General features: G+C 30.9%; 115 protein-coding genes and 2 tRNA genes (2 of these 117 cut by a window edge). 74 read left to right on the top strand and 43 right to left on the bottom strand.

Features of this window, described 5'->3' with window-relative positions:
* A protein-coding gene (locus Q0958_RS03430; RefSeq protein WP_299119625.1) for an aspartate kinase crosses the window boundary here: on the bottom strand, positions 1-100 show its beginning. The gene continues 1,145 nt to the left of window position 1, outside the view; 100 of the gene's 1,245 nt are visible here — the first part of the coding sequence; its start codon is at positions 98-100; the stop codon falls past the left edge of the window.
* Positions 87-572, bottom strand: coding sequence for a GNAT family N-acetyltransferase (locus Q0958_RS03435; RefSeq protein ID WP_299119628.1), 486 nt, complete (start codon positions 570-572; stop codon positions 87-89). The genes Q0958_RS03430 and Q0958_RS03435 overlap by 14 nt, the downstream gene beginning before the upstream one ends.
* Positions 573-908: 336 nt before the next feature.
* Here Q0958_RS03435 and fbp point away from each other — a divergent pair, with 336 nt between their 5' ends.
* From fbp to Q0958_RS03450, 3 genes are all read left to right on the top strand, one after another.
* The gene (fbp, locus tag Q0958_RS03440) at positions 909-1,931 is read left to right on the top strand and encodes a class 1 fructose-bisphosphatase (protein WP_150897962.1); all 1,023 of its coding nucleotides are present in this window, start codon (positions 909-911) and stop codon (positions 1,929-1,931) included.
* Between the two features lie 5 nt (positions 1,932-1,936).
* Complete coding sequence (locus Q0958_RS03445; RefSeq protein ID WP_299119632.1) at positions 1,937-3,202, top strand: ectonucleotide pyrophosphatase/phosphodiesterase; 1,266 nt, start codon at positions 1,937-1,939, stop codon at positions 3,200-3,202.
* Between the two features lie 121 nt (positions 3,203-3,323).
* Positions 3,324-3,932, top strand: a complete 609-nt coding sequence (locus Q0958_RS03450) for a superoxide dismutase (RefSeq protein ID WP_150897961.1) — start codon at positions 3,324-3,326, stop codon at positions 3,930-3,932.
* 59 nt (positions 3,933-3,991) lie between these two features.
* Here Q0958_RS03450 and Q0958_RS03455 read toward each other — a convergent pair whose 3' ends face one another.
* The 4 genes from Q0958_RS03455 to Q0958_RS03470 all read right to left on the bottom strand — a co-directional run bounded on the left by Q0958_RS03455 (position 3,992) and on the right by Q0958_RS03470 (position 6,832).
* Complete coding sequence (locus Q0958_RS03455) at positions 3,992-4,474, bottom strand: acyl-CoA thioesterase (protein ID WP_299119635.1); 483 nt, start codon at positions 4,472-4,474, stop codon at positions 3,992-3,994.
* Between the two features lie 51 nt (positions 4,475-4,525).
* Complete coding sequence (locus Q0958_RS03460; RefSeq protein ID WP_299119638.1) at positions 4,526-5,119, bottom strand: TetR/AcrR family transcriptional regulator; 594 nt, start codon at positions 5,117-5,119, stop codon at positions 4,526-4,528.
* Positions 5,120-5,214: 95 nt separating this feature from the next.
* Complete coding sequence (locus Q0958_RS03465) at positions 5,215-6,363, bottom strand: cystathionine gamma-synthase (RefSeq protein WP_299119640.1); 1,149 nt, start codon at positions 6,361-6,363, stop codon at positions 5,215-5,217.
* 13 nt (positions 6,364-6,376) lie between these two features.
* Positions 6,377-6,832: a DinB family protein gene (locus Q0958_RS03470; protein WP_272150925.1), complete on the bottom strand. Its 456-nt coding sequence runs from the start codon at positions 6,830-6,832 to the stop codon at positions 6,377-6,379.
* A gap of 42 nt (positions 6,833-6,874) precedes the next feature.
* On the opposite strand from Q0958_RS03470, the gene Q0958_RS03475 reads away from it, so the two are divergent.
* The 4 genes from Q0958_RS03475 to Q0958_RS03490 all read left to right on the top strand — a co-directional run bounded on the left by Q0958_RS03475 (position 6,875) and on the right by Q0958_RS03490 (position 8,555).
* Entirely contained in the window at positions 6,875-7,222 is a 348-nt protein-coding gene (locus tag Q0958_RS03475) for an ArsC/Spx/MgsR family protein (RefSeq protein WP_235274578.1), read from the top strand.
* A gap of 80 nt (positions 7,223-7,302) precedes the next feature.
* Positions 7,303-7,758 carry a hypothetical protein gene (locus tag Q0958_RS03480; protein ID WP_299119647.1) on the top strand — a complete coding sequence of 152 codons (456 nt, stop codon included), beginning with the start codon at positions 7,303-7,305 and terminating at the stop codon, positions 7,756-7,758.
* 47 nt (positions 7,759-7,805) lie between these two features.
* Positions 7,806-8,321, top strand: a complete 516-nt coding sequence (locus Q0958_RS03485; RefSeq protein WP_299119649.1) for a hypothetical protein — start codon at positions 7,806-7,808, stop codon at positions 8,319-8,321.
* Between the two features lie 33 nt (positions 8,322-8,354).
* Entirely contained in the window at positions 8,355-8,555 is a 201-nt protein-coding gene (locus tag Q0958_RS03490; RefSeq protein WP_299119652.1) for a hypothetical protein, read from the top strand.
* 277 nt (positions 8,556-8,832) lie between these two features.
* On the opposite strand, the gene Q0958_RS03495 is transcribed toward Q0958_RS03490, so the two are convergent.
* Positions 8,833-9,309 (bottom strand): DUF4252 domain-containing protein, encoded by a 477-nt coding sequence (locus Q0958_RS03495; protein WP_299119653.1) that lies wholly within the window; start codon positions 9,307-9,309, stop codon positions 8,833-8,835.
* A 170-nt stretch (positions 9,310-9,479) separates the two neighbouring features.
* On the opposite strand from Q0958_RS03495, the gene Q0958_RS03500 reads away from it, so the two are divergent.
* Together Q0958_RS03500 and Q0958_RS03505 are read left to right on the top strand one after the other, a co-directional pair.
* Complete coding sequence (locus Q0958_RS03500) at positions 9,480-10,190, top strand: AraC family transcriptional regulator (RefSeq protein ID WP_299119655.1); 711 nt, start codon at positions 9,480-9,482, stop codon at positions 10,188-10,190.
* A gap of 58 nt (positions 10,191-10,248) precedes the next feature.
* Entirely contained in the window at positions 10,249-11,892 is a 1,644-nt protein-coding gene (locus tag Q0958_RS03505; RefSeq protein ID WP_299119657.1) for a serine hydrolase, read from the top strand.
* 59 nt (positions 11,893-11,951) lie between these two features.
* Here the strand turns inward: Q0958_RS03505 and Q0958_RS03510 are convergent.
* Positions 11,952-12,022 (bottom strand) — tRNA-Gln (locus Q0958_RS03510).
* 184 nt (positions 12,023-12,206) lie between these two features.
* Between Q0958_RS03510 and Q0958_RS03515 the strand changes: the two genes are divergently transcribed.
* Both Q0958_RS03515 and Q0958_RS03520 read left to right on the top strand, forming a co-directional pair.
* Positions 12,207-15,317 carry a DUF2723 domain-containing protein gene (locus Q0958_RS03515; protein ID WP_299119659.1) on the top strand — a complete coding sequence of 1,037 codons (3,111 nt, stop codon included), beginning with the start codon at positions 12,207-12,209 and terminating at the stop codon, positions 15,315-15,317.
* Positions 15,318-15,322: 5 nt separating this feature from the next.
* Positions 15,323-15,976: a polysaccharide deacetylase family protein gene (locus tag Q0958_RS03520; RefSeq protein ID WP_299119662.1), complete on the top strand. Its 654-nt coding sequence runs from the start codon at positions 15,323-15,325 to the stop codon at positions 15,974-15,976.
* Here Q0958_RS03520 and Q0958_RS03525 read toward each other — a convergent pair.
* Together Q0958_RS03525 and Q0958_RS03530 are read right to left on the bottom strand one after the other, a co-directional pair.
* Complete coding sequence (locus tag Q0958_RS03525; RefSeq protein ID WP_299119665.1) at positions 15,973-16,266, bottom strand: thioredoxin family protein; 294 nt, start codon at positions 16,264-16,266, stop codon at positions 15,973-15,975. The genes Q0958_RS03520 and Q0958_RS03525 overlap by 4 nt on opposite strands.
* A gap of 86 nt (positions 16,267-16,352) precedes the next feature.
* Positions 16,353-17,576 carry a metallophosphoesterase gene (locus tag Q0958_RS03530; protein ID WP_299119667.1) on the bottom strand — a complete coding sequence of 408 codons (1,224 nt, stop codon included), beginning with the start codon at positions 17,574-17,576 and terminating at the stop codon, positions 16,353-16,355.
* A 174-nt stretch (positions 17,577-17,750) separates the two neighbouring features.
* Between Q0958_RS03530 and polA the strand changes: the two genes are divergently transcribed.
* Together polA and Q0958_RS03540 are read left to right on the top strand one after the other, a co-directional pair.
* The gene (polA, locus tag Q0958_RS03535) at positions 17,751-20,585 is read left to right on the top strand and encodes a DNA polymerase I (RefSeq protein WP_299119669.1); all 2,835 of its coding nucleotides are present in this window, start codon (positions 17,751-17,753) and stop codon (positions 20,583-20,585) included.
* 10 nt (positions 20,586-20,595) lie between these two features.
* The gene (locus tag Q0958_RS03540; RefSeq protein WP_235274589.1) at positions 20,596-20,976 is read left to right on the top strand and encodes a hypothetical protein; all 381 of its coding nucleotides are present in this window, start codon (positions 20,596-20,598) and stop codon (positions 20,974-20,976) included.
* 9 nt (positions 20,977-20,985) lie between these two features.
* Here the strand turns inward: Q0958_RS03540 and Q0958_RS03545 are convergent, their stop codons facing one another.
* Both Q0958_RS03545 and Q0958_RS03550 read right to left on the bottom strand, forming a co-directional pair.
* The gene (locus Q0958_RS03545) at positions 20,986-22,584 is read right to left on the bottom strand and encodes an Ig-like domain-containing protein (protein WP_299119673.1); all 1,599 of its coding nucleotides are present in this window, start codon (positions 22,582-22,584) and stop codon (positions 20,986-20,988) included.
* Positions 22,585-22,637: 53 nt separating this feature from the next.
* A complete protein-coding gene (locus Q0958_RS03550; protein WP_299119675.1) occupies positions 22,638-23,267 on the bottom strand; it encodes a ComF family protein in 630 nt (209 codons plus the stop codon).
* A 116-nt stretch (positions 23,268-23,383) separates the two neighbouring features.
* On the opposite strand from Q0958_RS03550, the gene Q0958_RS03555 reads away from it, so the two are divergent.
* From Q0958_RS03555 to Q0958_RS03575, 5 genes are all read left to right on the top strand, one after another.
* Positions 23,384-23,944: an rRNA adenine N-6-methyltransferase family protein gene (locus tag Q0958_RS03555; RefSeq protein ID WP_299119678.1), complete on the top strand. Its 561-nt coding sequence runs from the start codon at positions 23,384-23,386 to the stop codon at positions 23,942-23,944.
* A 45-nt stretch (positions 23,945-23,989) separates the two neighbouring features.
* The gene (locus Q0958_RS03560) at positions 23,990-24,898 is read left to right on the top strand and encodes a hypothetical protein (protein ID WP_299119680.1); all 909 of its coding nucleotides are present in this window, start codon (positions 23,990-23,992) and stop codon (positions 24,896-24,898) included.
* 49 nt (positions 24,899-24,947) lie between these two features.
* Positions 24,948-25,847, top strand: coding sequence for a hypothetical protein (locus tag Q0958_RS03565; RefSeq protein WP_299119682.1), 900 nt, complete (start codon positions 24,948-24,950; stop codon positions 25,845-25,847).
* A gap of 101 nt (positions 25,848-25,948) precedes the next feature.
* Positions 25,949-27,490, top strand: coding sequence for a glycine--tRNA ligase (locus tag Q0958_RS03570; RefSeq protein ID WP_299119684.1), 1,542 nt, complete (start codon positions 25,949-25,951; stop codon positions 27,488-27,490).
* An 81-nt stretch (positions 27,491-27,571) separates the two neighbouring features.
* Positions 27,572-27,796 (top strand): hypothetical protein, encoded by a 225-nt coding sequence (locus Q0958_RS03575; RefSeq protein WP_299119685.1) that lies wholly within the window; start codon positions 27,572-27,574, stop codon positions 27,794-27,796.
* On the opposite strand, the gene Q0958_RS03580 is transcribed toward Q0958_RS03575, so the two are convergent.
* The 4 genes from Q0958_RS03580 to Q0958_RS03595 all read right to left on the bottom strand — a co-directional run bounded on the left by Q0958_RS03580 (position 27,793) and on the right by Q0958_RS03595 (position 31,463).
* Positions 27,793-29,169 carry a DEAD/DEAH box helicase gene (locus Q0958_RS03580; protein ID WP_299119688.1) on the bottom strand — a complete coding sequence of 459 codons (1,377 nt, stop codon included), beginning with the start codon at positions 29,167-29,169 and terminating at the stop codon, positions 27,793-27,795. The two genes, Q0958_RS03575 and Q0958_RS03580, sit on opposite strands and share 4 nt — an antisense overlap.
* A 130-nt stretch (positions 29,170-29,299) precedes the next feature.
* On the bottom strand, positions 29,300-29,551 hold the full coding sequence (locus tag Q0958_RS03585; RefSeq protein WP_150897936.1) for a hypothetical protein: 252 nt from the start codon (positions 29,549-29,551) through the stop codon (positions 29,300-29,302).
* A gap of 77 nt (positions 29,552-29,628) precedes the next feature.
* Positions 29,629-30,594: a succinylglutamate desuccinylase/aspartoacylase family protein gene (locus Q0958_RS03590; protein WP_299119692.1), complete on the bottom strand. Its 966-nt coding sequence runs from the start codon at positions 30,592-30,594 to the stop codon at positions 29,629-29,631.
* Complete coding sequence (locus Q0958_RS03595) at positions 30,561-31,463, bottom strand: RimK family alpha-L-glutamate ligase (protein ID WP_299119694.1); 903 nt, start codon at positions 31,461-31,463, stop codon at positions 30,561-30,563. Before Q0958_RS03595 ends, Q0958_RS03590 begins: the two co-directional genes overlap by 34 nt.
* A 139-nt stretch (positions 31,464-31,602) precedes the next feature.
* Between Q0958_RS03595 and Q0958_RS03600 the strand changes: the two genes are divergently transcribed.
* From Q0958_RS03600 to Q0958_RS03635, 8 genes are all read left to right on the top strand, one after another.
* The gene (locus Q0958_RS03600) at positions 31,603-34,422 is read left to right on the top strand and encodes a glycosyl hydrolase (RefSeq protein WP_299119696.1); all 2,820 of its coding nucleotides are present in this window, start codon (positions 31,603-31,605) and stop codon (positions 34,420-34,422) included.
* Between the two features lie 54 nt (positions 34,423-34,476).
* A complete protein-coding gene (locus Q0958_RS03605; RefSeq protein WP_299119699.1) occupies positions 34,477-34,689 on the top strand; it encodes a zinc ribbon domain-containing protein in 213 nt (70 codons plus the stop codon).
* A 23-nt stretch (positions 34,690-34,712) separates the two neighbouring features.
* A complete protein-coding gene (gene folB, locus Q0958_RS03610; RefSeq protein WP_235274603.1) occupies positions 34,713-35,075 on the top strand; it encodes a dihydroneopterin aldolase in 363 nt (120 codons plus the stop codon).
* A gap of 55 nt (positions 35,076-35,130) precedes the next feature.
* Positions 35,131-35,201: transfer RNA gene (locus tag Q0958_RS03615), tRNA-Cys, on the top strand.
* A 326-nt stretch (positions 35,202-35,527) separates the two neighbouring features.
* The gene (locus Q0958_RS03620; RefSeq protein WP_299119705.1) at positions 35,528-36,373 is read left to right on the top strand and encodes an MBL fold metallo-hydrolase; all 846 of its coding nucleotides are present in this window, start codon (positions 35,528-35,530) and stop codon (positions 36,371-36,373) included.
* Between the two features lie 9 nt (positions 36,374-36,382).
* Positions 36,383-38,023 carry a S8 family serine peptidase gene (locus Q0958_RS03625; protein WP_299119707.1) on the top strand — a complete coding sequence of 547 codons (1,641 nt, stop codon included), beginning with the start codon at positions 36,383-36,385 and terminating at the stop codon, positions 38,021-38,023.
* Positions 38,024-38,088: 65 nt separating this feature from the next.
* On the top strand, positions 38,089-38,493 hold the full coding sequence (locus Q0958_RS03630) for a hypothetical protein (RefSeq protein ID WP_299119709.1): 405 nt from the start codon (positions 38,089-38,091) through the stop codon (positions 38,491-38,493).
* 1 nt (position 38,494) lies between these two features.
* Complete coding sequence (locus tag Q0958_RS03635; protein WP_299119711.1) at positions 38,495-40,339, top strand: M1 family metallopeptidase; 1,845 nt, start codon at positions 38,495-38,497, stop codon at positions 40,337-40,339.
* Positions 40,340-40,378: 39 nt separating this feature from the next.
* Here the strand turns inward: Q0958_RS03635 and Q0958_RS03640 are convergent, their stop codons facing one another.
* On the bottom strand, positions 40,379-41,200 hold the full coding sequence (locus Q0958_RS03640) for an AraC family transcriptional regulator (RefSeq protein WP_299119713.1): 822 nt from the start codon (positions 41,198-41,200) through the stop codon (positions 40,379-40,381).
* 85 nt (positions 41,201-41,285) lie between these two features.
* Between Q0958_RS03640 and Q0958_RS03645 the strand changes: the two genes are divergently transcribed.
* The 33 genes from Q0958_RS03645 (at position 41,286) to Q0958_RS03805 (ending at position 72,315) form a co-directional block, all read left to right on the top strand.
* The gene (locus Q0958_RS03645) at positions 41,286-41,843 is read left to right on the top strand and encodes a YceI family protein (RefSeq protein ID WP_150899480.1); all 558 of its coding nucleotides are present in this window, start codon (positions 41,286-41,288) and stop codon (positions 41,841-41,843) included.
* A 93-nt stretch (positions 41,844-41,936) separates the two neighbouring features.
* Positions 41,937-42,989, top strand: a complete 1,053-nt coding sequence (locus Q0958_RS03650) for a helix-turn-helix domain-containing protein (RefSeq protein WP_299119719.1) — start codon at positions 41,937-41,939, stop codon at positions 42,987-42,989.
* Between the two features lie 96 nt (positions 42,990-43,085).
* Positions 43,086-43,958: a hypothetical protein gene (locus tag Q0958_RS03655; protein ID WP_299119722.1), complete on the top strand. Its 873-nt coding sequence runs from the start codon at positions 43,086-43,088 to the stop codon at positions 43,956-43,958.
* 9 nt (positions 43,959-43,967) lie between these two features.
* On the top strand, positions 43,968-44,828 hold the full coding sequence (locus Q0958_RS03660) for a hypothetical protein (RefSeq protein WP_299119725.1): 861 nt from the start codon (positions 43,968-43,970) through the stop codon (positions 44,826-44,828).
* Positions 44,829-44,907: 79 nt separating this feature from the next.
* Positions 44,908-45,810: a hypothetical protein gene (locus Q0958_RS03665; RefSeq protein ID WP_299119727.1), complete on the top strand. Its 903-nt coding sequence runs from the start codon at positions 44,908-44,910 to the stop codon at positions 45,808-45,810.
* Between the two features lie 219 nt (positions 45,811-46,029).
* Positions 46,030-46,641, top strand: coding sequence for a hypothetical protein (locus Q0958_RS03670; RefSeq protein WP_299119729.1), 612 nt, complete (start codon positions 46,030-46,032; stop codon positions 46,639-46,641).
* Between the two features lie 177 nt (positions 46,642-46,818).
* Positions 46,819-47,265, top strand: a complete 447-nt coding sequence (locus Q0958_RS03675) for a hypothetical protein (protein WP_299119732.1) — start codon at positions 46,819-46,821, stop codon at positions 47,263-47,265.
* Between the two features lie 101 nt (positions 47,266-47,366).
* A complete protein-coding gene (locus Q0958_RS03680; RefSeq protein WP_299119734.1) occupies positions 47,367-49,055 on the top strand; it encodes a glutamine--tRNA ligase/YqeY domain fusion protein in 1,689 nt (562 codons plus the stop codon).
* 231 nt (positions 49,056-49,286) lie between these two features.
* Complete coding sequence (ricT, locus tag Q0958_RS03685; protein ID WP_299119737.1) at positions 49,287-50,750, top strand: regulatory iron-sulfur-containing complex subunit RicT; 1,464 nt, start codon at positions 49,287-49,289, stop codon at positions 50,748-50,750.
* Positions 50,725-51,225, top strand: a complete 501-nt coding sequence (locus Q0958_RS03690) for a gliding motility lipoprotein GldH (RefSeq protein WP_299119740.1) — start codon at positions 50,725-50,727, stop codon at positions 51,223-51,225. The genes ricT and Q0958_RS03690 overlap by 26 nt, the downstream gene beginning before the upstream one ends.
* Positions 51,225-53,528: a transglycosylase domain-containing protein gene (locus Q0958_RS03695; RefSeq protein WP_299119743.1), complete on the top strand. Its 2,304-nt coding sequence runs from the start codon at positions 51,225-51,227 to the stop codon at positions 53,526-53,528. Before Q0958_RS03690 ends, Q0958_RS03695 begins: the two co-directional genes overlap by 1 nt.
* 28 nt (positions 53,529-53,556) lie before the next feature.
* Positions 53,557-54,258: a CoA transferase subunit A gene (locus tag Q0958_RS03700; RefSeq protein WP_150899469.1), complete on the top strand. Its 702-nt coding sequence runs from the start codon at positions 53,557-53,559 to the stop codon at positions 54,256-54,258.
* Between the two features lie 4 nt (positions 54,259-54,262).
* A complete protein-coding gene (locus Q0958_RS03705) occupies positions 54,263-54,919 on the top strand; it encodes a CoA transferase subunit B (protein ID WP_150899468.1) in 657 nt (218 codons plus the stop codon).
* Positions 54,920-54,931: 12 nt separating this feature from the next.
* Complete coding sequence (locus tag Q0958_RS03710) at positions 54,932-55,708, top strand: hypothetical protein (RefSeq protein WP_299119748.1); 777 nt, start codon at positions 54,932-54,934, stop codon at positions 55,706-55,708.
* 3 nt (positions 55,709-55,711) lie between these two features.
* Complete coding sequence (locus Q0958_RS03715) at positions 55,712-56,473, top strand: exodeoxyribonuclease III (RefSeq protein WP_150899467.1); 762 nt, start codon at positions 55,712-55,714, stop codon at positions 56,471-56,473.
* Between the two features lie 7 nt (positions 56,474-56,480).
* On the top strand, positions 56,481-58,007 hold the full coding sequence (locus Q0958_RS03720; RefSeq protein WP_299119751.1) for a lytic transglycosylase domain-containing protein: 1,527 nt from the start codon (positions 56,481-56,483) through the stop codon (positions 58,005-58,007).
* 31 nt (positions 58,008-58,038) lie between these two features.
* Entirely contained in the window at positions 58,039-59,031 is a 993-nt protein-coding gene (locus Q0958_RS03725; RefSeq protein ID WP_299119754.1) for a DUF4837 family protein, read from the top strand.
* An 87-nt stretch (positions 59,032-59,118) separates the two neighbouring features.
* Complete coding sequence (locus Q0958_RS03730; RefSeq protein WP_299119757.1) at positions 59,119-59,619, top strand: DUF1761 domain-containing protein; 501 nt, start codon at positions 59,119-59,121, stop codon at positions 59,617-59,619.
* 117 nt (positions 59,620-59,736) lie between these two features.
* Positions 59,737-61,203, top strand: coding sequence for a DUF5687 family protein (locus Q0958_RS03735; protein ID WP_299119759.1), 1,467 nt, complete (start codon positions 59,737-59,739; stop codon positions 61,201-61,203).
* 26 nt (positions 61,204-61,229) lie between these two features.
* Entirely contained in the window at positions 61,230-61,925 is a 696-nt protein-coding gene (locus Q0958_RS03740) for an ABC transporter ATP-binding protein (protein ID WP_299119761.1), read from the top strand.
* 72 nt (positions 61,926-61,997) lie between these two features.
* Entirely contained in the window at positions 61,998-62,477 is a 480-nt protein-coding gene (locus Q0958_RS03745; protein ID WP_299119763.1) for a hypothetical protein, read from the top strand.
* An 87-nt stretch (positions 62,478-62,564) separates the two neighbouring features.
* Entirely contained in the window at positions 62,565-64,793 is a 2,229-nt protein-coding gene (locus Q0958_RS03750; protein ID WP_299119765.1) for a tetratricopeptide repeat protein, read from the top strand.
* Positions 64,794-64,813: 20 nt separating this feature from the next.
* A complete protein-coding gene (locus tag Q0958_RS03755) occupies positions 64,814-65,227 on the top strand; it encodes a polymer-forming cytoskeletal protein (protein WP_150899460.1) in 414 nt (137 codons plus the stop codon).
* Complete coding sequence (locus Q0958_RS03760) at positions 65,196-65,426, top strand: AtpZ/AtpI family protein (RefSeq protein ID WP_150899459.1); 231 nt, start codon at positions 65,196-65,198, stop codon at positions 65,424-65,426. The genes Q0958_RS03755 and Q0958_RS03760 overlap by 32 nt, the downstream gene beginning before the upstream one ends.
* Positions 65,419-65,799, top strand: coding sequence for a DUF6168 family protein (locus Q0958_RS03765; protein ID WP_299119774.1), 381 nt, complete (start codon positions 65,419-65,421; stop codon positions 65,797-65,799). The genes Q0958_RS03760 and Q0958_RS03765 overlap by 8 nt, the downstream gene beginning before the upstream one ends.
* Positions 65,800-65,924: 125 nt before the next feature.
* On the top strand, positions 65,925-67,070 hold the full coding sequence (gene atpB / locus Q0958_RS03770; RefSeq protein WP_299119777.1) for a F0F1 ATP synthase subunit A: 1,146 nt from the start codon (positions 65,925-65,927) through the stop codon (positions 67,068-67,070).
* 45 nt (positions 67,071-67,115) lie between these two features.
* A complete protein-coding gene (gene atpE / locus Q0958_RS03775; RefSeq protein ID WP_004569351.1) occupies positions 67,116-67,304 on the top strand; it encodes an ATP synthase F0 subunit C in 189 nt (62 codons plus the stop codon).
* A 103-nt stretch (positions 67,305-67,407) separates the two neighbouring features.
* Positions 67,408-67,908 carry a F0F1 ATP synthase subunit B gene (locus Q0958_RS03780; RefSeq protein ID WP_150899457.1) on the top strand — a complete coding sequence of 167 codons (501 nt, stop codon included), beginning with the start codon at positions 67,408-67,410 and terminating at the stop codon, positions 67,906-67,908.
* 7 nt (positions 67,909-67,915) lie between these two features.
* Entirely contained in the window at positions 67,916-68,473 is a 558-nt protein-coding gene (gene atpH / locus Q0958_RS03785) for an ATP synthase F1 subunit delta (protein WP_150899456.1), read from the top strand.
* Between the two features lie 21 nt (positions 68,474-68,494).
* Positions 68,495-70,075, top strand: a complete 1,581-nt coding sequence (atpA, locus tag Q0958_RS03790; protein ID WP_150899455.1) for a F0F1 ATP synthase subunit alpha — start codon at positions 68,495-68,497, stop codon at positions 70,073-70,075.
* A 54-nt stretch (positions 70,076-70,129) separates the two neighbouring features.
* On the top strand, positions 70,130-70,786 hold the full coding sequence (locus tag Q0958_RS03795) for an FkbM family methyltransferase (protein ID WP_299119788.1): 657 nt from the start codon (positions 70,130-70,132) through the stop codon (positions 70,784-70,786).
* 43 nt (positions 70,787-70,829) lie between these two features.
* Positions 70,830-71,690 carry an ATP synthase F1 subunit gamma gene (gene atpG, locus Q0958_RS03800; RefSeq protein WP_272150863.1) on the top strand — a complete coding sequence of 287 codons (861 nt, stop codon included), beginning with the start codon at positions 70,830-70,832 and terminating at the stop codon, positions 71,688-71,690.
* A gap of 88 nt (positions 71,691-71,778) precedes the next feature.
* The gene (locus Q0958_RS03805) at positions 71,779-72,315 is read left to right on the top strand and encodes an energy transducer TonB (protein ID WP_299119792.1); all 537 of its coding nucleotides are present in this window, start codon (positions 71,779-71,781) and stop codon (positions 72,313-72,315) included.
* Between the two features lie 32 nt (positions 72,316-72,347).
* Here the strand turns inward: Q0958_RS03805 and Q0958_RS03810 are convergent, their stop codons facing one another.
* Entirely contained in the window at positions 72,348-74,120 is a 1,773-nt protein-coding gene (locus Q0958_RS03810) for a 1-deoxy-D-xylulose-5-phosphate synthase (protein ID WP_299119795.1), read from the bottom strand.
* A 38-nt stretch (positions 74,121-74,158) separates the two neighbouring features.
* On the opposite strand from Q0958_RS03810, the gene rsmI reads away from it, so the two are divergent.
* Positions 74,159-74,830: a 16S rRNA (cytidine(1402)-2'-O)-methyltransferase gene (gene rsmI / locus Q0958_RS03815; protein ID WP_299119798.1), complete on the top strand. Its 672-nt coding sequence runs from the start codon at positions 74,159-74,161 to the stop codon at positions 74,828-74,830.
* Here the strand turns inward: rsmI and Q0958_RS03820 are convergent, their stop codons facing one another.
* The 5 genes from Q0958_RS03820 to Q0958_RS03840 are packed head-to-tail and all read right to left on the bottom strand — an operon-like array spanning position 74,831 to position 77,831.
* On the bottom strand, positions 74,831-75,520 hold the full coding sequence (locus Q0958_RS03820) for a hypothetical protein (RefSeq protein WP_299119800.1): 690 nt from the start codon (positions 75,518-75,520) through the stop codon (positions 74,831-74,833).
* Positions 75,520-76,185 carry a hypothetical protein gene (locus tag Q0958_RS03825; protein WP_299119803.1) on the bottom strand — a complete coding sequence of 222 codons (666 nt, stop codon included), beginning with the start codon at positions 76,183-76,185 and terminating at the stop codon, positions 75,520-75,522. Before Q0958_RS03825 ends, Q0958_RS03820 begins: the two co-directional genes overlap by 1 nt.
* Positions 76,185-76,841 (bottom strand): hypothetical protein, encoded by a 657-nt coding sequence (locus Q0958_RS03830; RefSeq protein ID WP_299119805.1) that lies wholly within the window; start codon positions 76,839-76,841, stop codon positions 76,185-76,187. Before Q0958_RS03830 ends, Q0958_RS03825 begins: the two co-directional genes overlap by 1 nt.
* Before the next feature lie 5 nt (positions 76,842-76,846).
* Positions 76,847-77,491, bottom strand: a complete 645-nt coding sequence (locus Q0958_RS03835) for a hypothetical protein (RefSeq protein ID WP_299119808.1) — start codon at positions 77,489-77,491, stop codon at positions 76,847-76,849.
* 1 nt (position 77,492) lies between these two features.
* Positions 77,493-77,831 (bottom strand): PadR family transcriptional regulator, encoded by a 339-nt coding sequence (locus Q0958_RS03840; protein ID WP_150899445.1) that lies wholly within the window; start codon positions 77,829-77,831, stop codon positions 77,493-77,495.
* A 140-nt stretch (positions 77,832-77,971) separates the two neighbouring features.
* Between Q0958_RS03840 and Q0958_RS03845 the strand changes: the two genes are divergently transcribed.
* Positions 77,972-79,024: a ferredoxin--NADP reductase gene (locus Q0958_RS03845; RefSeq protein ID WP_299119812.1), complete on the top strand. Its 1,053-nt coding sequence runs from the start codon at positions 77,972-77,974 to the stop codon at positions 79,022-79,024.
* Positions 79,025-79,046: 22 nt separating this feature from the next.
* Complete coding sequence (locus tag Q0958_RS03850) at positions 79,047-79,733, top strand: LysE family transporter (protein WP_299119815.1); 687 nt, start codon at positions 79,047-79,049, stop codon at positions 79,731-79,733.
* Here Q0958_RS03850 and mgtE read toward each other — a convergent pair.
* From mgtE to Q0958_RS03870, 4 genes are all read right to left on the bottom strand, one after another.
* Positions 79,720-81,069, bottom strand: a complete 1,350-nt coding sequence (gene mgtE, locus Q0958_RS03855) for a magnesium transporter (protein ID WP_299119817.1) — start codon at positions 81,067-81,069, stop codon at positions 79,720-79,722. The two genes, Q0958_RS03850 and mgtE, sit on opposite strands and share 14 nt — an antisense overlap.
* Positions 81,050-81,862: a 16S rRNA (adenine(1518)-N(6)/adenine(1519)-N(6))-dimethyltransferase RsmA gene (gene rsmA, locus Q0958_RS03860; protein WP_299119820.1), complete on the bottom strand. Its 813-nt coding sequence runs from the start codon at positions 81,860-81,862 to the stop codon at positions 81,050-81,052. The genes mgtE and rsmA overlap by 20 nt, the downstream gene beginning before the upstream one ends.
* A 67-nt stretch (positions 81,863-81,929) precedes the next feature.
* Positions 81,930-82,259: a DUF4286 family protein gene (locus Q0958_RS03865; protein WP_235275626.1), complete on the bottom strand. Its 330-nt coding sequence runs from the start codon at positions 82,257-82,259 to the stop codon at positions 81,930-81,932.
* A 17-nt stretch (positions 82,260-82,276) separates the two neighbouring features.
* The gene (locus Q0958_RS03870; protein ID WP_299119826.1) at positions 82,277-84,052 is read right to left on the bottom strand and encodes a tetratricopeptide repeat protein; all 1,776 of its coding nucleotides are present in this window, start codon (positions 84,050-84,052) and stop codon (positions 82,277-82,279) included.
* 121 nt (positions 84,053-84,173) lie between these two features.
* On the opposite strand from Q0958_RS03870, the gene Q0958_RS03875 reads away from it, so the two are divergent.
* On the top strand, positions 84,174-84,317 hold the full coding sequence (locus Q0958_RS03875) for a hypothetical protein (RefSeq protein WP_175578686.1): 144 nt from the start codon (positions 84,174-84,176) through the stop codon (positions 84,315-84,317).
* A 99-nt stretch (positions 84,318-84,416) separates the two neighbouring features.
* Here the strand turns inward: Q0958_RS03875 and serS are convergent, their stop codons facing one another.
* Together serS and Q0958_RS03885 are read right to left on the bottom strand one after the other, a co-directional pair.
* A complete protein-coding gene (gene serS, locus Q0958_RS03880; protein ID WP_299119831.1) occupies positions 84,417-85,691 on the bottom strand; it encodes a serine--tRNA ligase in 1,275 nt (424 codons plus the stop codon).
* Positions 85,692-85,837: 146 nt separating this feature from the next.
* Entirely contained in the window at positions 85,838-86,779 is a 942-nt protein-coding gene (locus Q0958_RS03885) for a bifunctional riboflavin kinase/FAD synthetase (protein WP_299119834.1), read from the bottom strand.
* A gap of 191 nt (positions 86,780-86,970) precedes the next feature.
* Between Q0958_RS03885 and Q0958_RS03890 the strand changes: the two genes are divergently transcribed.
* Both Q0958_RS03890 and Q0958_RS03895 read left to right on the top strand, forming a co-directional pair.
* Positions 86,971-89,658, top strand: coding sequence for a TonB-dependent receptor (locus Q0958_RS03890; protein WP_299119837.1), 2,688 nt, complete (start codon positions 86,971-86,973; stop codon positions 89,656-89,658).
* An 11-nt stretch (positions 89,659-89,669) separates the two neighbouring features.
* Entirely contained in the window at positions 89,670-91,295 is a 1,626-nt protein-coding gene (locus Q0958_RS03895) for a G-D-S-L family lipolytic protein (RefSeq protein WP_299119839.1), read from the top strand.
* Positions 91,296-91,605: 310 nt separating this feature from the next.
* On the opposite strand, the gene rseP is transcribed toward Q0958_RS03895, so the two are convergent.
* Positions 91,606-92,955 carry an RIP metalloprotease RseP gene (gene rseP / locus Q0958_RS03900; protein ID WP_299119843.1) on the bottom strand — a complete coding sequence of 450 codons (1,350 nt, stop codon included), beginning with the start codon at positions 92,953-92,955 and terminating at the stop codon, positions 91,606-91,608.
* A gap of 157 nt (positions 92,956-93,112) precedes the next feature.
* Between rseP and Q0958_RS03905 the strand changes: the two genes are divergently transcribed.
* The gene (locus Q0958_RS03905; protein WP_299119846.1) at positions 93,113-93,790 is read left to right on the top strand and encodes an SCO family protein; all 678 of its coding nucleotides are present in this window, start codon (positions 93,113-93,115) and stop codon (positions 93,788-93,790) included.
* A 29-nt stretch (positions 93,791-93,819) separates the two neighbouring features.
* Here the strand turns inward: Q0958_RS03905 and Q0958_RS03910 are convergent, their stop codons facing one another.
* Together Q0958_RS03910 and Q0958_RS03915 are read right to left on the bottom strand one after the other, a co-directional pair.
* On the bottom strand, positions 93,820-94,161 hold the full coding sequence (locus Q0958_RS03910) for an SdpI family protein (RefSeq protein ID WP_299119849.1): 342 nt from the start codon (positions 94,159-94,161) through the stop codon (positions 93,820-93,822).
* Positions 94,162-94,163: 2 nt separating this feature from the next.
* Positions 94,164-95,489: a serine hydrolase gene (locus Q0958_RS03915; protein ID WP_299119852.1), complete on the bottom strand. Its 1,326-nt coding sequence runs from the start codon at positions 95,487-95,489 to the stop codon at positions 94,164-94,166.
* A gap of 93 nt (positions 95,490-95,582) precedes the next feature.
* Between Q0958_RS03915 and Q0958_RS03920 the strand changes: the two genes are divergently transcribed.
* Positions 95,583-96,794, top strand: coding sequence for a cysteine desulfurase (locus Q0958_RS03920; RefSeq protein WP_299119855.1), 1,212 nt, complete (start codon positions 95,583-95,585; stop codon positions 96,792-96,794).
* A gap of 79 nt (positions 96,795-96,873) precedes the next feature.
* On the opposite strand, the gene Q0958_RS03925 is transcribed toward Q0958_RS03920, so the two are convergent.
* On the bottom strand, positions 96,874-97,581 hold the full coding sequence (locus Q0958_RS03925) for a Bax inhibitor-1 family protein (protein WP_299119857.1): 708 nt from the start codon (positions 97,579-97,581) through the stop codon (positions 96,874-96,876).
* Positions 97,582-97,994: 413 nt separating this feature from the next.
* Here Q0958_RS03925 and Q0958_RS03930 point away from each other — a divergent pair, with 413 nt between their 5' ends.
* Both Q0958_RS03930 and glpQ read left to right on the top strand, forming a co-directional pair.
* Entirely contained in the window at positions 97,995-99,047 is a 1,053-nt protein-coding gene (locus Q0958_RS03930; protein ID WP_299119860.1) for a zinc metalloprotease, read from the top strand.
* Positions 99,048-99,143: 96 nt separating this feature from the next.
* Positions 99,144-100,127, top strand: a complete 984-nt coding sequence (glpQ, locus tag Q0958_RS03935; protein WP_299119862.1) for a glycerophosphodiester phosphodiesterase — start codon at positions 99,144-99,146, stop codon at positions 100,125-100,127.
* 31 nt (positions 100,128-100,158) lie between these two features.
* Here the strand turns inward: glpQ and Q0958_RS03940 are convergent, their stop codons facing one another.
* From Q0958_RS03940 to Q0958_RS03965, 6 genes are all read right to left on the bottom strand, one after another.
* Positions 100,159-101,934, bottom strand: a complete 1,776-nt coding sequence (locus Q0958_RS03940; RefSeq protein WP_299119865.1) for a chloride channel protein — start codon at positions 101,932-101,934, stop codon at positions 100,159-100,161.
* 68 nt (positions 101,935-102,002) lie between these two features.
* Entirely contained in the window at positions 102,003-102,707 is a 705-nt protein-coding gene (locus Q0958_RS03945; protein WP_299119868.1) for a DUF6503 family protein, read from the bottom strand.
* 4 nt (positions 102,708-102,711) lie between these two features.
* The gene (locus Q0958_RS03950; protein WP_299119871.1) at positions 102,712-103,542 is read right to left on the bottom strand and encodes a tetratricopeptide repeat protein; all 831 of its coding nucleotides are present in this window, start codon (positions 103,540-103,542) and stop codon (positions 102,712-102,714) included.
* Positions 103,514-104,071 carry a hypothetical protein gene (locus Q0958_RS03955; protein WP_299119873.1) on the bottom strand — a complete coding sequence of 186 codons (558 nt, stop codon included), beginning with the start codon at positions 104,069-104,071 and terminating at the stop codon, positions 103,514-103,516. Before Q0958_RS03955 ends, Q0958_RS03950 begins: the two co-directional genes overlap by 29 nt.
* Before the next feature lie 38 nt (positions 104,072-104,109).
* The gene (locus Q0958_RS03960) at positions 104,110-104,799 is read right to left on the bottom strand and encodes a helix-turn-helix transcriptional regulator (RefSeq protein WP_272150829.1); all 690 of its coding nucleotides are present in this window, start codon (positions 104,797-104,799) and stop codon (positions 104,110-104,112) included.
* Between the two features lie 4 nt (positions 104,800-104,803).
* A complete protein-coding gene (locus Q0958_RS03965) occupies positions 104,804-105,274 on the bottom strand; it encodes a DinB family protein (RefSeq protein ID WP_299119877.1) in 471 nt (156 codons plus the stop codon).
* Between the two features lie 116 nt (positions 105,275-105,390).
* Between Q0958_RS03965 and Q0958_RS03970 the strand changes: the two genes are divergently transcribed.
* Complete coding sequence (locus tag Q0958_RS03970; RefSeq protein WP_299119880.1) at positions 105,391-105,864, top strand: OsmC family protein; 474 nt, start codon at positions 105,391-105,393, stop codon at positions 105,862-105,864.
* Between the two features lie 31 nt (positions 105,865-105,895).
* Here the strand turns inward: Q0958_RS03970 and aspS are convergent, their stop codons facing one another.
* Positions 105,896-107,659: an aspartate--tRNA ligase gene (gene aspS, locus Q0958_RS03975; protein WP_299119883.1), complete on the bottom strand. Its 1,764-nt coding sequence runs from the start codon at positions 107,657-107,659 to the stop codon at positions 105,896-105,898.
* A 151-nt stretch (positions 107,660-107,810) separates the two neighbouring features.
* Between aspS and Q0958_RS03980 the strand changes: the two genes are divergently transcribed.
* From Q0958_RS03980 to Q0958_RS03990, 3 genes are all read left to right on the top strand, one after another.
* Entirely contained in the window at positions 107,811-108,509 is a 699-nt protein-coding gene (locus tag Q0958_RS03980; RefSeq protein ID WP_299119886.1) for a M50 family metallopeptidase, read from the top strand.
* Between the two features lie 83 nt (positions 108,510-108,592).
* The gene (locus tag Q0958_RS03985; RefSeq protein ID WP_299119888.1) at positions 108,593-108,943 is read left to right on the top strand and encodes a HopJ type III effector protein; all 351 of its coding nucleotides are present in this window, start codon (positions 108,593-108,595) and stop codon (positions 108,941-108,943) included.
* A 273-nt stretch (positions 108,944-109,216) separates the two neighbouring features.
* On the top strand, positions 109,217-110,971 hold the full coding sequence (locus Q0958_RS03990; protein ID WP_299119890.1) for a M28 family peptidase: 1,755 nt from the start codon (positions 109,217-109,219) through the stop codon (positions 110,969-110,971).
* On the opposite strand, the gene Q0958_RS03995 is transcribed toward Q0958_RS03990, so the two are convergent.
* From Q0958_RS03995 to pheS, 3 genes are all read right to left on the bottom strand, one after another.
* Positions 110,934-112,337, bottom strand: a complete 1,404-nt coding sequence (locus Q0958_RS03995) for an alanine/glycine:cation symporter family protein (RefSeq protein ID WP_299119892.1) — start codon at positions 112,335-112,337, stop codon at positions 110,934-110,936. The two genes, Q0958_RS03990 and Q0958_RS03995, sit on opposite strands and share 38 nt — an antisense overlap.
* 102 nt (positions 112,338-112,439) lie before the next feature.
* Positions 112,440-112,835, bottom strand: coding sequence for a hypothetical protein (locus Q0958_RS04000; RefSeq protein ID WP_299119894.1), 396 nt, complete (start codon positions 112,833-112,835; stop codon positions 112,440-112,442).
* A gap of 64 nt (positions 112,836-112,899) precedes the next feature.
* A complete protein-coding gene (gene pheS, locus Q0958_RS04005) occupies positions 112,900-113,919 on the bottom strand; it encodes a phenylalanine--tRNA ligase subunit alpha (protein ID WP_299119896.1) in 1,020 nt (339 codons plus the stop codon).
* 189 nt (positions 113,920-114,108) lie between these two features.
* Here pheS and gdhA point away from each other — a divergent pair, with 189 nt between their 5' ends.
* On the top strand, positions 114,109-115,343 hold the 5' portion of the coding sequence (gdhA, locus tag Q0958_RS04010) for an NADP-specific glutamate dehydrogenase (RefSeq protein ID WP_299119898.1). It continues 109 nt past the right edge of the window; the window shows 1,235 of its 1,344 coding nt (coding positions 1-1,235); the start codon lies at positions 114,109-114,111; its stop codon lies beyond the right edge, outside the window.

Consider the following 115,343-nt stretch of genomic DNA (forward strand, 5'->3'; position numbering starts at 1 on the left):
CTAAAAGATTTTCAGTTCCTTCGTGTTGTAAAACACGAGCTACATTTCTTACGCTTTCTGCATCTTTAACAGATGCTCCTCCAAACTTAAATATTCTCATTGTAAAATTCTCTTAAGTTATCTTCACTCATATGGCATACTCTCCACTCATCATAAACAGTTGCACCAGTGCTTTTATAAAAATTAACAGCACCAAGGTTCCAGTCTAATACTTCCCAAGCAACTCTTTTAAAGTTGTTTTCATGAGCGTATTTCATAATTGAAGTGTACAAAGCTTTACCAGCTCCGATTCCTCTTTTAGATGCTGTTACCATTAAATCCTCTAAATGAATAGCTTTACCTTTCCAAGTTGAATAGCGTTCATAAAATAATGCCATTCCTATAATTTTCCCATCTGCTTCTTCAGCAACAAAAGTTTTAAATTTAGGATTATCTGAAAAACCATCACGTAATAAATCGTCAACAGTAACTTTTACTGCATCTGGCTCTTTTTCAAAAACAGCTAATTCGATAATTAAATTTAATATAGCTTGAGCATCTTTACGCTCTCCGGACCTAATTATAAAACTCATGGTAAAATTTTTGTGTAAAGATACTTCTTAAAAAACTACTCAAAAACAAATAGAAAATTAAAACACATCATTTTAAATTGTTGAATTTTTCATAAACTATCTAAAAGTATAAAACGTAACCAATAAGGTTGCGTTTCTTTATTTTAAGTGTATTTTAATTTTAAGATTACATTGATAGTTAGGGAATGTAAAAAAATAGTTGTTTCTTTATATAAGAGTACTAGCTTAGGTTTATTGATTGCTAGTGTTCTAAAAAAATATAAAACGAAATCGTTGTAGTAACCCCAAAAAGGTAGCATCTTTGTACGGAACATACGCAACACACAAAAATTTGAGATGAATAACAAACACATGACCCTTGGCGAGTATATTATTGATAACCAAAATCATTTTAAATACTCTTCTGGAGAGCTTTCTCGTTTAATAAACTCGATAAGATTAGCGGCAAAAGTAGTAAACCACGAAATTAGAAAAGCAGGTTTGGTTGATATTACTGGAGCTTCAGGGGATATAAATGTACAAGGGGAAACTCAGCAAAAATTAGATGTTTTAGCAAACGATTTATTTAAACAAACTCTTATTAATAGAGAAATAGTTTGTGGAATCGGGAGCGAAGAAGAAGACGATTATATTGTTGTTGAAGGAAAGAATAAAGGAAACGATAACAAATATGTATTGTTAATGGATCCTTTAGATGGATCGTCGAATATTGATGTAAATGTATCTGTAGGTACTATCTTCTCTATATATAGAAGAGTGTCTCCAGAAGGAACACCTGTAACTAAAGAAGATTTTTTACAAAAAGGATCAGAGCAAGTAGCAGCTGGTTATGTTGCTTATGGAACTTCTACAATTTTAGTGTTTACAACAGGTAATGGAGTAAGTGGATTTACATTAAATCCAGCTATCGGAACTTTCTATTTATCACATCCTAATATTAAAATTCCTGAGCAGGGATCTATATATTCTATAAACGAAGGAAACTATGTACATTTTCCTCAAGGAGTAAAAGAATATTTAAAATACTGCCAAGAGGAAAAGGAAAACAGACCTTATACTTCTAGATATATTGGTTCATTGGTTTCAGATTTCCATAGAAATATGTTAAAAGGAGGTATTTATATGTACCCAACAAGTACTATTGGACCTAAAGGAAAATTACGTTTGTTATATGAATGTAATCCAATGGCATTTTTAGCAGAACAAGCAGGAGGTAAAGCAACTGATGGTTACAGAAGAATTTTAGATTTAGAGCCAACCGAATTACACCAAAGAGTTCCTTTTTTCTGTGGAAGTACCAACATGGTAGAAAAAGCGGAAGAATTTATGGCTAAGTATCCAGAAGATGCGAACTACTAAGAGAGATGAATAACGTTAAGCTATTTTTATTTTTTTGTGTTGTTACTGCAATAGTATTTTCATCATGCAGTACACTTAAAAAAGCAACCGTTTTTCAAAATTCAAAAGAGGCTACTGAGAAACCATATGTTATTTTAATTTCATTGGATGGATTTCGTTGGGATTACGTAAAACGCTTTTCTCCACCAAATCTTTCAAAATTTATTAAAAATGGTGTTAAGGCAAACTCTTTAGTACCATCTTTTCCATCTAAAACATTTCCAAATCATTATACTATAGCTACAGGAATGTATCCTGAAAATCATGGGCTTTTAGGAAATAGTTTTTACAGTCATGAAAACGATGCTTTTTACAGTATTAGAGACAGAGAAAAAGTTGAAAACGGAAAGTTTTATGGAGGAACACCTATTTGGGTTTTAGCAAATAATAGCAATATGGTAACTGCTAGTTACTTTTTTGTAGGAAGCGAAGCAGATATTCAAGGAGTAAAGCCAACCTATTATTTTCCTTACAAAGGGAGTACTCCGAATATTGATAGGGTAAACCAAGTAATTGATTGGTTAAAAATGCCTTCAGAAAAAAGACCACATTTAATTACCATGTATTTTTCAGATATGGATGATACTGGTCATGAGTTTGGACCTAATAATGATGAAGCAATCAAAGGAGGTTTATATCCGTTAGATAATGTACTGGGAGAATTGTTTAATAAAATAAAGGAGTTAAACCTTCCAATCAATATTGTTATTGTATCTGACCATGGAATGTTAGAAGTAAAAACTGATAAGTTTATTTCTATAGATGAAATAAAAAATGATGAGTTATTCTCGGTAGTGAACAATGGAACTATTGTAAATATACATCCTAAGAATCCGAAAAAATTAGAAGAAATATATACATATTTAACTTCCAAAAAAGGACCTTTTAAAGTTTATAAAACTGCTGATGCACCACATTTTGAATATGTGCCTAAAAATAAAAACTGGGGACCTTTTCAAGTAGTTCCTAATGAAGGATATTATTTTACCTATCGAAAGAAGAGTAAAATGTCCAAAGAAGTATATGTTACAGGACAACATGGGTTTAATCCAGAAATAAAAGAAATGCACGGTATTTTTTATGCAAACGGGCCGGCTTTTAAAAAAGGATATACCACAGAATCAGTCAAAAACATTCATGTTTATCCTTTACTGTGTAAAATACTTGGTTTAACACCACCAAAAAATGTTGATGGAGATATAGAGAAGTTAAAAAGTGTTTTAAAAGAATAGAATTGATATAACTTATAGTTAAATAAATTTTCAATAAGGCAAACGGTTGTTTGCCTTATTTTTTTGAGTTAAATTTACAATCGGAAAAACGAAATTTTAAACTATTAAAAAACAAATAATTATGGCTTTTGAATTACCAGAATTAGGATATGCTTACGATGCATTAGAACCACATATAGATGCAAGAACGATGGAAATTCACCATGGTAAGCACCATAACGGATATACAACTAAGTTAAACGCTGCTATTGAAGGAACTGATTTAGAAGGAAAGTCTATTGAAGATATTTTAACAAACTTAGATATGAGCAACGGAGCTGTTCGTAATAATGGAGGTGGATTTTACAACCACTCTTTATTCTGGACAGTAATGAACCCAGAAGATAGAGGATATTTATCAGGAGAATTAAAAGACGCTATCGAAGCTGAGTTTGGTTCTAAAGAAGCTTTTATCGATGCTTTTTCTAAGGCTGCTGCAACACAGTTTGGTTCAGGATGGGCTTGGTTATGTGTTCACAAAGGAGGAAAAGTAGAAGTATGTTCTACTCCAAACCAAGACAACCCATTAATGCCAGGTGTAACTTGTGGTGGAACTCCAATCTTAGGATTAGATGTTTGGGAGCACGCTTACTACTTAAACTACCAAAACCGTCGTCCTGATTATATTGATGCTTTCTTTAAAGTAATCAACTGGAACGAGGTTGAAAGAAGATATGCTGAAGCTAAATAATAACAAAGTTATTAGCTAACATATAAATTAAAACCCGCTATTAGCGGGTTTTTTTATGCTTATACTTTTTGAAAACGTAAGCTTTTAATTCTTTCTTCAAAAGATGTTTCTTCTACTGGTAAAACTACACTTTCAAATAAGTTTAATAAATCTTCAGAGTGCTTTTCAGAAGCTAACTGTATTAGGTTAAAATAAGCAAAAGAGCTCCATAAAACGGCTTTCAATTCAGTTTTAGCCTCGTTCCACATACGGATTTCAACTAACAATTTTCTATCTCCGTAATTAATTAATTGAGATTCAATAGTAACTGTTTCCATTAGAGTAGCTGGTTTCAAATAAGAAATTTGATGAGAAGCTACTACCCAGCTTTTTCCTTTGCTTTTTCCATGTGCATAGATGTCTAGGTTATAATTCTCAATTAGCTGATCTTCTCTAGCGTTGATAAGATAATTAAAATACGAAGCATTGTTTAAATGATTAAAAGGATCGCAGTCTTGAAACCTTATTTTTGTTTTGCTCTCTAAAATTTTTGGTAATTCCATAGTAAATAAGTTTAAATATACCAATTGGTATATTTTTAGTTAAAAAAATAGTTATAGTTGTAAATCTTGTTGTATAATCTGTTTCATGGTTAATGATAAATCTGTAAGAAAACTAGGGTCTTTCATTATATATGACATGTATACAGCACCTTCAATCATATAAAAAAAACGTTTTGCATAAGTAGCATTATCTATAGTAGGTTTAATTTCATTAGCTTGCTTTCCAGCTTCGATTAATAAAGAAAATTGCTCTAAAATTCGAGTATTATAAGAACGAACTAAATTAGAAATAGCCGTATTCTGATTATTAGAATCTACTCCAATGTTTAAAATAGGGCAACCTCCAAATTGTTTACTATAGTTGTAATAGTTTTCGTAAAAAGAAGCAATGTTATATAGCCTTTCTATAGGAGAAGCGTCTTTATTAATATGTGCATTTAAATCTTTTAAAACATTTCTTACAGAAAAACGAAAAGCTTCAATGGCTAGCTCTTCTTTGTTTTCAAAATGACCATAAATAGCACCTTTTGTTAAACCAGTGGCTTGAGTTATTTTTGATAAACTCATTGCAGAATATCCATTCTTGTTGAATATTGGAGCAACCGTTTCAATAATAAAAGCTTTTGTTTTCTCTGATTTAGACACAATAGTACTAGATTAAAGTGTAAATATATGAAAAATATACCAATCGGTATTTTTTATGATAAAAAACAACTCCTTATTATGAGGAGTTGTCAATTTTATATCTCTAAAGCTTGTGATAAATCAGCTAATAAATCGTCAATATCTTCTATTCCAATACTTAAACGAATTAATGAATTCGTAATTCCTAATTTTAAACGTTCAGCTTCTGGTATCGATGCATGTGTCATTGTTATAGGATGACTTACCAAACTTTCTACACCTCCTAAAGATTCAGCAAGCGTGAAAATTTTAGTGTTTTCTAAAAAAGAAAGCGCTGCTTCTTTACTTTCATCTTTTAAACGGAAAGAAACCATTCCACCAAAATCATCCATTTGCTTTTTAGCAATTTCATGATTTGGATGGCTTTCTAAACCTGGGTAATAAACATCGCTTACCTTTGGATGTGCATTCAAAAATTCAGCAACAGCTTTTCCATTTTCACAATGACGCTGCATACGCAAGTGTAAAGTTTTAACACCTCTTAAGGCTAAGAACGAATCCATTGGTCCAGCAATAGCGCCGGCTGCGAACTGTATAAAATGTAACTCTTTGGCAAGTTCAGCATCTTTTACCATCAAAGCACCCATAACAAGATCTGAATGACCTCCTAAGTATTTTGTTGCCGAATGCATTACAATATCTACTCCTAAATCTAAAGGACGTTGTAAATAAGGTGTTGCAAAAGTATTATCAACACCAATTAAAATACTGGTGTTTTTTGTTTTTACAGCTTTGGTAATTGCTGCAATATCTGCAATTTTCATTAACGGATTGGTTGGTGTCTCAATCCATATTAATTTGGTGTTGTTAGAAATAGCATTGGTTACATTAGCTATTTCATCCATGTTTACAAACTGAAAATTTAACCCGTAGTTTTTAAATAGTCTCATAAACATACGGTAAGTACCACCATAAATATCGTCACCAGCAATAACTTCATCACCAGGTTTTAAAGTTCTTAAAACACAGTCAATAGCAGCTAATCCTGATGCAAACGCAAAGCCATGTGTTCCGTTTTCTAAAGCCGCAAACGAATTTTCTAATGCAGTTCTCGTTGGATTTGCACCTCTAGAATATTCATAACCTTTATGTACTCCTGGACTAGCTTGTGCATATGTTGAGGTTTGAAAAATAGGTGTCATCACAGCACCGGTAGACTCCTCATGCTTTTGACCTCCATGTATGGCTTTGGTGTTAAATTTCATGCGTTGCTTAGTTTTATACCAACTTAGTTAAAGCCATGATATTACCTAAATGAATACCTTCATGTAAATTATTAAAGGCAATAGCACTTTCAATAGAATCTAAAACAAACCCAGTACTTGTTTCGTAAGTAGTATAGCTTGTAAAAATTCCAGCTTCAAAATCTTCTTTTAAAGTATCTGGTAAACCAATTAATAAATCTTTTACTTCATCAAATTCTTCTTCAGTAAATGTTTCCGTTGGAAAAGTACCTTTTCTGTATTTTTCAATTAATTCATCTGAAGCTAAACAGTTTAATCCAGATAACTTATAATGTAATAATTGTTGAGTTACTACTAAATGAGCTACATTCCAAGCAATATTGTTTTTAAATCCTTCTGGAATTTTATGTAATTGCTCACTTGATAAACCTTCTATTTTTTTTAAAACTAATTCTCTTGATTTTTTTAAAACTTCAAATTGTTTGTTCATTTTTCTACTTATTTTAGCTAGCTCAAAGATAATTATTTACCCATGAAGAAAGTTTATTTTTTACAAACTTGTGATACTTGCCGTAGAATTTTAAAAGAAGTAAATATTGACGGTTTTGAAAAGCAAGAAATAAAAACCAACGCCATAACTGTTGAGCAATTAGAAGAAATGCGAAAATTGACGGATAGTTATGAGAGTTTATTTAATAAAAGAGCAAAGTTGTACAAGGAAAGAGATTTAAAAAATCAGAACTTAACGGAAACTGATTATCGTCAATTTATTTTAGAAGAGTACACGTTTTTAAAGCGTCCAGTTTTTATAGTAGACAATGAAATTTTTATAGGAAATAGTAAAAAAGTAGTAGAAGCTTTAAAGGAAAGAGTGAATTAAGACTTTTTTAAAAGAATAAATAAACATTAAAAACTGCCTTAGTAATGAGGTGGTTTTTTATTTTTAGAAAAAATATTAATATGAAAAATACTTTATGGATTAGCTTGATTTTTCTCGTTTTTCTTTCGTGTAAAAAGGAGAACTCAGAGGTAAAAACTTTAATATTCTCTAACGATGCCAGTACTAAGATTTTTAACGAAGAAATTAATGAAATAAAACGGTTTTTTAAAAATAAAAGAGAAGAACAACAAGTGCTTTACTATGAGTATTATGATAAAATAATAATGCTTGAAAAAGAAATGAATGTATATTCAAAATTAGAAAGTATTGAGTCGAAAAAAGAATTTCTACAAAAATTTAAAGATAATCTGGAGAAAAACTATGGTGTTAAAGGAGTTGTGTTTAATAGTTTGAAAATGAATGTGAAATCAGATGCTTTAACATTTAATTCAGTTGCTAATAATGATATAAGCAGAACTTTATATTCTTTTTATAAGACAATGTATGTATATTCTCCTGCAAAAGAAGGACTTTAAGATATATGAGACGAGATAGTTTTTAGTTTGATTACAAAATGAGTTTAATGAAAAAATTAAAAAGTTTATTAATTGTTTTTGTTTTAAGTACAATTACTTATTTGTTTTTTAATCCAATACTTGTTTTTATCAATGTGGAAAATGAATCATATTCAACTAAAAAAGAATATGAAAAAGGAGATATAATTAAAGTTTTAGATAATTGTAATTTTGAAGAAGGAAATTGGGTAGTATATCTTATAATTAACAAAGATGATTCTGATAATATTGATGTGAGAATTCCTAAAGGTAAAATATTAAAAACTGAGGATGTAGAATTACTAAAAAGTATGAAGAATAATTGGTTGTTTAAATATACAGGGGGAGATTTAGCAACGGTTCAGAGTCAAATAAGATTTTATAAAGATGATGTGCTTATGTTTTCTAGTAATATAGTATTAGATAAAGAGTTTAAGGCATTACAAAACAGTGATTTTGGTGCTGTATATCCAATAGAAGAAAATATTATGATAAAATATTGTATGCGGTTTGAAAGAGTGTTTTTACCTTTTGTTTTACTGTAATATGAAGAGTTGTTTTCTGTTAGTTAAAAAAAAATGAATAGAATAATAAGATATTTAGTGTACTTGATAGTGTTTTGCTTAATATCAGTATTTGTAAAATATCTTTTTGCAATAATAAAAAGACAAAATGTAGAGAGTATAGATTATATATTGAGTGCTGGTTTTGGCTTTGTGATGTGGTTATATTATTTGTTTTCTGGGAAATTAAAAGAATCAGAAAAGAAGAAAGACTAAATAAAATATCTTTAACCATAAGCTTTTGAAACTCTTCTTATCGGAAGAATAAACAAAGCTTCGAGTGAAGAATATTTTGTCACTAGTGAAAGAAGTATTTTGCTTATAAGCAAAGTGTTTTGGTAGGTCTAATGATACTAAAAGAATAACGAGGGTTATAATCTATTTATAACCCTCGTTGTTTTGTTTAAATAATTACCGTTATGGTATTTATATAAATATAGTTATTCAAAGTAGTTGCTGTACTTTAAAGAAATAAAAGTACTTACGTTTGCTTTTATCTAGAAGCTACTTTGTTTTTAGAAGAGGCTAATAAGCTAGCTAATTCGTCTTTTGTAATTTTAGTCTTAATACCTAATAATACTAATTTATCGCTATCGCCACTAGCTCTTACAATAATCTCTCTTACATATCCCTTCTTTTCTAAGAATAAAATTTCAGCTTTACCGTCTTTATCCTTAGCTCTAACCAAAGTTTTCAAACTGTTTTTTCTAGAAAAACGTCTAAAATCTTTTGAAACATCATTGTTGTTATTATTAAATATCATAACCTTAAAGTCGCTCGATTGCTCTAAAAGATTTTTTAATTCTTTATTATCAGTATCATCTAAAAAAGAACCAGCAAAAGAGCTAGATAAGTTTATAGAAAAAGCAGATTTGTCTTTATGACTCTTGTAAAATTGTTTGAACTTAGCTTCTTGTGCAGATAAGCTTACTAAGAAAAAGCAAAATAATGCTGTTAAAATTCGTTTCATAATGGTTTGTTTTAGTTTTACAAGGGAGACGACCAGCTTTAAAATTTGTTACAATAAAAATAATTTTAGAAAATTATAGCGCTAATTTTTATTAGATTCAAACTATTGATAATGAGTTGGAAACTTGTAACAAAAAGAAGTGTTTATAGTCTTAACTATAAACCTTGTCCATGGCTAAAAAAATTATTTTTGCAATTGTATTATTCTCCGTTATTTACCTTTTTACCTATAGAATTTATCATTCATGGTTAAATAAAAAATTTGAACCAAAAGATGTTTATATTTTAAAATGGATGTATAAGGTTGTTGTTGTATTTGCATTCTTTTCGTTTTTGTGGGCTCCTTATAGTATTAGTAGTTCAGTAGTATTTATTTTTAAGTTAAGTTCTATAGCATCCATCTTTTTTATAGCGACTCGCCTTGGCGCTAAAACCTTTTTTAAACAGGAAACAGTACCGCTAAAAAATAGAGAGGACACTATAAAAAAAGAAAAACCATCAGAAGAAATCTACAAAAAAGCATCTTGGTTAAAAGAACAGATGGTAGTAAACCAGTTTTATCTAAACCCTGATCTAACATTAAAATCTTTGGCAGAGAATCTAAATATGACTCCGCATGTTCTATCAAAAGTAATTAATGATGGATTGAATAAGAATTTCTCTGATTTTGTAAATGAATATCGTGTAGAAGCAGTAATAGAAAAAATGCGTAATAAAAAATACAATCACATAACACTGTTAGGTTTGTCTTTTGAATGTGGTTTTAATTCAAAAACAACTTTTAATAGAGTATTTAAAAATATAAAAGGGGTTACTCCTTTAGCTTATAAAAAATCAATAAAAAACACTTCAGAACAACTTAAAATAAGTGCCATTTTATAGTTTGGAGCTATTGCTGTCTTGTGTGAATATATGTTTGTTGAAAATTTAAATTAAAAACATGAGATTGAATTATTACTTAGTGCTTATTGTTTGTTTACTCATTTCTAACAATACGATAAGCTTCGCACAAAAAAAATCAGAAAAAATAGCAACAGGAAAATTATTTTTCTCCAAAATTGACTTTCAGAAAAGTAAAATAGCTTCAAAAAATTACACTAACAGTTTCACTTTATATAAGGATAAATATTTGAATGTTCATTTTAGATTAGATAAACCTCTTATTGAAAGTCTTAAATCGTTAGCTCCTAATTTAACAGATGATCAATTGCTAAATAAAGGAAACTTTCAGTTTTCAATTATAGTAGATGGAAAAAAGGTACATACTGAGAATTTAAACAAAGGAGCAGGAACAGTTGATTTTAAAACTAAAAAAAGAAAACACTTTATTCCATTAATATATCCAGAACAAATTGATTTTTGGGGTTGGTTTATGTGGATGAAATTCATGAAATTAAGTGGAGGACAGGATGTGTTGGTAGGAAATAAGCACTCTTTAATTGTTGAGGTTCGACCTTATATAAAAACAGATATATTAAAAGTGGGTCCTGTATTAGCTAAAGGAAATATTACCGTTGAGGTGGCTAAAATTCCTGTAGATGAAAGTTTGATTCCTGTTCAAAAAATACAATCGAATAGTGGATGGGAATTATCAAAAAGTACTTTTAATGAAAAAAAGATAGAAGATTTAAATAGAAAAATAGCAGAAAAAAGGTTTGAAGATATTAATGGTATTATAGTTATAAAAGACAATAAGTTATTAATAGAAGAATATTTTAATGGAGCAACTAGAAATAACTTGCATAATGCAAGGTCGGTAGGAAAATCATTTGCTTCTACTGTATTAGGAATAGCTATTAAAGAAAACTATATACTAAGTGAAAATGTATTGTTGAAAGACTTTTATGATTTACAAACGTTTGAAAATTATAGTAAAAAGAAAGACTCGGTAACCTTAAAATCTCTCTTAACAATGAGTTCAGGATTTGTTGGAGATGATAGTGATTATAATAGTATAGGGAACGAAGAAAAGATGTATCCTACAAATAATTGGGTTAAATTCTCACTTGATTTACCTATGGAGAAGGAAAAAAGGATAGGGAAAGATTTTTCTTATTTTACAGCAGGAGTCGTTGTTTTGGGAGATGTTATTCATAAATCGGTACCAAAAGGATTGGTGTCTTATGCTGAAGAAAAATTATTTAAACCATTAAATATAACTAACTATAAATGGCAATACACTCCACAAAAAGTAGGAAATACAGCTGGAGGAATACAACTAAGAGCTATTGATTTTGCAAAGTATGGTCAGTTATATAAGAATAAAGGAATGTGGAATGGTGAACAGATTCTAACCAAAGAATGGGTAGATAAAAGTTTATCAAAACAAGTTAGCCACATTAATGCAGGGATAGAAAGCGGTTACTATGGTTATCTTTTTTGGAATAAAGAATACAAAGTAGAAGGCAAGAGTTACGAGGTTTCTTTTTGTAGTGGTAGAGGAGGGAATAAGGTTTTTATTTTTAAAGACATTCCATTTGTGGTAGTTATAACTTCTTCGGCGTATAATAACCCTATTGCTCACCTTAATGCAGATAAGATTATAAAGGAATATATACTGCCTGCGGTAATTGAAAAGGAGTAAGAAAGATTAAAATATGTTGTATAAAAAAAGACTTAACATTATCTGTTAAGTCTTTTCAGTTGGCCTACAAGGACTCGAACCTTGAATATCGGTACCAAAAACCGGTGTGTTACCATTACACCATAGGCCAATTGCGTGATTGCGGATGCAAATTTACATACTTTTTTCGTTTACACAAAACTTTTTTTGATTTTTTTTCTTTAACAGAAAATTATCTGGTTTGCATCACTACAAATATAATCAAAATTATATTTTTGCTAGAAACAAAAACAGACTAGTTATTAGTACATTCGCAATAACTTTATTAAAAATCTATGGACGAATTTAACTACAAAAAATGGAACACAATTTTAGGTTGGGTTACATTTGCAGTGGCATTAATCACTTATACTTTAACATTAGAACCTACCGTGAGCTCATGGGATTGTGGTGAATATATCTCTACAGCAGTAAAATTAGAAGTAGGGCATCCACCTGGAGCACCTTTATTTCAAATGCTAGGAGCTTTCTTTGCAATGTTTAGCAACGACCCTAGTCAGTGGGCGATGATGGTAAACTTTATGTCGGGCTTAGCAAGTGCATTTACTATTTTGTTTATGTTTTGGACTATAACTGACTTGGCTAAGAAAATGGCCGCTAGAAATGGTGAGTTTAGTAAAAGTGCAGCTATAGCTGTTTTAGGAAGTGGAGTAGTTGGAGCTTTAGCATATACGTTCTCAGATAGTTTTTGGTTTAGTGCAGTTGAAGGTGAAGTATACGCAATGTCATCATTTTTAATGGCGCTGTTATTTTGGTTAGGATTACGTTGGGAAAGTGAAATTAATACACCAAGAGGTAATAAATGGCTAGTATTAATAAGTTTTGTTGTAGGACTTTCGTTTGGAGTACATATATTATCATTATTAGTAATACCATCAATAGTATTATTATACTTCTTTAAAACCTATAAAGATATCAATGTAAAAACTACAGCAATAGCAACGGTAGTTTCGATATTGGTATTGGCATTTGTATTTAAGTTTTTATTTCCATTCACACTTAAGTTTTTTAGTGTGTCAGAACTTTTCTTTATCAATCAAATAGGATTACCGTATAATTCAGGAACTATTATAGCTGGAATAGTATTAATAGCATTGTTCTATTTTGGATTAAACTATACTCGTAAAAAAGGTTTAGTAACAGGAAATACTTTAGTATTGTCGATATTATTTATCATGATTGGTTTTTCATCATGGTTAATGTTACCAATACGTGCAAACGCAGATACAGTAATTAATGAGAACAATCCCTCAAGTGCGAGAGAGTTGTTAGCGTATTATAATCGTGAACAGTATGGAGATGCAAATGTGTTTTATGATAAATACTATTCTGTATCTTATGATAGAGAATTAGATTCAGAAAAACCATATAAAGACGATAAGCCTAAATACGAAAAGAAGGACGGGAAATATGTAATTGTAAATAAATATAAAAATATATTACCAAACTACTCAAGTAAACACAAAGGGTTTATACCAAGGATGGTAGCTCCTGGTTCGGAACAGCATTATAAAAGAATAGCAGGAATACCTGCAAGAAGTAAAAGACGCCCAACCTTTTTAGAAAACATAAAGTTTATGATCGATTACCAGTTCGGTTATATGTATGGACGTTATTTTATGTGGAATTTTGTAGGTCGTCAAAACGATATACAAGGACATCTAGATATAGAGTCAGGAAATTGGTTAAGTGGTATTAATTTTATTGATGAAGCTCGTTTAGGTTCGCAAAAAAACTTACCAGATGATGTAAAGAATAATAAAGGGCGTAATACCTATTTCTTTTTACCATTAATTTTAGGATTTATAGGATTATTATATCAAGCAAAAAAAGACAAAAAGAATCTGTATACACTAGCAATGTTTTTTGCATTCACAGGGTTTGCAATTATATTTTATACCAATCCAAAACCATTTGAACCAAGAGAAAGAGATTATGCGGTAGTAGGTTCGTTTTATGTATTTGCTATTTGGATAGGGTTTGGAGTGTTAGCGCTGTATGAATATTTTAAGAACTATGCGAATAAAAGAACAGTAGCTATAGCGGTATCAGTAGTTTCGTTATTAGCGGTGCCAGTATTAATGGGAGCTCAAAACTGGGATGACCATGATAGAGCAGACAGGTACATTGCACAGTTAAATGCACAAACCTATTTAGAAAGTTGTGACCCAAATGCAATTATATTTACTATTGGAGATAACGATACATTCCCATTATGGTATATGCAACAGGTAGAAGGTATTCGACCAGATATTAAGATTGTAAATACAAGTCTTTTTCAAACAGATTGGTATATAGATCAAATGAAAAAGAAAACTTATGATGCAGATCCAATACCATCAAAATTAACACACGACCAATATAAATATGGAACTTTAGATGTGGCGTACTATTATGAGATACCTCAATTAAAAGATTCAATTTGGACCATCGATACCTTTATGCGTTGGATTTCTAGTGATAGTGATAGAACGTATTTAGAAACAGGTGAAGATTCTAAAGAGAAGTTTTATCCAGTATATAGAATTCGAATTCCAGTAAATAAAGAAAATGTATTAAAAACTGGATTAGTAGCTCAAAAGGATGCTGATAAGATTTTACCTTACATTGATATATCTGTTGATAGACAAGGGTTGACAAAGAATAGAATTTTAATGTTAGATATTTTAAATAATTTCGATTGGAAACGCCCTATTTATTTTACAGGAGGAGCAAATGCCGATGAAGAGTATATTTGGTTAAAAGATTATTTACAGCTAGATGGAATGGCGTATAAACTAGTGCCTATTAAAACACCAAACAAAGGAAAGTCTATGTTTGATATGGGACGCATTGATCCAGAAAAAATGTATGCGAATGTTAAAAAATGGGATTGGAAAACCATTAATAATGGTAAGATCTATTTAGATGAGCAAAGTAAGCGTAATGCAATATCAATTAGAAACAACTTAATGCGATTATCAGAAGAGTTTATGAAACAAGGAGACTCGGTAAGAGCAAAAGATGTATTGGATTTATCATTGTACAAAATGCCAATTAAAGATTTTGATCATTACAGTATTTCTTTAGGGTATCCTGAGTTGTATTACCGCATGGGAGATATTGATAAAGCTAGAGAAACATCAGAAACATTAACTGAAATTTTCCAACAAAAATTAAAGTATTACAATACGTTTAGTTATGAAGACTTAAATTTAGTGAAAGAGAATATAGAAACGTATTTGTATATGTATCAAAATGTAATGCAACAAATTATGCGTTATGATGATACAGAATATGGTAAAAAAGCGCTTAAAGATTATTTAGTTCATGAAGGTTTGTTTAATCCATCATCAACAGAAGAAAATGAGCGATTTATGCAACAATTAGATTCTATAAAACCTTAAATTTAATGAGGTTGTATTTTATAAAAACACCACGTATACTTAAAAAGATATTTTCTAAGTATACGTGGTGTTTCTCTTCCAATAAAAAAGAAATTTATCTAACTTTTGATGATGGGCCTATCCCTGAGGTTACAGAGTTTGTGTTAGATGAATTGCAAAGATATAATGCAAAAGCAACCTTTTTTTGTATCGGTGATAATATTAGAAAGCATCCAATAGTTTTTTCAAGAATAGTAAAAGAAGGGCACTCGGTAGGGAATCACACATTTAATCATTTAAATGGTTGGAAAACCAATCAAGAAGATTATATAAAAAATATAAAACTTTGTGAAGAGATTATTAATAGTGAAACTTCTAAAATAAAGGAGTCTAACGAAACAAAACTGTTTAGGCCTCCATATGGTAAGATAAAAGGAGGACAAGCAAGAGAATTGCTTAAAAAAGGGTATAAGGTTATAATGTGGGATGTCCTTTCCGCAGATTTTGACACCTCAGTAACCAAAGAAGAATGCTTAAAAAACGTGTTAGATAATGCTGAAAAAGGAAGTGTTATCGTTTTTCATGATAGTATAAAAGCAAGTGGCAGGCTGTATTATGTTCTTCCAAAGTTTTTAGAAGAATATACAAAAAAGGGGTATGAATTTAAGGCTATACTTTAAACGTACTGTTGTACTAAACCAATTAAAGTGTTAGCATCTTGCTCGCCAGTTTGACGCCATTTCATTTCGCCATCTTTATAAATCATAAAAGTAGGGTTTCCTTTTACACGTAAGGCATCAGCAAGAATTTCATTCTTTTTAATGTCTATTTTAATTACTTTAGCTTTATCTCCTAAAGCAGCAGCGACATCACGAAGCGTATCTAAGCTAGGTTCTACCTCGCTCCAATCTGTATAAAAATCAATTAAAACAGGTTTGTCAATACTTATAATTTCACCAAACTTTGTCATTTCTATAAAGTTTTATATAAAAAATTTATCAAAATTACCGATTTTTTTTTAAATAGATATTAACATTTGTTTAAATTCCTTTAAAATCAGGCTTTTTTTAGCTCAATTACGGTAATTTCGGGCCAAATCCCTACTCTTCCAGGAAAAGCATGGTATCCAAAACCTCTGTTTACGTTAATATAGCGCCCAAATTCCTCATATAAACCAGCCCATTGCTTGTAAACATACTTGGCGGGACTCCATTTGATAAATCCTGGGATTTCTATACCAAATTGTAAACCATGAGTGTGCCCGCTTAAGGTTAACTGGTAATTGAAATCGTCTTTTTTAACTTTATATTCCCAGTGACTAGGGTCGTGACTCATTAATACTTTAAAATCGTCTTTATTAATTCCTTCAGAAGCCTTTTGTAAGTCGCCAGCTTGATTGAAACCTTTTCCCCAGTTTTCTACGCCAACTAAAGCTATTTTCTCACCGTCCTTTTCAAGATATCTATTTTCATTTAGTAATAATTCAAAACCAATTTTAGGGTGAATTCCTTTAATGGCATTAAAATTAGCTTCTTTATCTTCATCGCTTTTCCATTTCGAATAATCGCCATAATCATGGTTTCCTAGGATAGAATATTTTCCCGAAGGAGCTTCTAATTGTTTGAAAGTGTCAATCCAGTTATCCATCTCAGTAGCAAAATTGTTTACAATATCACCAGTAAATAAAATTACATCTGATTTTTGCTCATTGATTAAATCAACACCATATTGAATTTCTTCTTTATTAGTAAAACTACCTGAATGAATATCGGTAATTTGAGTAATTGTAAAACCATCAAAAGCATCAGGTAAATCACTAAATTTTAATTGATACTTAAGTACTTTATAATTGTATTTACCTTTAAAAATTCCATAAAGTAAACTTGCAAAAGGAATGGCAGCAATACCTAAAGCTAATTTGGCAATAAAACTTCTTCTTCCAGCCAATTCTTTAGTGTCATTTGAGGAAAAATATGAGATGGCTTTTTGAATCCATCTAACCAAATCTTCTCCTAACATAAACAATAAAATAAATAATTTAGGAACTAAAGCTAGTAGTAAAAAACCAAATGCCCATTGAAATTGCTTAGTTTGACCAGAGCTTCTATCAGAAGTAAAAATTACATAAAAGAAGTTGATGTAAGCTAAAACTCCAAAGAGTAACCATCCGTATCGAATAAACTTACTTTTAGTTACTGTTTTGATTGCTTGAAAAGCATAAGTTTCAAGTAAGATAATAAGTAACGAAATGATAATGATTGTTATAAGCCAACGAGACATATTTATGTTTTTTTAAGTCGAACAAAGATAGGGTGAATCTAAAAAATCAATTTTTAACATCTTGTTAAAGTTTTGTAGCTTTACAAACGGAGTTCTCAGGAACAATTTATATAGGTTATTTTTCTTAATTTAATCTATATCAGTGATTTATTTCAATAGGCTTTAAATAATAAGATGGCAGAACAAAAACGACTTTTTTTACTTGATGCATTTGCACTAATATTCAGAGGATATTACGCTTTTATAAAAAATCCACGTATTAATTCGAAAGGAATGGATACATCGGCAATTTTAGGATTTACAAATTCTTTAATTGATGTAATAAAGCGTGAGAAACCAGATTATTTAGCTGTTTGTTTTGATAGAGGTGGAAGTGTAGATAGAGTAGAAGCTTTTCCTGAGTATAAAGCGAATAGACAAGAAACCCCAGAAGCTATTAAAATAGCGGTTCCATATATTGAAAAGATATTGGAAGCAATGAATATTCCTGCAATTGTAAAAGAAGGATATGAAGCAGATGATATTATAGGAACCTTAGCAAAAAAAGCGGAGAAAGAAGGTTTACAAACTTATATGGTTACCCCTGATAAGGATTTTGCTCAATTGGTTTCAGATAACATTTTTATGTACCGTCCACCAAGAATGGGGAATGGTTATGAGAAATGGGGAATTGAGGAAGTAAAAGCAAAATTTGGAGTAGAAAACCCAGAACAAGTAATAGATTTCCTTGGTATGATGGGGGATTCAGCCGATAATATACCAGGGTTACCAGGAGTAGGAGAAAAAACCGCTAAAAAATTCCTTGCTGCCTATGGAACTATGGAAGGCTTGCTAGCAAATACCCATGAGCTAAAAGGAAAAATGAAGGAGAAAGTAGAGGCAAATGCCGAATTAGGATTACTTTCTAAAAAGTTAGCAACCATAATGTTAGATGTACCTGTTGAATTAGAACAGGATAAATTGATTTTTGAACAACCAGATATTCAAAAAACAACTGAAATATTTAACGATTTAGAATTTAGACGATTAAGTGATAATTTCTTAAAAACATTTGGAGTAAAACCAGTAGCTGAAGAAGGTTCAAGTAAAACGGCTAAGAAAGCAGTAGCAGATGGAGCTAACAATACAGGTCAGTTTGATTTGTTTGCAGCACCAGGAACTGGAAAAGTTAGCGAAGAAAATAACATTAATGGTTTTAGAACTATTGACAATACAAATCACTTTTACCAATTAATAAACACACCAGTATCTAGAAAACTGTTGTTAAATAAATTAATGCAACAGGAATCGGTATGTTTTGATACAGAAACTACTGGGTTGAAAGCTTTAGAAGTAGAGTTAATAGGTATTGCTTTTTCTTGGGAAGAAAAGAAAGGATATTATGTTACATTTCCAGAAAACCAAGAAGAAACACAAACGATACTTGAAGAATTCAGACCATTTTTTGAGAATGATAGTATAGAAAAAGTAGGACATAATTTAAAATACGATATCAAAGTATTGTCAAATTACAATATGCCTGTAAAAGGAAAATTGTTTGACACTATGATTGCGCATTATTTGATAAACCCAGATATGCGCCATAATATGGATGTTCTTTCAGAAACCTATTTGAATTATCAGCCAGTTTCTATTACTGAATTAATAGGGAAAAAAGGAAAGAATCAGCTATCAATGCGTCAGGTAGAGCTTCCAAAGCAAAGCGAATATGCAGTAGAAGATGCAGATATAACTTACCAGTTAAAAGAACATTTTTCAGAAGAGTTAGAAGGTGGAAACTTAACAGGGTTATTCAAAGATGTTGAAGCACCATTAGTGTCGGTTTTAACAGCAATGGAGATAGAAGGAGTTAACTTAAATACAGAGTTCTTAAAATCTTTATCAGTAGAGTTAGCAAAAGATATAGAGCAATTAGAGCAAAATATTTATAAAGAAGCAGGAGAGGAGTTCAATATAGCATCACCTAAACAATTAGGAGTTGTTTTGTTTGAAAACATGAAGTTGGTAGACAAGCCTAAAAAAACAAAAACAGGACAATATTCAACAGCCGAAGATGTGCTTTCAGCATTAGCAAAAGATCATGAGATAATTGCTAATATTTTAGAATATCGTCAATACAAAAAACTACAAAGTACTTATGTAGATGCTTTGCCAAATGAGGTAAATCCTAAAACAGGACGTGTGCATACAGTATATGCGCAAGCTGTGGCTGCAACGGGTAGATTGAGTTCTAATAATCCGAATTTACAGAACATTCCAATTAGAACAAAAAGAGGGCAAGAAGTTAGAAAAGCTTTTGTGCCAAGAGATGAAAATCATGTATTGTTAGCTGCTGATTACTCTCAAATTGAATTACGAATTATAGCTGCTTTAAGTGAAGAGGAAACGATGATTAAAGCATTTCAGGATGGAGAAGATATTCATGCTTCAACTGCAGCAAAAGTTTTTAATGTAGCCATCGATGAGGTAACTAGAGAGCAACGTAGTAATGCTAAAACAGTAAACTTTGGAATTATTTATGGAGTTTCTGCATTTGGATTAAGTAACCAAACAGATTTATCAAGAAAAGAAGCAAAGGCTTTAATTGATACATACTATGAAACATATCCAAAGTTGAAAAATTACATGTCAAAGCAAGTAGATTTTGCACGTGAAAATGGTTATGTGGAAACAATTTTAGGGCGTCGTAGGTATTTGAAAGATATTAATTCTCGTAATGGTATTGTACGTAGTGCTGCCGAACGAAATGCAGTAAATGCACCAATACAAGGTAGTGCTGCAGATGTAATAAAGCTTGCAATGATTAATATTCACAACAGATTTGAAAAAGAAAATTTTAAATCAAAAATGTTGTTACAGGTGCATGATGAATTGGTGTTTGATGCACATAAAGATGAGTTAGAGATTATTCAGCCAATTATAAAAGAAGAAATGGAAAATGCATTTAAAATGTCGGTTCCATTAGATGTTGAGGTTGGTTTAGGAGAAAATTGGTTAGAAGCACATTAAAAGCTTAAGAATGGAATTAGATTATTTGGAGAATGTAAATGGTCTTAATGAGAATGTTGTTAGATTATACAATTTTAATAAGGAAGAAGCACAGAAGCTTAGTGAGCTAATTGAAGATGTAATTATTAATAAAAAACAACGATTAGATTTATCTACAGTAGATTTTATAAAACCTAGAAATTGTAATTTAATTTTAGGGTTGTTCAAGTCTGATGAAGGTATACTTACAGAAGATTATAAAACCTTTTATTGTGTTCTTACATTAAGAGGTTTTATAAATATGTTGAATCTTATAGAGCCTTTTTGTAAAAAAGAAACGAGGAGTTACCAATACTTATATGATATTGATAACCCCACAGATTTGTTATTTTCTCCAACAGCAAGTTGGTAAAATTGTAGTTTACTTAATAGTAAAAATTTCTTCTTGTATCCAGTTTGCTCTCAATTTGAAAACTTTTTCAAAGTAAATTACTTTTTCAGGTTGTTTTCTTGATAAGAAATCACCAGTGTCCCATTGATTATTATTGTTTTCATCAATAATTGCTCTAACAGTGTATTCTTTAGGTTCAAGTAATTCAAACTCTATTTTTTTAGAGGAATTTAGATACTTAGTTTTAATTACAGTGTTTTTATTTATAAGTTGTAATATAATTGGATGCTTTGTTTCTTTTTTAATGTTTAATACAATCGTTCCGTAATCTTCAGGAGTTAGTGTGTTGTATTTATAATTTAAAGAATCATTGGAGGTTTCAAAAAGGTCAGTAATTCCTTTAGGCAAAATATTGAAATCATATTTCATTTTTGTTTTTTTCGAGAATAAAACAGCTAACTTATTAATATCTACTTTTTTTACTTCAAAAGGAACATCAATGGTGTCTTTGTCTACTAGAGAAAACTTTGTTTTATCAATGTTTACAATGGGATTGTTTGTATTAAGAAATAAGGTGTCGTTTAGGTGTAGTGTTCTACGAATGTTTGAAGAAATAGAAAGAGAATCTATTTTCTTTTTACGTAAACGTACAGTAATAGTATCTTTAAAATCAGTATTACTAACTATAAAATTCAAAGAATCTTGTTCAATTATAGGAGTATACCAATAGTTAAGAGTGTCTTTATCTTTTTCAAACTGAGAAAAAGATTTAAAATTTGAAGGAACAGACGATAATAAATCGACTTTCATATTTTCTTTTTCTCCATTAAATCCAAATAAAATTTTTCCTTTGGTTGTTTCCTTTCCTCTTTTAAATTTAAATGGTTGTAATTCTTTAAAAATACGTATAGGTTTAGTAACCAAGGTATCTTGAGGTAAGGAAATAGTATCTTTAAAAAAACCAATCTCATCATTTTGACTATTAAATAAGTAGTTGTTTGAAGACTGTTTTAAACCAAGTAAAAGATATTTTCCTTCTCGTAAATTAGTAAATTCAAAATTTGTAGAATCTAGTGTACTAGTTACATAGCTTGGCTTTTGTTTGTAAACGATAGAATCGTTATAGGTACTATCTAATTTATATAATAATACGCTAATTTCTTTAATTTTTTCTTTTTTAAAAGCAGAGGCAACAGAACCTTTTAAACTTAAAGAGTCTATGTAGTTTCCAGTAGAGAAAACGTATTTGAAGCTTTCCAATTTATTGTTTTCATTATTATCTTGGATAGCATTACCAAAATTAAAAGTATAGGTAGTATTAGATTTTAAGGTGTCTAATATTTTAATGTTAATATGTTTGCTTGGAGACCCTTGTGGGGTGATTAAAGGTGGGTTTTTTAAAGGAGGGGAAACAACAAGCTGTTTAGTAAGATCTTTTAAAACAATATATTCGTCAAACTCAATTCGTATATTTTTTTTGTTAAAGTTAGTAGTTTCATAAGGAGGTTTAGCGGTAACCATAATAGGAGCGTCCTTATCTTTAGGACCACCATCAGGCCTACCTTTTCTTGCGCAACTAGCTATTATAAGAGTAAATAAAATAACTAAAAGAGTGTGTTTGTTTTTCACAAATTAATATTTAAAATATAAGATCAAAAGTAGTAAAATAAGACGAATGAAATTTATACATTTTTAGTGTAAGCCATGGTAGCAATACTAATAGTAATATCTTTTGTTTTAAGTAATTCTTTACAACAGTTTTCAAGAGTAGCTCCCGTGGTAATAACATCATCGATAAGTAAAACGTGTTTTTTTTCAAAAAAAGTATAACTAGTTAATTTAAATTTAGTTTTACTATTTGAAAAACGTTCAAAACGTTTTTTAAAAGTTTGTGTTTTTGAAACAGAAACTTTAATAAGGACATCGGGAATATATTGAATGTCTAATATTTTACTCAAAGTTTGACCAAATTTAGTGAGTTGATTATAGCCGCGCTGTTTTAATTTTTTAGGATGAAGAGGAACTGGAAGTATATAATCAATATGATTAAAAACACTAGACTCTTTTAATATATGTCCAAATCTATTGGCAAGAAACACACCAATTTGTTGTTGGTTTTTATATTTTAACTCATGAATAATTTTTTGTGTTATTCCGTGTTTTTGATAATATAAAAAAGAACGAATACTTTTTATAGGTACTTTTCCATAAAAAGGAGATAACATTGTAACATTTGTATAAGGGTTGTCGTCGATAATAGGTAAATCATGGTTACAGGTTGTACATAGGTAATTTTCATTTTGTAGTAACATTAACGTACAATTAACACATAGATTAGGATAAAATAAATAGAATATTTCTTTTAAAAGTCGCATCTTTACAAGCCATTTTTTAAGAGAAAGATACGAAAACCTAACAAAAAAGCATTTTGAATAAGAAACTTAATTTTTTTAAAGAAGCAGTAAAAAACTATAAAACATCTGGAACAGTAGTTCCTAGCTCTAGATTTTTAGCAGATAAAATGCTAAAAGAAATAGATTTTTCTAAAGCTAGTGTTATTGTAGAGCTGGGACCTGGGAATGGAGCAATTACGCATAGTATTTTAAAGAAGGTTAATTCTAGTGCTGTTGTTATATGTTTTGAAATTAATGATGCTTTTTATGAAGAATTAAAAGAAATAAATCATCCGCAGTTAATTGTTCTAAAATCTTCTGCCGAAAAAATAAAAGAAGAAATAGAAAAATTAGGTTACGACAAAGCAGATCATATAATCTCTAGTTTACCTTTAACGATTATACCTAAAAAAATATCGTCAAATATTCTATTAGAAAGTTATCGTTTTTTAAAGACTAATGGGATGTTCATTCAATATCAATATAGTTTAACTTATTATAAAAAATTGAAAGAAGTTTTTGGGAAAAACATAGCTTTAAGTTTTGAGCCTCTTAACTTTCCACCGGCATTTGTGTACAAGTGTGTTAAAAAATAGTATATTAGCGCAGAACACATCAAGTTGTTCATCATAATTCCCCAGATGATGATTACTATACCAAGACTGAAAAATAACGGCATTGTTGCCTTTTTGATGGTTTTAATAATTACCATTGGATATTTGTCATATCAAAATGCGAGTGATTACGCAGAATTAAAGAATGTTTTTGAGTTAGAAAAAAAGGAGCTAGAATCTGAGCTTAATATTGTTATTAAGGACTATGAAGATGTAAGCTTTGATAAAAATGAAGTTTCATTAAAACTTCGAGAAGAACTTCATAAAATAATAAAACTTCGAGATACTATTCAAAACTTAAAGGCGATAGATTATGGATTGATTCGTTTTTACAGAAAGAGGATTGCCAACTTAGCTACACAAAACAAAATTCTTTTTACACAAATAGATTCATTAAACCTTCTTAATAATGAACTAGAAACTAAAAATGATAGTGTAAAAGAGGTCTTATTAGAAAAAGAAAATCAGAATACTAAACTAAAGCATAAAAATTACTTCTTAGGACAAGAGAAAAAGGTTCTAAAGGAAAAAATTGCCGTAGCAGAAATTATTGAAATATCTTCAGTAAAGGTAGAGGCAATGAAAAAGAGAAGAAAAGATAAATATACATCTACATCAAGATCGAGCAGAACCGATGCATTTAAAGTAGAATTTAATTTATTAGAAAATAAAATTATTTCAGAAGGAATAAAGCCTATTTATATTCAAATATTAGATGAAAATAAAAAGGTAATAGCTCCTGCAAAGGAAGTAAGATTGAAAAATAAAGAGAAAATAATAAGTAGTGATATTTTAATGGCAGAATATCATAACAAGCAAATACCTGTAATTTCTTTTATTTATGTAAATAGAGAAAGTATACACAAAGGATCTTACCTAGTTAAGATATTTGTAAATGGTGTTTTTGCTGGTAAATCAATTGTGAAATTAAGATAAAGAAATGAAGTAGAAAACTATTAATTAACCCCAATAAACCCCCTTAATTATGACTCCCCACAAAAGAAAAAGCATATTAATTGTTGTGCTTTTAATGCTTACACTTTTTTTAACGTTGTACTCGTTTCAGAAATCTAGCCAATACGAAGACCTGAAACAAATCTTTCAACAAGAAAAGACTGATTTAGAAAAAGAACTAGACGAGATGATAAAAGATTATACTGATGTTGTCGTAAGAAAAAAACGTCTCTCTAAAAGATTAAAAGTAGAGTTGGTAAAAATGAAAGAACTACGTGATTCTATCAAAAGTTTACGAACAGATAATTATAACCTAATTAGAAAGTACAGAAGAAAGATTGTTACCTTAGAAAGAGAAAATAGAAATTTATTTATTCGAGTAGATTCACTTAGTACAGTAAACAATGCTTTAGCTCAAGAAAATGTTATTACCAATGAAATCTTAAAGCAAAAGGAAACAATAAATGTTTCGTTAACTGAGAAAAACAAGGAGTTAACAGAGAAACAAAAATCACTTGAAGAGAAAATAGCTATTGGAGGAGTTATTAAAACAAGCCCAGTAAAAGCAATTGCAATGAAGGAGCGTAGTAGTGGAAAATTAACCTCTACATCGAGATCAAGTAGAACAGACGCTTTTAAAATCAATTTTGATTTATTAAAAAATGTAATTACTGAGGCAGGAGAAAAATCTGTTTATATTCAAATTATAGATGAGAATAAAAAAGTAGTAGCACCAAAAGGAGTTACAAACTTAAAAGATGGAGGTAAAATACAGTATTCCGATTCTATAGAAATAAATTATGATAATAATAGATTAAGTTTAGTGTCTTTAGTTCTCGTAAATAGAGATGATATAAACAAAGGAAAATATACCGTGAGTGCATTTGTAGACGGTGTCTATACAGGAGCCACAACTTTAAAGCTCAGATAAACAATCATTAAAAAAATAATAGAAAGTGAAGAATTAAATGAATTCTTCACTTTTTTCTTTTAGAATAGCGTTAGTTTAAATCCTTATTTTATTTTTGCACCATGGCAAAACAAGAAGATCAATTTAAAAAGGTATTATCGCATGCTAAGGAGTATGGTTATGTATTTCAATCATCTGAAATTTACGATGGTTTAAGTGCGGTATATGATTATGCTCAAAATGGAGTAGAATTAAAGAAAAATATTAGAGATTACTGGTGGAAAGCAATGGTGCAAATGCACGAAAATATAGTAGGAATAGATGCGTCAATTTTAATGCATCCTACTACATGGAAAGCATCAGGTCACGTAGATGCATTTAATGATCCATTAATTGATAATAAAGATTCTAAGAAAAGATATAGAGCAGATGTTTTAGTAGAAGATTATTGTGCTAAAATAGAAGGTAAAATAGAGAAAGAAGTAAAAAAAGCAGCAAAACGTTTTGGCGATGCTTTTAATAAAGAAGAATTTCTTGCTACCAATGGCCGTGTTTTAGGATACCAAGAAAAGATAAACACTATTTTAGGTCGACTTGGAAAATCTTTAGAAAATGAGGATTTAGCTGATGTAAAAGCTTTAATTGAAGAATTGGAAATTGCCGATCCTTTAACAGGTTCTAAAAATTGGACAGACGTTAAGCAATTTAACTTAATGTTTGGAACAAAACTGGGAGCTTCAGCAGATACTGCAATGGATTTATATTTAAGACCTGAAACTGCACAAGGAATTTTTGTAAACTTTTTAAATGTGCAAAAAACAGGTCGTATGAAAATTCCTTTTGGAATTGCTCAAACAGGTAAGGCTTTTCGTAACGAAATAGTAGCGCGTCAGTTTATTTTTAGAATGCGTGAATTTGAGCAAATGGAAATGCAATTTTTTGTAAAACCAGGAACTCAAAAAGAATGGTATGACACTTGGAAAGAAACTCGATTAAAGTGGCACTTGAGCTTAGGTATGGGAGCTGATAATTATCGTTTCCACGATCATGAAAAATTAGCACACTATGCTGATGCAGCTGCAGATATTGAATTTAAATTCCCATTTGGATTTAAAGAGTTAGAAGGGATTCATTCTCGTACTGATTTTGATTTAAAAGCGCATGAAGAGCATTCAGGAAAGAAATTACAGTATTTTGATCATGAAGAGAATAAGAATTATGTGCCATACGTAGTAGAAACATCAATTGGTTTAGATAGAATGTTCTTAGCAGTTTTCTCAAAATCTTTGCAAGAAGAAGAATTAGAAAATGGAACAACAAGAACAGTTTTAAAATTACCAGCAGTTTTAGCACCAACAAAAGCAGCTATTTTACCATTAGTTAAAAAAGATGGATTGCCAGAAATAGCACGTAAAATTGTTGATGATTTAAAATGGGACTTCAATGTGTCTTATGATGAAAAAGATGCTGTAGGACGTCGTTATCGTCGTCAAGATGCAAATGGAACACCATTCTGTATTACTGTAGATCATGATACTTTAAATGATAATACGGTAACAATTCGTCATAGAGACACTATGGAGCAAAAACGTGTAGCTATTTCTGAATTAAGAGATATTATTAAAGAAGAAGTAGATGTTAAAAATTGGTTACAAAAAATGTAATTGATATTTATATAAAACTTGAAATCCTATCATTCTAAAAATGGTAGGATTTTTTATTTTTGCGCTATTAAATAGAAAACAATGAAGACTTTATTAAAAATACTATTCGTTATCTTTTTATTATGGATGATTGCTGGAGTTTACCTATTAAACACTGAGCATCCAAAAGCCCAAGTAGTAATGGGATTAGGGGTTTTATTTATGTCATTTATTTTAATGCCCTTATTTATTTACTACCGATATAAAGATGGAAAGTACAAGAAGTACGTTATAAATAATAATCAAAATAAAAAAGCTGAGAATTAATCCTCAGCTTTTTTATTATTTCTTCTTTTGTTATTTCTTTTTCTCGGTTTGTTATTAGAGCTAGCAGAAGATTGGTTCTTTTTATTATTTCTAGACCTTCCTTCTTTTTTATTTGAAGGCTTGTTAGAATTGTCTTTTGTGTTTTTTTTGCTCGAACCACCTCTATGAGTAGCACCAACGCCTTTTTTCTTTTTAAAAGGTTTCTTTTTTTGAGTAGAAGCTCTTTTAGGTCCCGCTGTATCAGTAGGCTCATATCCTTCAATAATCTCAGTTTTTAGCTTCTGTTTTAAGATTTTTTCTATTTCTTTTTGATATTCTGTTTCTTCGCTGCAAACCAAAGAAATAGCTTCTCCTTTAGCACCAGCTCTACCAGTTCTACCAATTCTATGAACATAATCTTCAGGAACATTAGGTAGTTCAAAATTTATAACATGTGGTAGTAAAGGAATGTCAATACCACGTGCAGCAATATCAGTGGCAACCAAAACTCTATTAGTATTGTTTTTAAAATTAGCTAAAGCTTTGGTTCTGGCTCCTTGACTTTTATTTCCATGAATAGCAGCAGCAGTAACACCAGCTTTAATAAGCTTTTCGGTTAGTTTATTAGCTCCGTGTTTGGTTCTAGTGAAAATTAAAACCTGACTCCAATTACCTTCTTTGATGAGTTTGATAACAATCTCTGTTTTCTTTTTCTTGTCAATTGAATAAACTTTTTGAGCAACTTTATCGGCGGTAGAATTTTGCGGAGCAGCTTCTACAGAAACAGGGTTGTTTAAAATACCTTCAGCAAGTTTTTTTATTTCTTTAGAAAAAGTGGCCGAAAACAATAGGTTTTGACGATTTGAAGGCATAAAACTGATAATCTTATTAATGTCTCTAACAAACCCCATGTCTAACATTCTATCAGCCTCATCTAAAATAAGAACATCAATTCGCTTAAATGATACAGCTTTTTGATCATGTAAATCTAATAATCTACCAGGAGTAGCAACTAGTATATCAACACCTTGCCTTAATGTTTTAATTTGACCAGATGCTTTAACACCTCCAAAAACTACGGCAGACTTAATATTTAAATATGTACTATATTCTCTTACATTATCATAAACTTGAGCAGCTAATTCTCTCGTAGGAGTTAATACTAAAGCTCTTATTGGACGGTATTTTGGATGTTTAGTTTCTGCTAATCGTTGTAAAACAGGTAGTGTGAAACCAGCAGTTTTTCCAGTTCCAGTTTGTGCAGAAGCTAATATATCTTTTCCTTCTAATATATGTGGAATTGCTTTTTCTTGAATTGGAGAAGGAGAATTGTATCCTTTTTCTTTGATGGCTTTTAGTAAAGCATCAGATAAACCTAAAGATTTAAATGTCATATGTTTTTTTTCAGAAATAGCGATAATAAGTATAGCTATGAAGCTGCAAAGGTACTGCTATTTATTAGGAAGTATAGTAAATAAAAAAAGACGCCCAAAAAGCGCCTTTTAGATGTAATATTTAGCTAGCTTATTTTTTCATTGCACCTTTAATAAGTCCAATAATAACCATTAAAACTCCACCACCAACACCGCTACCAATGATGTTTCCAATAATACCAGAAATATCAATGTTAAGCATGCCTAATAGTTGGGCTCCTAGTCCACCACCAAGAATTCCCACAACAGAATTCCAAAGAGTACCTAAAGAATATTTTTTTAATAAAGCACCAGCAATGTTACCCCCAACGGCACCACTTAATAAGCTAATAATTAATTCCATAATTTATTGTTTTTTAATTAGTTAATTGATTCTAAAGAAAGTGAAAATTAATTAATAAAACAAATAATGTCAGTTAGTTAGGTGGTTCCGATATGAAATAAAGCATCACCCATGTTTACAATTGGAAAGTTGTTTTTAGCAATAATATATCCATCAAAAGGAGCTTTGATATCAAAGTTAGTTTTACCGTAAGTATCCATAATATTACCTAATACTTGTCCTTTTTTAATTGCTGCTCCGTTTTCAATTTTGGCATTGAATAAACCAGCAACTTTAGCACGAATCCATTTTCGCTTATGAATAGCTATACTAATAAGATTTTCAGGAACTCCAACATTATGATTAATCATTTCAAAGTGTTTTAAAACTCTTAGTGTACCATTTATTCCTTGTTGAATAGCATTTTCATCTAAACGTAATGATTCACCTCCTTCATAAACAATTACAGGGATATTATTTTTATAACATTGATTTCTAAAAGATTTAGGAATTAGTTTAGAGCCAAACAAAAAAGGAGCGTTAAAAAGCTTTGCTAGTTCATAACCTCTTTCATCTTCAGGTGTATATCTTATTTGAGGAAAGTTATTTCTTTGAGCCCCACCAGTGTGAAAGTCAATGGCAAAATCGATATTTTTAGTAAGCTCTTTCATTAAGTAGTATGCCATTCTACTGGCCAAAGAACCAGACTTAGAACCAGGGAAACTTCTATTAACATCTTTCCCATGCATATATCTAGATAAACTTAAAAAGCCAAAGATGTTTAATAAAGGAACAACAATAACACAACCTCTATGTATTTTATAAGATTTATCAATAAGCATTCTACGTACAAGTTCAATACTGTTTACTTCATCACCATGTAAACCTCCTTGTAATAAAATGGTAGGTCCTAATTTATCACCGTTAAAAACATATACAGGAATTTCGATAAGAGTACCAGTAGGTAACCTATCAATAGGGATTTTAATTAATTTAGATTCGCCTAAACCAATTTTATTTCCACGTATTTCTACAATTTCGTTTTTAAACTCTTGTTCAAACATTTTTCTTCTAAGAATTTAATAATAGCCTTGGCTATATTGTCTTTTGTATAAGCCTCAATACCTTGGAGCCCTGGAGTAGAGTTTACTTCAATTAGTAAAGGTCCTCTTTTTGAGCGTATCAAATCAACGCCAGTAACAGGTAAACTTAAGTATTGGGCAGCTTTTATAGCTATTTCTTCTTCTTTAGGAGTTAAGGTTACTTTAAAACCATTACCACCCCTATGAATATTTGAACGAAAATCATCTTCTAACCCTTTTCTTTTCATAGAAGAAACTACTTCATTTCCAACAACAAAAGCACGAATATCTTCACTGTTACTCTCTTGAATAAATTCTTGCAATAAAATATTAGTATTTGTACCATACATGGTATCAATAATAGATTTGGCAGATTTTTTACTTTCGGCCAAAATCACACCAGAACCATGTGTACCTTCTTGTAGTTTAATTATAATTGGAGCGCCACCTAACAAATCTATCTGTTCGTTAATATTCTCTGGATTAACAGAAAATAAAGTATCTGGAATAGGAATGTTTTTGCGGTTCATTATTTGTAAAGTACGAACCTTATTTTGAGCACGTAGAATTCCTAAAGAAGTGGCAGCACTATATACACCATTCATTTCAAACTCTTTAACAACTGCTGCGCCATGACGAGTTGCAGAAGCACCAATTCTAGGAATAATTACATCGGGAATATCAATAATATTTTCACCTTCATAAATAATTTCAGGCTTACCGTTGGTAAGTTTTATAGAACATCTTAAATGATTTATAATTCTAACATTATGTCCTCTACGATGCGCTTCTTTATATATTCTTTGTGTAGAATATATTTGGTCACTAACAGAAAGAATAAAAATATTCATAGCTATGCTGTTCAAATTACACAAATCTAACATTTTTTTGAATAGAGAGAATTGTTTTTATAGTGGATAAGATAATGTTCTGTTAATTTTTTTTGATATAATGTTTACATGAAGTACTTTCATAAGCTCTAAAACCAAGATGATGAAAACAATTTGTAAAGTTTTTATAGCATTAGTTCCTTATGCGTTGGTAGCACAGCAAGCTACTTCTTCTAAAATAGTAAAAGAATCGCTAGTACAAAAAGAAGCACTAGCAAAAACATCCATAGTAAAAAATGTTTCTTTTGAAAACATTGGACCAACAGTAATGAGTGGTCGAGTAGTAGATATTGATGTAAATCCAGAGAATACAACTGAATTTTATGTGGGTTATGCATCAGGAGGTTTGTGGTATACAAATAATAATGGAACAACTTTTACACCAGTATTAGATAGTTCACCAACACAAAATGTAGGGGATATTGCAGTTGATTGGAAAAACGGAACACTTTGGGTAGGTACAGGAGAAAATAATTCATCACGTTCTTCATATGCAGGGATTGGGATTTTAAAATCTACTGATAAAGGAAAAACGTGGGAAAATGTTGGATTACAGGATAGTCATCATATTGGAAGAATTTTAATTAACCCAAATAATCCAGATGAGGTTGTTGTTGGAGCTATAGGTCATTTATATTCCTCAAATAACGAGCGTGGTATTTTTAAAACTACCGATGGTGGTAAAACTTGGAAAAAAACGTTGTTTATTAATGAAAATACTGGAATTATAGATGTGCAGCAAGCGCCCAATAATTTTAATGTATTATATGCAGCAGCTTGGGAACGTAATAGAAAGGCATGGAATTTTGATGGAGATGGAAAGAATTCAGCAATTTATAAATCAACAGACGCAGGAACTACTTGGACAAAAATATCCGACAATAATGGTTTCCCAAATGGAGAAAATGTAGGAAGAATTGGTTTAGCAGTTTTTAATGAAAATGTAGTATATGCTTTTCACGATAGTCAGTTTAGAAGAAAAAAGGAAAAGAAAAAAGAAGAAGACTCAAATGCGCTAACAAAAGACGATTTTAAAACAATGTCTGTAGAAGACTTTTTAAAATTGAAAGATAAAAAGCTGAATACCTATTTAAAAATGAATGGTTTTCAAGAAAAATATAGAGCTGAAAATGTAAAACAAATGGTGCGTTCAGGTTCTGTAAAACCAAACGATTTAGCTAAGTATTTAGAAAACGCAAATACATTGTTATTTGATACTCCGGTAATTGGAGCAGAAGTGTTTAAAACTACCAATGGTGGAAAAACATGGAAGAAAACACACGAAGGTTATTTAGATGATTTATATTATTCATATGGATATTATTTTGGAGAAATACGAGTAGATCCACAGGATGAAAAAGGAATTTATGTATTAGGGGTTCCTATTTTAAAATCGAAAGATGGAGGAAAAACATTTACATCAATTAGTAAAGAAAATGTACATGCCGATCATCAAGCATTATGGGTAAATGCAAAGAAACAAGGACATTTAATTGATGGTAATGATGGAGGTTTAAATATTTCATATGATGATGGTGAAAGTTGGACAAAACTGAATCAACCAGCAGTGGGTCAGTTTTATACGGTTTATGCCGATAATCAGAAAAACTATAAAGTGTATGGAGGTTTACAAGACAATGGTGTTTGGGTAGCGAGCCATAATGCTAAAATGGATAAGCGTTGGAAGCAAACAGGAAAAAATCCATACGAGAGTATTATGGGAGGAGATGGTATGCAAGTGGCTGTAGACGATAGAGACCCTAATATTGTATATACAGGATATCAATTTGGAAACTACTTCCGTATAAATAGAAAAACTGGACAGCAAAAATATATTCAACCAAAACATAAGTTAGGAGAAAATCCATATCGCTTTAATTGGCAAACACCTATCCAGTTATCAAAACACAATCAGGATATATTATACTTAGGAGGAAATAAATTACACCGTTCGTTAGATAAAGGAGATACTTGGGAAACTATTTCAGAAGATTTAACCAAAGGAGGAAGAAAAGGTAATGTAGCTTATGGTACGTTAACTACTATTTCGGAAAGCCCGTTCCAATTTGGTTTAATTTATATAGGAACCGATGATGGACTTGTACAAGTTACTAAAAATGCAGGCGGAAGTTGGGAGAACATCTCAAATACATTACCTCAAAACTTATGGGTAAGTAGAGTAATTGCCTCAAAACATAAAAAAGGAAGAGTGTATGTTACGTTGAATGGATACCGTTGGGACGATTTTAATGTATATGTATACATGTCTGATAATTATGGGGAAACATGGAAAAATATAAGTGGTAACATTCCAGCTTCACCAGTAAATGTGATTAAAGAAGATCCTAAAAAAGAAAACATTTTGTATGTAGGAACGGATAATGGTTTGTATGTATCTTTTAATAAAGGTGCAGAATGGCAATTATTCCAAAAAGGGCTACCTAATGTAGCGGTTCACGATTTAGTAATTCAGCCAAAGGCTAAGCATTTAATTGTAGGAACGCATGGTCGTAGTTTGTATAAAGCAAACATAGCACCGTTGCAAGATTTCAAAAATGAAGAAACATTATTTGCTATAAAGAAAATTAGAAAAAGTAATTTTTGGGGAAGTTCATGGAGTAAGTGGTTAAAGCCAAATACACCTAAAATTTCGATTCCATTTTATGTGAGAGAAAATAAAAAGGTTAGTATTAAAATTTATGCAGGAGATATTCTAGTAAATACAATTAAAAAAGATGTAGAGAAAGGATTTAATGAAATAACATACGATGCTTCTTTTTCTGAAAAAGGAAGAAAAGAATATCTGAAAAAACATAAGGATGCAATTGTAAAAAAAGCAAAAAACGGAGTTTATTATTTACCAAAAGGAAAATATACTATAAAGTTTGAGGACAAAAAGCAGACATTAGAAATTAAGTAAGTTGTAACATTTTTTTATTTAAGTACTCTAATAAGTATAAAAAAATCAAAGAAAATGAAAAAATCGTTAAACTATACTTGTCCAAAATGTAATAATCATACTTACGAAGTAAGTGAAATGAGAGCTACAGGAGGAACATTGTCTAAAATTTTTGATGTACAGAATAAAAAATTTACTAGTGTAACTTGTCAAAGATGCAGTTATACAGAGTTTTATAAAGCAAGTACAAGTGCATTAAGTAATGTTTTTGATTTCTTTACAAATTAAGAAACAATAGTATCTTTGCCTATATGGGAATTATAAGAGTAAATGATATTCGTTTATTTACCAATCATGGATGTTTAGACGAAGAAGGAAAGATAGGCTCAGAATATAGAGTAGATGTTGAAGTAAAAGCAGATTTACAAAAATCGGCAAAAACGGATGAGTTAGTTGATACAGTAGACTATGTTCATTTAAATCATATTGTAAAAGAAGAAATGGCTATTCGTTCTAAATTATTGGAGCATGTAGCACAAAGAATTATAGATAGAATCTTTAGAGAGATACAACTTGTTGAAGAGGCGGAGGTTAGCGTTTCAAAAATTAATCCACCAATAGGAGGAAATGTAGGAGAAGTTGTAATTATTGTAAAAGATGTGCGTAAAAATTAAAAAAAGCTTGCAGAAAAGGATAAAAACTGTAAATTTGCAGTCCTTATCAATATAAGGTGTCGTGGCCGAGTGGCTAGGCAGTGGTCTGCAACACCATGTACAGCGGTTCGAATCCGCTCGACACCTCAGAAAGTAAAAACCTTCCATTATTTTGGAAGGTTTTTTTGTTGTAATAATAATTTAAAGTAACTAACAATTTTCTAGATAACAAAACAAGTATTTCCCTTCAAATAAAGGTAATTTCGACTCATGATAATGAATTTATATCAAAGGTTATAAATGTATTATAAGTATAATATCTATTATAAAGTATTTCTAGCTAACAATTGAAAAATACTTAAATATAGCAGAGGTGGTTTAAAATTGCGTAAAGAGAATAAAAAGAATGCCTGCATTAATGTTTTTGTTTTCCTTAACAAAAAGTTTCGTTAAAAATCTGCATCTTTGTAGTTATGCGAATTTATCCGATAGAAACAGGTAATTTTAAGTTAGATGGCGGAGCCATGTTTGGTGTAGTACCAAAATCACTTTGGGAAAGAACAAATCCAGCAGACGAAAAGAATATGATATCAATGAGTATGCGATGCATGCTTATAGAAGATGGAGATAGACTTACACTGATAGACACTGGAATTGGAAACAAACAATCAGATAAATTTTTTGGGTATTATTATTTATTTGGAGACTTCTCTTTAGACGCTTCATTAGCTAAGTATGGTTTTCATAGAGATGATATAACCGATGTGTTTTTAACACACTTGCATTTTGATCATTGTGGAGGAGCAATCCAATGGAATAAATTCCGAACAGGATACGAACCAGCTTTTAAAAATGCACGTTTTTGGAGTAATCAGCGTCATTGGGACTGGGCAATCCAACCAAATGCACGAGAAAAAGCATCATTTTTACAAGAAAATATATTGCCAATACAAGAAAGTGGTCAACTAAATTTTTTACACTTAAACGCAAAAGATTATGTAGGGTTCGATGTATTGTTTAAAGATGGACATACAGAAAAACAAATGCTACCAAAAATAGAATACCAAGACAAAACCTTGGTGTTTATGGCCGATTTATTACCTACTGCAGGCCATATACCATTACCATATGTTATGGGATATGATACTCGACCATTATTAACGCTAAAAGAAAAAGAAGCCTTCTTAAATGAGGCAGCAGATAAAGAATATTACTTGTTTTTAGAGCACGATGCCTATAATGAGGTAATAACTGTAAAGCATACTGAAAAAGGAGTACGATTAAAAGAGAGTTATAAATTTACAGATATATTTAATTAAAATAGAGATATGAGAGTTTTAAAGCCAGTATTTTATTCTGCTGTAGCAGTATCAATCCTAGCTAGTTGTAAAACAGTTAGTAAAATACCTGTACCAACAGGATCTAATACCGTAGTAAACCTTCCAGCAAAAAAAGCTAAGTTAACAGATAGCGAAAAAGATAATTGGCAGCACTTAGATTTAGCAACAGATACCATTCCAGGAATGAGTGTGAATAAAGCATATGAATTCTTAAAAGGAAAGAAAAGCGTACCAGTAATAGTGGGAGTTGTTGATTCGGGTACCGATTTAAAACATGAAGACTTAGTAGATGTTGCTTGGGTAAATACTAAAGAGATAGCAGGAAACGGAATTGATGATGATAAGAATGGTTATGTTGACGATATCAACGGATGGAATTTCTTAGGGAAATCATACAAAGAACACTTAGAATATGAACGTATTTTAATGAATCCTTCAATTGCTGATGAAGAAACATTAAAAGAGGTAAAAGCATTTCAAACTAAAAAAGTTGAAGGAGCTAAAAAGAATAAAGTACGTTATGGAGAAATGTTAGCAAATGTAAAGTTGGCAGATGAAACATTAACGAAATATTTCAAAAAATCAGATTATACTGATAAAGAAATAGAGGCAATTAATACTACCGATGAAAAATTAAAAGCAGCTATAGGTACTGCAGGTTTTGCAAAGAGGAATGGTTATACTTTAGCTAGTATTGGAAAAGTTTTAAGTGGTTTAGTGAAAACTGCAGAAGCTACAATTGATGGAGATAACTTAAAAACAGATTACCGTACTGTTGTAGGAGATAATGCTTACGATATTAACGATAAACCAGGTTCTGGTGATGGAAATACCGGGCATTCAGAAGAAGGAGAAGCACATGGTTCTCACGTTTCTGGTATTATTGGAGCAAAAAGAAATAATGGAGTTGGTATGAATGGAGTTGCTAATAATGTAAAAATGATGGCAGTACGTTCAGTATCAGATGGTGATGAGTACGATAAAGATGTTGCTTTAGGTATTCGTTATGCAGTAGATAATGGAGCTAAAGTAATTAATACAAGTTTTGGTAAAGGATTTTCACCAAACAAAGAATGGGTTTATGATGCAATTAAATATGCAGCTTCTAAAGATGTATTAATTGTTAATGCAGCAGGAAATGATGGTAAAAACATTGATGTAGAAAAAACATTTCCAAATGATGCACCAGATTTAGTAAATGAAGTAGCAGATAACTTTTTAACAATAGGAGCAATGAGTGCTAACTATGATAAAAAATTACCAGCAACTTTTTCAAACTACGGAAAAATAAATGTAGATGTATTTGCTCCAGGAGTACAAATTCACTCTACTTTTCCAAATAGTACTTATAAGAAAATTAGTGGAACGTCTATGGCTTCTCCAGCAGCAGCAGGTGTAGCAGCATTAGTACGTTCTTATTATCCAAAATTATCTGCAAGTCAGGTAAAACACATTTTAATGAACTCAGGAACTAAAATAGATTTAGAAGTTATCAAGCCAGGAACTGGAGCTAGATACGGTAACAAAGAAGAGATAGTTCCTTTCGCAGATTTATCAGTTTCAGGTCGTGTTGTTAATGCATACAATGCAGTAAGAATGGCAGACAGAATGGTAAACGGAAGAAAATAATAATAGTATAAAGAAAACAAAAAGAGCATTATATTTTGATGCTCTTTTTTTGTTATAAATAACTTATGAAGTTAGAGTTTAATAAATTAAAAAAAGAAATTAGTATTAAAGACGAAGTAGCCAATCATACATGGTTAATTATTATTTTAATGATAGTAAACGTTTTTAATATGACCTTTCAATTATCTTATATAAGTTTTGAAAAAAACGAATTGCTTTTTATTGGATTAGTAATTCTTGCATTAGTTTCAATACTTGTAATATTCTTCTTTTTTACAAAAAGATCATGGAAATCAATGTATAAATTAGAAGAGATAGAAGGAGTAGAGGTTAAAAAGATATACGGAAGAGAACGTATATTTTTAAAATTATTAAACGGAAAAAGACGTAGTTTTCCTATTTTGAAAAATTTAGAAGAAATAGAAAACTTAAAAAAGACATTAACCAACATGGGAATTAAATTAGTTTAAGATGAAAAAAATAATACTAGGACTTTCAATATTGTCAATAGTTTCTTGTGCGGCATCTAAGAAAGTAGATAAAGCACCTGTAAATAAGCAAACTTCGGCAAGTAGTACTTATTGGCAGCAACATGTAGATTATACTATGGATATTGATATGGATGTAAAAACATATCAGTACAAAGGAGTTCAAAAGTTAGTATATACTAACAATTCACCAGATGTATTAAACAAAGTATTTTACCACCTGTATTTTAATGCATTTCAACCAGGGTCTCAAATGGATGTGCGTTCAAGAAATATCAAAGATCCAGATAAAAGAGTAGGCGATAGAATAAGTAAATTATTACCATCGGAAATAGGATACATTAAAGTAAATACATTAAAACAAGATGGTAAACAAGTAAAACACGAAACTGTTGGGACTATTTTAGAGGTAACATTAAACAAAGCAATTCAACCAGGAGAAAGTGTAACGTTTGATATGGTTTTTGATGCGCAAGTACCAAAACAAATTAGACGTTCTGGTCGCGATAGCAAAGAAGGAGTAGCATTATCAATGACACAGTGGTATCCTAAAATGGCTGAGTACGATTTCGAAGGATGGCATACACCACCTTATTTAGGACGTGAATTCCACGGAGTTTGGGGTAATTTTGATGTAACTTTACATATCGATAAAAACTATGTAGTAGGAGGTACAGGATATGTACAAAATGCACAAGAAGTAGGACACGGATACGAAGATAAAAACGAAGCATTAAACTTACCATCAGGAGATAAATTAACATGGAAATTTAAAGCACCAAATGTGCACGATTTTACTTGGGCAGCAGATCCAGACTATATTCATGATACATATAAAATGGAAAATGGAATAGATTTACACTTCTTATACAAAAAGAGTTTATCGCCATTTTTTCAAGAAAATTGGAAGAAATTACAGCCAAAGACTGCAGAGTTAATGGATTATTTTAGTAAACATATAGGGCAGTATCCATACAAACAATATTCAGTAATCCAAGGAGGAGATGGAGGTATGGAGTATGCAATGTGTACTTTAATAACAGGAAAACGTAAATGGGGGAGTTTATTTGGTGTAACAGCACACGAGTTAGCACACACATGGTTCCAATTTTTACTAGCAACGAATGAAAGCAAGCACCCTTGGATGGATGAAGGATTTACAACCTATATTTCAAACAAGGCAGAGAATGAAATTTTAAATAAAGGAAAAGAAAACCCACATACAGGATCATATAGATACTATAATTATGTTGTGAGTAATAATGCAGAAGAGCCATTATCAACCCATGCAGATAGATATCATACAAATATGGCTTACGGAATGGGAAGCTATTCAAAAGGAAATATCTTTTTAACACAGCTAGAGTATATCATTGGTAAAGAAGATGTAGCAAAAACATTAAAAAAGTACTTTAACGATTTTGCATTCAAACATCCAACACCAAACGATATTAAAAGAACGGCAGAAAAAGTTTCGGGAATCCAGTTAGATTGGTTCTTAAACGAATGGACACAAACTACACATACGATAGATTATGGAGTAAAATCTGTAGAAGGAAAAGATATTACTTTAGAAAGAATAGGTAAAATGCCAATGCCAATAGATGTAGAGGTAACTTACACAGATGGTACAAAAGAAGCATTTAACATACCATTACGTATGATGCGAGGAGAAAAGCCAACAAATGCAACAGTTATAAAAGACTGGACTTTTGCACATCCAACCTATACATTTGAAGTATCAAAAGATGTAAAATCGGTAGAAATTGACCCATCAAAATTAATGGCAGATATTAATTTATCGAATAATACATTTACAAAAGAGTAAATAAAGTAAATATATAAATAGAAAAGGTTGAGAATTATCTCAGCCTTTTTTTATGAGTTCTTTTTGAAGCTCAGAAGGATTAAACCCTGTTTGTTTTTTTACAAAAAGACTAAAGTTAGAAGGGCTATCAAAATTGTAATTATAGGCAATTTCTTTATGACTAAGTTCTTTAAAAGCTAAATCACGTTTAATATTCAATATTAAAACATCATGAATATATTTTAAAGGAGTTGTGTTCAATTCTTTTTTTACCAATAAGGAAAGTTTCTTGTTAGAAATGTTTAGGGCTTGAGCGTATTCATTAATAGTTTTAGAATTAAGATAAATATCAACCAAATCAATAAATTGAATAATGGTTTTAGAAGTTTGTTTAAAATTAGTATTCGAACTATTTTCTTCTAAAGAATATAAAAGAGTAGAAAGAAGGTGAATTGATTTCTCCTTGTAAAATTCAGATTTGCTTTTTTGAACATTCAGAATAGTGTTTAATAAATCAAAAAAAACAGCAGTTAACTTTGGGTTTTTATGATAAACAATAGAAGAATCAGAGTAGTTTTTAAGTAAGAAAAAGGCTTCAGAAAAAAGCATTTCTTTGGTAAACTGTATCATTAAACCATCAGCTTTAAAATGTCTTTTTACTAAGTGTAGTTGTTTAGGTTTAATAATATAACAGCTATTTTCTTCAATAGGAACTTTGTTAAAGTCAATAAGTTGATAACCTCCACCTTTTTCAAAAAACATAATTTCAAAATAATCATGTTTATGAATAGTGTTAAAATCATAACTATTATTATGAGAAATGGCAGCTACATTTATATTATAAGCAGTAGTTAAGCTATGAATGGGAATATCATTGGGCATAAATTCATAAGTAGTTTTCTGTTTTTAATAACTTTTAAAGGAAAACGAACTATACTTTCGTCACAGATTTAAAAACTTAAAAATAATGAAAAAAATAATCTTTTCGCTTATAGCATTTGTATCGTTAACCATAAATGCACAAACCACTTGGAAAGTAGATAATGCACATTCGTCAATCACTTTTTCGGTATCACACTTTATGATTTCAGAAGTAACAGGGAATTTTGGAAAGTTTGATATTACAGCAGTTAGTAATGATAAGTTTGAAGACCCAAAGTTTGAAGTATCAATAGATGCAGCAACAATAAATACAAACCAATCAGGAAGAGATAATCATTTAAAAGCGGCAGATTTTTTCGATGTAGCAAAACATGCAAATATTGTATTCAAAAGTACATCTTTTAAAAAGTTAGAAGGAAAAGAGTTTGAAACAAAAGGAGATATTACCATTAAAGGAATTACAAAAGAAGTAGTTTTTAAAGGAAAGTTAAATGGTATTATTGAAGGAAGAAATAATAAAAAGAAAGCAGGGTTAAAATTAACTACTACTATAAAAAGAGAAGATTTTAATGTAGGAAAAGGAATGAACCCAGTAGGAAAAGATGTAGCTGTAACTATAAATATTGAAATGAATCAGCAATAAAAATTTATTTGTCGTAAAGACAAATTATTTTTCCCTTTAAGGCAAAAAACTATCTTAGTTTTTTGCCTTTTTTATTTGTTGTATTTTTAAAAAATGGAACAAGTAACGTTTGAATTAAATTTAGTGTCGATAATAGACGTCCTATCAATAGCAACGGCAATAATGCTTGGCTTTTTGTTAATGACATTAAAGTCTAAAAATAAATATGCAAATATCTTTTTAGGTGCGTTTTTATGGTCTTTGGGAATAGAAGTATTGGAATCTTTTTTAGGGGCATTAACTTTTGAAACAATACATATTCAAGTAGTTCAAACAACATTAGCTACAATTCCTTTATTATTACTCTATGTGCATTCTACTTTAAATGTTAAGTTTAGAAAGGTTTATTTACTACTATTTATACCATTTGTGATATCAAATTTAGTAGGTTTTCCAGAGGAAGAAATAAAGTGGTTTGAATACGTATTTAATCTAATACTCTTATATATAATTCTTAAAAATATTAAAGAACATCAAAATAAAGTAACAGATTACTATTCGGATATAGAGAATAAAACACTTTTATGGATTAGAACAATTGTGTACATATTCTTATTCTTTCATGTCTTTTGGATTCTAGAAGATATTATTGGGTTTCAAAACGAAATTATAACGCAGTATTTTGCTTTTTCATCAGGAATTCTAACCTTTTTTATGATTTATTGGATTGCCTATAACGGTTTTTCGCAACAAGAAATATTTACCACTTCATTATTTCAAACAGATGAGAAAAAAGAAACACAAGTAGATTCTATAGATACAGAAAATCAATTTAAATTAATGTTAGAAATTATGCAAAGAGAGAAGTTGTATTTAGATGGAAATTTAAACTTGCGATTACTATCAGAAAAAGTAAATATTAAAGAAAGAGAACTTTCTAAATTGATAAAAACACATACAAAAAAGAATTTTTATCATTTTGTAAATCAATTTAGAGTACAAGAGTTTAAAAAATTACTAGCTTCACCTAAAGCAGCGCAATTATCATTGTTAGGTTTAGCGCAAGAATCAGGATTTTCTTCAAAATCAACATTTTATACAGTGTTTAAAAATGTGGAAGGGGTTACGCCCAAACAATATCAGGAGAGTTTAAAAAAGTCTGAATAACCGAAACTCGGACTTATAGGGTGTGTTTTGTTATACTTATGGCTATAATTTTGAAGTTAAATGTTCAAGAAGTAGTTGAACTAAAATTTTGAGATTATGATAAAAAAAATGTTTTCAGTAAGTATAATAACTTTTGCAATTTTAATAACCAGTAGCATTTCTTGTTCTAAAAATGATACACTAGTTGAAGAAGGAGGGGCAACAAATACAAATGCATTGGAAACCTATTTAAAAGCAAATGCCGATTATGTGCATCATATTAATGGATTTTATATTGTAGGAAGTGCAACAAAACCAGGGTCCAATGAAACAACGCCTGGAACAACAGGTAAAGATATATTCGATCATAGTGTACGTTTATTCAGTTCTTTTTTAGATCAGAATAACGATGGTGTTATTGATGATGATAAGAAAGAGTTAAATAAATGGTTGGCACAAAAGTTAGTTTTTATTTCTGGGCCTTTATCAATGGTTAATAAAATATCAGCAGCCAATTTAGTAGAAGGAAAAGGATTGTATGGAATGAGCATGCAAACTGATAATTGGCCTTATGTAAAAGATTATAATGGGAAAGGTTGGACAATTTCTGAGTTAAATTCTTCAACATGGAGACCACAAGTGTTTAATGCACTTTGGGAAGAAACATTTCATACCGTAACAGAAGCTTTTAGTAGAGTAGATCCAGAATTTAAGTTTACAACAGGAGGGGTTTTACGTAAATATATGGATGATGATATCGCGGCAAAAACATATGACATTTCAGTACAAAATGCAGAAGAAAATGGTAATTATGATAAAGTAACAGCGGTAAACGAGTATATACATCAAATTTGGGCAATCAATTTTGCAGGGCAGAGTAATAAGTTAAACTCGCACCAGAAGAAAGCATTAGAGTTTATGAAAAAGAAAAAAGTACCAATGCAAGTAAATGCAGGATACACAAAAATGATAGGAACAAAAGTTAAATAAGATAATATTATGATGAAGTTTATAAGTTTAAAAGTAATAGCAACATTAATTATTACTTTAAGTAGTACTTCTTGTTCAGACAACAATAATGTGGTAACTCCAGGTGGTAATGTAAATGCAGGAAATGACCCTAATTTTAAAATAGAAGCAAATAAAGATACTGGGTTCAGTAGTTTTCCTAAAAAAGTAATGGTTTTTGGAATTCCAATTTATGCTTTAGCAGGAGTAGAAGATGTAAAGCTATTGCATGCAGCAAATATAATGGCGCAATATTTAGATAATAATGAAGATGGTGTAGTGGATAATCAGTTAGTGTTAGATGCAATGAAGCAAAACAAAGCATTTTTGTTTATGTGGAAAACACAAAACAACAATATAAGTTTTCCAAGTGGGTACCAAGGGCAAGATTTAGGAGCAGATGAAACTGTTCCAGCATGGCATACAAATGGTCATACTGGACGTTTTGATGCTTCATTAGAAGAAATATGGCATATTATTAACCTTGCAGGTCATGCAAAAGCATATCCAAATGTTTTTGGCTTAAAAAAAGGAACTCAGTTAGCCAATGCAATGGACAAAGCAAGAGGAGGATATTTTCAAACAATTCCAAATCCATATCCAGCAGGAGCTTGGTATACATATAATGATAGTACTTGTGATTATGCAAGTTGTCAAACCGTAGAATATTTTTACTGGTCAATGACTTCTATACTAGGAGCACAAGCAAATAGATTAGGAGAAATACAGCAAGAGTGGAAATTAAATACGAAAGCAAAAGTTCAAGCTACAGATAAAGATATTTATAGTTTGCTTACAAATGCAACCTATAAGTTGCCAACAGTTTTACCAGATGGAACTTATAAAAGATAAATGTGTTTTAAGTTGAATTGATTGATGTGAATTAAATATTCCTTTTCGTTAAGAGAAGGAGTATTTTTAATAAAAAAATATGAAGAAAATAATACCTATAGTATGTGTTGTTACATGTTTTTTACAAGCATGTGTAATAACAACCAAATCGAAAGAAAGTAAAGTCGAAAAAATAGAAGCTTCAAATAAAATAGGAGGCTGCGTATTTAAAGAAGTTCAAAATACCAAAAAAGTAAATCCATTAAATTCAATTATTGAAATAGAATCAGCAAAAGGGGTTTTTTCAAAAAAAATGAATGTCTTAGGATTAGATTTTATAATAATGGAGAAGGTTTCAGATGATTTTTTGAAAGATGTTGGGCAAACGATGAAAGAAATGTTTCCACAAGATAGTACACTTAATTTGTCAAGACAACACAAAGTATTAAACAATCTTTTACAGTATAATGCAACCATACCGGTAATTGTTGGTCACCACGATTCAATGTCGGAAAAAGTAATGATAGAGATGGAAAATACATATGAAAAAGAATGTAGTATTTGCGATGTAATTATGTATAAGCAACCAGGGCAAACTATGGAAGTGGTAGAGCATTTACTACATTTTATAACCGATATAGGTTTGCATTACGAGTATCCAAAAGAATGGGCTTTCAATAATAAAGAATCAGAAGTATATCTAATAATGCAAGAAGCAATAAAGAAAGGTTTTTATGATGTAAGTAGTTATAAAGATATGGAGAGCGAAAAAGAAATCTACCAAAGAGTAATAGTACAAGAATTTGCTTATTGGTTAATTAGCACCTACTGGAATTTACAAGAAAAGTATGGGCCAAACGAAGAAGAATGGGTTATCAGAAATAAAGAAGAATTAAAAGAGAAATTTCCAAGAGGGTACCAATTGGTAGAAAATACCGTTAGTAAAATAATGAAAGCACCTTCAGAAGCTACTTTAGAGAAATTAGCAACGTATGGTAAATAAATAGTTGTTTTTTAAAGTTTATTGATGTAGTGTTTTGATTTTTAGTAGGGTAAGATGTGTTTGAAGTGTTTTATATAAAAATTATATTTCAACACTAGAGAAGAAATTGGAAATATAATTTATCAACCCTTGTGTTAAGAGCATATACTTTAGTAATTATCGTAAAGATAATTGTTTAGAGTATGTGCTTTTTTTGTTTAATCTAAAAAACCAAGAAAAATGAAAGCAAGAAAAATAGTAATGGTTACAATAGCATTTTTCATGTTATTAACAAGTTGTACAGAAAATAATGAAGTTGTAATTAAAGATTCTCAAACAGTTTTTGGAATATTTAAAGTTTTACAAGACGGAACGACTGTTGAAATGAATGGGACTATTAATAGTAGTTCGTTAGTCAATTTTAATAAGCTATATCAAAAGAACCCTAAGGTAACCAAAATAAACATTAAACAATGTGATGGCTCTTCAGATGATGAGGTTAATTTACTAGTATCGAAAAGAGTTTATGATTTAAATATTGAAATCCACTTATTGGATAATGCAGAAATAGCATCAGGAGGAGTAGATTTTTTCTTAGCAGGAAAAAGAAGAACAAGAGGTAATGGAACAAAAATAGGAGTACATTCTTGGTCCAATGGACAAAATGAAGCTACTGATTTTCCAGTGGGACACGCTAATCATTTACCATATATTAACTATTATAAATCTATTGGTTTTATAGATGAAGAAGCAAAAGCATTTTATTATTTTACTATAAATGCAGCCACAGCTAAAGATATACACTGGATGACAGAAGAAGAGATTGTAAAATATAAGATGCTAAAATCATAAAAAATTTTGTAACAAAATTATAAGGCTTGCGTCGAATAAGGCAAATAAATATAAGCTTGCTTTCTAACATAAGGAAGAAATAGGGAAGGCAAGTAATTTAACCTATGGAAACTCATATACCTTATCTGTAAAAAGATATTGTATATGAGTTTTTTATTTAAACTAAAATTTAAAAACATGAAAAAATTAGTAAAAACAACAATGGTATTAATACTTTTAATAACGGCTTTCAACGTAAAAGGGCAAGAATTATCGGTAATAAAATCATCAAGTATTGGAATTGATGAATTACCAGAATATGTTATTATAACATCGCAAAACACAAAGTTGTTGGGAGGAATTAATATTATAATAGATAAGAAAAGATCAACTTATAAAGATCAATTAGAAGAGCTAGAATCATTATTACAAGATGGAGATAAGCTAAGAGTAAGAAATCAAACCGATTTATTAAACGCAATGTCTAAGTTAGGTTTCGATTATGTAAATGCTTATAACGCTAATGCAATAATGCCAAGCAGTAGAGATAGCGATGGAGAAGATATTTTAAACATAGTAGATGGAGGAGAAGGAACCTATAAAGTAAATATGGTTTTTAGAAAAAAAGAAAAGTTTAGAAGTTAGAAAGCTATAAAAACAGGTGGGAAACGAAGGCATTTTAATTTGATTAATTTTCTAAAAAGAGAAGTATATTATGTAATTTTGCACTTCAAATTCAACAGAAAATGTCAGAAGAAAAGAAATCATTGAATTTTTTAGAACAAATTATTGAAGAAGATTTGGCAAATGGAATGCCAAAAGAAAACTTACGTTTTCGTTTTCCACCAGAACCAAACGGATATTTACACATTGGACATACAAAAGCTATTGGAATTAGCTTTGGTTTAGGAGAAAAGTACAATGCTCCAGTAAATTTACGTTTCGACGATACAAACCCAGCAAAAGAGGAACAAGAGTATGTAGATGCTATAAAAAGAGATGTTTCTTGGTTAGGGTATCAATGGGAAAACGAATTGTATTCATCTGATTATTTTCAACAATTATATGACTGGGCAGTACAATTGATAAAAGATGGGAAAGCATATGTAGATAGCCAGACTTCAGAAGAAATGCGAGTACAAAAAGGAACGCCTACAAAAGCTGGAGAAAATAGCCCTTATAGAACTAGAAGTGTAGAGGAAAATCTAGATTTATTCACTAGAATGAAAGACGGAGAGTTTGAAGAAGGAACACATGTTTTACGTGCTAAAATAGATATGGCGTCGCCAAATATGTTAATGAGAGATCCATTAATGTATCGTATTTTAAAGAAAGCTCACCATAGAACAGGAAACGATTGGGTAATATATCCAATGTACGATTGGACACATGGAGAGAGTGATTATATAGAACAAATATCACACTCATTATGTTCGTTAGAGTTTAAACCACATAGAGAATTATACAATTGGTTTAGAGATAACGTATATGAGTATAGTAAATCAAATTATCCAAATCCACCAAAACAACGAGAGTTTTCACGTTTAAACTTAAGTTACACTATAATGAGCAAGCGTAAGTTGTTAAAATTAGTAGAAGAAGGTGTTGTAAATGGATGGGATGATCCAAGAATGCCAACAATTTCAGGTTTACGTAGAAGAGGATATACCCCAGCATCAATTAGAAACTTTATTGAAACAGTTGGAGTTTCAAAGAGAGAGAATGTAATAGATGTGGCATTGTTAGAGTTTAAAATCAGAGAAGATTTGAACAAAACAGCCAATAGAGTAATGGGAGTTCTAGATCCAGTAAAAGTAATTATTGATAATTACCCAGAAGGAGAAGAAGAAATTTTAATTGCTGAGAATAATCCAGAAGATGAAAACTCAGGAACAAGAGAAGTGCCATTTTCAAGAGAAATTTATATTGAACGAGAAGATTTTAGAGAAGAAGCAAATAAAAAGTTCTTCAGATTAAAATTAGGAAAAGAAGTTCGATTAAAGAATGCATATTTTATCACAGCAACAAGTTGTGAGAAAGATGAAAATGGAAATATCACAGTAATTCATTGTACTTATGATCCATTAACAAAATCGGGTAGTGGAACAGAAGAAAGTAAGCGTAAAGTAAAAGGAACTTTACATTGGGTTTCTGTAAAACATGCAGTAAAAGCTGAGGTAAGAGCTTATGATAGATTGTTTTTAGACGAGGCTCCAGATGCTCACAAAGACAAAGACTTTATGGAGTTTATAAATCCAGATTCTTTAGAAAAAATAGAAGCATTTGTAGAACCAAGTTTACAAACAGCAAAAATAGGAGACAGATTCCAATTCCAACGATTAGGATATTTCAATGTTGATGATGATTCAACACCAGAAAACCTAGTGTTTAATAAAACAGTTGGATTACGCGATAATTGGGCAAAAAAGAAATAGTTTAAAGAACTATAATAGCAATAAAAACTCCCTATAGATTTTAAAAAACTATAGGGAGTTTTTTAATGCAAAGATTCCATTTTAAGATTTCAATAGAATATGTATCTTTACTGATTAAGGGAAGTTGTGATAAAATAAACTTTATCTAACTGGAAATCAATAATTAAAAAATGTTTTTTGATACTGTATAAATATCAGGTTTAAAAAATATTTATAAAAATATACTATTTTATGAGTTGTAGCAGTTGCTCAACTAACAAAAACGGGGTTCCTAACGGGTGTAAAAGCAATGGAAATTGTGCAACAGGCACTTGTGGGAGTGGGAATAAATTAGCCGTTTTTGATTGGTTATCAAATATGACTTTACCAACAGGTGAAGCACCATTTAATATATACGAAGTTCGGTTTAAAAACGGACGCAAGCACTTTTTTAAAAATTCAGATAAAGTAACTGTTTCAATGGGAGATATTGTGGCAGTTGAAGGATCATCAGGACATGATGTAGGAATTGTTTCGTTAGCAGGAGAGCTAGTGAAAGTTCAAATGAAGAAACGAAAAATTGCTGCAGATAGTGAAGATGTTAAGAGAATTTATAGAAAAGCATCGCAAAAAGATATTGATATCTGGCAAGCTGCCAGAGAAAAAGAGCTTGAAACACAGCGAAAAGGAAGGGAAATAATTAGTCGTTTAGGATTAAAAATGAAGCTTTCAGATGTGGAATATCAAGGAGATGGTACCAAAGCTACTTTTTATTATACTGCGGATGAACGTGTAGATTTTAGACAATTAATTAGAGATTTAGCAGGAACTTTTTCTATTCGAGTAGAGATGCGTCAGGTAGGAATGCGTCAAGAAGCAGCTCGATTAGGAGGAGTAGGTTCTTGTGGTAGAGAATTGTGTTGTTCAACCTGGTTAACAGATTTTAGAAAGGTAAATACAGCAGCAGCACGCTATCAACAATTGTCGTTAAACCCGTTAAAATTAGCTGGTCAGTGTGGTAAATTAAAATGCTGTTTAAATTTTGAATTAGACACCTATTTAGATGCATTAAAAAGTTTTCCAAAGCAAGACAAAATACTTAAAACAGAAAAAGGAGATGCCGTTTTTGTAAAAATGGATATTTTCAAAAAAATGCTTTGGTATACTTACAAAGAAGAAAGTTTTAAGTGGTTTAAGTTATCCTTAGATCAAGTTCATGAAATTATTGAATTGAATAAAAATAATGAACTGGCTTTACCGTTAGATGAGTATGAGTTAGAAATTACAGAAGAAGAAGCTGTTAATTTTGAAAATGTAGTTGGACAAGATAGTTTAACACGTTTTGATACTCCAAAAAAGCCAAGAAGAGGAAATAGAAGAAGGTCGAGAAAACCAATAGGAAAAAAGCCAGTAGCGAAAACGAAGAAAGAATCAAATAATACTACGGAGGCAAAACCGAAAAAACGACCACAAAAAAATCAAGCTAAAGCAGAACCAAATAATAAAAAAACTGACAAGAAAAGGGTTGATAACAGGAAGCAAAAGCCTAAAAGTAATCCTAAGTCAAATAAACCAAAACCTCAAAAAGGTTCAGAAGAAAATAAAACACAAGCACAAAAGAAAAAACCAAATAATCAAAGAAGAAGAAATAATAATCAGAGAAAAAGAAAGCCTAACGGAAATAAGAATAATGAAAACAAGAATAATAAAGAGTAAAATAGCAGTATTCTTTTTAGCAATGTTTATGCTAGCATCATGCGATTCAAAAGGCGTGTACGATGAATATATTTCGTTGTCAGGTAATTCATGGAATAAAGAAAATACACTAGCATTTACTTTCACTATAAACGATTCTATAAACAAGAAAAACTTATTTATAAATTTAAGAAATAATAAAGATTACGGTTATAGTAACTTGTTTTTAATAACTCAAATGGATTTTCCAGATGGAGAAGCAATTATAGATACTTTAGAGTATGATATGGCTGATCTTACAGGGAAATTTTTAGGAACTGGATTTACAGATATAAAAGAAAATAAACTTTATTATAAAGAAAACATAACATTCCCAAAAGCCGGAGAATATACCTTTAAAGTTCGACAAGCAATGCGAAAAAACGGAGAAGTTGAAGGTATAGAAGAATTAGAAGGAGTTACTCAGGTAGGGTTTAGAATAGAAAAAATTAAATAATGGCAGAGAAAAAAGCAGTCAGTTTTGTTAAATATATTAAGTGGTTTTGGTCTATCGTTTTAGGTGGATTCTTATTTTTATGTTTAATGTTTTTATTAGCGTCTTGGGGAGTATTTGGAGCATTACCATCTTTCGAAGAATTAGAAAACCCTAAAAGTGATTTAGCAACAGAAGTTATTTCAGCAGATGGAAAAACTTTAGGAAAATACTATGTAAAAGCAAATAGAACGCCAATCCAATACAAAGATTTACCAGAAAACTTAATAAAAGCCCTAGTAGCTACAGAAGATGAACGTTTTTACGAACATTCAGGGATAGATTTTAGAGGTTTAGCAAGAGCAGTAGCCAAAATGGGTGCTGGAGGAGGAGCAAGTACAATTACACAACAATTAGCAAAGAACCTTTTTACAGGAAGAGCTTCAAGAAATATAGTTGTACGTATTACCCAAAAAATGAAAGAGTGGGTGGTGGCTGTAAAGTTAGAACGTCAGTATACAAAAGAAGAAATTGCAACAATGTATTTAAATACACAAGGGTTTCTTTTTAATGCAACAGGAATACGTTCAGCAGCACGTATTTATTTTGGAAAAGAACCAAAAGATTTAGACTTACAGGAATCGGCAATTTTAGTAGCAATGCTAAAAAATCCAAGACAGTATAATCCACACAGAAAAGTTTCAAAAAAGAAATCATTACAAAGAAGAAATGTAGTGTTTTCACAAATGGCAAAAAATGGAATTTTAACAGAGAAAGAAAAAGATTCATTACAAAAATTACCATTAAAAATTAATTTCACTCCAGAAAGTCATAGTGATGGATTGGCAACTTACTTTAGAGAAAATTTAAAACAACGATTAAAGAAGTGGGCAAAGAATAATTTAAAGCCAAATGGACAGCCATACAATATATATAAAGATGGATTAAAAGTATATGTTACAATTGATTCACGTATGCAAAAATATGCAGAAGAAGCAGTAGAAGAGCATATGGCAAATTTACAGTCGTTTTTCTTTGCAGAACAGAAAAAGAATAGAACAGCACCGTTTTACGATTTAGATAAAAAAGAAATCTTGAATAGTATGAAACGTGCAAAAAGAAGTTCTACACGTTATAAGAGAATGAAAGCGGCAGGAAAATCGGAAAAAGAGATAGAAAAATCGTTCAATACCGATACAGATATGCGAGTGTTTTCATGGAAAGGAGAAAAAGATACCGTAATGACTCCTTATGATTCAATCCGTTATTATAAGCATTTCTTACGTTCTGGGTTGGTGTCTATAGAGCCGCAAACAGGGCATATAAAAGCATGGGTTGGAGGAATTAATAATAAGTATTTTAAATATGATGCAGTAGAGCAACAAAAACGTCAAGTAGGATCTACATTTAAACCATTTGTGTATGCAACAGCAATAAACCAATTGAAAATGTCTCCTTGCGATAAATTGCCAAACATTTTATACACAATTCCAAAAGAGAAATATGGAATGCCAGAAGACTGGAGACCTAAAAACTCAAATAATAAATATGGAGGAGAGTTAACTCTTAAAGAAGCATTAGCACACTCTACAAATGTAGTAACAGCACAGTTAATAGATAAAGTGTCGCCAATAAATGTTGCACGTTTAGCAGAATCATCAGGAATAAAATCAAAAGTAGAAGCAAACCCGTCAATAGCCTTAGGAGCTATAGATTTATCATTAATAGAAATGGTAAGTGCTTATGCAACTTTTGCTAATAGAGGTTTACGAGTAAGTCCAATGATGATTACACGTATTGAAGATAAAAATGGAACTGTATTAGAAGAGTTTGTACCAGAAACAAAAGAGGTGTTAAGTGAAGAATCTTCGTATGTAATACTTGATTTAATGAAAGGTGTAACTTTAAGCGGGTCTGGAGCAAGGTTAAGATCAAATTGGACTAAGTATAAAAAAATATCAACAGGGTTCCCTTATAAGTTAGAAAATCCAATTGCAGGAAAAACAGGAACAACGCAAAATCAATCAGATGGTTGGTTTATGGGAATAGTACCAAATTTAGCAACAGGAGTTTGGACAGGAGGAGAAGACAGAGCTACTCACTTTAAAGGAATAGCATATGGGCAAGGAGCTACAATGTCTTTACCAACTTGGGGGTTATTTATGAAAAAATGTTATGAAGATAAAACGCTTAACATTAGTAAAGAAGATTTTGAAAAACCAGAGGGAGATTTATCAATCAATATCAACTGTGATGAGGTGAAAAAAGTAGAAGGAGATATTGAAGAGAAAGAGAAGGAAGTAGAAGATGAAGAAACTGATTTTTAATTGTATTTAGAAAAACAAACAACTAAACATGATAAATAAAAAAATAAATAACGTACAAGAAGCAGTTGCTGGCGTAAAAGACGGAATGACTTTTATGTTAGGAGGTTTTGGTTTGTGCGGAATACCAGAAAATGCAATTGCAGAGTTGGTAAGATTAGGAGTAAAAGATGTTACTTGTATATCAAATAACGCAGGAGTTGACGATTTTGGATTAGGTTTATTATTACAAAATAAACAAATCAAAAAAATGATTTCTTCATACGTAGGAGAAAATGATGAGTTTGAGCGTCAAATGTTATCTGGTGAGTTAGAAGTAGAATTAACGCCACAAGGAACATTAGCAGAAAAATGTAGAGCTGCTCAAGCAGGTTTTCCAGCATTTTATACACCTGCAGGATACGGAACAGAAGTAGCAGAAGGGAAAGAAACAAGAGAGTTTGATGGAAAAATGTACGTGTTAGAGCCAGCTTTTAAAGCCGATTTCGCTTTTGTAAAAGCATGGAAAGGTGATACGGCAGGAAACTTAATATTTAAAGGAACAGCACGTAATTTTAATCCAAACATGTGTGGAGCAGCAACCATTACAGTTGCTGAAGTAGAAGAACTAGTGCCAGCTGGAGAATTAGATCCAAATCAGATTCATATTCCAGGAATTTTTGTGCAACGTATTTTTCAAGGAGAAAAATATGAGAAGAGAATAGAACAACGTACAGTAACACCAAAATTGTAATAAGATGGCATTGACAAAACAACAAATAGCACAAAGAATAGCTCAAGAATTACAAGATAAATGGTATGTTAACTTAGGAATTGGAATCCCAACTTTGGTTGCAAATTATATTCCAGAAGGAATAGAAGTAGAGTTTCAATCAGAAAACGGATTACTTGGAATGGGACCTTTTCCAGTAGAAGGTACAGAAGATGCCGATTTAATTAATGCAGGAAAGCAAACCGTAACGGTTTTAGATGGAGGTTCTATTTTTGATTCAGCTACAAGTTTTTCTATGATTCGTGGGCAGCATGTTCAGTTAACAGTATTAGGAGCTATGGAAGTAGCACAAAACGGAGATATTGCAAACTGGAAAATCCCAGGAAAAATGGTAAAAGGAATGGGAGGAGCTATGGATTTAGTAGCATCAGCAGATAATATTATCGTAGCAATGATGCACACCAATAAAAGAGGAGAATCTAAATTGCTAAAAAAATGTTCACTACCATTAACAGGGGTTGGATGTGTAACTAAAATAGTTACCAATTTAGCAGTACTTGAAATAAAAGATAATGCTTTTCATTTATTAGAAAGAGCACCGGGGGTTTCAGTAGAAGAAATTCAAGAAGCAACAGAAGGTACTTTAATTGTAAATGGAGAAATACCAGAAATGGCTATTTAAAAAACAATTGCTATGAAAAATAAATATGTCAAGTTTTTAATAATTCTTAATGGTACTTTACTTCCTATAATCTTATTTTTTGTATTGTTTCAAATTAGTAAGGATTTTTTTAGGAGTAATAGAAATACGGTTCCTGAAGGGGTGATTATAGGAGAAGAACTAAAAGAAGCAAAAGAGAAAAAGGTAGCTTTACAAGGTTTAAGATATAATAATTTTGTTGAGTTACATAATTCTAAAAACCAATATTTGCCAGTGTCTTTATTAACATATGAAGAAGAAAGAACTATAAATAAATTTGCTTCTACAGCAAATGATATAAGTGAAGAAATTTTGAGGTATGTTAATGTGGTTTTTGTAGATGAAAACTATAAAGTAATAAATTCTTTACTTGATAAAAAAGCTTCTATATCAACTATTGAAGCACAAAGAAAGTCTAATGGCTATAATAGAAAAGAAGCAGATACAACGGTTAAATATATAGCGTATTTAATTGCTTTTGAAGATTCTAATAAGGATGGGAAATTGAATTCAGGAGATAAGCATGATTTGTTTATATCAAATCTGAATGGAGAAAAACTAAAGCAAGTAACTAGTAAGATGAATATTGATCGTTTTGATTTTATTAAATCTAATTCTCAAATATTAATTCATTATACTGAAAGGAATGCATTAAAGGAAGAACATAGAAGAAAGAAAATTGCTATTTATAAAATCAAAGAAGGAAAGCTTGAAATTTTATCAGATTTAGACGCTGAACTGAATAAATTAGAGAACATAATTATAGAATAGTTAATGAAAATAATCTCATATAACGTAAACGGAATACGTGCCGCTTTAAAAAAAGGATTTATAGATTGGTTAAAAGCAGCTAGTCCAGATGTAATTTGCATACAAGAAACCAAAGCACATAAAGAACAATTAGATGTAACTGAGTTTGAAAATGCTGGATACCCATATCACTATTGGTTTTCAGCAGAAAAGAAAGGATATTCATCTGTAGCAGTGTTTTGCAAAGAAGAGCCAAAGCATATAGAATATGGAACAGGGATAGAATCTATGGATTTTGAAGGAAGAAACCTTCGTGTAGATTTCGATGAGGTTTCAATAATGAGTATGTATTTACCGTCAGGAACAAATTCAGCAAGGTTAGATTATAAGTTTAACTATATGGATGAAATACTAGCGTATGCTACTGAGTTACGTAAAACAATTCCAAACTTAGTAATTTGTGGAGATTATAATATTTGTCATGAAGAGATTGATATTCATAACCCAAAAATGAAAGGAGTTTCAGGTTTTTTACCAGAAGAAAGGGAATGGTTAGGTAAATTTATAGATAGTGGATTTATAGATAGTTTCCGTCATTTAAATCCAGAAAGACAAGAGTATTCATGGTGGAGTTATAGAGCGAATGCTAGAGCTAATAATAAAGGATGGCGATTAGATTATGCAATGGTTACTGAACCTTTGAAAGACAAAATTTCTAGAGCTTATATTTTACCAGAAGCAAAGCATTCAGACCACTGTCCAATAGCTGTAGAATTAGATATTTAAACCAAAGATGAAAAACTTACTATTACTACTTTTTTTTACAGTTTCAATTTTTGCACAACAACCTGTTGACAGTACTTCAGTAGAAAAACCAAACCTAGAAATTGCTGTTGATTCAACGATTGTAGCAAAAGATTCTATTAAAACAAAGCAAGCAGAAGATTTGTTTTCAGATGCCGATTTGAAAATGATTGATAGTTTGCTAATAGAAGAAAAGTTTAATTCATCGTTGTTTGATAGTATTCAGTATGTAATAAACGATAAAGACATTCTAGGGAATACAACTACAGTACTTTCAACAGATTTATTAAAAAAACGATTGAATGATATAGATGTAAAAACACCATTTCATTTAGCATACAATCCAGCTTTAGAAAAAGTAATAAATGGTTATTTAAAATATCGTAAAAAGTATTATCCAGCTTTAATGGCAAAAGCCAAGTATTATTTTCCAATGTTCGAACAATATTTAGATCAGTTCGATGTACCATTAGAGATGAAATATTTAGCGATTGTTGAATCAGCTTTACGTCCAGATGCTCGTTCAAGAGTAGGAGCAACGGGTTTATGGCAATTTATGTATGGAACAGGAGTTCAGTTTGATTTGAAAGTTAATTCTTATGTAGACGATAGGCAAGATCCAGTAAAAGCAACTATAGCAGCTTGTAAATACTTAAGTCAGTTATATAAAATATTTGGAGATTGGGATTTAGCTTTAGCAGCATATAATTCAGGACCAGGAAATGTGTCAAAAGCAATTAAACGATCTGGAGGTTATAAAAACTACTGGAATATTAGACCTTTTTTACCTAGGGAAACAGCAGGATATGTACCAGCTTTTTACGCAACGATGTATATTTTTGAATATGCAGAAGAACATGGGATTTATCCAGAAGCACCAAAAATATTTCACTTTGAAACAGATACAGTAAGGGTAAAAAGAACTATAAGTTTTGATCAGATTTCAGAAAAAACAAAAATCGATACAGATTTATTATCGTTTTTAAATCCATCGTATAAACTAGACATAATTCCATATGTAAAAGGGAAAAATTATGCAGTTAGATTACCACGAAGAAGTGTAATAGAATTCTTAGATAAAGAGAAGGATATCTATACCTTGGCAAATGAAGATGATGCCAAGAGAGAAAAACCATTACCTAAGTACTTCGAAATGGATAAGCGTATTCGTTATAGAGTGCGTAGTGGAGATTATTTAGGGAAAATAGCAAATAAGTTTGGAGTAAGAGTAAGAGATATAAAACGTTGGAATGGTTTACGTAATAATAGACTTAAAATAGGCCAACGCTTAAGTATTTATCCTAAAAAATTAGCAATACCAAAACAAGCTTCTAAAAAGAAATTTGAAACACCAAAAGGTGAGCATGAAATATATATTGTTAAGAATGGAGATTCATTATGGACTATCTCTAAAAAATATCCATCAATTTCTATTGAACAAATTAAAAAATGGAATAATATTTGGAGTGTAAAAAGTCTAAAACCTGGAATGAAGCTTAAAATTTTTAAAAGCTAAATTCTACAACTAAACAATTAAAGTATAAACTATGAAGAAAATAGTAACCATATTAGTATTGGCGTGCTTAGTAATTTCGTGTAAAACAGGAGACGGAAAGAGCGGCTATACTTTACCAACTTCTAATGGTAAAACCAATAAAATAATGGTTGTAACCAAAGCAGCCGATTGGGAAGGTAAAATTGGAGATGAAATTCGAACTGTATTTGGAGAACATCAAGTTGGATTGCCACAACCAGAAACGTTATTATCTGTTGGGCAGATAGATCCCGTAGGTTTTAGTAGTTTTATGAGGCATGCTAAAGCGGTTTTGATACTTCAAGAAGGTACAGATGAAAGTATAAAAGTAGAGAAAAACAGATATGCTGCACCTCAAATTATTGTTTATGCAACAGCAAAAGGTAAAGAAGGGCTTATAAACTTAATAAAGAACAGAGGAAAAGAGATAATTAAGTTGTTTAAAGATGAAGATATAAGATTTACTCAAAACATCTTTAAAAAAGAACGTGTCGATGAAACAAAGTTTAAAACAATTCAAAACCTTGGATTAACAGTTGATATTCCTAAAAGATATAATTTAGTTGAGGATACGGGTGATTTTTTATGGATGAGACAGCATCTAAAGAGTGGTATAGCAAGAGGAGATGGAACTAATAATATTTTAATATACAGTGTTCCTTTAGAAGATGAAACTAAAGTTGCAGATAATATTACAGCGGTACGTGATACTATAGGGAAGAAATATATTCCAGGTAGTAAAGAAGGAATGTATATGATTACAGAACAAGCATACACACCTTTTACATTTGATGCCGAAATAGATGGTAAGAAAGCATATGAAACCAGAGGTAAATGGGAAGTAAAAAACGATTTTATGGCAGGACCATTTATAAACTATACAGTAATCGATAAGAAAAATAACCGATTGGTAATTTTTGAAGGATTTACATATGCACCTTCAGTAAATAAACGTGATTTTCTTTTTGAATTAGAAGCAATAGCAAAATCAATGAAGATTAAATAAATTTTAAAGAAAATAAGTAGAAAAGCATCAAATAATTATTTGATGCTTTTTTTGTTATATTTGATTGTAAACCAAAACTTTATATTTATGAAATTTAATTTTTTAATTACCGCTATAGCTGCCTTAGTTCCTATGGTGATGGGATTTATTTGGTATGGTCCAATGCTTTTTAAAAATGCTTGGATGAAAGAGGTCAACTTTACAGAAGAATCAATGAAGGGAGCTAATATGGGAAAGATTTTTGGACTCTCTTATGTGTTTAGTTTTTTACTAGCATTTATATTACAAACATTAGTAATACATCAATGGGGAGTACAGTCAGTATTAATGGGAGAGCCAGGTTTTATGGAGCAAACAGGAGGAGCATTTGCTTACTTTAAAGAATTCATGTCTAATTTTGGAGATAGATTCAGAACATTTGGTCATGGAGCACTGCATGGAACTATGATTGGATTATTTATAAGCTTACCAATTTTAGGAACACAAGCATTATTTGAAAGAAAGAGTTTTAAATATGTGTTTATAAATGCAGGATATTGGATTATAACATTAGCATTAATGGGAGGAGTAATTTGTCAGTGGGCATAAGTGTATTGGACAAAAAAAGAATATTAAAAAGCATCAGTTTTATAAAATTGATGCTTTTTTTATGTAACAAAAATTAAAAAACGAATACATATAAGCAATCAATTAATAACAAACCAAATGATTTTACACTTTTTAAAATTAGAATGGAAACAATATTTTCGTTCTTCTTATTGGCAAAAAGGACTAGCACTAAAAATAATAATGGGATTTTTTATTCTTTATTTTATAGTGGCTTTTTTAAGTATTGGTATAGGAGGGTATTTTATTTTGAAAAAAACATTTCCAGAGCAAGATCCTTTACAAATAGTTAATTCGATGTTAGTTTTTGCTATTTTGGGAGATTTAATTTTTCGTTATTTAATGCAAAAATTACCAGTAATGAACATAAAGCCATTATTGATACTTCCAATAAAAAAAGATAAGTTAGTTTATTATCTTTTAGGTAAATCAGCTTTTTCAGGATTTAATTTTTTACCATTATTTTTTTATATCCCTTTTGCAATAGTATTAATTAATCATGATTATAATGCAATTGGAATTTTAGGCTGGCTATTTGCAATGTTATGTGTTATTCAAGCTAATAACTTTTTAAATTTTCTAATAAATAAGGATAATAAAGTATTTACGTTTATTGCTGTTTTGTTGGTTGGTCTAGTTGCTTTACAAAAGTTCACGAGTTTCGATGTTTCTATTTATAGCCAACAAATATTTGATGGAGTTGTAGAAAATCCAGTATTAGCTTTTATTCCATTAGTTTTAGCAGTTGTATTGTTTTATATAAACTTTAAACAATTAAGAAATAGAGTTTACTTAGATGATATTGTTGCTGTAAAAACAGAAGTAGCAACTACTGTTGATTTATCTTGGACAGAAAGATTAGGTGATGTAGCACCATTTATTAAAAATGATATTCGATTAATTTGGAGAAATAAAAGAACAAAAACAGTTTTTTTAATGTCCTTTCTATTTCTTTTTTATGGGTTAATTTTCTTTACTCAAGAAACATATCAGAAAATGCCTGCAATGCTAATGTTTGCTTCATTATTTATAACTGGAGGATTTGCACTAAACTATGGACAATTTATTCCAGCTTGGGATAGTTCACATTATAAAATGTTAATGAGTCAAAGTTTTAGGTATAGAAAATTCTTAGAATCAAAATGGTTTTTAATGGTGGCTATGACATCAATCTTATACTTTTTAAGTATTCCTTATTTATATTTTGGAACTAGGATATTTTTAATGATTACTTGTGGAGCTGTTTTTAATATAGGATTCAACTCATTGTTTTTATTATATGCCGGCTCTTTTAATAGAAAAAGAATTGATTTGACAAAAGGAGGTTTTGGTAATACACAAGGAACTAGTGCAACACAGTTCTTAATTATACTACCATTAATGTTATTTCCAATGGCTATATTTTGGGTGTTTGATAAATTCGTTGGATATAATTCAGGATTTATTGTAGTAGCGTTAGTAGGAGTAATAGGATTAGTATTTAAAAACTATTTTATGAATTTAATTGAGGCAAAGTATATTAAAGATAAATATGCAATGATTAATGCCTTTGGAAAAGAAGCTTAAAACATAAAAAATTAAAAGAAGAAAACATGATTAGATCAAATAATATATCAAAAAAATACGGACAAACTGAAGTCTTAAATATAGAAACATTAGAAATTCCAACAGGTCAATCATTTGGTTTGGTAGGTAATAATGGAGCAGGAAAAACAACATATTTTAATATTTTGTTGGATTTGATAAGACCAACAACAGGTGAAATAATAAATAATGAAGTAGTAGTAAATAAAAGCGAAGACTGGAAAACTTTTACAGGATCTTTTATTGATGAATCCTTTCTAATAAGTTATTTAACTCCTATGGAGTATTTTGAGTTTATTGGAGATTTGCGAGGGATGAATAGGGCAGATGTGAAATCTTATTTAACTCAGTTTGAAGAATTTTTTAACGGAGAAATCTTAGGAAAGAAAAAATATTTAAGAGACTTAAGTAAAGGAAATCAGAAAAAAGCAGGAATTGTTGCTGCTATGATGGGGAACCCACAAGTAGTAATTTTAGATGAACCTTTTGCAAATTTAGATCCAACGACTCAAATTAGGCTGAAAAATATAATAAAAACCTTAACAGAGAATAAGGAAGTTACAGTGTTAGTATCAAGTCACGATTTAAGTCATGTAACCGATGTTTGTGAGCGAATAGTAGTTTTAGACAAAGGAAATGTGGTAAAAGATATCAATACATCACAAGAAACATTGCAAGAATTAGAAAGTTATTTTTCGGCTTAATATATGTTTGGAGGTTATGGTAGCATAAAACCTATACTTCGTAATAATAAAAATTTATTGCGAAAGAAAAGCATGTTTAAAAAAGAAAGTTCACCATCAGAGAAGAAGAAAGAATTAGAAGGTCTTTTCAAAGGTAAACTTTCTTTTTTAAAAAAATCTAACTACGAGTTAAGTCAAGTTAAAAGAAGAATTAGATTAAAAATAAAAGAAGAAGAAAAGAAACTTAAAATCTATTTCAGTCTAATTTTGATAGTGTTAGCTTTAATTAGTATTCCATTATTGATACAGTTTAGAGACGCCCAAAAAGAAATAAATCAGAGAAATATTGCAATAAAAAAAGAAGCATATAATAAGAAATATTTACCAAAATTCAACTTTGTTATAGAAGACGGAGACCAGTGGTTAGCAAAAAAGAAATACAAAAATGCTATCTATCAATATAATAAAGCACTAGAGTATTTTCCGAAAAGTTCTTTAGCAAAAGAAAAGCTAATTTTTGCTTACCAAGAACGATGTAAAAATGTAAATATCGATTGTGATAAACTAAATTGATAAAAATTATCTTTTTATTATTATTTTTACGCTTTTACGTACAATAACTTAACTATAATATTGTTGTACAGTAAAGGCGTAATTCTTATGAAAAAACTATACAAAATCTTAGTTTTCAATATTCTTTTAGCTATTGTGTATTCATGTAGCGTAAAAAAAGATGCTTTTTTAAATAGAAATTTTCATGCAGTAACAACAAAATACAATGTGTTGTTTAATGGAGAGCAAGCTTATTTAAAGGGGTTAAAAGAAGTTGAAGACAAACATCAAGACAATTTTTGGAGACGACTACAAATAGAACCAATAACTTTTGATGAAAACAAAATTGTAGCCCCAGCATTGCAACCAGGTACAGGTTTTGGAGAAGATGAAGAGGAGGAGAATAAAAAACTAACACCATTTGATAAAGCAGAAGAAAAAGCAGTAAAAGCAATTCAGAAGCATTCAATGAATATAAATGGGTATGAAAAAAATCGACAAATAGACGACGCTTATTTATTACTTGGAAAATCAAGATATTATACACAGAGGTTTATACCAGCAATAGAAGCATTTAACTACATCATAGCAAATTATCCAAATGCAAGCTTAATAAACGAAACTAAAATTTGGAGAGCAAAAACAAATATTCGATTAGATAATGAGAAATTAGCTATAGAATCATTAAAGTTTTTGTTAGAAGTAGAAGAAAATGAAGAAGAGTTACCAGACGAAATTAGAGAACAAGCCCATACTGCAATGGCAATGGCGTATCAAAAAACAGATACAATTCAAAAAGTAATAGAACATTTAACGGCAGCTTCTAAAATCTTTAAAAATAAAGAACAAGCAGCTCGAAATATGTTTGTTTTAGGGCAAATTTACAGCGAGTTAGATAGAAGAGATTCAGCAAGAATGGTATTTAAAAAATTAGCAGATTACAGAAAAGCACCTTACAAATACCGTATTCGAGCAAATATAGAGTTAGCCAAAAATACAGAGAACGATTCGGCTTCAATAGTTGTTTTAGCACGATTAAAAAAGTTAATTCGAAATTCAGATAACAGAAAATATTTAAATGCATTATACTATCAGGCAGGAGTTTTAGAAGAAGGAAGAAACAATCCAGAAAAAGCAATAGCCTATTATAAAAAATCATTGAGAGCAAAAAACAACAATAATTATCAAAAAACTTATGCCTACGAGCATTTAGGGAATATAGCATTTGATAAAGAGAATTATTTGTTAGCAGGAACTTATTATGACAGTGTTTTACAAGTAACATCAAAAGAGTTTGACCAAGAGAAAAGAATACGTAGAATTCGCAGGAAAAACAAAGGGTTAACAACTTTAAGAAAGTATGAAGACCTAGTTAAAATAAATGATAGTATTCTTAATTTGGTAGCAATGACAAAAGAAGAGCAGGAATCTTTTTTTGAAAAGTATATTGAAAAGATTAAGAAAGAAGACGAGGAAAAACAGCAGTTACTATTAAATGCTCAAAATTTTGGAAACTCATTTGGAGGAGGGGCGTCTATAAATCTTTCAAATAAAGGAAAATGGTATTTTTATAACACACAAGCCTTAGGTTATGGAAAAGTAGAGTTCCAAAAAGTATGGGGTACAAGACCTTTGGAAGATAACTGGCGTTTGTCAGATAAGTCAACTAGCGATATTGTTGAAGAAGAAGAAGAATCGTCAGAGCCTAAAGTGAATAAGCGTTATGAATTATCTACATATATAAGTCAAATACCAACAGAAAAGAAGGTGATAGATAAGCTTGTGTTTGATCGTAATGATGCATTATATCAATTAGGGTTGATTTATAAAGAGCAATTTAAAAATTCAGAATTAGCAGTTAAAAACTTAGAACGTTTACGAGAAGAGCGTAAAGATGATAAGTTAGAATTGCCTATTAGCTATCATTTATATCAGATTTATACAAGTTTAAATAACGAAGAAAAAGCATCAGAATTTAAAAACATTATACTGAATAAATATTCAGATACTAAGTTTGCGCAAATCATAAGTAATCCAAACGAGAAGTTAACGGAAGAGAAAAAAGAAGATGCAGTCTTAGATAAATACAAAGAAATCTATTATTTATATAAAGAAAACAAGTTTGAAGAAGTTGTAAGCGAAATAGATGGATTTTTGCCAACCATAAGAAATTCAAATTTAATTCCTAAATTTGCTCTCTTAAAAGCTTTAGCTATAGGTAAGTATAATGATAAGAAGGTGTATAAGAAAGCATTAGAGTTTGTGTCTATTAGTTATACAAATACCGAAGAAGGTAAGAAAGCAAAAGAAATAATTAAAAAATTAGGTAAAATTTAATTCCCCAAAACTCCCCAAGTATGTTTAGTAAAGAAAACAAGAAAGCAAAAGCAGGTGAAAGAAAAGTATCAGAAAGAAATATTATAGGTAAAAATACCAAGATTACTGGAGATATCATTTCAGAAGGAGATTTCAGAATCGACGGAACTTTAGAAGGAACCATAAAAACAGATGGTAGAGTAATTATAGGCGACTCTGGCTTAATTAAAGGTAAGGTAGAGTGTACAAATGCAGATGTGGAAGGTAAGTTCTCAGGAGAATTATTGGTTTCAAATACATTAACAGTAAAATCTTCAGCAAATATTAATGGAGATGTAGTTATAGGTAAGCTTTCAGTAGAGCCAGGTGCAGCATTTAATGCTACTTGTTCAATGAAAGGAGCCGTGAAAGAATTAAATAAAGATGAGCAAAAACTCAAAGAGAAAACCGCTTAATAAATATATTCGGTTTACTACTATTGCTTTTCAAATGGGTTTAACCATTTATCTAGGAAGTTTACTAGGTGAATGGTTAGATACCAAATATCCAAACGAAGGAGAGTTATATACTAAAATATGTACACTAGTTGCTGTTTTCTTAGCAATGTTCTCCGTTATTCAACAAGTTACAAAAATTTCAAAAGAAAATGATTAAACGAATTTTGTTCTTTATTGCTGCAGTAATTTTAACACTAGCAATAAGTTACATTCCGCACAACTATGTTTTAGCTTCAAAAGAAATTCAATTATCATTTTCACTATTTGCAGTATATATATTTCATGTTATAGCAGCAATTATAGTATATTTTATAGTTGAATTTATAGCAGATAAGATGCCTAATCAGGCTGGATATGCGTATTTAGCATCCATATTTTTAAAAATTGGATTTTTTGTATTGATTTTTCAAGCTTCGGTCTTCGCAAATGAACAACTAACTAAGCCAGAAAGATTTTCATTAGTAATTCCATTATTTTTATTTTTAATTCTAGAAGCAATTGCTGTTTCAAAACTATTGAATAGCAAATAGTTTCATGTTTTTTTTACTTTAAAATATCTTTTGAAAAACTAAGATAAAAAAAGGGTTTGTAGTTTTAATTAAATGTGTACCTTTGCACGGAAATTTAGAGACCATAACCCTATATTAAAAAAGGCATGATGATAGCACAAAAATCTATCAAGTTTTTTACAGTCTTAGCACTAGTTTTTACTTCATTCACAGCATTTGCTGGTGGTGGAGAAAAAAAATCTTCAGAAAATGATGGTGGAAGAGTAAACACCAAGAAAGAAATCAACGATTACATTAAGCATCACTTAGCAGATTCACATGATTTTGCTTTCTATTCGTATACGAATGATGCAGGTGAAAGAAAACACGTAGGTTTTCCATTACCAGTAATTGTTAAAACAAGCAAAGGAATTAAGTTTTTTATGTCGTCTAAATTCCATCATAATGATGATGGGACAGTTATCGTTGATGCTGGAGATGTAAAATTAGTTAAGATTCATAGTAAAATTTATGAGTTAGATGCAGGAGCTGCTGAGGTTGCTTTTGATGAAACTCACCATGCAACAAATGCACACAAAGTATTAGATTTTTCTATTACTAAGAGTGTTTTTGGAATGTTATTCGCAGGGTTGTTAATGTTTTTAGGGTTTAACTCTTTAGCTAAAGGTTATAAAAAAGGAGCAATTCCAACTGGAGTTGGTCGTGTATTAGAGCCATTAGTGTTATATGTAAGAGATGAAATCGCAAGACCTAATATTGGAGAAAAGAAGTATAAGAGATTTATGCCTTATTTATTAACGGTATTTTTCTTTATCTGGATATTAAACTTATTAGGGTTAACTCCGTTAGGATTTAACGTTACAGGTCAGATTGCTGTAACAGCTTGTTTAGCAATATTTACATTAGTAGTATACATCTCAAGTGGTACAAAAGATTTTTGGGCGCACACTTTATGGATGCCAGGAGTTCCTGTAGTTTTAAGACCAATATTAGCAATAATAGAATTAGTAGGTTTTATTTTAATTAAGCCGTTTTCATTACTAGTACGTTTATTTGCAAATATTACAGCGGGACACTTCGTAGTAATGAGTTTAATAGCGTTAATGATGACTTTAAAAGCTCAGTTTGGAGGAGTTGCTTCAACAGGGATTTCATTAGTGTTAACATTATTTATTTCAGTAATTGAAATATTAGTAGCCTTCTTACAAGCATTTATTTTCACAATGTTATCTGCTTTATTTATCGGTATGGCAGTAGAAGAGCACGATCACGAGCATGCAGATGCTCACTAAGAATTTAGAATAAGAATTTGTTTAATTTAATATAAATCAATTAGTATGTACAATTTAATTGGAGCAGGATTAATCGTAATCGGTGGAGGAATCGGATTAGGTCAAATTGGAGGAAAAGCAATGGAAGGAATTGCTCGTCAACCTGAGGCTGCTGGTAAAATCCAAACAGCGATGATCATCATCGGAGCATTATTAGAAGGATTAGCTTTCGGTGCTTTAATCTTAGGAAAATAAGATTTTAAAAGAAAGAAAAACATTTTCCTGTAACGGTTGGTTACAGGAAATGTTTTCACAATTAAACAAAAAGTATTTTTAAAAAGAATTAATTAGATATATAATGGATCAGTTATTAAATGATTTTTCTCCAGGGTTGTTCGTAATGCAACTAGTCGTTTTAGGAATTTTGTTATTTTTATTAGCAAAGTTTGCATGGAAACCAATTTTAAGCTCTTTAGATGAAAGAGAAGAAGGAATTCAAAATGCATTAGATGAGGCAGAAAATGCTCGTAAGGAAATGCAAAACTTACAAGCAGATAATGAAAAAATGATCAAAGAAGCACGTGCAGAAAGAGATGCAATGATGAAAGATGCTCGTGAAATTAAAGATAACATTATCGCTGAGGCAAAAGAAGAAGCTTCTGAACAAGCAGCTATTATGATAGAAAATGCTAAAGCAACTATCAAGCAAGAACAACAAGCTGCAATTGCTGAGTTAAAGAAAAATGTTGCTGATTTATCAATCAACATTGCTCAACAAGTAGTAAGAAAAGAATTAACTTCACAAGACGATCAATTAAAGCTTGTAGAAGGAATGTTAGAAGAGGTTACTTTAAACTAATCAAACAATGAAAGGAGCAAGACCAGCATTACGTTACGCAAAAGCAATTTTAAATCTAGCTAAAGAAACAGGAAACGAAACTTTAGTAAACGATAACATGAAGTTAATCGTAGATACTATTGCAGAGAGTAGTGAATTAGATACAATGCTTAAAAGCCCTGTAATTAAAGCTGCAGATAAGCGTAAAGTTTTAGCAGCACTTTTTGGTGACAAAGTAGATAACGTTATAAAAGGTTTATTTAACTTATTAGAAGAAAATAAACGTATGATAATGTTAGAGCCAATTGCAAAGCAATATTCTATCATTTACGATTACCACAAGAGTATGCAGGTTGCTAAAGTTACTACAGCAGTAGCTTTAACAAAAGAACTAGAAGATAAAATACAAGCAAAGATTGTAGAACTTACAGGAAACAGTGCTAGTATAGAAAATATAGTAAATCCAGAAATTTTAGGAGGATTTATTTTACGTGTTGGAGATGTGCAGTATGATGCAAGTATCTCTAATCAATTTAATGAATTAAGAAGAGAATTTGACAACAGTCATTATATTCCACAAATTTAATTATACATCAAAAGAAATAAGATGGCAGCAATTAAACCAGCTGAAGTATCAGCAATTTTAAAGGAACAATTAACAAATTTCGAGTCAAAAGCTTCATTAAATGAAGTAGGTACAGTATTACAAGTAGGTGATGGTATTGCTCGTGTTTATGGTTTATCTAACGTACAATATGGAGAGTTAGTTGAATTCGATAACGGATTAGAAGGTATCGTATTAAACTTAGAAGAAGACAATGCAGGGGTTGTATTATTAGGAGCTTCTACATCAGTAAGAGAAGGTTCTACTGTTAAGCGTACAGAAAGAATTGCTTCTTTAAGAGCTGGAGAAGGAATCGCAGGACGTGTTGTAAACACTTTAGGTCAACCAATTGATGGTAAAGGACCAATCGAAGGAACAACTTACGAAATGCCTTTAGAGCGTAGAGCACCAGGGGTAATTTACCGTGAGCCTGTAACTGAGCCAATGCAAACTGGTATCAAGTCTATTGATGCAATGATTCCTGTAGGACGTGGACAACGTGAGTTAATCATTGGAGACCGTCAAACTGGTAAATCAACAGTTGCTATTGACACAATCTTAAATCAAAAAGAATTTTATGATGCAGGACAACCAGTGTACTGTATCTATGTAGCTATTGGTCAAAAAGCTTCTACTGTAGCAGCAATTGCTAGTATGTTAGAAGAAAAAGGAGCTTTAGCTTATACAACTATCGTTGCTGCAAATGCATCTGATCCTGCACCAATGCAGGTATATGCACCATTCGCAGGAGCTGCAATTGGAGAATATTTCCGTGATACTGGTAGACCAGCATTAATTGTTTATGATGATTTATCTAAGCAAGCAGTAGCTTACCGTGAGGTATCTTTATTATTAAGAAGACCACCAGGACGTGAGGCTTACCCAGGGGATGTATTCTACTTACACTCAAGATTATTAGAGCGTGCTGCAAAAGTTATAAATGATGATAAAATTGCAAGTGAAATGAACGATTTACCAGATTCATTAAAAGGAATCGTAAAAGGTGGAGGTTCTTTAACTGCATTACCAATTATTGAAACACAAGCAGGAGACGTATCAGCATATATTCCAACAAACGTAATTTCGATTACTGATGGACAGATTTTCTTAGAGTCTGATTTATTTAACTCTGGTGTACGTCCAGCAATTAACGTAGGTATTTCTGTATCACGTGTAGGAGGTAACGCACAGATTAAATCAATGAAGAAAGTATCTGGTACATTAAAATTAGATCAAGCTCAGTTCCGTGAGTTAGAAGCGTTCGCTAAGTTTGGTTCTGATTTAGATGCAGCTACTATGAGTGTAATTTCTAAAGGACAACGTAACGTTGAAATTTTAAAGCAAGCTCAAAACGATCCTTTTACTGTAGAAGATCAGATTGCAATCATTTATGCAGGTTCTAAGAACTTATTAAAAGATGTACCTGTAAACAAGGTAAAAGAGTTTGAAAAAGATTATATCGAGTATTTAAATGCTAAGCATAGAGATACTTTAGATGTATTGAAATCAGGAAAATTAACTGATGAAGTAACTGATGCTTTAACATCAGCTGCAGCAGAAATTTCTGCTAAATTTTCAAACTAAATTTATTTTAAAGTATTATAAATCTCTTTAATAAAGTATAATATATCGTAATCAATGTTTAATAAACTTTTCAAAGACATTATAGAAAAGAAAAAGCAACGTAAAATTCAAAAAGAACGTTGTAAGCCTTGGTTTGCGGTTAATGGAGATGAAACTTTACGATTAGATTATAATTTAACAGAAACTTCTGTAGTATTAGACTTAGGAGGTTTTAAAGGTAATTTTGCAGAGAGTATTTTTAATAAATACTCTTGCGAAATCTACGTTTTCGAACCAGTAAAATCTTTTTATAATATTATAAAAGATAAGTTCAAGGATAATGAGAAAGTAAAACCTTTTCATTACGGATTATCAAATGAAGATAAAGAACTTTATATAAGTAATACAGGAGATGCATCTTCAGTTTTTATAAAAACAGACGATGCAGAGAAAATTCAATTAAAATCGATTGTAAACTTTATTAAAGATCATAATATTACTAATGTAGATCTTATAAAGATTAATATTGAAGGTGGAGAATACGAAGTGTTAGAATCTCTTTTAGAGTCAGGTTTAATTACCAAATTTAAAAATTTACAGATTCAATTCCACGATTTCATTATAGATAATGCTAGAGAGCGAATGGAAAACATTCAAAGAAAGTTAGCAGAAACACATGAAATTACCTATCAATATGACTTTGTTTGGGAAAACTGGAAAATTAAAAACTAATTTTTTAGTAAACATTAAAATAGCATACACATAACTAGAAATTATGGCAAACTTAAAAGAAATACGTAATAGAATTACTTCAATTAAATCAACAATGCAGATTACCTCTGCCATGAAAATGGTATCGGCTGCAAAGTTGAAAAAAGCTCAAGATGCTATTACAGCAATGCGTCCATATTCATCTAAGCTTACAGAGTTATTACAAAGCTTAAGTGCTACTTTAGATAGCGATGCAGGTGGAGCATATTCTACGCAGAGAGAAGTAAATAAAGTATTACTAGTTGTAGTTACTTCTAACAGAGGTTTATGTGGTGGTTTTAACTCATCTATCGTTAAAGAAACAGTAAATACTATTAACACAAAGTATAATGGTGTAGCTGTTGACTTAATGACAATAGGTAAAAAAGGTAACGATATCTTATCAAAAGAGAATAATGTAATTGAAAATAGAAACGATATTTTTGATGAATTAACTTTTGATAACGTAGCTTTAGTTGCTGAAAAATTAATGGATTTATACGTAGATGGTTCTTATGATAGAATAGAATTAATTTACAATAGATTTAAAAATGCTGCAACTCAAATACCACAAGTTGAACAGTTTTTACCAATTGAACCAGTAGAAAGTGATGAGAATGTAAATTTAGATTACATCTTCGAACCTTCTAAAGAAGAAATTGTATTAGAGTTAATACCAAAGTCTTTAAAAACGCAATTATACAAAGCTATCCGTGATTCATTTGCTGCCGAACATGGTGCTCGTATGACTGCAATGCATAAAGCAACTGATAATGCTAAAGAATTACGTGACGAATTATTATTAACTTATAATAAAGCTCGTCAAGCTGCAATTACTAACGAAATATTAGAGATTGTTGGTGGTGCAGAAGCATTGAACAATTAAGGATAAAACTTATCTATATATTGAAAAGCGAACCAAGAGGTTCGCTTTTTTTGTTAAATTTGCCAAACAAAAATCAAAAAATTCCACTATGAAAAAGACATTACTTTTTGTATTTATAGCTTTTATAACCAATAGTATTCTTTCACAAGAAACGAAAGAAGAAAAGAAAGAAAACATTAAATCAATTAATCTTACTGAGAAAACTTCAAAGGATGTTCCTTTTAGGATAATAGAAGAAGCTCCAATTCACCCTAATTGCGAAGGATTAAGCTTAGAAAAAGATAAAAGAAGATGTTTAAATACAATGATGATTAAACATGTACAAAAGCATTTCAATATTGGCTTAGCAAAATGTATTGAAAAAAAAATGATATATAATAAAAAATATAAAAGGGATGAGCTTAGGTGTATTGGTCTTAGCCCTGGTAAAAAGAGAATTTATATTCAGTTTAAAATTGATTATTCAGGGGAAATAGTTAGTATAAACGTAAGAGCTCCACATCCTAAGCTAGAAAAAGAAGGTGAAAGAATAGCAAAGTTAATACCAAAGATGATACCTGGTAAACAAAAAGGAGAACCAGTAAGGGTAGGATATACTTTACCTATTACCTTTAATGTAGATTAATAAAAAAGCGAACCTAAAATAAGTTCGTTTTTTTATTTTAAAAGTTCTTCAATTGTATTTTGAATAGAACCTATATCTATTTTACATTGCTTTTGTAGTTCATCTATAGTACCATGATGAATAAATTCATCAGGAACACCTAAAAGCTTTATTTGGCCTCTATAATTTAATTCAGATGCCTCTTCCAAAATAGCACTACCTAAGCCTCCTTTAACAGTCCCGTCTTCAATAGTTATAATACTATCAAATTTATTAAAGATTACTTCAAGTAGCTTTTTATCTAGAGGTTTTATAAATCGTATATCGTAATGCGCTATAGAATATTTGTTTTTTGTCTTTTTTATGGCTTCTGAGACATTGTTAGCAATTGTACCACTAGATAGAATAGCTAAGTCATTTCCTTCTTTTAAACAAATGTTTTCGCCAATGTTTATTTTTTTGAAAGGAAGTTTCCATTCTTCAAGTTTACCTTTTCCTCTAGGATAACGGATAGCTATAGGTTTATCAATTTCTAACTGTACTGTATACATAATGTTTCGCAATTCAATTTCATTTCGAGGGGCAAAAATGTGTAAGTTAGGAATGCAACGTAGATAAGCTAAATCAAAGACTCCATGATGCGTGGCTCCATCTTGTCCAACTAAACCAGCCCTATCTAAACAAAAAATAACAGGTAAGTTTTGCAAAGCAACATCGTGTATTATTTGATCATAAGCACGTTGTAAAAATGTGGAGTAAATATTACAAAAAGGAATCACACCTTGAGTAGCCATACCGGCAGCTAAAGTTACTGCATGCTGTTCGGCAATACCCACATCAAAAGTACGTTCAGGAAATTTCTCTAACATAAATTTTAAAGAGCTTCCAGTAAGCATAGCAGGTGTAATTCCTACTATTTTTTCATTTTGTTCGGCTAATTCTACAATAGTTTTTCCAAACACATCTTGAAACTTAGTGAATTTACTAGCTTCTTTTGGTAAAACATCTCCAGAGACTTTATCAAATTTTCCTGGAGCATGATATTTTACTTGATCTTGCTCGGCTTGTCTAAGACCTTTTCCTTTAGTAGTAATTACATGTAAAAACTTCGGGCCTTTAATTTGTTTTAATCTGTTAAGTTCTAATAAAAGTTCTTCAAAATTATGACCGTCAATTGGACCAGAATAATCAAAATTGAGTCCCTCAAAAATATTGTGTTGTTCAATATCAGATCGAGTAGATTTTATTCGAGTTAAGTAATGCTTCAAAGCTCCAACTGAAGGGTCAATACCAATAGCATTATCGTTTAAAATAACCAACAAGTTAGCGTTGGTATCTCCAGCATGGTTTAAAGCTTCAAAAGCCATTCCACTAGCAATAGAGGCGTCACCAATTACGGCAATATGATGTTTTTCTTCTCCTTGTAATTTGGAAGCGATAGCCATTCCTAAAGCAGCAGAAATTGAAGTAGATGAATGCCCAACTCCAAAAGTGTCATAAGTACTTTCTGAACGTTTAGGGAAACCAGAAATTCCATGTAATTGACGATTAGTATGGAAAATATCTTTTCTACCAGTTAAAATTTTATGTCCATAAGCCTGATGTCCAACATCCCAGACTAATTGATCTGTTGGTGTATTAAAGATATAATGCAAAGCAATAGTAAGTTCAACAACACCTAAACTGGCACCTAAATGACCTTCTTTAGTTGCAACTACATCAATAATAAACTCACGTAATTCCTTGGCTAATAAAGGCAATTCATCATTGTTTAATTGTCTTATATCCTTAGGAAAATTAATATTTTTTAACAGCTTTTTTGGCATAGCACAAATGTACTAAAACTTTGTTGTAGCTTTGCTGTATGAGTAAATTGTATTTGGTACCAACACCTATTGGAAATTTAGAAGATATTACTTTAAGAGCTCTTAAGGTTTTAAAAGAAGTAGATTATATTTTAGCTGAAGATACGCGTACTAGTGGAAAGCTGTTAAAGCACTTTGAAATTAGCACACCTATGCAATCTCATCATATGCACAATGAACATAAAACAGTAGAAACTATAGTTAAAAGATTGCAAAGTGGTGAAACTTTTGCACTGATTTCAGATGCAGGAACCCCAGCAATTTCAGATCCAGGTTTTTTATTAACAAGAGCATGTGTTCAGCATAATATTGATGTTGAATGTTTACCAGGAGCAACTGCATTTGTGCCAGCTTTGGTAAATTCGGGTTTACCAAATGATAAATTCGTTTTTGAAGGTTTTTTACCAGTTAAAAAAGGAAGACAAACCCGATTAAAGTTTTTAGCAGAAGAAAAACGTACCATGATATTTTATGAAAGCCCTCATAAATTATTAAAAACATTAACTCATTTTGCCGAATACTTTGGTGAAGACAGGCAAGTTTCTGTTTCTAGAGAATTGACAAAATTATTTGAAGAAACCAAGCGAGGATGTGTAGCAGAAGTGTTATCATATTATACAGAAAAGCCAGCAAAAGGTGAAATTGTGATTATTGTTGATGGTAAAAAATAATTATACAAGTTTATATTCTGGGTAATGTTCTTCTAATAATTCCTCTGACTTTTTAGGAATAACAATTAGTGTTACATAAGAGTATATAATTGTTAGTGTAATAATTACTGAGATAATAAATGCACCAATACTTGATGGTGTACTCTCAATATGATTTAAAATTTGAGGAAGATTAGAAGCAACTATAACTCCTCCAAAAGAAGCTACATTAAAAATCATTTCTTCAAGCATCCATTTTTTTCCATTGGTATTGGTTCTTTTTTTAAACTCCCTTTTAAGTTTAGTTACAAGATAAAGATCTAAAACGGCTATTAGAAAAAGAACTGCTCCCATTGTATAAACTCCAATTGGTAATTGTATGAAGTAATAAAAGAAAAAGATAAGACTTACCACTAAAAGTATTTTAGGTAAACCAAACCATTTTTTTGTGTACTTCCATAAGATTTTACGATACTTTTTACCTAGTTGTTTCTGCTTTTCTTCTACTACATCCATAAAACCAAAAACACCAAATTTTTTAAAAGAAATATCTCTAGCTTGCTCAAAAGATAATTGAGGTTTTTCAATCCAAATTTGTTCGATATCGTTGGCCAAATGATCTACCAGTTCTGTTTGTACATCATAATGTTCTACATAATGCTGACGTGTAAACTTGTATAATTGTTCTATATGTTGGTTTGTTAATTTCATTATGATATAAGTTGTTTATATGTAGTATTAACTTTTTGATATTCTTTTTTGAAAAATTGAATTCCTAATATTGATTGCATAAAAACGAATCCAAAAACTATAGCAACCAAAAAAGGAAATTTGAAAACATCAATTCCTAGCATTTTAGGTATGTAGATGAAAAAATTTATAATACTTAGAGAAAAACCTGCTTGTGTTAAAGCATTATTTAATTGTATAGATTTATATACTCTATATTTTGTTAAAAAATAGAATATAAAAATTGACATTGAAATTAAATAAGTAAATAAGGTATATTTAAAAATTTTAGAATAAAAACTAATTGTATAAAATAGAGCAACAAAGCTTAAAATCAACACAATTGAAGAGGTTTTAATAATAGAGTTTTTAAAATATTTCCAATATCTTTTTCGATATTCTTTTGCAAACACATTTTGTTTTCTCTGCATAATACCTTCAAAATTACTTCCATTAAAGTTCTCTTTCCAACCTAAAGAAGCAAAACTATTTTGAACAGCATTCTTAAATTTTTCTCCATTTTCTAATTTGTTTTCAACATCGGTAACAACATGATCCAACATTTCTATTCGAATGTCCCAATATTTAACACCATCGTTTTCTAAACGATTTTCAATAAATTGTATTTGTTTTTCAGTTAGTTCCATTAGTTTAAGTGAAAATTAGTGACATATTGTTGAATGTTTTTTTTCTGACTTACAAAGCTCATATAAACCAAGAAATTAGAAGCTAACATAAAAGCAGTCTTATATAAGTATAAAGAAGAATCATCTGTTAAACCAATAAAAGGTATAATGATGGGAAGGTAAAAAGTGATTATATAATTAAAGAACAAAATGTTTGAATAAGATTGAACGATTCTATTTTCACCAAACTTTTTTCTGAATTGATGTAATTTAAAAGCTATAAAAATTAAACTTGTAAAAAAGAGTACATTGATTGTTTCACTTAGATAATTAATTTTAAATAGATTTAGAAAATATATTGCAGTAAAAAAAAGCAGTAAAAGGCTTATGTAGTAAGGCTTTATTACAAGATTTATTGTTTTCTTGGTATAAAACCAAAAGCTTTTATTTTTCAGTTTTTCATATTCATTTAAATATTTCTTTTTTTGACTAAGCATATATTTTATAAAAGGAGTTTGAAATCTTTTATTCTCAAAAAAAGCAGGAATATTCTCAATTTTATTTTCAATTTCAGAAGCAATATGGTCCACCATTTCAAAACGAATATCAACATATTCAATGCCTATTCCCTCTAAGAAATCATTAATTCTTTGTATTTGTTGTTTTGTTAGTTCCATAGCTATTATTTTAACAAGTGCTTGTACTTGTTTAAAATTGTTGTTTTTTTCTTTTTAATAATAATTAATCCAGCTACACTTAAACTAAAAGCCATAAACCAATAGATAAAGAATAATATTCTGTGAGTATTTAAATAATCTTTAACTAAAGTGAAAGAGAAAAGGAAAACTTGGGGTAAACTCATCATGTTTCCTAAATATTTAAAAGAAATGAGCTGTCTTACTTTTTTATTTTCATGATAGGTTAGATATAAACCGTAAAGAATTTGAAAAACTATAGAACAGAAAAAAACTAAGTAGAGTAGGGAGTTACTTAAAGTAAAAGAAAGATTTAGAATGACTAAAGTACTTAATAAACTTATAGGAAGTATTTTTAAATCTGTAAAAAAACTATAGACAGTTAGCCATAATTCTTTTTGATAAGCCCAGTGTATTTTTGACCTTCTATCATTCCCGTATTGAAATATAAAATTGGCTTTGTCGGCTAAATATTGCGATAAATTACCGTCTAATGTAGTTTCTTCAAAATCACATATTAGATGATCCATTAATTCATAACGCTCTTCTTCATCAGAAAATGATTTTTTCTTTTTTAGATAATTATCTAAGAAGACTAATTGTTTTTCTGTAATAGTATATTTCTTTTTCATATTACTCCAAACCAAATTTAGGATTGACTAGTTGCTGCATTGTTTGTAAAAACTCTTGCATTTCTGCAAGTCTATTTACAGTTTCCTTAGTACCACTTTCTGTCAGTTTATAATACTTGCGTAGTCTATTTCCAACTTTAGCAACTTCAACATCTAACAAGCCTTCAGCTTCTAGTTTGTGTAACGCAGGGTATAGTGCACCTTCGGTGATTTTTAATTCGCCTTTGGTTAATTCTTTTACCTTTTGAGTTATTTCATATCCATACATCTTATCATTTTGTGCTAATAGCTTCAAGATGATAGTTTGTAATGAGCCTTTATATAATTTTTGATTTCCCATAATTTATATACCTAAAAAACTTAGGTATGCAAATATACATAATTTTCTTATGTATAAAATACTTAGGTATTATTTTTTATGAGTAGAAGAATAAACGGTTACCTCACTATTTCTTATTTTTGTGCATTTAAATAGAATAAATGGCTACATTTCATAAATTAATTATTGAAAAAATAATAAAAGAGACAGCAGATGCTGTATCTATTTTATTTACTGTTCCTGCTGAGCTAAAAGAAGCTTATAAATTTGTTGCAGGACAATATATTACCATAAAAACGAAGTTAAACGATCAAGAGGTTAGGAGAGCATATTCTATATGTGCTTCACCAAATACGAACGAAATTAAAGTAGCTGTAAAGGCTGTTGAAAAAGGATTGTTTTCTACCTATGCAACAACAAAATTAAAAGAGAATACAACTTTAGAGGTTTCTGAACCTGAAGGTAAATTCATATTAGAACCTACAGGGAATAAAAACTATATAGCATTTGCTGCAGGTAGCGGAATCACACCTGTTTTATCTATGATAAAAGTAGTGTTAGAGAATGAACCAACCTCAACTTTTACATTAGTTTTTGGGAATAAAAAAGCTGATAGCACTATTTTTTATGATGAATTGAATGCTTTAGCTGAAAAATATCCAACACAGTTTAATTTACACTATGTGTTTAGTCAAGAGGTAAAAACAAACACTAAGTTTGGAAGAATAGATAAAGGACATGTAAATTATTTTGTAAAGAATGTTCATAAAGATATTTCTTTTGATTCTGCCTACTTATGTGGTCCAGAAGAAATGATTACTACAGTTTCTGAAACTTTACAAGATAACGGATTTGATGAAGAAAATATTCATTTTGAATTATTTACAGCAAGTTCGTCACCAGATGAAGAAATTCCAATGCAATTTCCTGACGGAAAATCTGGAATTACCGTTTTATTAGATGATGAAGAGTCTACTTTTACAATGGATAAAACAGATACAATTTTGGCAGCATCATTACGTAATCAGTTAGATGCTCCTTATTCATGTCAAGGTGGTGTTTGTAGTAGTTGTATTGCTAAGGTAACAGAAGGAAAAGCTGTAATGACTAAGAACTCTATTTTAACAGATGACGAATTAGAGGAAGGACTAATATTAACTTGTGTAGCACATCCAGCAACTCCAAAGGTTGTGGTTGATTATGATGACGTTTAATTTAATAACATATATTTTATAAATGGACTTTTACGACTTTAAAAATGCCTTCTTTGTTGGTGTAGTATTTTCTTTTATGATAGGTCCAGTTTTCTTTATGCTTCTTAAAACAAGTATATTAAAAGGAGCAAGAGCTGCTATTGCATTTGATATTGGAGTTATTTTAGGAGATATATCCTTTATGTTAATAGCTTATTTTGGAAGTAGAAGTTTGTTAGAACAAATTAAGGATGACCCTCGATTATTTTTAATCGGAGGGTTAATTCTTATTGTTTATGGTTTGATAACCTATTTAGATAAAAACAATAAAAAGGAATTACAAGCTCCAGAAGTTGATATTCCTGAAAGTAATAATTACTTAAAATTGCTTTTAAAAGGATTTGCTTTAAACTTTATTAATATAGGTGTTTTAGCAGGTTGGTTAGGTATTATTGTTGTAGTAGGACCAACGTTAGATATGAACCCGACCTATATGTTTTGGTATTTTGCCACGGTAATATTGGGGTATGCTACTACCGATTTAGGGAAAATATTACTAGCTAAACAATTAAAAAGTAAATTAACACCTCTAGTTATTTATAGAATAAAAAGAGGAATGGGAGTGTTATTAATCGTTTTTGGAGCGATTATAATGCTAAAAACTTTTATTCCTAAAGAAAAGATGGATAGCTTATTACAAACAGTAGAAGAAACTACTAAAAACCAATAATCATTTTGGCTATCCAGAAATAAATAAGAATCCCAAAAATATCGTTACTTGTTGTAATAAAAGGTCCTGTAGCAATCGCAGGATCAATACCTCTTTTATTTAAAAATAAAGGAATAAAAGTTCCAATTAGTCCAGCAACTATAATTACTACAAAGAGAGATATTGAAATAGCACTTGCTATTTTATAGTCTTGTTCAGAAATAAAAACATATATAAATAGTAAAACAGCTAAGGCAAGTCCATTAATCATAGCTAATGATACTTCTTTTAATAACCTGTCTGTAATACTACCTTTTACATCGTCATTTGCTAAACCTTGTACAATAATTGCTGATGATTGTACTCCTACATTTCCAGCCATTGCAGCAATTAACGGAGTAAACATAAAAAGAATGGCATTTTCTTTAATAGCATCGTCAAAAAAGCCCATAATACCAGCAGCACCAACACCTCCAAGAAGACCTAAGAATAGCCAAGGTAAACGAGCACGTGTTAATTCCCATATTGTATCATCAGCTTCAACATCTTGGGTAATACCAGCTGCTAATTGATAATCTTTATCGGCTTCTTCCTTAATAACGTCAACAATATCATCAATAGTAATTCTTCCTACTAAAATACCTAACTCGTCTACAACGGGTATCGCTTCTAAATCGTATTTACGCATAACGTTAGCAACATCTTCAGCTTCATCATTAACATTAACAAAGTCTAACTTAGGAATATATACATCGGCAATTTTAGCACGTGTAGAGGCCATTAATAAATCTTTCAATGATAAACGACCTTTTAGTTTACCACTATCGTCAACTACATATATAGAATGTACTCTGGTTACTTCTTCTGCTTGAACACGCATTTCTTTTACACAGCGTAAAACAGTCCAGTTTTCGTTAACTTTTACAAGTTCTTTTGCCATTAAACCACCAGCAGAATCTTCATCATATCGTAGTAATTCTACAATTTCTTTGGCGTGTTCTTCATCTTCAATCTCTTGCATTACTTCCTGCTTTCTTTTTTCAGGAAGTTCTCCAATTACATCGGCAGCATCATCGGTGTCAAGTTCATCAATTTCTTCAGCAATTTCTTTTGCCGTAAGTTGTTGAAATATTTTTTCACGTACATCATCATCCACATCCATTAAAACTTCAGCGGTTGTTTCACTGTCTAATAAACGAATAATGTATAATGCCTCTTCAAAAGATAATTCATCTAAAACTTCTGCAATATCGGCGTGATGTATATCTGAGAAAAAACTGGAAAGCGCTGTGTCTTTCTGGTTTTTAATCAGTTCCTGTACGTTTTCTAAAAGATCTTTAGTAATTTCTAATGCCATCGTTTGCGATTTTTGCCGTCAATTCAATGAATTTTTGTACCGATAATTGTTCGGGACGCATCGCAAAGATAGGGTCTTCTTTTAATGTATCCGAGAGATCGAAAGATTTTAAACTAGAACGTAGCATTTTTCTTCGTTGATTAAATGCTGTTTTTACTACTCTAAAAAATAATTTCTCATCAACTGGAAGATTGTAGTCTTTTTTTCTAATTAACCGTATAACACCAGAATCTACTTTTGGTGGTGGATTAAAAACGGTAGGAGGGACTGTAAATAAATATTCAGCATCATAAAAAGCTTGTGTCAAAACGGATAAAATCCCATAGGTTTTAGACCCTTCTTTTTCTGCTATTCGTAATGCTACTTCTTTTTGGAACATCCCAGAGAATTCTGGTACAAAATCTCTATTTTCAATTGCTTTAAAAACAATTTGTGAAGAAATGTTGTAAGGAAAGTTTCCAATAATGGCAATCTGCTCTTTATTGAAAGTATCAGTAATATTCTTTTTTAAAAAATCACCTTCAATAATGGTGAATTTTTCAGAAGAAGTATCTAGTTTAATATGTTCTAGAGGAAATGTTTCTTTTAGGTATTCTACCGATTCAGAATCTAATTCCATTACCGTAACCTTAGGCTTTTTTTCTAATAAGTATTTTGTTAGAACTCCCATTCCAGGTCCTATTTCCAATACGTTATCATATCCATTTTCGGTTAACGAATCTGCTATTTTTTTTGCGATGTTTTCATCGGTTAAAAAATGCTGTCCTAAGTGTTTCTTTGCTCTTACGGTCATGTTCTAAGATAAAAAATTTAAGATTAAGAAGTATCTTTATTCTTATGTAACTGTAGTTTGTTTCTTTTTAGTTGCTAGATACAGTAGGGTAAAATTCGTTTATTACTTTTAGTTCAGTGCGGAAGGCTAGCATTTTATCAGCAAACTTTTTAAGACCATCTGAACGTAGTTTATCAGCATCGTGTTTGTAATAGTTTTCTAAATCTTCACGTGATTTAGCCGTGTATTGAATAGAGTAAGTTACTCCTCCCATTTCTTCTTTTACTAAAACTTGTGTCAACTTAGCGCTTAAAAAGCGTCCTGTTGCTAAAACTTCTGGTATATGGCTTTCAATCCAAGTTAACCATTCTGCATGAACACTTTCGTCAATATTTACTGTTACGTTATATATATACATTGTTGTTTTCTATAAGATTAGATATTATCCCCTCTTAGTTTTCTGTATTTTTTACGAGCAGCAACTAAGTAGATGCTCGATGGATGGTCAAAAATAATCTTTTGATAGTATTCTTTAGCCTTTTCGGCATTATTTAATTCATTATTGTATAATTCACCCATTAAATAATATACATCATCAATATAAATTCCTTCTTTATCTAGGGCTATTATTTGGGTGTAATTTGAAATAGCTTCATCGTATTTGTGCTGTTTTACAAGAAGCTCGGCCTGTTTAAACAAAGCTTCGTCTTCTATAGGTTGCCCTTTGTAGTTTTTGATAATATCATTTAAAATAGCGATGGCTTCATTATCTTTATTCTGAAAAGCTAATAAATCTGCTTTAGCATATTCTTTTAAACCAGAAGGAATACTGTCTTTTGGTTGGTTATCAGAAATTGTTAAAAACAAATTAGCAGCATCGTTTGCTATAAGCTGGGTAGCAGAACCTTTTAAAACTTTTAATTGTGCTTTGGCCCATTTAAAATCGCTTTTGAAATATGATGTTTGGGCTACTTTAAAACGTGCATCTTGCCCTAGATAATGGTTTTTAAATTTTGTTTGTACTTGTGAAAAGTAAATAAGAGCTTTGTTAAACTTTCCAGTGTACACTAAAACCTCACCTAGTTTTAGTTTAATCAAGGCTTTTGATAACTTAGAGCCGGCAAAGTCCTTAGCTTTATTTAAAACATCTACAGCTTTTTCAGGATTGTTTTTGTTGAACGTTAAATAATTAGCATAAGCTACTTGAGTACGGAAAGTATTTTTATTAATTCCATACGTTGCAAATATGTCATCAAAACGTGCTTCTACATCTGGTTCTTTGGTCTCAATAGCTATTTTTAAATTGTTATTAATAGCATTAAACTTATCTCTTGGATAACTAGTTTTTTCAATAATTAGGTCAAAACATTCCTTAGCAGTCTCATATTCTTTATTCTCTAAAGCAATTTTTCCTAGCTGATTAATTCTACCCAAGTTATCAGGGTCTCTAGCTAATAACGCTTTTAATTGGATAAGAGCTTTTGAGTATTGTTTTTGTTTAATGAATAACCATGCTAATAAATCGTTCCATATGTTTTTAGGATTGCTTATTGATTTTCTTAACAGTGCTTTTTTAAATAAGTTGTTGTTTTCATTTTCAGCATCATCATTAATATATCTGCTAGTATAACGTTTTACGTTATTCAGATAGCTTTCGTTTTTATCAACTAAATCTACATAGGATTCAAACATTTTAGGGTAATCTCCTTTTTCACCATGGATTTGTGCTAATTGGAATCCATAATTAGCTTGTGGGTGTTTTTCCATGGTTTTGGTATATGCTTCAATAGCAAAGTCTAGTTTGTTGTAGTTTTTAAATAAACTAGCAATAACACTACCGTAATTTCCTTTTTTGTTTAATGAATTAAGTGCTTTTTGATAATACTTATTGGCTTCTGAATCGTTTTGTTGACGTTCGTAGTTATATCCTATGATAACATTTAGATACGCTAAGTTAGGTCTCTGTTTTATTTTTTGTGTTAATAGGTTTTCGGCAACTAAAAACTGTTCGGTTTCTTGATAAGAAGTAATAAGTCTCTTTAGATAGGTTGTATTATAGGGACTCTTATCATATAATTTTTTATAAAGTTGAATAGCTTTTTCGTATTCATTATTTCTAAAATAATTTTCAGCAATAATAAATTCGTTCTGTTGCGAATAACAGAACAGGTTAATAATAAGGAAATTAAATAGAATAAATGTTTTTTTCATCAATCAAAAATACAGAAGAAAATTGTTAAATTAATATTAAAACACACCCTTTTTTTAAAAGGAACGCAACATTTTGGCACGAACTTTGTTTTATTGTTAGCGTAACTAAACATCGAATACTATGAAGAATTTAAATACGCAATATAACTTAGCAAAGAGTAGAGCAGATGAATTTATGAGAAGAGGACAAATAACTCAGTATTTTGAAGCTTTATTGGAAATGAATAAATATAAGAGATTAATGGTAGCCGTAGTTGCTAACTAATTATAAAAAATAGTTCATTATTAAGGGGTGAATTAAAAAAAAGAACCAAGCATCTTAATTGAAGCATTGGTTCTTTTTACATTTTTATAATGAAATTATTTAGTCAATTTTATCAAAACCACAATAAGGAATTAATACTTCAGGTATGTTAATTCCATCCTCAGTTTGATAGTTCTCTAAAATTCCAGCTAATACTCTAGGTAAAGCTAAAGAACTTCCGTTTAAGGTATGAACTAACTGACTTTTTCCTTCTTTATTTTTGAATCGTAATTTTAAACGATTTGCTTGATACGTTTCAAAGTTTGAAGCTGAACTAATTTCTAACCAACGCTCTTGAGCTGTAGAATATAATTCAAAATCGAATGTTAAAGCAGAAACAAATCCAGTATCTCCACCACATAAACGTAAAATACGGTATGGCAACTTTAATTCACGTAAAATACCTTTAATGTGTTCTACCATTTCGTTTAAAGCATTGTAAGAGTTATCAGGATGTTCGATTCTTACAATTTCTACTTTGTCAAACTGGTGTAATCTGTTTAATCCACGTACATGTGCTCCATAACTTCCAGCTTCTCTACGGAAACATGGTGTGTAACCTGTATATTGAATAGGTAAATCATTTTCTTTTACTAAATCATTTCTATGAATATTAGTAATAGGAACTTCCGCTGTTGGAATTAAATATAAATCATCTCCAGTTACATGATACATTTGTCCTTCTTTATCTGGAAGTTGACCAGTACCAATACCAGAAGCTTCATTTACTAAATGAGGAACTTGAACTTCGCTATAACCTGCAGCAATATTTTTATCTAAAAAATAATTGATTAAGGCACGTTGTAAACGAGCTCCCTTTCCTTTGTAAACAGGAAAACCAGCTCCAGTAATTTTTGAACCTAAATCAAAATCGATGATATCATATTTTTTAGCTAATTCCCAGTGAGGTAAAGCTTTTTCACCTAAATCAGGAATAGTACCTTCGCTAAAAATAGTTTCATTATCCTCTTCATTTTTCCCAGCTTTCACAGATGCGTGAGGCACGTTAGGAATTTGGTATAATAAATCTTGTAATTTGTTAGAAGCAATACTTAATTCTTCGGTTAATTGCTTAGATTTCTCTTTTAATTCACCTGTTTTTTCTTTTAATAAGTTTGCTTTTTCAATTTCACCAGACTTAAAAAGACCTCCAATTTCTTTGGATATTTTGTTAGATTCAGCTAATGTATTATCTAAAGAAACTTGAGTAGCTCTACGAGCTTCATCAGTAGTTAATACTTCATTAATAATTGCTTCGGCATTTTCAAAACTACGTTTTGCTAATCCGTCTAAAACAGTTTGTTTGTTTTCTCTAATAAACTGAACCTGTAACATCTTTTTTTAATTTTTAAGAACCGCAAAGATATAAGAAGCTACAGACTTAAACAATGGTGATTGCTTACTAAATAGTTTTTTACGTATTAAGTTTTAGAATTCTATTTAAGAATAAATAAAAAAGACTTTGTTAGAACTCTATTTTGTTAACTTAAATTGGTAATTGTATTGATATAGTTTAAAGAGTTTTCTTTGTCTGTTTTAAGTTGAATAATTAATTCATCAACAGAATTAAACTTATGCTCGTCTCGTAAAAAATAAAGTAACTCGATGGTTAATTCCTTTTGATATAAATCTTGGTTAAAATCGAAAAAATGAACTTCAATAGTTTGGTGTTCTCCGTTAACTGTGGGTCTATTACCAATGTTCATCATGCCAAAAACTGTATTGTTATTAATCGTAGATTTTACAACATATACTCCAGTTTTAGGAACTAGTTTATAGGTTTCAGCAATATCAATATTAGCAGTAGGAAAACCAATTTTACCGCCAAGTTGTTTTCCGTTCACAACAATACCAGTTATAGAAAATGGATATCCTAAATACTTGTTTGCAGTTTTTAATTCACCACTAGCTAGTGCTTTTCTAATTTTAGTTGAGCTTACAGAAACTTCATCAATATCTTGAGCTAGAATTTCTTGTACTGTAAAATCATATAAATGAGAATATTCAGTTAATTGTTCAATATTCCCCTCTCTATTTTTTCCAAAATGATGGTCGTAACCAATAATTAATTTTGAAGTATTGAGTTGATTAACTAAGATATCACGAACAAAATCTAATGCAGTAAGTCTAGAAAATTCTTTGCTAAAAGGATGGATGATTAAGTAGTCTAACCCTAAGTTTTCCAAGTGTTTGGCACGTTCATCAATCGTGTTGATAAGTTTTATGGAAACATCTTTTTGCAACACCATTCTAGGGTGAGGAAAAAAAGTTAATAAAACTGATTTTTTATTAGATGATTTTGCTTCATCAATCAATTCCTGTATAATTTTTTGATGACCAATATGAACACCATCAAAAGTACCAATAGTAACTATTGATTTCTGAGTTGGTTTAAAATCGAAAATGGAGTGAATAATTTCCAAGATAAGAACAAATTTATGCAAAAATACAATTTGTAAAAGAGGATAAGTAATGTTCGTTAAATAAAGTTACAAAAATGTCAATTTAACAAAACAAACCCCTCAAAAACACTATAGTGATAAAATAAAGGATAAATTTTTACAAATAAAAAAAAATCGTATTTTGCGCTACAGTTAACAAATTATTATACATTATGATGAAAAAACTATTACTTGTTGCATTTGTGCTATTTGGCACGGCAATAATGGTTGCTCAGACTACCATTTCTGGTACAGTCAATGACGCATCTCTTGGAGGGCCACTTCCGGGAGCAAATATTAAGGTTCTAAGGAAGGCTGTAGGAACATCTACTGACTTTGATGGGAAGTTTACTATGACAGTAACAGATAACCCTCCTTTTACAATTGAAATTTCTTCTTTAGGGTATCAATCTAAAACAGTTGAAATTACAAAAAACAATCAAGTTGTTGAGGTGGCTTTGACTGAAAATGCAACTTCTTTAGATGAGGTAGTAGTTTCTGCTTCTAGAACTCCAGAACGTGTTATGGAATCTCCAGTGACAATTGAGCGTTTTGATTCTAGAGCTATTAAGAACACAGCTTCTGCATCATATTACGATGGATTAGAAAATTTAAAAGGTGTTGATATTAATTCAGGAGGTTTTACTTTTAAAACAGTAAATACTCGTGGATTTGCTACGTTTGGAAATGAGCGTTTTGTTCAGTTAGTTGATGGAATGGATAACGCATCTCCAGCATTAAACTTTGCTATTGGGAATTTATTAGGAATTTCTGAGGTAGATGTAAAAAGTGTTGAGATTTTACCAGGAGCAGCATCGGCTTTATATGGAGCAAATGCATTTAACGGAATTATGTTAATGCGTAGTAAAAACCCTTTCGATGATCAAGGAATTAGTGTAGGTTTAAAAACAGGATTAACTAGTCAAGAAGCAGCAGGAGACAATAAGTTTTACGATGCTACAATTAGAATGGCGCATGCTTTTGATGATTATTTTGCTGTAAAAGCAAGCTTTTCTTACTTAAAAGGTGAAGAGTGGCATGCTACTGATTATAGAAATACAACTGGTATAGGAGGAACTTATATTCCAGGTACTAGACAAAGTGATCCAAATTATGATGGGGCGAACGTATATGGAGATGAGGTTTCAGTTAATTTAGGAGGAGCAATAGGTAATGTAAGTAGAACTGGTTATACTGATCAAGAGTTAATGACTAACGAAGCTAAGAGTGTAAAATTCAATGGAGCTATTCACTATCGTCCATTAGGAAATGATAGAGTTGAAATTATTTGGAACTCTAAGTATGGTACAGGTAACACTATTTACCAAGGACAAAACAGGTATAATTTAGCTAACTTCTTTATGGAGCAACATAAATTAGAAGTTAAAGGTAAAAACTTTTTCGTAAGAGGTTACTATGCTGGTGAGGATGCAGGAGATTCTTATGATACTCGTTTTGCTGCAATTAACATTAACAGTAAGTGGAAATCTAATACAGATTGGTTTGCGCAATATGCGGGTGCATATTTAATGCATGGTTCTCATGCAATTGCAAGAGCAGCAGCAGATACAGGAAGAGCAGTTCCTGGAACACCAGCTTTCCAAGCGTTATTCAATGAAGTAACTGCTGATCCAGATTTATTAACAGGGTCAAAGTTTAGAGATAATACAAGTTATTACCACGCAGATGGTAATTTAAATTTACGTGATTATATTGATTGGGCTGAGGTACAAGTAGGTGGTTCTTACAGACAATATAGATTAAATTCTTTTGGAACAATTTATACCGATGCTGATGGGCCAATTAAATATGGTGAATATGGTGTGTATACTCAGTTACAAAAGAAAATGTTAGATGATAGATTAAAGTTTACTGGATCTATTCGTTATGATAAATCAGAAAACTTTGATGGGAATTTTACGCCTAGAATATCTTTGGCATATGCAGCGGGTGAAAATAAAAATCATAACTTCAGAGCTTCTTTCCAAACAGGTTTCCGTAACCCAACTACGCAAGATCAGTATATTGGTTTAGCGACAGGTGCTGGATTTATCTTAGGTACAGCTTCTGATAATATTGGTCGTTTTTCTGCACCAGTAGTAACTACGGCAGGTACATTTACATTAACAGGAGCAGACGTGTTTTCAAGAGGATATTCTGCTAGTTCAATCGCAACGGGAACACCAACACTAGCTACAACTGCTTTAGTAAAACCAGAAGAAGTAAAATCTTTTGAGGTTGGATATCGTGGTGTTTTACCATTAGGAGAAAACAAATTATCAGTAGATTTTAGTACATACTATAACATGTATTCTAACTTTATTTCTAATAAAGATGTTTTAGTATTAGTTGACCCTACTTTACCAGTAACAGTAGCAAACTTAACAGATAGAAATTTAGTAAGAACATTTAGTGTTAAGACAAATTCTACAGTTGATGTTGATTCTTACGGTTTAGGAATTGGGTTAAGTACAAAAGTATTTAATGGATATAACGTTGGTTTAAACTATACATGGTCTAAATTTAGTTTTGATCAAGCTCAAGATCCAGATTTTGAAGCAGGTTTCAATACTCCAGAGCATAAGTTAAAAGCTCAGTTTGGACACCCAAATGTATTTGAAAACTTTGGATTTAACGTAAGTGCTCGTTGGCAAACAGAATTTTACTGGCAATCAACTTTCTTAGAAGGAAACGTAGAAGAAAGAACTGTCCTTGATGCTCAAATTAACTACTCAGTACCTTCAATTAAGTCGGTATTTAAAGTAGGAGGATCTAACCTAACAGGGAAAGAATACTTAAGTGCACCAGGTGTAGGGGCAATAGGGTCTCAGTATTACATTTCTTGGACAATCAATAACTAAAAAAAATAAAAATGAAGAATACATTAAAATATACATTTTTATCTGCATTATTTTTAGGTGTTGTAGCCTGTGATGTAGATAACAATTTACCAGAAATTAAAGGAGAGGCAGAAAATACTATAGCCTTAGTTGCAGGTACTGCAGATTTCTCAAATTATGTAGCAGTTGGAGCTTCTTTTACAGCAGGTTTTTCTGATGGGGCTTTATTTAAAGCAGGTCAAGAATATTCGTTTCCAAATACTTTAGCAAAGAAATTTGCGATGGTGGGTGGAGGAACTTTCACACAACCATTAATGAATGATAATATTGGAGGAATGGTAAATGGTGGAACAAAAGCTTTAGACCCAAGATTCTATTTTAACGCTTTAACAGGTAAGCCTGAAAGGCTTACAAGTATACCAACTACTGTTGTGGGGGCACCAGCAACGAATGCACCAAATTTTACAAATTACGGTATTCCAGGAGCAAAAAGTTTTCACTTTGTAGCTCCAGGTTATGGGAGTGCTGCAGGTTTAGCGGCAGTTCCACCAACAGCAAATCCTTATTTTGTTAGAATGAGTCCAGCTCAATCTACACTAATAGCAGAAATAGCATCAAAACAACCAACATTTTTTACTTTATCAGAAATAGGAGGTAACGATGTATTAGATTACGCTGTGGCTGGAGGAGCTTCTGGTTCAATAACTCCAACAGCAGTTTTTAATCAAGCATTTGGAGCAATTATAAATACATTAGCACCAACAGCAGATAAAAAAGGAGTAGTAGCTAATATTCCTTACATTACAAGTCTACCGCATTTTACAACTGTACCTTATAAGCCATTAAGCCCAACAAATCCTGACTTTGGACCACAAATTCCAACACTTAATAGAGTTTTTAGTGCTATTAACGGCGTTTTTACAGCAATTGGTGTTCCTGAACGTTCAATTGTTTTCTCGACAACAGCAGCTAGTGCTGTGGTAATTAAAGATGAGTCATTAGATCCTAAAACAAACGAAATAGTTGGGGCGTTATTAGCAAGTCCAACTTTCCCTGCTTTTGTAGCTAGTTTTGGTTTACCTACTGATACTGCCACTTTACAAAAAGTAGCTGGTTTATTAGGTTCTTATTATGGACAAGCAAGACAAGCAACAGCTGAAGATTTGTTAGTATTACCAAGTAGTGGTATAATAGGTACTGTAAATCAAAATTCAGTTAACTTTTTACTTGGGCAAGGATTACCTCCAACGTTAGCAGGAATGTTTTCAGCAGAAGGAGTTTCTTTACCTTTAGAAAATAAATGGGTGTTAACTAAAACTGAAGTTGCCGAAATTAAAGCAGCTACTGATGCATATAATACTACAATTAAAGCCGCAGCAGACGCTAAAGGATTAGCTTTTGTTGACTTTAAAGCAATCTTAGAGAAAGCTTCAACTACTGGTTTAGTATTTGATGAATTTAATATGACTACTACTTTTGTTACTGGTGGTCTAGTTAGTTTAGATGGGATTCATTTAACATCAAGAGGGTATGCTTTAATGGCAAATAAAATGTTAGAAGCTATCGATGCTACTTATGGATCTAACTTTACTAAGGCTAAAGATGGTTTAGCTAAAGCTAAAGATTTTCCAACAAACTTTTCACCTACTTTACAGTAATAGAAAAGTAATTTTATACAAAATTTTAAAGGCTGAGAATTTATTCTCAGCCTTTTTTTGTTATGTGAATTTTAATAAGGGTATTTATTTATAGAAGCCATTTAATTAAACTAATGACGTTAAGTGTCATATACGCCTTTTTAAGAAGGTTGTTTAGCTTGTTGATATGGTTTTGTTATTATGTTTGTTTATAGTGTTGAAGTAGCTTTAAATCAAGTATCTTATTGTCAAAGATGTTTATTTATTATAAGACATAAAAAAACACCGTAATGTTAATTACGGTGTTTTTATTTTATTTAAGTGGAAAAAGTTATTTAAAAAACGTTCTAAATATATCATTACCGTTTGCAAAAAGTAATAAGGCAATTAATAAGATAAATCCTGTTACTTGAGCATATTCTAAAAATTTATCACCAGGTTTTTTACCTGTAATCATTTCCCAAAGCGTAAATACAACATGACCTCCATCTAAAGCAGGAATTGGTAATAAGTTCATGAAACCTAACATAATTGATAAGAATGCAGTAATGTTCCAGAAAGTTTCCCAGCTAAATTCTGAAGGGAAAATACTACCAATAGAAATAAAACCTCCTAATCCTTTATAAGCACCTGTACTAGGATTAAAAATCTTTTTCATTTGCTTAATGTAGTTTGTTAAGGTAGTCCAAGCTTTATTAGTACCAGCAGGAATTGCTTCAGAAAATGAATATTTCTTTTCTGCTAAGTCATAGTATCCTAATTTTTCTAAATCTTTTAAAGATAATTGAGCAATAGCTACACCAACTTTACCGTTTTCAGATATTTTAACAGGGATGTCTATTTTTTCATTACCTCTTTTTACAGTAATACTGATATCTTGATTTTTATATTTATTAAGCTCTTTTTCAGCTTGATCAAAATATTTGATATTAACTCCGTTAATAGCAGTAATTATATCTTTAGGTTGTAAACCGCTTTTTACGTTTGGAGAATCTTCGGCAACTTTTCCTATAATAAATGGGTATCTTGGTGTTATAAAACTTCCAGCGTTTTTACCACGATCTACTAGTTTTGAAATAAAATCAGTAGGAATTACTTTTTCAATAACAGTTCCATTTCTTTCAATGGAATAGTTGTTTCCATTAATAAATTCTAAAGGTAATTCTCTAAATTTTTCAATTGTTTGTCCATCTACAGTAAGTATTTTATCTCCAGTTTCTAAACCTAAATCTATGGCTAGTTGATCTTGTACCCATACACCATCTTTTAAGTTTTCGTTAGGTAAAAACTTTTCACCATAAGCATACATTAAACAAATGTATATAACAATACCTAAAACAAAATTTACAATTACACCACCAAGCATAATAATTAAACGCTGCCATGCTGGTTTAGAACGAAATTCCCATGGTTGAGCAGGTTTTTTCATTTGCTCAGTATCCATGCTTTCGTCAATCATTCCTGAGATTTTCACATAACCACCTAATGGAATCCAACCAATACCATAAACAGTATCACCAATTTTCTTTTTAAATAAAGAGAATTTATAATCGAAGAAAAGGTAAAACTTTTCAACTTTAGTTTTAAATAATTTAGCAGGAACAAAGTGTCCTAACTCGTGCAAAACAATTAAAAGCGATAAACTTAAAATAAATTGTGATGCTTTTATTAATATCTCCATAAAGGCTTGTGTCTAAAATTTAAAATCTGACAAATGTACGTTTTTCGAAAGAGTTCTAAAAGTTTGTACTCTAGTTCGGCTTAGGATTTAACAAACTTTTTAAGTTTAAGAGAGATTAACCCTGTTTTAAGTCGTATTTTTGTAGAAAAAAGAGAGAATGGACTTTAAATTCTTTAAAAAATCTAAAAGCACTTTAATTTTCTTGTTAGTTTTTTGTGCTATTGGAATCCCTGTTTTTTATCATTTAGTAAAAGTTGATGAAAGATTACCAATTTATAACCCTGCTGATATTAATCCAAAATTGGTAGATGCTTCTTTAAGAACAAAATCCAGAAATCATAAGGTTGGTAATTTTAAGTTAATCAATCAGAATGGAGAAACAATAACAAATGCGGATTATAAAGGTAAAATTTATATTGCAGATTTCTTTTTTACTCGTTGCCAAACTATTTGTATAGCCATGGCTTATAATATGAGTGAGTTACAAGAACACTATAAAAAGGATGATGATATTATGTTTTTATCACATTCAGTAACACCAGTTATAGATAGCGTTCCACAATTGAAAAAATATGCATTAGAAAAAGGAGTTATTGATGGAAAATGGAATGTAACTACTGGAGAAAAAAAGCATATATATAACTTAGCTCGTAAACATTATTTTGCTGTTTTAGATGAAGGAGATGGAGGAGAGAACGATTGGGTTCATACAGAAAACTTTGTGCTAATAGACAAAGAAGGACGTATTAGAGGTTCGTATGATGGAACCAAAAAAGAAAACATGCAGAAAATTATAGATGATATTGCATTACTAAAAAAAGAATACGAAGAATAAAAAAGAGACTGTTTAAACAGTCTCTTTTTTTATATTTTATTTCCGTCCTCATCAAAGTTTTTGTTTACTTCTTGTTCTGTTTTAATAACAGAAACTGCTAGAGATAGTAACATAATAGCCATGGGTTGCCAACTAATATCTTTGCTTATAAAAACAAAAAGTAAAGCGGCTGCAAATGATACTGTAGAATAAATTAAAAATTGCTTTATAAAAAACGTATTGGCAAATTTCCAAACAGTTTCGTTTTTCATGGTTCTATTGGTGCGATAACCATAAAGTGAGTTAATTTTTTTGGGGGGAAAGAAATAAAAAATTATACTGAAAAGGAAAAGTAATCCATTAATAGACAGTACATAATAATATGGGTTCATTTTTATTTTTTTATAGAGTTTATAATTCCTTTTAATAAAGTGTTCATGTCAGCGTTCTTAGTAAGCCCAGTTCTAACAACAACTAAATCTTCACTTGGCAAAATAAATACATTTTGACCTTTATACCCATTAAAAGAATACATATTTGTTGGTACATCAGGATAACGCTTTCCTGCATTTAACCATATTTGCGCTCCATACCAACCATCAGAACCTGGAGTTGGAGTAGTAGCGTATTGTACCCAATCTTTATCAAAAAGGTGTTCTCCATTCCATTCACCATTATGAAGGTATAATAAACCTAATTTTGCCCAATCTCTTGCAGTTGCCCAAGCATAAGAAGACCCTACAAAGTTTCCACTCAAATCAGTTTCAATGACCATTGAATTCATTCCTATTTTGTCAATTAAATTACTGTACCAATAATCTAAATATTCTTGATGCGTTTTAAATTGACTACGGATGATACCAGAAAGCAAATTAGTAGTACCTGAAGAATAATTCCAAGTTTCGTTTGGGGTACCTACCAAAGGTTTGTTTATTTGAGTTTTAGTCATGTCACTTTCAAGAAATAACATCTTTGTAACATCAGAAATAGTATTATAATCTTCAAGCCATTCTAAACCAGAATTCATCTGAAGTAGGTTGTGGATTGTAATGTTTTTACGGTCATCATTTCCCCATTCTTTAAATAAATTGCTTTGCTCAACATTAACTTTCCCTTGACATTGTAAAATTCCTAAAACAGTACTCGTAATACTTTTGGTCATAGACCACCCTAATTGCAAAGAATTCTTATCGAAATTATCAGCATACTTTTCCGCAATAATTTGATTCTTATAAACTACTAATACAGATCGAGTTTGGTTTCTCGAATTAAAAATAGTATCAATAGTTTCGTTCAGCTTTTTGTAATTGATATTAGAAAAAACAGTGTCTATTTGATTTGCATTTCCATAAGGGAAAGGAGTAGTATTATCGGCCTTTGACCTTTTAGGAACTAAAGGAGTTTTAGAAGCATCATAATCATCATTAATCAAAACAGCTCCTAATCCTTTTCTATAAACAGCTTTTCTTTTTAAAAGACCGAAAACAGAACCAGTAGCAGATTTTTCTTGAGAGTTAATTTCATCAGAAGTTAAGTTTATTGGAGAAAAATTGTTGTCATTTTCATCGGTAAACTCTAGGCTTCTTTCAGCTAAGAAAACAGAAGAAGCAGTATTTTTAGCGGAGTATCCAGCTAAAATATTTAATTTAGGGTAATTGTAAACTACAACAGCAATAAGAACAATTGCTAGTAATAATAAAATTCTTTTGATATTTTTCATTAGGGACTCTTTTTTAGCAAATGTAAGAATTTAATTGATTGGTGTTTATATTTGAAATGCAAGCACTACCTTTGTCTTAAATTTACTTTTTATATGTTGAATGTAGATAAGATTAGAGCTGATTTTCCTATTTTAAATCGTACAGTACATGGGAAAAATTTAGTGTATTTTGATAATGGAGCAACTTCTCAAACACCTCAAATTGTGATTGATGCAATTGTTGATTATTATTCGAATTATAATGCTAATATTCATAGAGGAGTGCATACCTTAAGTCAGGAAGCAACCGATAAATATGAAGAAGCGCGTATAAAGATTCAAAAACATTTTAATGCAAAGCATTCTTATGAAGTTATTTTGACTTCTGGAACTACTCATAGTATTAATATTGTAGCATCAGGATTTGCTGCCTTATTAAAAGAAGGAGATGAAATAATTGTATCATCATTAGAGCATCATTCAAATATAGTTCCTTGGCAAATGCTTTGTGAAAAAACGGGTGCTGTTTTAAAAGTAATTCCAATGGATCAAGATGGTTTGTTAAGAATGGATATATATCATGAATTATTAAATAATAAAACCAAATTGGTTTTTTGTAATCATGTATCGAATGCATTAGGAACGATAAACCCAATAGAAGAAATTATTCATGCAGCACACAAATTTGGTGCGTATGTTTTAATTGATGGAGCACAGGCAGTTCCACATATAAAGCCAGATGTTCAAGAATTAGATGTTGATTTTTATGTAGCATCAGCTCACAAAATGTGTGGTCCAACAGGAGTTGGTTTATTATACGGAAAAGAAGAATTATTGCAAATGTTACCACCTTATCAAGGAGGAGGAGAAATGATAGAAACGGTAACTTTTGAAAAAACTACCTATGCAGGATTACCTCATAAGTTTGAAGCAGGAACACCAAATATTTGTGGAGGAATTGCTTTTGGAGTTGCAGTAGACTATATGAATTCAATAGGTTTTGAGGCTATAGATCAACAAGAAAAAGAGTTGTTAGCTTATGGAACTCAAGAGTTGGAAAAAATAGAAGGATTAAAAATTTACGGAACTGGTAAGAAAGCTTCTGTAATATCTTTTAATTTGGAAGGAATTCATCCGTATGATGTTGGATCTATCCTTGATAAACTAGGAATAGCTGTTCGTACAGGACATCATTGTGCGCAACCAATTATGAACTTTTATTGTATCCCAGGAACAGTAAGAGCATCATTTGCTTTTTACAATACCAAAGAAGAAATAGACGCATTGGTAACAGCGGTTAAGAAAGCCAAAATGATGTTGAGTTAAATACTACTCAATTAATAAAATAAAAAAACCACCTGTTTAAGAACAAGTGGTTTTTTATATATAAACGCTAAATTTTTAACTAGTCTCTTGACATAAAAATTTGTAAAACATACCAGAATAAAAGCATTAAAGAGGCAAATAAACCTAATGCAGCAGGGATGTAATCATCAGTAGAAAATTTATGTACTAAGTTAGAAGTCTGGTATAAAATAGATCCAGCAGCTAACACACACATTCCTACAGAAAACCATAAACCAAGGTTAAAACCAAATAAGGCTCCTGCAATGATTAATCCAATTGCTATAAAAAATCCAACAGTTAATCCAGCTCTTATAAAAGAAAAGTCTTTTTTAGTAATAAAAACAATAGAAGAAATTCCTGTAAATAAACCAAGCGTAACAATTCCTGCTTGTTTAATTAAATCCAAGCTATTGGTATATGTAATAGCAATATAAATTAATGGTATAAAAATAAAAGCTTGAGCAAAAATATAAATAGAATATGCTAAGTATTGTAAGTTTTTATCAGAGGTTTTTAAAGCAGTACTTTCAGCATAACTTGTAATAAGCATAAAACCACCTAATAATAATAACCACTTGTATCCCTGAGTCATTGATAAAGTAAATTCTACAATAGATGCACTTTGTAAGAATAGGTATTCAAATACAATAAATAATAAGATACCACCACCTACATGCGCATAGGTTTTTTTGTAAAAAGCAACTCTTTCTGCTTCCGATACTTGTGCAACAAGTACCTTAGGTCCGTTGTCAAATGAGTTTTCCATAATTAATTTTATTTTGGAGTAAATATAGCTTTTTTATAGAGATAATTTTTATCATGTGTAATTGTTGTGAATATTGTTTTTTGAAACGAGTGTGTTTGCGTATTTTATATCATTAAATGTTTAAAATTGACGTTTTTTTGTGTTTTTCGTTAAAAATTAAACAATATGATATTTTTATTTTTAAACTTCTACAAGTTGATTTTAAAGAGAAAATCCAATTTTTTAACATTTTTTTAGGAATTAAAAAAAAACTATATATTGCACATCGTTAAAAAACCCTTCAATTTTTTACATAAATAATAAAGTATGCATGCTTTTTTTGTTAAAGTGGTAATTGAAGTTGTTTTTTACAAAAACCAATAATACCTAAAGGGGTAATTATTATTCAACTAATTTTTTTAATTTTTCACAACATGAAAAGAATTTTTTTAACATTAGCAGTTGCTGCTTCCGTTTTAATTGGATGTCAGCAAAATGGTCAAGACTCAGTTTTACCAACTCAAGAAGCAATCGATATGAGCGACTTCTATTTGGAAACTGATACTCACGAGTCAAAAGGGGGAAGTGAGCAGTGTCATTCTATGCGAGTTTTAAACAGACAGTTAAAAGAAAACCCAGGATTGTACAAAAAAATGTACGATGTAGAATACGCAACACGTAAATTTATTGCAGCAAAAAAAGGAAATGGAAATGGAAACGGTAACGGCGGTGGCGGTAACACTGGCGGAGGCGGTGGTGGAACTACTCCAGATAACTTAGGAGTAATTAATATACCAGTATATGTACATGTAGTTTATAGCAATTCACAACAGAATATTAGTGATGCGCAAATAGCCTCACAAATGACAGTTTTAAACGATGATTTTAGAAAACAAAATTCTGATGCAAGTAATACACCTTCTGAATTTGCAGGAGTAGCAGCAGATGCTGAAATCACTTTTTCTTTAGCTGGTACTTTTAGACATGCTAACTCTACAGCTTCATGGGGAACTAATAATGCAGTAAAATCAGCATACCCACCAGTTACACCACAAACACATTTAAATATCTGGGTAGCTAATATCGGTGGAGGTATTTTAGGATATGCTCAATTCCCAGGTGGTAATTCTGCTACTGATGGAGTTGTGTGTTCTCCACAATATTTTGGAACTACAGGTTATGTATCTGCACCATTCAATGGAGGGCGTACTATGACACACGAAGTTGGTCACTATTTAAACTTACGTCACATTTGGGGTGATGGTAGATGTCGTCAAGATGATTTTGTAGCTGATACTCCATCTTCAGATGCTCCAAACTATGGATGTCCATCTTACCCAACAGTTAACTGTCGTTCAAATGATATGACTATGAATTATATGGATTATACAGATGATGCTTGTATGTCTATGTTTTCTGAAGGTCAAAAATCAAGAATGAGAGCAATTTTTGCTGACGGTGGAGCAAGAGCTTCTATGTTAAACTAGTAAAAATTAATATTTAAAAAGTATTTTTATAATTGCTGAAAAGTCAAGAGAAATTCTCTTGACTTTTTTTATTTTTAAGAACTAAAAATAAGTTCAATGTTATTTGACAAATCAAAAATTTATATTCTTGTTTTGTTGGTGTTTTTTAGTTGTGGTAAATCAACAAAGGATAAAGAAAAAATGAACAAAATAGTTGTCGCACACAGAGGGGCTTCAGGATATCTTCCTGAGCATACCATGGAAGCAAAAGCAATGGCTTACGCCATGAATCCCGATTATATAGAGCAAGATTTGGTATTGAGTAAAGACAACGTGCCCATTGTTATTCACGATGTGTATTTAGATGATGTAACCAATGTGGCTCAATTATTTTCTGATAGAAAAAGAGAAGATGGACGTTACTATGTTATTGATTTTACTTTTGATGAATTACAACAATTAAAAGTAACTGAACGATTTGACCCTAAAACAGGTAAACAATACTATCCTCAAAGATTTCCAAAAGGTAAAGGAAATTTTAAGCTACACTCTTTACAAGAAGAGATTGAATTAATTCAAGGATTAAATTATAGTACAGGGAAAAACATTGGGATTTATCCAGAAATTAAAAATCCTGAGTTTCATCACAAGAATGGAAAAGACATTGCAAAAATTGTATTAGAGATTCTTTCAGACTATGGATATACAACCAAAGAAGATAAATGTATTTTTCAATGTTTTGATGCTAAAGAATTAGAAAGGGTTCGGAAGGAATTAAAATCAGAACTGTTTTTAGTACAATTGATTGAATTTCCAGAAGAAACTAAACAGTTAAAATATTTTGCATCATACGCAGACGGATTAGGTCCGTGGTATAAGCAAATCTTAGATGAAAAAGTAAATGATACATGGAAATTTACACCGTTAGTTAGGGAAGCTCATGAGTTAGGTTTAAAAGTGCATCCCTATACGTTTAGAGCCGATCAATTAAAAGAGTTTTCATCTTTTGATGAAATGATGCAAGTATTATTGTTTGAAGCCAATGTAGATGGAGGTTTTACCGATTTCCCAGATAAGATGGTTAGTTTTTTAAATAAATAGTTGAAAAGGTTTATTTGTGGTTTAAACAGGTTTATGAAGTAACTTCAATAAGTTTGTTTCGGTAAGCCGATAGGAGTTTAGATTTAGAGATAAAACCAACATATTTTTTATCCTTTATCACAGGCAAGTTCCAAGCATCACTTTCCTTAAATTTTTGCATTACCTCAGCAACCGAGTCATTGTAAGAAATAACAGCAGGGGCACTTCTCATAAAAGTTTCAACAGTTACTTTGTCGTACATCTCACTATCAAACATAATAGGTCTGATATCATCCAGTAAAACAATACCTAAAAATTGCTGTTTTTCATTAATAACAGGAAAGATATTTCGATTAGAATTGGAAACAGATTTTTTAAGCATCTCACCTAAAAGCATTTCAGAATGCACAGCTTTAAAGTTTGTTTCAATCAACGAATTAATTTTCATCATCATTAATACGTTTTTGTCTTTGTTATGTGTAATAAGTTCACCTCTTTCAGCTAATTCAACAGTATAAATAGAATTGGAGATAAAGTATTTTGTTACGGCAAAAGAAATTGCTGCTACTAACATTAAAGGAACAAATAAATCATACCCTCCAGTAATTTCAGCAATTAAGAAAATAGCTGTTAAAGGAGCGTGTAATACACCAGCCATTAATCCAGTCATTCCAATTAAGGTAAAATTAGACTCGGATACATTACCACCTAATTGATTAATAATCTTTGCACATACATTACCTAAGGCACTTCCCATAACTAGTGTTGGAATAAAAATACCTCCAACACCACCAGCGGCAAAAGTAGTAGTCATGGCAATAGCTTTAAACAAAGTGATTAGTAATAGTAAGCCAATTACTACCCAAACATTTTTAAAGTTTACATCATAAGGAATGTCTTCTAAAGCAGCCAATGTATTCCCTTCCAATAAGTTGTTAATTAGGTTATACCCCTCACCATATAAAGGTGGAATTAAATACAGCATTAATCCAATAGCAATTCCTCCAAAAATTAATTTATGAATTGGTTTTTTAATTCTTTTGAAAAAATTGATGATTCTAAAATAGATTTTTGAAAAGTATACAGAAGCAATACCCGTTGCAATACCCAATAAAACATAATAAAAAACATCATTAATTTCAAAAGTATCTATGAGTTCAAAACCGAGTAAGGCATCTTTTTCAAAAAAGAAATAAGAGGTTACTACGGCAGATACTGAAGCTAATAGTAATGGAACTAAAGATGCAAAAGCCAAGTCTAAACTAAAAATTTCTACGGCAAAAATAATAGCAGCAACAGGAGCTTTAAACATTGAAGACATTGCACCAGCTGTAGCACAACCAATTAACAACATTCTTGTTTTTCTGTTCATATGAAACAGTTGCGACACTGTCGATCCTAAAGCTGCTCCAGTACTTACGGCTGGGCCTTGTAATCCTACAGAACCTCCAAAACCAACGGTAATAGGAGCAGTAATTAAAGAAGCATAGATTTTATACTTTTCTATAATTCCACTTCGCTTAGAAATAGCGTGTAATGTGGTAGAAATTCCATGACCTATTTCTTTTTTAATAAAGCGTTTTTTGATGTAGTACACCAAAACTAAACCGATAATAGGAAAGATAAAATAAAGAGAATGATGAATGTCTTTAATGAATCTTCCTTCTAATATGTTTTGAAAAAAAGAAGTAAGGTTTTTTAATATCAATGTTCCAATACCTGCTAAAAAACCAACAAAAACACTTAAAACATATACAAATTGACGTTCGGAAATATTTTTATATCTCCAAATAAGTATTTTTTTAAATATGGATTTCTTTTTTGGCATTAGTTGATTGCTGTTGTTAACTGGGCAAAGTTACTATACAATCTAGGGATTATAAATAATAACCCGTTTTATTTAGCGCTTAAATAATCGGTACCTAAATAACCGTTGTCTTTATTGTAATACCAAGCTCTGTTTTTTGGAAATTTAATACCGTTAATAACTTCTTCTTCAGATAATAAAATATACTCGCCGCTGTTAGGCTTGCTCTTAAAAAACTGATACACTTCCATGGCATACGTTTTTGGATTGAAATAAAAATACCAAGTATCTTTTCCAACAGCATGATCATAAGTAGCTTTTAAAACTAAGTATTCCTTACCTTTAAACTTTTTACGTTCAACTTTATCGTGAATAATAGTTCCGTTATCTTTTAATTTCATTGGAAGACCATATAAATATGTATAATAGTTCTTATATAAATTGGCTCTGTCGCAACTTAGTTTGTGTTCTTTTAAAATAGCTTCTGACGGATTTTCTTGTCCGTTAAAACCAATTTTACACTCACCTTTATTAACAGTATACTCTGTTGTGTTTTCTCCTCTGGTAGCTTTTACATAAAAATATTCCTGAGGTAGATTGATTTTAATCTCACTCTTTCGCTCAGAGCTTTTAGGAGTTTTCATAGTTACAAACAAAGTTCCGTTAAAGGTTTCCCAGTTACCATTAGGATCGTGATATTGAATTGCTTTTTCTAACAGTTCTTTACCAGTAAGTTCTTGTGAAAATAATTGAATAGTAAGAAATAGTAAGAAAAATGTGATTAGTTTTTTCATGATATTATTGTTTAGATAAAGAGGATTTAAAATCGGTTAAGTCACCCAAATATAATTGTCTTAAAGTTTCTACGTAAGGTCTTTTATTATAATAGCCTTCGTTAAAATCTTTAATAGCAGCATCAATCATAGATTTTGCTTCTTCAACTTTTCCTTGTTTTTTTAATATGAAAGCTTTGTAATATTTAGCATCTGCACTAAAACCATAAGAGTTTTTTATCAAACGATCAAAACAAGCCTGAGCTTTATCGTATTTGCCTAATTCAAGATAAGCAATACCTTGATATAAAAAGGCAGTTACATCAACAGAGTTTTCGCTAAAGTCTTTAATTTCTTTGGTAATGTATTTGTCAAAGTAATAAATAGATTTTTCGTAATTTTTTAAACCTAAATAAGCAATTCCTCTCCAAGCATCTACACTAAGTCCTTGAGGAGCATCTATAAAATCAGGAGTTAAAACATCGCTGGCATCAAAATCGGCAATAGCTTTTTTATAATCTCTATAAAACCATAAGTACAAATATCCTCTCCAAGGAATTCGGGATACAGAATCTAATTTTAGTGCTTTGTCGTATTGAGGTTTCCATTTATGAGGCATTCCTCTTTTTAAATGCGCAACCGATAGTTCGTAAACACCTTGTTCAAAAGTTGGGTCTATTTCTAAGGCTTCAACAATTCCATTTTGAAAAGGAGTTGAGCCTTGAGTAAACATAATGGCTTCTTTATATCTTTTTTCAGCAAGTTGTCTTTTGCTAATTGTATTTGCTTCATTTTTACATGAGAACATTAACAGAAGTGCAATAAGACTAAGGGATAATTTCAGTAACTTTTCCATTTTCAATTCTATAAGAGATATACATATAATAGTTATGAGGCTCGTCTTCGTAAGAAATAACATTCCAATGACTCGAGTTTGAAGTAAACTTAAAAAGTTCGTCAACCATTTTAGAGTTTAAAGGAGATTCGTTTAAATCTAAATCCATTTCAATAATTTCAAACCAACCAGCATTTCCTTCACAATTCACTAAAAATCGAAAGTTTAAGTATCCAGAGTCAGTATAAGTACTGTTGGCATTAAATGTAGCATTAAGGCTATCTCTAAATTGTTTTTTAGATCCGTTGTATGCTTTTAAGCTAGCACTGCTATAAGTGTGCATGATTCCAACATCTTTACACAGTTTGTATGTGTCGTTTAAAAGAGCCTTATCGGTATCTATATAACCAACATAATGTTTAAAGGGTTTGTTTTCGGTATCATACGCTTTTTTAATGTAGAAATATCCATAGAGGGCTATTCCAGCAATAGCAATAACAATAGTAGCTAAACCTATTAGAATTACTTTAACAATTTTCTTTTTTTTCATGAAATGAAAGTACTAAAAATCTTGTTAACAGTTTGGAGTTATAGGTCGATTTTTAAAAGTTCTTTCAATTGTTGCTTTCCTTTAGAAGTTAAGATTAGTTCTCGGGTGTTTTTATGTTTTCTGAACCAATCTTTTTGAAGCATTACTTCTAAAAATACATCACCTAATGCACCCGCAATATGATGCTTTCTTTCACTCCAGTCTAAACACTGATGTGCAAACGATCTTTTTAAGTTTTGAATTTCTTCAATATGAATACCTAAGTTTAAAAACCATTGCTTTCCTATACTGGTAACAGAATATTGTTTATGTACAGGAGTAATGATTTGATGAGAGATTAATGCTTCTGTAATTTTTACGCCCACTTCACCAGCTAAATGATTGTAGCATGTTCTGGCATAGGTAAATGCCGAAGCTTTGGGTTTTTTAACTTTTGTGTAATCTTTTTGCAAGGAAAGTAAACTAGCCATAGATTCAATAACTTGGGCTACTTCAGGAGAGCTAAACCTATAATAGCGGTGCCTTCCTTGTTTTTCTACAGAAAGAATATTCTTTTGAAGAAGTTTAGACAAATGATTACTTGCCGATTGTAAAGAAATACCGCTACAGTTAGCCAGTTCAGTTGCAGTATAAGCTCTTCCATCTAGTAAATTCCATAGCATTATAGCTCTAGACTTATCGCCTAAAAGACTTGCTATTTCGCTAAAATCGTTTTCTAAACTTTCCATAGGATTAATCCCAAACTTGTGGTCTTTTAATGTGCAAGGTTCTTAAATAACTTAATAACTGACCTGTATGAACCGCTTCATGATACACCATTCTGTTTAAATAATCGCCTAACTCTTTTACTTGATTTACTTCTTTTCGATGAATAACAATGTCTTTTAAATCATTCATAGATAATTGTTCTATCATTCTGTATAGTTCCGTTTTATATGATTCTGCGAATTGCAATTCATGGTCAACATCAATAAACGCTAAATTTTTCCATGGCGATGTATAGTTGCCTAAATTACCTCTATTTTTTATAATAGTATGAAATAAATGTTCTCCTTCCAGCACATGACGTATCATTTCAATACAGCTCATGGCTTTTGCATCAGGTTTCCATTGAAGGTATTCAGATGGAATTCCTTTCCATAAGTTAATACTTCTTCGTCTAGTTTCTTTAAAGTTTAATAGAATGATTGATTTTGACTCCATGTGTTTTGCTTTTTCACAAAAGTAAATTCAAGGAGATTTTAATACTTCATTTTAAAATGAACTATTAATGTTTTTGTTGTTTTTTCTTTGTTGAGGTAATAAATCAATTAATAATTATGAAAAACGAGTATAAGTATACAGCAACTATAAATTGGACTGGAAATAAGGGAGAAGGAACATTGAATTATAAAAGTTATGAAAGAAGTTATACTATAAACATTAGTGATAAACCACAAATTTTAGGTTCATCGGATGTAGCTTTTAAAGGAGATGGTAAAAAACACAATCCGGAAGAACTTTTAGTTACAGCAATAGCATCTTGTCATATGCTTTGGTATTTGCATTTATGTTCAGAAGAAAATGTGATTATAACAGCTTATAAAGATGCTGTTTCTGGTGTTATGGAAATTGATAAAAAAGGGAAAGGTTGTTTTTCAAAAGTTACTTTAAGTCCTACAGTTGCAGTTTTAGAAGCTTCTATGAAAGAAAAAGCAATAGCTTTACATGAAAAAGCAAATGAATATTGCTTTATAGCGAACTCTGTCAATTTTATAATTGAGCACAATCCAGAATGTATTGTTAAGTCATAAAAAAATCCCGCACTAGGCGGGATTTAAATATTTATGCTTCTTCTTGTTGAATATCTAATTGAATACTCAATTCTTGTAATTGTTCGTTATCAATAGTAGCAGGAGCATCAATCATTACATCACGTCCTGAATTGTTTTTAGGGAAAGCAATAAAGTCACGAATTGTTTCTTGTCCACCTAAAATAGCTACTAATCTATCTAAACCAAATGCTAACCCTCCGTGAGGTGGTGCACCGTATTCAAAAGCATCCATTAAGAATCCGAATTGAGCTTTCGCTTCTTCTTCAGTAAATCCTAAATGCTTAAACATAATTGCTTGTGTTTCTTTATCGTGAATACGAATAGAACCTCCGCCAATTTCGTTACCGTTTAATACTAAATCGTATGCATTTGCTTTTACAGCACCTGGATCTGTATCTAATAATTCTAACTGTCCTGGTTTAGGTGAAGTAAACGGGTGGTGCATTGCGTGGTAATGACCAGTTTCTTCGTCTAATTCTAATAATGGGAAATCAATTACCCATAATGGAGCAAATTCGTCTGGTTTACGTAAACCTAAACGCTCAGCCATTTCCATACGTAAAGCAGATAATTGCGCACGTACTTTATTGGTGTTTCCTGATAATATACAGATTAAATCTCCTGGCTTAGCTCCAGTTTTTTCAGCCCACTTCGCTAAATCATCTTGATCGTAAAACTTATCTACAGACGATTTGAAAGAACCATCTTCATTACATTTTACATATACCATTCCTAAAGCACCTACTTGTGGACGCTTTACCCAGTTAATTAACTTATCTATTTCTTTACGAGTATAAGAAGCTCCTCCCGGAACAGCAATACCTACAACTAATTCAGCATCGTTAAATACTTTGAATTCTTTGTGCTGAGCTACGTCGTTTAACTCACCGAACTCCATTCCAAAACGGATGTCTGGTTTGTCGTTTCCATATAAACGCATAGCATCGTCAAATAACATTCTTGGGAATTTATCAACCTCAACACCATTAATTTCTTTTAATAAGTGACGAGTCATTCCTTCAAAAATCTCTAAAACATCTTCTTGCTCAACAAATGCCATTTCGCAGTCTATTTGTGTAAACTCTGGCTGACGGTCGGCACGTAAATCCTCATCTCTAAAACACTTTACAATTTGAAAGTATTTATCCATTCCACCAACCATTAATAATTGTTTGAATGTTTGAGGCGATTGAGGTAATGCGTAAAACTGACCTGCATTCATTCTCGATGGTACCAAGAAATCACGAGCTCCCTCAGGAGTAGACTTGATTAAATATGGAGTTTCAACATCAATAAATCCTTTGTCAGATAAGTATTTACGAACTTCCATCGATACTTTGTGACGGAAAATTAAGCTGTCTTTTACTGGATTACGACGAATATCTAAATAACGATACTTCATACGAATATCTTCACCACCATCTGTTTCATCTTCAATAGTAAAAGGAGGTAATTTAGCATCATTTAAAATTTCTAAGTTTGTAACTAAAACTTCAATATCACCAGTAGGAATATTAGCATTTTTAGATTGACGCTCTATAACTGTACCAGTTACTTGAACAACAAACTCACGACCTAATGTTTTGGCTTTGTCCATTAATTCTTTAGAAGTACGTTCTTCATCAAAAATTAATTGTGTAATTCCGTAACGATCACGTAAATCTACCCAGATCATAAAACCTTTATCACGTGATTTTTGTACCCAACCAGAAAGGGTTACCTCAGTATTAATGTGCGAAGCTCTTAATTCGCCACAAGTATGCGTTCTGTACATTTCTTGAAATTTTGAGGTGCAAAATTAAGGATAAATGTTAGGAACTTAAAAATTACTAATACTTAGTTTTAGAAGAAATAATTCTAATTTTAAAAAATAAGAATAAAGAAGAGAATCTATTATTTATTTTAGCACAGCTTAATTAAAGAAAATGACAAAACAACTTAATTATATTATTCTTGCTATTGCAGTTTTAGTATTCTTATTACTCCAGTTACCCTATTTTGCTATTGTACAATATCCTTTTCGATTATTAGGAACTTGGTTTCATGAAATGGGACATGGCTTAACCGCTATTTGTGTTGGAGGAAGTTTTAAGTATTTAGAAATCTACGAAAATGGAGGCGGAGTTGCTTATTATACGCTAAGCAATGCATTTATGCCTATTTCTATTGGGAATGCAATTGTAGCTATTGGAGGTTTATTAGGACCGGCAATAGCTGGTGCGGTATTAATAGCAGGAGCAAAGCATACCAAGAGTGCAAGTATTTTATTGCGCCTTCTAATAGGAGTAATCATATTGTCGTTAATTGTATGGATACGATCGTATTGGGGTGTTATTGTATTAGGAGCTTTTGCTGTTCTTTTTATAATCATCACTTTGTTAAAGAATAAAAAAATAGAAGTGGGAACCTTATTGTTTTTAGGAATGCAATCTGTTTTAAGTAGTTACTTACAGTTAAATTATTTATTTACCAAACAGTTTGTAAGAGGCGGACAGGTACAAAATTCAGATACACAAGCCATCGCTGAAAATACATTTGGTACTTATTGGATGTGGGCTTTAATTGTAATAGTAATCAGTTTTTATATTGTACTTAAAAGCATTCGATTCTATTTTAGAAAGTAACAATAAAGAGAAGTCTGTTTAAAATTATAGTTCTTTGGTTTTTCAAGGAATCTTTTTATTCATTTGCAGCAAAAGAATTTAAAATGACCTTAGCAGATTTTACCCATAAATTAAAAACAACACCAACAGCAATTATCTTTTCCGAAACAATGGCAATTATAGAAGATCTGTATGAATTTACACCTTCGGCTTTTAAAAATGGAAACATAGAGAATAGTGCTACCCAAAATTTAGGCTCTTGTAAAGTATTTGCCTTTGCTACAAAACAACAGTTTACAAAAGAAGAAGCCTTGGCATGCTTTGGTCAGTATTACTTCAAAGATGTACTAGAAAATCCTAACGGGACAGATCATCAAAACATTAGAAATTTTATGCAAACTGGTTTTGAAGGATTGGTTTTTGAGCAAGAAGTACTAGTAGAGAAGGAATTATAACTTAAAAACTTCAGAATAAACATTCAAAACTCGTAGAATCTATCAGCGAGCTTCGGGGAAGCTTTCGTCGAGTTTCAATTGCATCAGCGAACTTCGCTGGCGCTTCTGAATTTGTGCGAGAGCATCAGCGAGCTTCGCTGAAGGTTTCGCAGAAAAAAAAAGTATCAACATACGGTGGTAAAGAAAACTTTATAAAAAGATTATTTAAACACGAAATTTTGAGATAATTTTCTGATACAAAAAGTGTATTTTTAGGCTTTTCAAAAAATAGTTATGTCTAAAAATACACTTCTAGGAATTTTGTTTGTAATTGCTCTGATAGCGTGTAAACAAGAAAAAGAAATCCAAGTTTTAAAACCTTCTAATTATTTCGATGTTCTAAATAAAGAGTTTACGGGCGATTTAGCTTACGAAACCACTTCTTTTGTAGAGAAATATTGGCGTGTTGTAGGAAATACCGGTTTTAATAAAAGTGTATTTAAAATAGCCGAAGAATTAGAAAAAGCTGGTTTTGTAAAAGAAGAAAAAGCTACTTCCAAAGATTCTTTAACTTATAGAATAGAAAAAAGACCTTTAGAAAAACCTACGTGGGAATCTGTAGATGCTACTGTAAAAATTATTGGCGACAGCACAGCATTATTGCAACATAACACCAATAGAAATATGATTGCTTTAAATTCTTATAGTACCCCAAAAGAAGGGGTAACCGCTGAGGTGGTTTATGTAAAAGACTTAAAGCAATTAAAAGCGTTAGACATAAAGGGTAAAACTGTTTTTACTGAGACAAGTCCATATAGAATTTTTAATCAAGCCATTGTAAAAAGTGGTGCGGCTGGTTTAATTACTTATAGCAACCCAAAGTACTTGCAGCCAGAAAAGAATACAACTTCTATTCAATTTCGTTCAATTCCTTTAAATGAAACAATAAAACCATGGGCAATAGCCATGTCTTATGAAGCAAAAGAAAGATTAAAGGCAAAGCTTAAGGAAGGAAAAGTTGTTTTAAATGTGATGGTAAAGACGAATATTTACCCATCTGAAGAGTTAACAATTATTGCTGATATTAAAGGAAATCAGTATCCTAAGGAGCGATTGGTTTTTAGTGCGCATATACAAGAACCAGGGGCGAATGACAATGCTACAGGTGTTGGAGTTTCTTTAGAAATGGCAACTCTTACAGCAAAATTGAAAGAGCAAAAACGATTTTCACCTAATAGAACGCTAACTTTTTTATGGGGAGATGAAATTGTTTCTACCAACCGATATGTAAAAGAAGATAGTATAAGAGCTAAAGACATTAAATGGGGAATATCTTTAGATATGGTAGGAGAGGATACTAAAAAAACAGGTGGAACATTTTTAATTGAAAAAATGCCTGATCCAAGTGCTATATGGACAAGAGGAAATGATAAGCACACAGAGTGGGGTGGACAGAAAATGAAATTGAGTCAAATGAAACCTCATTACTTAAATGATTTTTTAATAGATAAATTTAAAGAACAAGGAAAGCGCGCAAATTGGGTAGTAAATACCAATCCATTTGAAGGAGGAAGTGACCACGTTCCATTTTTAAAGAGGAATATTCCAAGTGTATTGTTTTGGCATTTTACAGATCAGTTTTATCATACCGATAATGATCGTTTAGATAAAGTATCAAAAGAAACCTTAAAAAATGTTGGAGTAGCTTCTTTGGTTTCGGCATATTCATTAGTCAATGCCAATGATAAGACTGCAAAGGCGATTTTAAAGGATATTAAAAAAGTTGCTTTTTCTAGGTTGAAAGAAGAGCAAAAGCAAAGTGAGCTAGCCTTAAGCAAGGGTGATTCTTTAAAAACTCAAAAAGCAATTATCAATGCTTGGAACGATTGGTATATAAAAACAGCCAAAACAACAGAAGATGTGGTAAAAAACAATGCAACTTTTATTTCGGATGTTGAACAGACGCAAAAAGCAATAGATTCTGTTTCGTCAAAAATAATAGAAGCACTTGTTAAAAAGAATCAGTCTTTAACTTCTGAAAATAAATAGTCGCTGCTTTTTTAACCTTTGGAGCTAAGATTAATGTAGAGATAACGGTTGGAATTGCCATTAAAGCATAGGCACTATCCATTAAGTTAATTACAAAATCTAATTTAATTACAGAGGCAATTACAATGACAAACACATAAATGTAATTGTAATATTTTCCAACTTTTGAATTGGTTAAATAACTCAAACAACTATAACCATAAAAAGAGTAGGTGAATAAGGTTGAAAAAGCAAAGATTAAAACACAAATGGTTAAAATAACACTTCCAGAATTGTAAGGAAGTACCGAGTCGAAAGCTGCTAATGTCATGGTAATTCCGTTACCATCAAAACCTTTCCAAATACCAGAAGCTAATATAGCAAGAGCAGTTAAGGTACATACTAATAAAGTATCAATGGCTGGCCCTAACATGGCTACTAAACCTTCTCGTATAGGTTCCTTAGTTTTGGCAGTACCATGCATCATTGGAGCGGTTCCTAAACCTGCTTCATTAGAAAAAGCAGCTCTTCTTACTCCTGTGATAATTAAAGCTCCTAAAGCACCACCTAATACCGATTTACCTGTAAAAGCATCAGTAAATATTAATGAGAAGATAGCAGGAACGTCTTCAATTTTTAAAATCAATATTGTTGTAACTGTCAATAAATAGATAACTACCATTAGAGGAACTAGTTTTCCAGCTACTTTTCCAATTCGTTTAATTCCACCAAAAATTACTGTAGATACAATAATTGCTATTGAAATTCCTAACAGAAGTTTAGCAGTAAATTCATTAGCTTCATTAACCTTAAAAACATCTACTAATGTTTGTGCTAATTGGTTTGCCTGAAAAGCAGGAAGTGTTCCTACCAAACCAGCAGTAGCAAAGAAAACAGCTAAGGGTTTCCATCGTTTACCGAGTCCTTCAGTAATAACATACATAGGCCCTCCTTTTACATCACCAGTCTCATCTTTACCTCGATACATTACCGACAAACTACAGGTAAAAAACTTGGTGGCCATTCCTACAAAAGCACTTACCCACATCCAAAAGATAGCACCAGGACCACCTGTGGCAATAGCAATGGCAACACCACTAATATTTCCCATTCCTACCGTAGCTGCAATTGCGGAAGATAAAGCTTCGTAATGAGATAAGTCACCAGGCGAATCGTGTTTGTCGTATTTTCCTCTCAAAATAGCAATAGCGTGTCCAACATATCGAAAAGGAATTAAGCCAGAGTAAATGAATAAAAAAAGCCCACCACCAATTAATAAAATCAATAAAGGAATTCCCCAAACCCAAGAACGAAAGTGAGCTACTAGGTTTTGAATATCTAATAAATTAGGAAACTCAATAATTAAGTTTTGAAAGTCAGACAGCATACATCTATTTTTAGCTAATGTACTAAAAGTGAATACAAAAAAAGAACGATACTTAGATATTAACAAGTATCGTTCTTTTGTTTATTTTTTAGTTAAAAGTCCTTATTTAATAAGTATTCCTTTTTTGCCTAAAATATCAATATCTCTTAAGAAACCTTCTTGAATTGTTTCTGCTTGAAAGATGAAGGTTTTGTCTTGTAATTGGTTATTTTCAAAGAAACTTACCTGAAATCTATTGTCTAACGCAAATAATTCAGGCTGCATTACTTCAAATTTAGAATAAGAGTTCGCAGGTAAAACATCTATTTTTCTACGGAATAAAGAAGTTGTTTTTGTATCAGAAAAACCTTGAGAAACAATTACAACCATTTCTATAGCTACCTCTTTTCTATTTATAATGTATACACCCCATTCATCTGAATTATCCTTTTCGTTTTTATCTAAAACAACAGCGATTTCAACATTTGTAACTACGGGTATTTCAATATCTTTTCTCATTAAAACTATATTAAAAGAAAGACGAAAGCTTGTATTCTTTCGTCTTTTATGTGTTTTTGTATAATTAAATTACAGATTTAAACTGCTCTAAGAAACGCTTATCGTTTTCATAGAACATACGAATGTCTGGTATTTGGTATAATAACATAGCAATACGCTCAATACCCATTCCAAATGCATATCCAGAGTATTTAGTAGGATCGATATTCGCATTTTTCAATACGTTAGGATCTACCATACCACATCCCATAATTTCTAACCAACCTGTTCCTTTGGTAATTCTATAATCAGTTTCAGTTTCTAATCCCCAGTAAATATCTACTTCAGCACTAGGCTCAGTAAATGGGAAATATGAAGGACGTAAACGGATTTTCGATTTACCAAACATCTCTTTAGTAAAGTATAATAATGTTTGCTTTAAATCGGCAAAAGAAACATCAGTATCAATGTATAAACCTTCTACTTGGTGGAATATACAGTGAGCTCTTGCAGAGATATCTTCATTTCTAAATACACGTCCTGGAGAAATTGTACGAATTGGTGGTTCGTTGTTTTCCATATAACGAACTTGTACCGATGAAGTATGTGTTCTTAATAAAGTATCAGGATTTTTTTCAATAAAGAATGTATCCTGCATATCACGTGCAGGGTGATACTCTGGTAAGTTCAATGCTGTAAAGTTATGCCAATCATCTTCAATCTCAGGTCCTTCAGAAACAGTAAAACCAATACGATTGAAAACTTCAATGATTTGGTTTTTTACTAAAGAAATAGGATGACGAGAACCTAAGTTAATTGGTTCTGATGGACGAGTTAAATCTCCATAAATACCTTTCTCTTCAATAGCGCTTTCTAAAGCATCATTTAATTCAGCAACTTTACCTTCGGCAGATTTCTTTAAATTGTTTAATGCTTGACCAAAGTCTTTACGTAATTCGGCATCAACATTTTTAAATTCAGCAAACAAATCTTTTAATAGACCCTTGCTACCTAAATACTTTATTCTAAAGCTTTCTACTTCTTCTTTAGAGGTAGCTTTAAAGGATTGAACATCACCAATTAGTTCTTTTACTTTATCTAACATAATCTTTCCAAAAAGTTAAGCTGCAAATTTACGCTTTTTTGCGAAAAAATAAGTGCTTTTTAAAGTGTTTGCGAAATCGTTGTAGAATTAGGTAAAATAAAGCGTTAAATAGAAATTAAGGAATTGGAAATTAATTATATTTGCAGGATAAAATTGTTTATAATTTATAATAACAGAACAACTAATTTTATGGAATCTAAAATAAATGCATTTATGGATTACGTGAAAGAACGTAATTCATATGAACCAGAGTTTTTGCAAGCTGTACATGAAGTAGCAGAAACTGTAATTCCGTTTATAGAAAACAACCCAAAATATCAAGGAAAGAAATTATTAGAGCGTATGGTTGAGCCAGAGCGTACTATTATGTTTAGAGTTCCTTGGGTTGATGATAATGGAGAAACACAGGTAAACCGCGGTTATAGAGTTGAGTTTAACTCAGCTATTGGACCGTATAAAGGAGGATTACGTTTTCATCCATCAGTAAACTTATCAATTTTAAAGTTTTTAGGATTCGAACAAGTTTTCAAAAATTCTTTAACAACTTTACCAATGGGTGGAGGAAAAGGAGGATCTGACTTTAATCCTAAAGGAAAGTCTGATAGAGAGGTTATGGCGTTTTGTCAAGCTTTTATGTCTGAATTATTCCGTCACATTGGTGCTAATACAGATGTACCTGCAGGTGATATAGGTGTTGGAGGACGTGAAATTGGATTTATGTTCGGTCAATATAAGAAATTACGTAACGAGTTCGTTGGAGTTTTAACAGGAAAAGGTTCTGCTTGGGGAGGTTCTTTAATTAGACCTGAAGCAACAGGATATGGTGATGTGTACTTTGCACAAAACATGTTAAAAACTAAAGGAGATTCTTTTGAAGGAAAAACAGTAGTTGTTTCTGGATCAGGAAACGTTGCACAATACGCTACTGAAAAGGCTACTGAATTAGGCGGTAAAGTAGTAACTATGTCTGATTCTTCTGGATACATTCATGATGCTGATGGAATTGATGCTGAGAAATTAGCTTACATCATGGAAATCAAGAATGTTCGTAGAGGAAGAATTAATGAATACTTAGAAAAGTATCCAAACGCTAAGTTCTTTGCTGGTGAAAGACCATGGTCTGTAGCTTGTGATGTAGCTTTACCATGTGCAACTCAAAATGAGTTAAATGGAGAAGAAGCTAAAACATTAGTAGCAAATGGATGTATTTGTGTTGCTGAAGGAGCTAATATGCCTTCTACACCTGAAGCTATTGAAGTGTTTAGTGGAGCTAAAATATTATTTGCACCAGGAAAAGCATCAAATGCTGGAGGAGTAGCAACATCTGGTTTAGAAATGAGTCAGAACTCTTTACGTTACAACTGGACTAGAGAGGAAGTTGATGGAAAATTAAACCAAATTATGAACGATATTCACGCATCTTG

It is taken from the genome of uncultured Tenacibaculum sp., from assembly GCF_947499065.1.
GTDB lineage: Bacteria > Bacteroidota > Bacteroidia > Flavobacteriales > Flavobacteriaceae > Polaribacter.

What these genes read in the sequence shown, in the direction of transcription:
- Q0958_RS03435 (WP_299119628.1), bottom strand. Translation starts at nt 572, where the DNA reads ATGAGTTTTATAATTAGGTCCGGAGAGCGTAAAGATGCTCAAGCTATA.
- fbp (WP_150897962.1), top strand. Translation starts at nt 909, where the DNA reads ATGAATAACAAACACATGACCCTTGGCGAGTATATTATTGATAACCAA.
- Q0958_RS03445 (WP_299119632.1), top strand. Translation starts at nt 1,937, where the DNA reads ATGAATAACGTTAAGCTATTTTTATTTTTTTGTGTTGTTACTGCAATA.
- Q0958_RS03450 (WP_150897961.1), top strand. Translation starts at nt 3,324, where the DNA reads ATGGCTTTTGAATTACCAGAATTAGGATATGCTTACGATGCATTAGAA.
- Q0958_RS03455 (WP_299119635.1), bottom strand. Translation starts at nt 4,474, where the DNA reads ATGGAATTACCAAAAATTTTAGAGAGCAAAACAAAAATAAGGTTTCAA.
- Q0958_RS03465 (WP_299119640.1), bottom strand. Translation starts at nt 6,363, where the DNA reads ATGAAATTTAACACCAAAGCCATACATGGAGGTCAAAAGCATGAGGAG.
- Q0958_RS03470 (WP_272150925.1), bottom strand. Translation starts at nt 6,832, where the DNA reads ATGAACAAACAATTTGAAGTTTTAAAAAAATCAAGAGAATTAGTTTTA.
- Q0958_RS03475 (WP_235274578.1), top strand. Translation starts at nt 6,875, where the DNA reads ATGAAGAAAGTTTATTTTTTACAAACTTGTGATACTTGCCGTAGAATT.
- Q0958_RS03480 (WP_299119647.1), top strand. Translation starts at nt 7,303, where the DNA reads ATGAAAAATACTTTATGGATTAGCTTGATTTTTCTCGTTTTTCTTTCG.
- Q0958_RS03485 (WP_299119649.1), top strand. Translation starts at nt 7,806, where the DNA reads ATGAAAAAATTAAAAAGTTTATTAATTGTTTTTGTTTTAAGTACAATT.
- Q0958_RS03490 (WP_299119652.1), top strand. Translation starts at nt 8,355, where the DNA reads ATGAATAGAATAATAAGATATTTAGTGTACTTGATAGTGTTTTGCTTA.
- Q0958_RS03495 (WP_299119653.1), bottom strand. Translation starts at nt 9,309, where the DNA reads ATGAAACGAATTTTAACAGCATTATTTTGCTTTTTCTTAGTAAGCTTA.
- Q0958_RS03500 (WP_299119655.1), top strand. Translation starts at nt 9,480, where the DNA reads ATGGCTAAAAAAATTATTTTTGCAATTGTATTATTCTCCGTTATTTAC.
- Q0958_RS03505 (WP_299119657.1), top strand. Translation starts at nt 10,249, where the DNA reads ATGAGATTGAATTATTACTTAGTGCTTATTGTTTGTTTACTCATTTCT.
- Q0958_RS03515 (WP_299119659.1), top strand. Translation starts at nt 12,207, where the DNA reads ATGGACGAATTTAACTACAAAAAATGGAACACAATTTTAGGTTGGGTT.
- Q0958_RS03520 (WP_299119662.1), top strand. Translation starts at nt 15,323, where the DNA reads ATGAGGTTGTATTTTATAAAAACACCACGTATACTTAAAAAGATATTT.
- Q0958_RS03525 (WP_299119665.1), bottom strand. Translation starts at nt 16,266, where the DNA reads ATGACAAAGTTTGGTGAAATTATAAGTATTGACAAACCTGTTTTAATT.
- Q0958_RS03530 (WP_299119667.1), bottom strand. Translation starts at nt 17,576, where the DNA reads ATGTCTCGTTGGCTTATAACAATCATTATCATTTCGTTACTTATTATC.
- polA (WP_299119669.1), top strand. Translation starts at nt 17,751, where the DNA reads ATGGCAGAACAAAAACGACTTTTTTTACTTGATGCATTTGCACTAATA.
- Q0958_RS03540 (WP_235274589.1), top strand. Translation starts at nt 20,596, where the DNA reads ATGGAATTAGATTATTTGGAGAATGTAAATGGTCTTAATGAGAATGTT.
- Q0958_RS03550 (WP_299119675.1), bottom strand. Translation starts at nt 23,267, where the DNA reads ATGTTACTACAAAATGAAAATTACCTATGTACAACCTGTAACCATGAT.
- Q0958_RS03560 (WP_299119680.1), top strand. Translation starts at nt 23,990, where the DNA reads ATGATGATTACTATACCAAGACTGAAAAATAACGGCATTGTTGCCTTT.
- Q0958_RS03565 (WP_299119682.1), top strand. Translation starts at nt 24,948, where the DNA reads ATGACTCCCCACAAAAGAAAAAGCATATTAATTGTTGTGCTTTTAATG.
- Q0958_RS03570 (WP_299119684.1), top strand. Translation starts at nt 25,949, where the DNA reads ATGGCAAAACAAGAAGATCAATTTAAAAAGGTATTATCGCATGCTAAG.
- Q0958_RS03575 (WP_299119685.1), top strand. Translation starts at nt 27,572, where the DNA reads ATGAAGACTTTATTAAAAATACTATTCGTTATCTTTTTATTATGGATG.
- Q0958_RS03580 (WP_299119688.1), bottom strand. Translation starts at nt 29,169, where the DNA reads ATGACATTTAAATCTTTAGGTTTATCTGATGCTTTACTAAAAGCCATC.
- Q0958_RS03585 (WP_150897936.1), bottom strand. Translation starts at nt 29,551, where the DNA reads ATGGAATTAATTATTAGCTTATTAAGTGGTGCCGTTGGGGGTAACATT.
- Q0958_RS03590 (WP_299119692.1), bottom strand. Translation starts at nt 30,594, where the DNA reads ATGTTTGAACAAGAGTTTAAAAACGAAATTGTAGAAATACGTGGAAAT.
- Q0958_RS03595 (WP_299119694.1), bottom strand. Translation starts at nt 31,463, where the DNA reads ATGAATATTTTTATTCTTTCTGTTAGTGACCAAATATATTCTACACAA.
- Q0958_RS03600 (WP_299119696.1), top strand. Translation starts at nt 31,603, where the DNA reads ATGATGAAAACAATTTGTAAAGTTTTTATAGCATTAGTTCCTTATGCG.
- Q0958_RS03605 (WP_299119699.1), top strand. Translation starts at nt 34,477, where the DNA reads ATGAAAAAATCGTTAAACTATACTTGTCCAAAATGTAATAATCATACT.
- folB (WP_235274603.1), top strand. Translation starts at nt 34,713, where the DNA reads ATGGGAATTATAAGAGTAAATGATATTCGTTTATTTACCAATCATGGA.
- Q0958_RS03620 (WP_299119705.1), top strand. Translation starts at nt 35,528, where the DNA reads ATGCGAATTTATCCGATAGAAACAGGTAATTTTAAGTTAGATGGCGGA.
- Q0958_RS03625 (WP_299119707.1), top strand. Translation starts at nt 36,383, where the DNA reads ATGAGAGTTTTAAAGCCAGTATTTTATTCTGCTGTAGCAGTATCAATC.
- Q0958_RS03630 (WP_299119709.1), top strand. Translation starts at nt 38,089, where the DNA reads ATGAAGTTAGAGTTTAATAAATTAAAAAAAGAAATTAGTATTAAAGAC.
- Q0958_RS03635 (WP_299119711.1), top strand. Translation starts at nt 38,495, where the DNA reads ATGAAAAAAATAATACTAGGACTTTCAATATTGTCAATAGTTTCTTGT.
- Q0958_RS03640 (WP_299119713.1), bottom strand. Translation starts at nt 41,200, where the DNA reads ATGCCCAATGATATTCCCATTCATAGCTTAACTACTGCTTATAATATA.
- Q0958_RS03645 (WP_150899480.1), top strand. Translation starts at nt 41,286, where the DNA reads ATGAAAAAAATAATCTTTTCGCTTATAGCATTTGTATCGTTAACCATA.
- Q0958_RS03650 (WP_299119719.1), top strand. Translation starts at nt 41,937, where the DNA reads ATGGAACAAGTAACGTTTGAATTAAATTTAGTGTCGATAATAGACGTC.
- Q0958_RS03655 (WP_299119722.1), top strand. Translation starts at nt 43,086, where the DNA reads ATGATAAAAAAAATGTTTTCAGTAAGTATAATAACTTTTGCAATTTTA.
- Q0958_RS03660 (WP_299119725.1), top strand. Translation starts at nt 43,968, where the DNA reads ATGATGAAGTTTATAAGTTTAAAAGTAATAGCAACATTAATTATTACT.
- Q0958_RS03665 (WP_299119727.1), top strand. Translation starts at nt 44,908, where the DNA reads ATGAAGAAAATAATACCTATAGTATGTGTTGTTACATGTTTTTTACAA.
- Q0958_RS03670 (WP_299119729.1), top strand. Translation starts at nt 46,030, where the DNA reads ATGAAAGCAAGAAAAATAGTAATGGTTACAATAGCATTTTTCATGTTA.
- Q0958_RS03675 (WP_299119732.1), top strand. Translation starts at nt 46,819, where the DNA reads ATGAAAAAATTAGTAAAAACAACAATGGTATTAATACTTTTAATAACG.
- Q0958_RS03680 (WP_299119734.1), top strand. Translation starts at nt 47,367, where the DNA reads ATGTCAGAAGAAAAGAAATCATTGAATTTTTTAGAACAAATTATTGAA.
- ricT (WP_299119737.1), top strand. Translation starts at nt 49,287, where the DNA reads ATGAGTTGTAGCAGTTGCTCAACTAACAAAAACGGGGTTCCTAACGGG.
- Q0958_RS03690 (WP_299119740.1), top strand. Translation starts at nt 50,725, where the DNA reads ATGAAAACAAGAATAATAAAGAGTAAAATAGCAGTATTCTTTTTAGCA.
- Q0958_RS03695 (WP_299119743.1), top strand. Translation starts at nt 51,225, where the DNA reads ATGGCAGAGAAAAAAGCAGTCAGTTTTGTTAAATATATTAAGTGGTTT.
- Q0958_RS03700 (WP_150899469.1), top strand. Translation starts at nt 53,557, where the DNA reads ATGATAAATAAAAAAATAAATAACGTACAAGAAGCAGTTGCTGGCGTA.
- Q0958_RS03705 (WP_150899468.1), top strand. Translation starts at nt 54,263, where the DNA reads ATGGCATTGACAAAACAACAAATAGCACAAAGAATAGCTCAAGAATTA.
- Q0958_RS03710 (WP_299119748.1), top strand. Translation starts at nt 54,932, where the DNA reads ATGAAAAATAAATATGTCAAGTTTTTAATAATTCTTAATGGTACTTTA.
- Q0958_RS03715 (WP_150899467.1), top strand. Translation starts at nt 55,712, where the DNA reads ATGAAAATAATCTCATATAACGTAAACGGAATACGTGCCGCTTTAAAA.
- Q0958_RS03720 (WP_299119751.1), top strand. Translation starts at nt 56,481, where the DNA reads ATGAAAAACTTACTATTACTACTTTTTTTTACAGTTTCAATTTTTGCA.
- Q0958_RS03725 (WP_299119754.1), top strand. Translation starts at nt 58,039, where the DNA reads ATGAAGAAAATAGTAACCATATTAGTATTGGCGTGCTTAGTAATTTCG.
- Q0958_RS03730 (WP_299119757.1), top strand. Translation starts at nt 59,119, where the DNA reads ATGAAATTTAATTTTTTAATTACCGCTATAGCTGCCTTAGTTCCTATG.
- Q0958_RS03735 (WP_299119759.1), top strand. Translation starts at nt 59,737, where the DNA reads ATGATTTTACACTTTTTAAAATTAGAATGGAAACAATATTTTCGTTCT.
- Q0958_RS03740 (WP_299119761.1), top strand. Translation starts at nt 61,230, where the DNA reads ATGATTAGATCAAATAATATATCAAAAAAATACGGACAAACTGAAGTC.
- Q0958_RS03745 (WP_299119763.1), top strand. Translation starts at nt 61,998, where the DNA reads ATGTTTAAAAAAGAAAGTTCACCATCAGAGAAGAAGAAAGAATTAGAA.
- Q0958_RS03750 (WP_299119765.1), top strand. Translation starts at nt 62,565, where the DNA reads ATGAAAAAACTATACAAAATCTTAGTTTTCAATATTCTTTTAGCTATT.
- Q0958_RS03755 (WP_150899460.1), top strand. Translation starts at nt 64,814, where the DNA reads ATGTTTAGTAAAGAAAACAAGAAAGCAAAAGCAGGTGAAAGAAAAGTA.
- Q0958_RS03760 (WP_150899459.1), top strand. Translation starts at nt 65,196, where the DNA reads ATGAGCAAAAACTCAAAGAGAAAACCGCTTAATAAATATATTCGGTTT.
- Q0958_RS03765 (WP_299119774.1), top strand. Translation starts at nt 65,419, where the DNA reads ATGATTAAACGAATTTTGTTCTTTATTGCTGCAGTAATTTTAACACTA.
- atpB (WP_299119777.1), top strand. Translation starts at nt 65,925, where the DNA reads ATGATGATAGCACAAAAATCTATCAAGTTTTTTACAGTCTTAGCACTA.
- atpE (WP_004569351.1), top strand. Translation starts at nt 67,116, where the DNA reads ATGTACAATTTAATTGGAGCAGGATTAATCGTAATCGGTGGAGGAATC.
- Q0958_RS03780 (WP_150899457.1), top strand. Translation starts at nt 67,408, where the DNA reads ATGGATCAGTTATTAAATGATTTTTCTCCAGGGTTGTTCGTAATGCAA.
- atpH (WP_150899456.1), top strand. Translation starts at nt 67,916, where the DNA reads ATGAAAGGAGCAAGACCAGCATTACGTTACGCAAAAGCAATTTTAAAT.
- atpA (WP_150899455.1), top strand. Translation starts at nt 68,495, where the DNA reads ATGGCAGCAATTAAACCAGCTGAAGTATCAGCAATTTTAAAGGAACAA.
- Q0958_RS03795 (WP_299119788.1), top strand. Translation starts at nt 70,130, where the DNA reads ATGTTTAATAAACTTTTCAAAGACATTATAGAAAAGAAAAAGCAACGT.
- atpG (WP_272150863.1), top strand. Translation starts at nt 70,830, where the DNA reads ATGGCAAACTTAAAAGAAATACGTAATAGAATTACTTCAATTAAATCA.
- Q0958_RS03805 (WP_299119792.1), top strand. Translation starts at nt 71,779, where the DNA reads ATGAAAAAGACATTACTTTTTGTATTTATAGCTTTTATAACCAATAGT.
- Q0958_RS03810 (WP_299119795.1), bottom strand. Translation starts at nt 74,120, where the DNA reads ATGCCAAAAAAGCTGTTAAAAAATATTAATTTTCCTAAGGATATAAGA.
- rsmI (WP_299119798.1), top strand. Translation starts at nt 74,159, where the DNA reads ATGAGTAAATTGTATTTGGTACCAACACCTATTGGAAATTTAGAAGAT.
- Q0958_RS03820 (WP_299119800.1), bottom strand. Translation starts at nt 75,520, where the DNA reads ATGAAATTAACAAACCAACATATAGAACAATTATACAAGTTTACACGT.
- Q0958_RS03825 (WP_299119803.1), bottom strand. Translation starts at nt 76,185, where the DNA reads ATGGAACTAACTGAAAAACAAATACAATTTATTGAAAATCGTTTAGAA.
- Q0958_RS03830 (WP_299119805.1), bottom strand. Translation starts at nt 76,841, where the DNA reads ATGGAACTAACAAAACAACAAATACAAAGAATTAATGATTTCTTAGAG.
- Q0958_RS03835 (WP_299119808.1), bottom strand. Translation starts at nt 77,491, where the DNA reads ATGAAAAAGAAATATACTATTACAGAAAAACAATTAGTCTTCTTAGAT.
- Q0958_RS03840 (WP_150899445.1), bottom strand. Translation starts at nt 77,831, where the DNA reads ATGGGAAATCAAAAATTATATAAAGGCTCATTACAAACTATCATCTTG.
- Q0958_RS03845 (WP_299119812.1), top strand. Translation starts at nt 77,972, where the DNA reads ATGGCTACATTTCATAAATTAATTATTGAAAAAATAATAAAAGAGACA.
- Q0958_RS03850 (WP_299119815.1), top strand. Translation starts at nt 79,047, where the DNA reads ATGGACTTTTACGACTTTAAAAATGCCTTCTTTGTTGGTGTAGTATTT.
- mgtE (WP_299119817.1), bottom strand. Translation starts at nt 81,069, where the DNA reads ATGGCATTAGAAATTACTAAAGATCTTTTAGAAAACGTACAGGAACTG.
- rsmA (WP_299119820.1), bottom strand. Translation starts at nt 81,862, where the DNA reads ATGACCGTAAGAGCAAAGAAACACTTAGGACAGCATTTTTTAACCGAT.
- Q0958_RS03865 (WP_235275626.1), bottom strand. Translation starts at nt 82,259, where the DNA reads ATGTATATATATAACGTAACAGTAAATATTGACGAAAGTGTTCATGCA.
- Q0958_RS03870 (WP_299119826.1), bottom strand. Translation starts at nt 84,052, where the DNA reads ATGAAAAAAACATTTATTCTATTTAATTTCCTTATTATTAACCTGTTC.
- Q0958_RS03875 (WP_175578686.1), top strand. Translation starts at nt 84,174, where the DNA reads ATGAAGAATTTAAATACGCAATATAACTTAGCAAAGAGTAGAGCAGAT.
- serS (WP_299119831.1), bottom strand. Translation starts at nt 85,691, where the DNA reads ATGTTACAGGTTCAGTTTATTAGAGAAAACAAACAAACTGTTTTAGAC.
- Q0958_RS03890 (WP_299119837.1), top strand. Translation starts at nt 86,971, where the DNA reads ATGATGAAAAAACTATTACTTGTTGCATTTGTGCTATTTGGCACGGCA.
- Q0958_RS03895 (WP_299119839.1), top strand. Translation starts at nt 89,670, where the DNA reads ATGAAGAATACATTAAAATATACATTTTTATCTGCATTATTTTTAGGT.
- rseP (WP_299119843.1), bottom strand. Translation starts at nt 92,955, where the DNA reads ATGGAGATATTAATAAAAGCATCACAATTTATTTTAAGTTTATCGCTT.
- Q0958_RS03905 (WP_299119846.1), top strand. Translation starts at nt 93,113, where the DNA reads ATGGACTTTAAATTCTTTAAAAAATCTAAAAGCACTTTAATTTTCTTG.
- Q0958_RS03910 (WP_299119849.1), bottom strand. Translation starts at nt 94,161, where the DNA reads ATGAACCCATATTATTATGTACTGTCTATTAATGGATTACTTTTCCTT.
- Q0958_RS03915 (WP_299119852.1), bottom strand. Translation starts at nt 95,489, where the DNA reads ATGAAAAATATCAAAAGAATTTTATTATTACTAGCAATTGTTCTTATT.
- Q0958_RS03920 (WP_299119855.1), top strand. Translation starts at nt 95,583, where the DNA reads ATGTTGAATGTAGATAAGATTAGAGCTGATTTTCCTATTTTAAATCGT.
- Q0958_RS03925 (WP_299119857.1), bottom strand. Translation starts at nt 97,581, where the DNA reads ATGGAAAACTCATTTGACAACGGACCTAAGGTACTTGTTGCACAAGTA.
- Q0958_RS03930 (WP_299119860.1), top strand. Translation starts at nt 97,995, where the DNA reads ATGAAAAGAATTTTTTTAACATTAGCAGTTGCTGCTTCCGTTTTAATT.
- glpQ (WP_299119862.1), top strand. Translation starts at nt 99,144, where the DNA reads ATGTTATTTGACAAATCAAAAATTTATATTCTTGTTTTGTTGGTGTTT.
- Q0958_RS03940 (WP_299119865.1), bottom strand. Translation starts at nt 101,934, where the DNA reads ATGCCAAAAAAGAAATCCATATTTAAAAAAATACTTATTTGGAGATAT.
- Q0958_RS03945 (WP_299119868.1), bottom strand. Translation starts at nt 102,707, where the DNA reads ATGAAAAAACTAATCACATTTTTCTTACTATTTCTTACTATTCAATTA.
- Q0958_RS03950 (WP_299119871.1), bottom strand. Translation starts at nt 103,542, where the DNA reads ATGGAAAAGTTACTGAAATTATCCCTTAGTCTTATTGCACTTCTGTTA.
- Q0958_RS03955 (WP_299119873.1), bottom strand. Translation starts at nt 104,071, where the DNA reads ATGAAAAAAAAGAAAATTGTTAAAGTAATTCTAATAGGTTTAGCTACT.
- Q0958_RS03960 (WP_272150829.1), bottom strand. Translation starts at nt 104,799, where the DNA reads ATGGAAAGTTTAGAAAACGATTTTAGCGAAATAGCAAGTCTTTTAGGC.
- Q0958_RS03965 (WP_299119877.1), bottom strand. Translation starts at nt 105,274, where the DNA reads ATGGAGTCAAAATCAATCATTCTATTAAACTTTAAAGAAACTAGACGA.
- Q0958_RS03970 (WP_299119880.1), top strand. Translation starts at nt 105,391, where the DNA reads ATGAAAAACGAGTATAAGTATACAGCAACTATAAATTGGACTGGAAAT.
- aspS (WP_299119883.1), bottom strand. Translation starts at nt 107,659, where the DNA reads ATGTACAGAACGCATACTTGTGGCGAATTAAGAGCTTCGCACATTAAT.
- Q0958_RS03980 (WP_299119886.1), top strand. Translation starts at nt 107,811, where the DNA reads ATGACAAAACAACTTAATTATATTATTCTTGCTATTGCAGTTTTAGTA.
- Q0958_RS03985 (WP_299119888.1), top strand. Translation starts at nt 108,593, where the DNA reads ATGACCTTAGCAGATTTTACCCATAAATTAAAAACAACACCAACAGCA.
- Q0958_RS03990 (WP_299119890.1), top strand. Translation starts at nt 109,217, where the DNA reads ATGTCTAAAAATACACTTCTAGGAATTTTGTTTGTAATTGCTCTGATA.
- Q0958_RS03995 (WP_299119892.1), bottom strand. Translation starts at nt 112,337, where the DNA reads ATGCTGTCTGACTTTCAAAACTTAATTATTGAGTTTCCTAATTTATTA.
- Q0958_RS04000 (WP_299119894.1), bottom strand. Translation starts at nt 112,835, where the DNA reads ATGAGAAAAGATATTGAAATACCCGTAGTTACAAATGTTGAAATCGCT.
- pheS (WP_299119896.1), bottom strand. Translation starts at nt 113,919, where the DNA reads ATGTTAGATAAAGTAAAAGAACTAATTGGTGATGTTCAATCCTTTAAA.